The organism is Streptomyces sp. NPDC050842 (assembly GCF_044456565.1).
GTDB lineage: Bacteria > Actinomycetota > Actinomycetes > Streptomycetales > Streptomycetaceae > Streptomyces.
The window spans coordinates 57,295-172,404 of sequence record NZ_JBITGA010000008.1 but is presented as its reverse complement, the minus strand read 5'-3'; the positions used below and the strand labels follow the sequence as shown (position 1 = coordinate 172,404).

General features: G+C 72.4%; 95 protein-coding genes and 1 riboswitch (2 of these 96 cut by a window edge). Of the genes, 28 read left to right on the top strand and 67 right to left on the bottom strand.

Annotated features, from left to right (window positions below; all coding sequences use genetic code 11):
* Together ACIBG6_RS26925 and ACIBG6_RS26920 are read right to left on the bottom strand one after the other, a co-directional pair.
* Positions 1-225 carry the start of a sensor histidine kinase gene (locus tag ACIBG6_RS26925; RefSeq protein WP_399225176.1) on the bottom strand. Its footprint begins 1,014 nt before the window's first position, so the window shows 225 of its 1,239 coding nt (coding positions 1-225); the start codon lies at positions 223-225; its stop codon lies off the left edge, out of view.
* A 4-nt stretch (positions 226-229) separates the two neighbouring features.
* On the bottom strand, positions 230-883 hold the full coding sequence (locus tag ACIBG6_RS26920; RefSeq protein WP_024758527.1) for a response regulator transcription factor: 654 nt from the start codon (positions 881-883) through the stop codon (positions 230-232).
* Between the two features lie 385 nt (positions 884-1,268).
* Between ACIBG6_RS26920 and ACIBG6_RS26915 the strand changes: the two genes are divergently transcribed.
* The gene (locus ACIBG6_RS26915) at positions 1,269-1,442 is read left to right on the top strand and encodes a hypothetical protein (RefSeq protein ID WP_317599935.1); all 174 of its coding nucleotides are present in this window, start codon (positions 1,269-1,271) and stop codon (positions 1,440-1,442) included.
* Positions 1,443-1,515: 73 nt separating this feature from the next.
* On the opposite strand, the gene ACIBG6_RS26910 is transcribed toward ACIBG6_RS26915, so the two are convergent.
* Both ACIBG6_RS26910 and ACIBG6_RS26905 read right to left on the bottom strand, forming a co-directional pair.
* Positions 1,516-2,316 (bottom strand): inositol monophosphatase family protein, encoded by an 801-nt coding sequence (locus tag ACIBG6_RS26910; protein WP_399225391.1) that lies wholly within the window; start codon positions 2,314-2,316, stop codon positions 1,516-1,518.
* A 36-nt stretch (positions 2,317-2,352) separates the two neighbouring features.
* Positions 2,353-3,480, bottom strand: coding sequence for a ferrochelatase (locus ACIBG6_RS26905; RefSeq protein WP_399225175.1), 1,128 nt, complete (start codon positions 3,478-3,480; stop codon positions 2,353-2,355).
* Positions 3,481-3,687: 207 nt separating this feature from the next.
* Between ACIBG6_RS26905 and ACIBG6_RS26900 the strand changes: the two genes are divergently transcribed.
* Positions 3,688-4,953, top strand: coding sequence for an MFS transporter (locus ACIBG6_RS26900; RefSeq protein ID WP_399225174.1), 1,266 nt, complete (start codon positions 3,688-3,690; stop codon positions 4,951-4,953).
* The gene (locus ACIBG6_RS26895; protein WP_399225173.1) at positions 4,892-6,232 is read left to right on the top strand and encodes a D-arabinono-1,4-lactone oxidase; all 1,341 of its coding nucleotides are present in this window, start codon (positions 4,892-4,894) and stop codon (positions 6,230-6,232) included. The genes ACIBG6_RS26900 and ACIBG6_RS26895 overlap by 62 nt, the downstream gene beginning before the upstream one ends.
* A gap of 3 nt (positions 6,233-6,235) precedes the next feature.
* On the opposite strand, the gene ACIBG6_RS26890 is transcribed toward ACIBG6_RS26895, so the two are convergent.
* Positions 6,236-7,249, bottom strand: coding sequence for a hypothetical protein (locus ACIBG6_RS26890; RefSeq protein ID WP_399225172.1), 1,014 nt, complete (start codon positions 7,247-7,249; stop codon positions 6,236-6,238).
* 450 nt (positions 7,250-7,699) lie between these two features.
* Here ACIBG6_RS26890 and sepH point away from each other — a divergent pair, with 450 nt between their 5' ends.
* Positions 7,700-8,764 carry a septation protein SepH gene (sepH, locus tag ACIBG6_RS26885; protein WP_399225171.1) on the top strand — a complete coding sequence of 355 codons (1,065 nt, stop codon included), beginning with the start codon at positions 7,700-7,702 and terminating at the stop codon, positions 8,762-8,764.
* A gap of 101 nt (positions 8,765-8,865) precedes the next feature.
* Here the strand turns inward: sepH and ACIBG6_RS26880 are convergent, their stop codons facing one another.
* Positions 8,866-9,693, bottom strand: coding sequence for a sulfurtransferase (locus tag ACIBG6_RS26880; protein ID WP_399225170.1), 828 nt, complete (start codon positions 9,691-9,693; stop codon positions 8,866-8,868).
* Between the two features lie 167 nt (positions 9,694-9,860).
* On the opposite strand from ACIBG6_RS26880, the gene ACIBG6_RS26875 reads away from it, so the two are divergent.
* The gene (locus ACIBG6_RS26875; protein ID WP_399225169.1) at positions 9,861-10,640 is read left to right on the top strand and encodes a VOC family protein; all 780 of its coding nucleotides are present in this window, start codon (positions 9,861-9,863) and stop codon (positions 10,638-10,640) included.
* 9 nt (positions 10,641-10,649) lie between these two features.
* Here the strand turns inward: ACIBG6_RS26875 and ACIBG6_RS26870 are convergent, their stop codons facing one another.
* The 5 genes from ACIBG6_RS26870 to ACIBG6_RS26850 form a co-directional block, all read right to left on the bottom strand.
* Entirely contained in the window at positions 10,650-12,074 is a 1,425-nt protein-coding gene (locus ACIBG6_RS26870) for a polysialyltransferase family glycosyltransferase (RefSeq protein ID WP_399225168.1), read from the bottom strand.
* 3 nt (positions 12,075-12,077) lie between these two features.
* Positions 12,078-13,043: a glycosyltransferase family 2 protein gene (locus tag ACIBG6_RS26865; RefSeq protein ID WP_399225167.1), complete on the bottom strand. Its 966-nt coding sequence runs from the start codon at positions 13,041-13,043 to the stop codon at positions 12,078-12,080.
* 128 nt (positions 13,044-13,171) lie between these two features.
* Positions 13,172-15,784 carry a YfhO family protein gene (locus tag ACIBG6_RS26860; RefSeq protein ID WP_399225166.1) on the bottom strand — a complete coding sequence of 871 codons (2,613 nt, stop codon included), beginning with the start codon at positions 15,782-15,784 and terminating at the stop codon, positions 13,172-13,174.
* Positions 15,785-15,939: 155 nt separating this feature from the next.
* Positions 15,940-16,563: an isochorismatase family protein gene (locus ACIBG6_RS26855; protein ID WP_399225165.1), complete on the bottom strand. Its 624-nt coding sequence runs from the start codon at positions 16,561-16,563 to the stop codon at positions 15,940-15,942.
* A gap of 77 nt (positions 16,564-16,640) precedes the next feature.
* The gene (locus ACIBG6_RS26850; protein WP_399225164.1) at positions 16,641-17,555 is read right to left on the bottom strand and encodes an MBL fold metallo-hydrolase; all 915 of its coding nucleotides are present in this window, start codon (positions 17,553-17,555) and stop codon (positions 16,641-16,643) included.
* 169 nt (positions 17,556-17,724) lie between these two features.
* On the opposite strand from ACIBG6_RS26850, the gene ACIBG6_RS26845 reads away from it, so the two are divergent.
* Positions 17,725-18,414 carry a TetR/AcrR family transcriptional regulator gene (locus ACIBG6_RS26845; RefSeq protein WP_399225163.1) on the top strand — a complete coding sequence of 230 codons (690 nt, stop codon included), beginning with the start codon at positions 17,725-17,727 and terminating at the stop codon, positions 18,412-18,414.
* Positions 18,415-18,435: 21 nt separating this feature from the next.
* Here the strand turns inward: ACIBG6_RS26845 and ACIBG6_RS26840 are convergent, their stop codons facing one another.
* Positions 18,436-19,383 carry a helix-turn-helix domain-containing protein gene (locus ACIBG6_RS26840; RefSeq protein ID WP_399225162.1) on the bottom strand — a complete coding sequence of 316 codons (948 nt, stop codon included), beginning with the start codon at positions 19,381-19,383 and terminating at the stop codon, positions 18,436-18,438.
* A 121-nt stretch (positions 19,384-19,504) separates the two neighbouring features.
* On the opposite strand from ACIBG6_RS26840, the gene ACIBG6_RS26835 reads away from it, so the two are divergent.
* A complete protein-coding gene (locus tag ACIBG6_RS26835) occupies positions 19,505-20,542 on the top strand; it encodes a saccharopine dehydrogenase family protein (protein WP_399225160.1) in 1,038 nt (345 codons plus the stop codon).
* Positions 20,543-20,574: 32 nt separating this feature from the next.
* Here the strand turns inward: ACIBG6_RS26835 and ACIBG6_RS26830 are convergent, their stop codons facing one another.
* The 8 genes from ACIBG6_RS26830 to ACIBG6_RS26795 form a co-directional block, all read right to left on the bottom strand.
* The gene (locus ACIBG6_RS26830; protein WP_399225158.1) at positions 20,575-20,763 is read right to left on the bottom strand and encodes a Trm112 family protein; all 189 of its coding nucleotides are present in this window, start codon (positions 20,761-20,763) and stop codon (positions 20,575-20,577) included.
* A complete protein-coding gene (locus ACIBG6_RS26825; RefSeq protein WP_399225157.1) occupies positions 20,760-21,665 on the bottom strand; it encodes a DMT family transporter in 906 nt (301 codons plus the stop codon). The genes ACIBG6_RS26830 and ACIBG6_RS26825 overlap by 4 nt, the downstream gene beginning before the upstream one ends.
* Positions 21,666-21,668: 3 nt before the next feature.
* Entirely contained in the window at positions 21,669-22,478 is an 810-nt protein-coding gene (locus ACIBG6_RS26820) for a class I SAM-dependent methyltransferase (RefSeq protein WP_399225156.1), read from the bottom strand.
* The gene (locus tag ACIBG6_RS26815) at positions 22,475-23,935 is read right to left on the bottom strand and encodes a condensation protein (RefSeq protein ID WP_399225155.1); all 1,461 of its coding nucleotides are present in this window, start codon (positions 23,933-23,935) and stop codon (positions 22,475-22,477) included. The genes ACIBG6_RS26820 and ACIBG6_RS26815 overlap by 4 nt, the downstream gene beginning before the upstream one ends.
* Entirely contained in the window at positions 23,932-28,284 is a 4,353-nt protein-coding gene (locus ACIBG6_RS26810; RefSeq protein ID WP_399225154.1) for an alpha-(1->3)-arabinofuranosyltransferase family protein, read from the bottom strand. The genes ACIBG6_RS26815 and ACIBG6_RS26810 overlap by 4 nt, the downstream gene beginning before the upstream one ends.
* 22 nt (positions 28,285-28,306) lie before the next feature.
* The gene (locus ACIBG6_RS26805; RefSeq protein ID WP_399225390.1) at positions 28,307-28,984 is read right to left on the bottom strand and encodes a class I SAM-dependent methyltransferase; all 678 of its coding nucleotides are present in this window, start codon (positions 28,982-28,984) and stop codon (positions 28,307-28,309) included.
* Between the two features lie 64 nt (positions 28,985-29,048).
* Positions 29,049-30,275 (bottom strand): glycosyltransferase family 4 protein, encoded by a 1,227-nt coding sequence (locus ACIBG6_RS26800; RefSeq protein WP_399225153.1) that lies wholly within the window; start codon positions 30,273-30,275, stop codon positions 29,049-29,051.
* Positions 30,276-30,535: 260 nt separating this feature from the next.
* Positions 30,536-31,492 (bottom strand): DUF3068 domain-containing protein, encoded by a 957-nt coding sequence (locus ACIBG6_RS26795; protein WP_399225152.1) that lies wholly within the window; start codon positions 31,490-31,492, stop codon positions 30,536-30,538.
* Positions 31,493-31,707: 215 nt separating this feature from the next.
* Between ACIBG6_RS26795 and ACIBG6_RS26790 the strand changes: the two genes are divergently transcribed.
* Positions 31,708-31,914: a hypothetical protein gene (locus ACIBG6_RS26790; RefSeq protein ID WP_399225151.1), complete on the top strand. Its 207-nt coding sequence runs from the start codon at positions 31,708-31,710 to the stop codon at positions 31,912-31,914.
* A gap of 86 nt (positions 31,915-32,000) precedes the next feature.
* On the top strand, positions 32,001-33,188 hold the full coding sequence (locus tag ACIBG6_RS26785; protein ID WP_399225149.1) for a PucR family transcriptional regulator: 1,188 nt from the start codon (positions 32,001-32,003) through the stop codon (positions 33,186-33,188).
* A 7-nt stretch (positions 33,189-33,195) separates the two neighbouring features.
* Here ACIBG6_RS26785 and ACIBG6_RS26780 read toward each other — a convergent pair whose 3' ends face one another.
* From ACIBG6_RS26780 to ACIBG6_RS26765, 4 genes are read right to left on the bottom strand one after another with little or no spacing between them, the layout of a single operon-like run.
* Complete coding sequence (locus ACIBG6_RS26780; RefSeq protein WP_399225148.1) at positions 33,196-33,846, bottom strand: thymidine kinase; 651 nt, start codon at positions 33,844-33,846, stop codon at positions 33,196-33,198.
* 49 nt (positions 33,847-33,895) lie between these two features.
* Positions 33,896-35,101: an alkaline phosphatase family protein gene (locus tag ACIBG6_RS26775; protein ID WP_399225147.1), complete on the bottom strand. Its 1,206-nt coding sequence runs from the start codon at positions 35,099-35,101 to the stop codon at positions 33,896-33,898.
* Positions 35,101-35,697 (bottom strand): DUF5998 family protein, encoded by a 597-nt coding sequence (locus tag ACIBG6_RS26770; protein WP_399225145.1) that lies wholly within the window; start codon positions 35,695-35,697, stop codon positions 35,101-35,103. The genes ACIBG6_RS26775 and ACIBG6_RS26770 overlap by 1 nt, the downstream gene beginning before the upstream one ends.
* A 38-nt stretch (positions 35,698-35,735) precedes the next feature.
* On the bottom strand, positions 35,736-38,756 hold the full coding sequence (locus ACIBG6_RS26765) for a GNAT family N-acetyltransferase (protein WP_399225144.1): 3,021 nt from the start codon (positions 38,754-38,756) through the stop codon (positions 35,736-35,738).
* 175 nt (positions 38,757-38,931) lie between these two features.
* Here ACIBG6_RS26765 and ACIBG6_RS26760 point away from each other — a divergent pair, with 175 nt between their 5' ends.
* The gene (locus tag ACIBG6_RS26760; protein WP_399225143.1) at positions 38,932-39,213 is read left to right on the top strand and encodes an HPr family phosphocarrier protein; all 282 of its coding nucleotides are present in this window, start codon (positions 38,932-38,934) and stop codon (positions 39,211-39,213) included.
* Between the two features lie 170 nt (positions 39,214-39,383).
* On the opposite strand, the gene ACIBG6_RS26755 is transcribed toward ACIBG6_RS26760, so the two are convergent.
* From ACIBG6_RS26755 to ACIBG6_RS26740, 4 genes are all read right to left on the bottom strand, one after another.
* A complete protein-coding gene (locus ACIBG6_RS26755; RefSeq protein WP_317599879.1) occupies positions 39,384-40,067 on the bottom strand; it encodes a GntR family transcriptional regulator in 684 nt (227 codons plus the stop codon).
* 195 nt (positions 40,068-40,262) lie between these two features.
* Positions 40,263-41,045: a M23 family metallopeptidase gene (locus ACIBG6_RS26750; protein WP_399225142.1), complete on the bottom strand. Its 783-nt coding sequence runs from the start codon at positions 41,043-41,045 to the stop codon at positions 40,263-40,265.
* A 12-nt stretch (positions 41,046-41,057) separates the two neighbouring features.
* Positions 41,058-41,221: riboswitch (cyclic di-AMP (ydaO/yuaA leader) on the bottom strand.
* Positions 41,222-41,422: 201 nt separating this feature from the next.
* Positions 41,423-42,790, bottom strand: coding sequence for a M16 family metallopeptidase (locus ACIBG6_RS26745; RefSeq protein WP_399225389.1), 1,368 nt, complete (start codon positions 42,788-42,790; stop codon positions 41,423-41,425).
* 26 nt (positions 42,791-42,816) lie between these two features.
* Positions 42,817-44,169, bottom strand: coding sequence for a M16 family metallopeptidase (locus ACIBG6_RS26740; RefSeq protein ID WP_399225140.1), 1,353 nt, complete (start codon positions 44,167-44,169; stop codon positions 42,817-42,819).
* Between the two features lie 181 nt (positions 44,170-44,350).
* On the opposite strand from ACIBG6_RS26740, the gene ACIBG6_RS26735 reads away from it, so the two are divergent.
* Positions 44,351-46,807 carry a DNA topoisomerase (ATP-hydrolyzing) subunit A gene (locus tag ACIBG6_RS26735; protein ID WP_399225139.1) on the top strand — a complete coding sequence of 819 codons (2,457 nt, stop codon included), beginning with the start codon at positions 44,351-44,353 and terminating at the stop codon, positions 46,805-46,807.
* 163 nt (positions 46,808-46,970) lie between these two features.
* On the opposite strand, the gene ACIBG6_RS26730 is transcribed toward ACIBG6_RS26735, so the two are convergent.
* On the bottom strand, positions 46,971-48,041 hold the full coding sequence (locus tag ACIBG6_RS26730) for a CobW family GTP-binding protein (RefSeq protein ID WP_399225138.1): 1,071 nt from the start codon (positions 48,039-48,041) through the stop codon (positions 46,971-46,973).
* A gap of 260 nt (positions 48,042-48,301) precedes the next feature.
* Here ACIBG6_RS26730 and ACIBG6_RS26725 point away from each other — a divergent pair, with 260 nt between their 5' ends.
* Complete coding sequence (locus ACIBG6_RS26725; protein WP_399225137.1) at positions 48,302-49,981, top strand: ATP-binding protein; 1,680 nt, start codon at positions 48,302-48,304, stop codon at positions 49,979-49,981.
* Positions 49,978-50,667, top strand: a complete 690-nt coding sequence (locus tag ACIBG6_RS26720) for a response regulator (RefSeq protein ID WP_399225136.1) — start codon at positions 49,978-49,980, stop codon at positions 50,665-50,667. Before ACIBG6_RS26725 ends, ACIBG6_RS26720 begins: the two co-directional genes overlap by 4 nt.
* 116 nt (positions 50,668-50,783) lie before the next feature.
* Here ACIBG6_RS26720 and ACIBG6_RS26715 read toward each other — a convergent pair whose 3' ends face one another.
* From ACIBG6_RS26715 to ACIBG6_RS26705, 3 genes are all read right to left on the bottom strand, one after another.
* Entirely contained in the window at positions 50,784-52,379 is a 1,596-nt protein-coding gene (locus ACIBG6_RS26715) for a cation acetate symporter (RefSeq protein WP_399225135.1), read from the bottom strand.
* Positions 52,376-52,747, bottom strand: coding sequence for a DUF485 domain-containing protein (locus ACIBG6_RS26710; RefSeq protein ID WP_399225134.1), 372 nt, complete (start codon positions 52,745-52,747; stop codon positions 52,376-52,378). Before ACIBG6_RS26710 ends, ACIBG6_RS26715 begins: the two co-directional genes overlap by 4 nt.
* 178 nt (positions 52,748-52,925) lie before the next feature.
* Entirely contained in the window at positions 52,926-55,043 is a 2,118-nt protein-coding gene (locus ACIBG6_RS26705; protein ID WP_329620797.1) for a DNA topoisomerase IV subunit B, read from the bottom strand.
* A 433-nt stretch (positions 55,044-55,476) separates the two neighbouring features.
* Here ACIBG6_RS26705 and ACIBG6_RS26700 point away from each other — a divergent pair, with 433 nt between their 5' ends.
* Positions 55,477-55,707 (top strand): hypothetical protein, encoded by a 231-nt coding sequence (locus tag ACIBG6_RS26700; RefSeq protein ID WP_024754955.1) that lies wholly within the window; start codon positions 55,477-55,479, stop codon positions 55,705-55,707.
* 215 nt (positions 55,708-55,922) lie between these two features.
* Here the strand turns inward: ACIBG6_RS26700 and ACIBG6_RS26695 are convergent, their stop codons facing one another.
* The 8 genes from ACIBG6_RS26695 to ACIBG6_RS26660 form a co-directional block, all read right to left on the bottom strand.
* Positions 55,923-56,741, bottom strand: coding sequence for a S1 family serine peptidase (locus ACIBG6_RS26695; RefSeq protein WP_399225133.1), 819 nt, complete (start codon positions 56,739-56,741; stop codon positions 55,923-55,925).
* A 144-nt stretch (positions 56,742-56,885) separates the two neighbouring features.
* Positions 56,886-58,430, bottom strand: a complete 1,545-nt coding sequence (locus ACIBG6_RS26690; protein WP_399225132.1) for an RNA polymerase sigma factor — start codon at positions 58,428-58,430, stop codon at positions 56,886-56,888.
* A 377-nt stretch (positions 58,431-58,807) separates the two neighbouring features.
* Positions 58,808-59,695, bottom strand: coding sequence for a FadR/GntR family transcriptional regulator (locus ACIBG6_RS26685; protein ID WP_317599857.1), 888 nt, complete (start codon positions 59,693-59,695; stop codon positions 58,808-58,810).
* A gap of 160 nt (positions 59,696-59,855) precedes the next feature.
* A complete protein-coding gene (locus ACIBG6_RS26680; RefSeq protein WP_399225131.1) occupies positions 59,856-61,661 on the bottom strand; it encodes an ATP-binding cassette domain-containing protein in 1,806 nt (601 codons plus the stop codon).
* Between the two features lie 122 nt (positions 61,662-61,783).
* A complete protein-coding gene (locus tag ACIBG6_RS26675) occupies positions 61,784-62,578 on the bottom strand; it encodes an NUDIX domain-containing protein (protein ID WP_399225130.1) in 795 nt (264 codons plus the stop codon).
* A gap of 109 nt (positions 62,579-62,687) precedes the next feature.
* Positions 62,688-64,763 (bottom strand): glycogen debranching N-terminal domain-containing protein, encoded by a 2,076-nt coding sequence (locus ACIBG6_RS26670; protein WP_399225129.1) that lies wholly within the window; start codon positions 64,761-64,763, stop codon positions 62,688-62,690.
* Between the two features lie 115 nt (positions 64,764-64,878).
* Positions 64,879-66,252, bottom strand: a complete 1,374-nt coding sequence (locus ACIBG6_RS26665) for a DUF4192 domain-containing protein (RefSeq protein WP_399225128.1) — start codon at positions 66,250-66,252, stop codon at positions 64,879-64,881.
* 162 nt (positions 66,253-66,414) lie between these two features.
* Positions 66,415-68,574: a RecQ family ATP-dependent DNA helicase gene (locus ACIBG6_RS26660; RefSeq protein ID WP_399225126.1), complete on the bottom strand. Its 2,160-nt coding sequence runs from the start codon at positions 68,572-68,574 to the stop codon at positions 66,415-66,417.
* A gap of 389 nt (positions 68,575-68,963) precedes the next feature.
* Between ACIBG6_RS26660 and ACIBG6_RS26655 the strand changes: the two genes are divergently transcribed.
* A complete protein-coding gene (locus ACIBG6_RS26655) occupies positions 68,964-69,593 on the top strand; it encodes a hypothetical protein (RefSeq protein ID WP_399225125.1) in 630 nt (209 codons plus the stop codon).
* A 111-nt stretch (positions 69,594-69,704) separates the two neighbouring features.
* On the opposite strand, the gene ACIBG6_RS26650 is transcribed toward ACIBG6_RS26655, so the two are convergent.
* From ACIBG6_RS26650 to ACIBG6_RS26640, 3 genes are all read right to left on the bottom strand, one after another.
* A complete protein-coding gene (locus ACIBG6_RS26650; protein WP_399225124.1) occupies positions 69,705-70,337 on the bottom strand; it encodes a hypothetical protein in 633 nt (210 codons plus the stop codon).
* A gap of 106 nt (positions 70,338-70,443) precedes the next feature.
* Entirely contained in the window at positions 70,444-71,154 is a 711-nt protein-coding gene (locus ACIBG6_RS26645; protein ID WP_399225123.1) for a ribonuclease HII, read from the bottom strand.
* A 129-nt stretch (positions 71,155-71,283) separates the two neighbouring features.
* Positions 71,284-71,910 (bottom strand): TetR/AcrR family transcriptional regulator, encoded by a 627-nt coding sequence (locus tag ACIBG6_RS26640; protein ID WP_399225122.1) that lies wholly within the window; start codon positions 71,908-71,910, stop codon positions 71,284-71,286.
* Between the two features lie 144 nt (positions 71,911-72,054).
* On the opposite strand from ACIBG6_RS26640, the gene ACIBG6_RS26635 reads away from it, so the two are divergent.
* Positions 72,055-73,608 carry an MFS transporter gene (locus ACIBG6_RS26635; protein WP_399225121.1) on the top strand — a complete coding sequence of 518 codons (1,554 nt, stop codon included), beginning with the start codon at positions 72,055-72,057 and terminating at the stop codon, positions 73,606-73,608.
* Between the two features lie 134 nt (positions 73,609-73,742).
* Here the strand turns inward: ACIBG6_RS26635 and ACIBG6_RS26630 are convergent, their stop codons facing one another.
* From ACIBG6_RS26630 to ACIBG6_RS26615, 4 genes are all read right to left on the bottom strand, one after another.
* A complete protein-coding gene (locus ACIBG6_RS26630) occupies positions 73,743-74,654 on the bottom strand; it encodes an ADP-ribosylglycohydrolase family protein (protein ID WP_399225120.1) in 912 nt (303 codons plus the stop codon).
* Positions 74,655-74,666: 12 nt separating this feature from the next.
* Positions 74,667-75,326 carry a histidine phosphatase family protein gene (locus ACIBG6_RS26625; protein WP_329620810.1) on the bottom strand — a complete coding sequence of 220 codons (660 nt, stop codon included), beginning with the start codon at positions 75,324-75,326 and terminating at the stop codon, positions 74,667-74,669.
* Positions 75,327-75,431: 105 nt separating this feature from the next.
* A complete protein-coding gene (locus ACIBG6_RS26620; protein ID WP_399225118.1) occupies positions 75,432-76,037 on the bottom strand; it encodes a YdbC family protein in 606 nt (201 codons plus the stop codon).
* Positions 76,038-76,079: 42 nt separating this feature from the next.
* The gene (locus tag ACIBG6_RS26615) at positions 76,080-76,946 is read right to left on the bottom strand and encodes an arylamine N-acetyltransferase (protein ID WP_399225117.1); all 867 of its coding nucleotides are present in this window, start codon (positions 76,944-76,946) and stop codon (positions 76,080-76,082) included.
* Positions 76,947-77,056: 110 nt separating this feature from the next.
* On the opposite strand from ACIBG6_RS26615, the gene ACIBG6_RS26610 reads away from it, so the two are divergent.
* Complete coding sequence (locus ACIBG6_RS26610; protein ID WP_399225116.1) at positions 77,057-77,587, top strand: TerD family protein; 531 nt, start codon at positions 77,057-77,059, stop codon at positions 77,585-77,587.
* Positions 77,588-78,552: 965 nt separating this feature from the next.
* Here ACIBG6_RS26610 and ACIBG6_RS26605 read toward each other — a convergent pair.
* Both ACIBG6_RS26605 and nrdR read right to left on the bottom strand, forming a co-directional pair.
* Entirely contained in the window at positions 78,553-81,453 is a 2,901-nt protein-coding gene (locus tag ACIBG6_RS26605; protein ID WP_399225115.1) for a vitamin B12-dependent ribonucleotide reductase, read from the bottom strand.
* 173 nt (positions 81,454-81,626) lie between these two features.
* Positions 81,627-82,136 carry a transcriptional regulator NrdR gene (nrdR, locus tag ACIBG6_RS26600; RefSeq protein ID WP_399225113.1) on the bottom strand — a complete coding sequence of 170 codons (510 nt, stop codon included), beginning with the start codon at positions 82,134-82,136 and terminating at the stop codon, positions 81,627-81,629.
* Between the two features lie 449 nt (positions 82,137-82,585).
* On the opposite strand from nrdR, the gene lexA reads away from it, so the two are divergent.
* Positions 82,586-83,374 (top strand): transcriptional repressor LexA, encoded by a 789-nt coding sequence (gene lexA / locus ACIBG6_RS26595; RefSeq protein WP_399225112.1) that lies wholly within the window; start codon positions 82,586-82,588, stop codon positions 83,372-83,374.
* Positions 83,375-83,459: 85 nt separating this feature from the next.
* Here lexA and ACIBG6_RS26590 read toward each other — a convergent pair whose 3' ends face one another.
* The 5 genes from ACIBG6_RS26590 to ACIBG6_RS26570 all read right to left on the bottom strand — a co-directional run bounded on the left by ACIBG6_RS26590 (position 83,460) and on the right by ACIBG6_RS26570 (position 91,463).
* Complete coding sequence (locus ACIBG6_RS26590) at positions 83,460-85,436, bottom strand: ATP-dependent DNA helicase (protein WP_399225111.1); 1,977 nt, start codon at positions 85,434-85,436, stop codon at positions 83,460-83,462.
* Positions 85,437-85,486: 50 nt separating this feature from the next.
* A complete protein-coding gene (locus ACIBG6_RS26585; RefSeq protein ID WP_399225110.1) occupies positions 85,487-87,316 on the bottom strand; it encodes an IucA/IucC family protein in 1,830 nt (609 codons plus the stop codon).
* A 61-nt stretch (positions 87,317-87,377) separates the two neighbouring features.
* Positions 87,378-88,076 (bottom strand): GNAT family N-acetyltransferase, encoded by a 699-nt coding sequence (locus ACIBG6_RS26580; RefSeq protein WP_399225108.1) that lies wholly within the window; start codon positions 88,074-88,076, stop codon positions 87,378-87,380.
* A gap of 55 nt (positions 88,077-88,131) precedes the next feature.
* Complete coding sequence (locus tag ACIBG6_RS26575; protein ID WP_399225107.1) at positions 88,132-89,985, bottom strand: IucA/IucC family protein; 1,854 nt, start codon at positions 89,983-89,985, stop codon at positions 88,132-88,134.
* Positions 89,986-90,023: 38 nt separating this feature from the next.
* A complete protein-coding gene (locus ACIBG6_RS26570; RefSeq protein WP_399225106.1) occupies positions 90,024-91,463 on the bottom strand; it encodes a diaminobutyrate--2-oxoglutarate transaminase family protein in 1,440 nt (479 codons plus the stop codon).
* A 322-nt stretch (positions 91,464-91,785) separates the two neighbouring features.
* On the opposite strand from ACIBG6_RS26570, the gene ACIBG6_RS26565 reads away from it, so the two are divergent.
* Both ACIBG6_RS26565 and ACIBG6_RS26560 read left to right on the top strand, forming a co-directional pair.
* Positions 91,786-92,961, top strand: a complete 1,176-nt coding sequence (locus ACIBG6_RS26565; RefSeq protein WP_399225105.1) for a trypsin-like serine peptidase — start codon at positions 91,786-91,788, stop codon at positions 92,959-92,961.
* Positions 92,962-93,061: 100 nt separating this feature from the next.
* Positions 93,062-94,234: a trypsin-like serine peptidase gene (locus ACIBG6_RS26560; RefSeq protein ID WP_399225104.1), complete on the top strand. Its 1,173-nt coding sequence runs from the start codon at positions 93,062-93,064 to the stop codon at positions 94,232-94,234.
* A 111-nt stretch (positions 94,235-94,345) separates the two neighbouring features.
* Here ACIBG6_RS26560 and hflX read toward each other — a convergent pair whose 3' ends face one another.
* From hflX to miaA, 6 genes are all read right to left on the bottom strand, one after another.
* The gene (gene hflX / locus ACIBG6_RS26555; protein ID WP_399225102.1) at positions 94,346-95,839 is read right to left on the bottom strand and encodes a GTPase HflX; all 1,494 of its coding nucleotides are present in this window, start codon (positions 95,837-95,839) and stop codon (positions 94,346-94,348) included.
* Positions 95,840-95,979: 140 nt separating this feature from the next.
* Entirely contained in the window at positions 95,980-97,470 is a 1,491-nt protein-coding gene (locus tag ACIBG6_RS26550) for a M1 family metallopeptidase (RefSeq protein WP_399225101.1), read from the bottom strand.
* Between the two features lie 115 nt (positions 97,471-97,585).
* Positions 97,586-99,787, bottom strand: a complete 2,202-nt coding sequence (locus ACIBG6_RS26545) for a RelA/SpoT family protein (protein ID WP_399225100.1) — start codon at positions 99,785-99,787, stop codon at positions 97,586-97,588.
* A gap of 140 nt (positions 99,788-99,927) precedes the next feature.
* A complete protein-coding gene (gene dapF, locus ACIBG6_RS26540; RefSeq protein ID WP_399225099.1) occupies positions 99,928-100,881 on the bottom strand; it encodes a diaminopimelate epimerase in 954 nt (317 codons plus the stop codon).
* Between the two features lie 66 nt (positions 100,882-100,947).
* Positions 100,948-101,424 carry a hypothetical protein gene (locus ACIBG6_RS26535; RefSeq protein ID WP_399225386.1) on the bottom strand — a complete coding sequence of 159 codons (477 nt, stop codon included), beginning with the start codon at positions 101,422-101,424 and terminating at the stop codon, positions 100,948-100,950.
* A gap of 108 nt (positions 101,425-101,532) precedes the next feature.
* Positions 101,533-102,471 carry a tRNA (adenosine(37)-N6)-dimethylallyltransferase MiaA gene (miaA, locus tag ACIBG6_RS26530; RefSeq protein WP_399225098.1) on the bottom strand — a complete coding sequence of 313 codons (939 nt, stop codon included), beginning with the start codon at positions 102,469-102,471 and terminating at the stop codon, positions 101,533-101,535.
* A gap of 139 nt (positions 102,472-102,610) precedes the next feature.
* On the opposite strand from miaA, the gene ACIBG6_RS26525 reads away from it, so the two are divergent.
* A complete protein-coding gene (locus ACIBG6_RS26525) occupies positions 102,611-102,997 on the top strand; it encodes a hypothetical protein (protein ID WP_399225097.1) in 387 nt (128 codons plus the stop codon).
* A 69-nt stretch (positions 102,998-103,066) separates the two neighbouring features.
* A complete protein-coding gene (locus ACIBG6_RS26520) occupies positions 103,067-103,324 on the top strand; it encodes an antitoxin (protein ID WP_399225096.1) in 258 nt (85 codons plus the stop codon).
* 133 nt (positions 103,325-103,457) lie between these two features.
* Here the strand turns inward: ACIBG6_RS26520 and ACIBG6_RS26515 are convergent, their stop codons facing one another.
* Both ACIBG6_RS26515 and miaB read right to left on the bottom strand, forming a co-directional pair.
* Complete coding sequence (locus tag ACIBG6_RS26515) at positions 103,458-104,165, bottom strand: class III extradiol dioxygenase subunit B-like domain-containing protein (protein WP_399225095.1); 708 nt, start codon at positions 104,163-104,165, stop codon at positions 103,458-103,460.
* Between the two features lie 151 nt (positions 104,166-104,316).
* Positions 104,317-105,846, bottom strand: a complete 1,530-nt coding sequence (gene miaB, locus ACIBG6_RS26510) for a tRNA (N6-isopentenyl adenosine(37)-C2)-methylthiotransferase MiaB (RefSeq protein WP_399225094.1) — start codon at positions 105,844-105,846, stop codon at positions 104,317-104,319.
* A gap of 103 nt (positions 105,847-105,949) precedes the next feature.
* Here miaB and ACIBG6_RS26505 point away from each other — a divergent pair, with 103 nt between their 5' ends.
* The 6 genes from ACIBG6_RS26505 to ACIBG6_RS26480 all read left to right on the top strand — a co-directional run bounded on the left by ACIBG6_RS26505 (position 105,950) and on the right by ACIBG6_RS26480 (position 110,670).
* On the top strand, positions 105,950-106,735 hold the full coding sequence (locus tag ACIBG6_RS26505; protein ID WP_399225093.1) for a DeoR/GlpR family DNA-binding transcription regulator: 786 nt from the start codon (positions 105,950-105,952) through the stop codon (positions 106,733-106,735).
* Between the two features lie 171 nt (positions 106,736-106,906).
* Entirely contained in the window at positions 106,907-107,335 is a 429-nt protein-coding gene (locus ACIBG6_RS26500; RefSeq protein ID WP_399225384.1) for a DUF4406 domain-containing protein, read from the top strand.
* Positions 107,332-107,991 carry an NUDIX domain-containing protein gene (locus ACIBG6_RS26495; protein ID WP_399225091.1) on the top strand — a complete coding sequence of 220 codons (660 nt, stop codon included), beginning with the start codon at positions 107,332-107,334 and terminating at the stop codon, positions 107,989-107,991. Before ACIBG6_RS26500 ends, ACIBG6_RS26495 begins: the two co-directional genes overlap by 4 nt.
* An 83-nt stretch (positions 107,992-108,074) precedes the next feature.
* Positions 108,075-108,764: a DedA family protein gene (locus ACIBG6_RS26490; protein WP_399225090.1), complete on the top strand. Its 690-nt coding sequence runs from the start codon at positions 108,075-108,077 to the stop codon at positions 108,762-108,764.
* Positions 108,765-108,835: 71 nt separating this feature from the next.
* A complete protein-coding gene (locus ACIBG6_RS26485; protein WP_399225089.1) occupies positions 108,836-110,035 on the top strand; it encodes a sensor histidine kinase in 1,200 nt (399 codons plus the stop codon).
* Positions 110,026-110,670: a response regulator gene (locus tag ACIBG6_RS26480; protein WP_399225088.1), complete on the top strand. Its 645-nt coding sequence runs from the start codon at positions 110,026-110,028 to the stop codon at positions 110,668-110,670. The genes ACIBG6_RS26485 and ACIBG6_RS26480 overlap by 10 nt, the downstream gene beginning before the upstream one ends.
* A gap of 47 nt (positions 110,671-110,717) precedes the next feature.
* Here the strand turns inward: ACIBG6_RS26480 and ACIBG6_RS26475 are convergent, their stop codons facing one another.
* From ACIBG6_RS26475 to ACIBG6_RS26455, 5 genes are all read right to left on the bottom strand, one after another.
* Complete coding sequence (locus ACIBG6_RS26475) at positions 110,718-111,245, bottom strand: LuxR C-terminal-related transcriptional regulator (protein WP_399225087.1); 528 nt, start codon at positions 111,243-111,245, stop codon at positions 110,718-110,720.
* Positions 111,193-112,179 (bottom strand): DMT family transporter, encoded by a 987-nt coding sequence (locus ACIBG6_RS26470; protein ID WP_399225086.1) that lies wholly within the window; start codon positions 112,177-112,179, stop codon positions 111,193-111,195. Before ACIBG6_RS26470 ends, ACIBG6_RS26475 begins: the two co-directional genes overlap by 53 nt.
* A gap of 201 nt (positions 112,180-112,380) precedes the next feature.
* Complete coding sequence (locus ACIBG6_RS26465; protein ID WP_399225085.1) at positions 112,381-113,313, bottom strand: LysR family transcriptional regulator; 933 nt, start codon at positions 113,311-113,313, stop codon at positions 112,381-112,383.
* 101 nt (positions 113,314-113,414) lie between these two features.
* Entirely contained in the window at positions 113,415-114,803 is a 1,389-nt protein-coding gene (locus ACIBG6_RS26460) for a hypothetical protein (RefSeq protein WP_399225084.1), read from the bottom strand.
* An 18-nt stretch (positions 114,804-114,821) separates the two neighbouring features.
* Positions 114,822-115,110, bottom strand: the 3' portion of a protein-coding gene (locus tag ACIBG6_RS26455) for a hypothetical protein (RefSeq protein WP_399225083.1). It continues 701 nt past the right edge of the window; only the last 289 of its 990 coding nucleotides appear in the window; its start codon lies off the right edge, out of view — the gene reads right to left on this strand; it ends in the stop codon at positions 114,822-114,824.

Here is a 115,110-nt window from a genome sequence, read left to right as displayed (position 1 = left end):
CTGGACGATCTCGAACGGCAGTTTGGCCGCGCTCTCCCCCAGCGTCTGCGCCGTGAAGAGGTAGATGATCGAGAGCAGCAGGATGCCGGCGATCAGGAACATCCCGCCGTACAGCAGCGTGAGCCGTATCCGGATGGTCGGGCGCAGGAGCGGCCGGACCGGGTCCCTGGGGTCCCAGGTCGGCTTCGGCGGCGCCTGGGGGTGCGGCACTGAGGTGGTGGGCATCGGGTCAGATCCGGTACCCGGAGCCGGGCACGGTGACGATGACCGGGGGCTCGCCGAGCTTGCGGCGCAGGGTCATGACGGTGACGCGCACGACATTGGTGAAGGGGTCGGTGTTCTCGTCCCAGGCCTTCTCCAGGAGCTGCTCGGCCGAGACGACGGCGCCCTCGCTGCGCATGAGGACCTCCAGGACGGCGAACTCCTTCGGCGCGAGCTGGACCTCCTTGCCCTCGCGGAAGACCTCGCGGCGGTTCGGGTCGAGCTTGATGCCGGCGCGCTCCAGGACGGGCGGCAGCGGCACGGTGGTGCGCCGGCCGAGCGCACGCACGCGGGCGGTGAGCTCGGTGAAGGCGAAGGGCTTGGGAAGGTAGTCGTCCGCGCCGAGCTCCAGGCCCTCGACGCGGTCGCTGACGTCGCCGGACGCGGTGAGCATCAGCACGCGCGTGGGCATGCCGAGCTCGACGATCTTGCGGCAGACGTCGTCGCCGTGGACGAGCGGGAGGTCGCGGTCGAGGACGACGACGTCGTAGTCGTTCACCCCGATGCGCTCCAGCGCCGCGGCGCCGTCGTACACGACGTCGACGGCCATGGCCTCCCGGCGCAGTCCGGTGGCCACCGCATCGGCGAGCAGCTGCTCGTCCTCGACGACGAGTACACGCACGTCGTAGTCCTTCCCTCGAGCCGCGGTCCGAAGGCGGACCGGCTGAAACCTGAGCACTGACTGTGCGTGTCCATCCTGCCCCGAACGCGCGTAAACCGGCTGTAAGACGGATGTGCGAGACCCGGGGCGCGGGGGGTGGTGCGGAGGGGGCGCGAGGTGGGGCGCGTGACTCCTTCCGCGATGGCCCGCGAAGAATTCACCTGATTCACGGGCCAGTTGAGGTTTCTGTGAGGAAGGGGGTGGGGAGGACGTCTGCACACCCCGTGATCACGCCCTGTATGTGGCGCGCCACCTACCGCCTTCTGTCCCCCAGAGGCGACAGTGTGTGATCCATCCACCCTCGGCACACCCCCGTGCCACCGGACCCACGACGAGGGGGCGCACGATGGACGCTTTCACCGCAGGCCTGCTGCACCGGATCAGGGCCGCGCAAACCGACCTCACGCGTGCTCGTGAGACGGGCGACGACTTCCTCGCGGACGTCGAGCAGGCCGAGCTGGACGACCTGCACCGCCTGGCCGCCGAGCACGGCGTGGAGGTCTCCGCACCGGTCGTCTGACCGGCGCGGCCCGTACACGCGTCGAGGGCCCCGGAGCCGTACCGGCTCCGGGGCCCTCGCATGTCCGGTCTCGCTAGTCGTGCCAGGCGCCGAGCTCCTCCAGGAGCTCCTGGAGGGGCGCGAAGACGCCCGGGGAGGCCGCCAGGGTCAGCTCACCGGACTCCGGCTCGCCGGGTCGGCCACCGGTCAGCGCACCCGCCTCGCGGGCGATGAGCGCCCCCGCGGCGAGGTCCCAGGGGTTGAGTCCGCGCTCGTAGTACGCGTCGAGGCGGCCCGCCGCGACGTCGCAGAGGTCGATCGCGGCCGAACCGCCCCGGCGGATGTCGCGGACGCGCGGGATCACGCGCTGGGCGACGTCGGCCTGATGGGCGCGACGGGACTGCACGTATCCGAAGCCCGTGCCCACGAGGGCCTGGTCGAGCTCGGGCGACGGGCGGACGGCGAGGCGCCGCTCCCCCGCGTACGCGCCGCCGCCGAGGGCCGCCAGGTACGTCTCGCCGCGCATCGGCGCCTCGACCACGCCGACCACGGTCTCGCCGTCCCGCTCCGCGGCGATCGAGACCGCCCAGGTGGGCAGGCCGTAGAGGTAGTTCACGGTGCCGTCGAGCGGGTCGATCACCCAGCGGATCCCGCTCGTGCCGGGGCTCGACGCGCCCTCCTCGCCGAGGAAGCCGTCCTGCGGGCGGTGCTCGGCGAGGAAGCCGGTGATCAGCTTCTCGGCGGCGATGTCCATCTCGGTGACCACGTCGATGGGGCTCGACTTGGTCATCGCCACGGCCAGGTCGTCCGGCCTGCCGTCGCGCAGCAGCGCCCCGGCCCGCCGTGCGGCCTCCAGGCCGAGGTCCAGCAGTTCGGCGAGCAGCGGGTCGCTCACGTCGTTCACGCCGTTCAGGTCGGTCACTGGGGCTCCTTACGCGTACGGGCTGTCGGCACCGGCCGCCGCCGGCCGCTCCGCCCTGGCCGGGCAGCAACCGATCGGGCACAGGTCGTGGGAGGCGCCGAGAGCGCCCAGGGCACACCGCTCCACCCGGGTGCCCCGCTCGCCCGCGGCGCGCTCCAGGACGAGGTCGCGGACGGCCGCGGCGAAGCGCGGGTCGGCCCCGACGGTCGCCGAGCGCCGGACGGGCAGGCCGAGCTCGGCCGCCTTGGCCGTGGCCTCCGTGTCGAGGTCGTAGAGGACCTCCATGTGGTCGGAGACGAAGCCGATGGGGACCATCACGGCCGCGGGCGCCCCGGCGCCGTGCAGCTCCTCCAGGTGGTCGCAGATGTCGGGCTCCAGCCACGGGATGTGCGGTGCGCCGCTGCGGGACTGGTAGACGAGCTTCCAGGGGTGGGCGACGCCGGTCGCCTCACGGACCGCCTCGACGATCACCCGTGCCACGTCGAGGTGCTGCCGCACGTAGGCACCGCCCTCGCCGTGCTCGGAGACCGGCCCGGAGCTGTCGGCGGCGGAGTCGGGGATGGAGTGCGTGGTGAAGGCGAGGTGGGCACCGTCGCGCACGGACGGGTCGAGGTCCGCGAGGGAGGCGAGGACGCCCTCGACCATGGGCTCGACGAAGCCGGGGTGGTTGAAGTAGTGCCGGAGCTTGTCGACGCGGGGCAGCGGGAGCCCCTCCGCCTCCAGGGTGGCGAGCGCGTCGGCGAGGTTCTCGCGGTACTGGCGGCAGCCGGAGTAGGAGGCGTACGCGCTGGTGGTGAGGACGGCGATGTGGCGCCGGCCGTCGGTGATCATCTCGCGGAGGGTGTCGGTGAGGTACGGCGCCCAGTTCCGGTTTCCCCAGTGGACCGGGAGGCCGAGGCCGGCCTCCGCGAAGTCCGTCCGCAGCGCGTCGAGCAGCGCGCGGTTCTGGTCGTTGATCGGGCTGACGCCGCCGAAGAGGAAGTAGTGCTGCCCCACTTCCTTGAGCCGTTCCTTCGGAATGCCGCGGCCGCGCGTCACGTTCTCCAGGAACGGGACCACGTCGTCCGGGCCCTCGGGGCCGCCGAACGAGAGCAGCAGCAGGGCGTCGTACGGGGCGGGATCGTGCTGATCGGACATGGCACCGATCCTCCCACCCGCCTCCGACGGTGGAGGGCGCGGCCCGACCGACGGCGTCCGGCCGCCGGTACTCGTCCTGAATCAGGGTGCTCGTCCGAAAAAGGGGGATGACCGATCGACTTCAACACCGTAGGCTTTAGCTATTAATTACACGTGTTGAGTCGTCGCGCGGAGCCCGCTCCGGAGCACGGAGATCCGGAGAGCCTCTTGCCCAGCCCCTACCGCGCGATCTTCGCGGCGCCCGGAACGACCTCGTTCTCCGTCGCCGGTCTCCTCGGCCGCATGCCCCTGTCCATGATGGGCATCGGCGTCGTCACCATGATTTCGCAGGTCACCGGAAGGTACGGCCTCGCCGGCGCGCTTTCGGCGATGCTCGCGATGTCCGCCGCGGTCCTCGGTCCCCTGGTGTCGCGCCTGGTCGACCGCCACGGGCAGCGCAAGGTGCTCCGCCCGGTGACGCTGATCTCGCTCGCCGGTGCCGCCGGACTCCTCGTCTGCGTGCAGCAGAAGAGCCCGGACTGGACGCTCTTCGTCTTCACGGCCGTCATCGGCGTCGTGCCGAGCATCGGGGCGATGACCCGGTCCCGGTGGGCGGAGATCTACCGGGGCGACGAGCGGCGCCTGCACACCGCGTACTCGTGGGAGTCGATCGTCGACGAGGTGTGCTTCATCTTCGGCCCGATCATCTCCATCGGTCTCTCGACGACCTGGTTCCCCGAGGCCGGCCCGCTGTTCGCCGGGGTGTTCCTGGCCATCGGCGTCTTCTGGCTGACCTCGCAGCGCGCGACGGAGCCCGTGCCGCACCCGCGGGAGATCGGCGAGAAGAGCGTGTCCGCGCTCCGCTCCCCCGGCCTCCAGGTCCTGGCTCTCGCCTTCGTCGCGACCGGAGCCATCTTCGGCTCGGTGGACGTGGTGACCGTGGCCTTCGCCGAGGAGCAGGGGCACAAGGCGGCCGCGAGCCTCGTCCTGGCCGTCTACGCGCTGGGCTCCTGCCTCGCCGGCGCCGTCTTCGGGCTCCTGCACCTCAAGGGCGAGCCGTCCCGGCGCTGGCTCCTGGGCGTCTGCGCGATGGCCGTGAGTATGATCCCCCTCCTACTGGCCGGGAACTTGCCGTTGCTGGCCGTGGCGCTCTTTGTCGCGGGCCTGTCCATCGCACCGACGATGGTGACCACGATGGCCCTCGTCGAAGCGCACGTACCGCGCACCAAGCTGACCGAGGGCATGACCTGGACGGGTACCGGGCTCGCGGTCGGCGTGGCGCTCGGCTCCTCGGCCGCCGGCTGGGTGGTCGACGCGTCCGGGGCCGAGGCGGGGTACGTGGTGCCCGTCGTCTCGGGTGCGCTCGCGGTCGCGGTGGGTCTCCTCGGACACCGCCGGCTGCGCAAGCCGGCACCGGACCGGGAGGGGAAGCGTGAGCGGGACGACAACAGCGGGCTCGGGGAGCACCAGGACGGCGAGCAGCCCGTGGCGTAACTGGGCGGGGAACGTCACCTCCCGTCCGGTACGGGAGGTGAGCCCGGCCTCGGCCGAGGAGCTCGCCGAGGTGGTGCGCAAGGCCGCCGCGGACGGGCTGCGGGTGAAGACGGTCGGTACGGGCCACTCCTTCACCTCGATCGCGGCCACCGACGGCGTGCTGATCCGGCCGGGGCTGCTGACCGGGATCCGGCGGCTCGACCGCGAGGCGATGACCGTCACGGTCGAGTCGGGCACTCCGCTCAAGCGGCTCAACGTGGCGCTGGCCCGGGAGGGCCTGTCGCTCACGAACATGGGCGACATCATGGAGCAGACCGTCGCCGGGGCCACCTCCACGGGCACGCACGGCACGGGCCGCGACTCCGCCTCGATAGCGGCGCAGATCCGTGAGCTGGAGCTGGTCACGGCGGACGGGCAGCTGCTGACGTGCTCGGAGAAGGAGAATCCGGAGGTCTTCGCGGCCGCCCGGATCGGGCTCGGCGCCCTCGGTGTGGTCACGGCGATCACCTTCGCGGTGGAGCCGGTCTTCCTGCTCACCGCGCGCGAGGAGCCGATGACCTTCGACCGGGTCGCCTCGGAGTTCGACGCGCTGCACGCGGAGAACGAGCACTTCGAGTTCTACTGGTTCCCCCACACGGACAACTGCAACACCAAGCGCAACAACCGCAGCGCGGGCCCCGCCGCCCCTCCCGGGAAGGTGAGCGGCTGGATCGAGGACGAGCTCCTCTCCAACGGGCTGTTCCAGGTGGCCTGCTCGCTGGGCCGCGCGGTCCCGCCGGTCATCCCCTCGATCGCCAAGGTCTCCAGCCGGGCCCTGTCGGCCCGTACGTACACCGACATCCCGTACAAGGTCTTCACCTCGCCGCGCCGCGTGCGCTTCCTGGAGATGGAGTACGCGCTGCCGCGTGAGACCGCGGTCGCCGCACTGCGCGAGGTCAAGGAGATGGTCGAGCGCTCGCCGCTCAAGGTGAGCTTCCCGGTGGAGGTGCGCACCGCCCCCGCAGACGACATCGTCCTGTCCACGGCCTCCGGGCGGGAGACCGCCTACATCGCCGTGCACCTCTACAAGGGAACGCCCCACCGCGCGTACTTCACCGCGGTGGAGCGCATCATGACGGCGCACGGGGGGCGCCCCCACTGGGGCAAGGTCCACACCCGTGACGCCGCCTACTTCTCCGAGGTCTACCCGCGCTTCGCCGAGTTCACGGCGCTGCGCGACCGGCTGGACCCGGACCGGCTCTTCGCCAACGACTACCTGCGCCGGGTCCTGGGCGACTGACGGTCACCCGGCGGCGCCCGTGGCCGGGGCCGACGGGGTCCCCGGATCGGCGGCGCCGGTGGTCGGGGCCTCGGTCGGCGCGGTCGGCGGCGCCGGATCCGTAGGCTCCGTCGGCGTCGTGGGCTCGGCCGGCTCCGTCGGTTCCGCCGGGTCGGTCGGGTCGGTCGTGGGGCCGGTCGGCGTCGGAGCGGGCGTCGATCCGCCGTCGGTGGAGCCCTCGGACGTCGACTCCGGGTCGGGCGTCGCGGTGCCGGTCCCGCCGGTGCCCGGGTCGCCCGGGTCCGTTGTGGCGCCCGTCGCGGGGGTGCCGTCGCCGTCCTCCCGCTGTCCGGTGTCGCCGGCGGATCCTGACGGCGTCGGCGCGGGGGTCTCGCCCCGGTCCGGCGCGTCCTGCCCGGAGCTCCCGCGGACGACGGAGCCGAAGGTGGTGGTCCCCTGGGTGCCGCTGAAGTCCTGCCCGGAGACCAGCTCGTAGGCCGTGATGCCGCCCATGGTGACGCCGAAGACCAGGGCCGCGGCGATCGCCGGGCGCTTCCAGCCGCGGACGCGGGTGCCGTGCGTGGTCGCCGCGCCGAACTCCTCGTCGGTCTGCTCGCCGCCCGGGACGGCGTACGCCCCGGGGCGCGCGATCGTGCCGAGCATCATCGTCCGCCGGTCCTCGTCCCCCGCCGGACGCGCGGCCGGGAAGGGCACCTGGCGGCCCTTGGGCTTGGCGGCGGCCGTCGCGTCGCGCACCTGCTCGCCGGTGCGCTTGAAGAGGTGCTGGAAGAGCGGACCGCCGCAGGTGGCGATGATGCTGATCATGCCGGCGCCGACGATCGTGCCGTACACGCCGAGGGTGGAGGCGAGCTTGGCGGCGATGACCGCGGCCAGGGCACTGCCCGAGACCTGGGCCACGCTCAGGTCGATCCTTCTTCTGCCGCGTTCGCTCTCCCCCGAGGTGCTCGCCCCCTGTCCCACCTCCGTCTTCTCCGGATTCTCCGGCTCGTCCGTGTCGGTCTCCGGCCTGTGGCGCATCTCCAACCCCTGATGACTCATCCGTTCGCCTTGCACTCAGAAGGGACAAATGGGCGGAGGTAATAGTTCCGCTTCCGCTGGTTCTGTGAAGAGGGACACGTAAGAGGGAAGATCGCGGAGACTCAACTCCCGTACCGCCCGAGAAGTTGACCGGCGCGCCGGTCCACCCAAGTGGCCCGAATGGAGTACATTGGCGAACCCTGGGTCCGGACGCCTTCACGGGTGCCCGGGATCGGGGAGGGGGCCGAACGTGGCACTCGAACCGGCGGCGTCGCGCACCGCACGGAGACCCGCTGCACAGCGTGACCGTCAGTCACTCTGAGTGGCGAACAGGTAACCGTGCCATAACGACGCCCCAGGGTCCATGCCCGACACGCCGGGCAACTCGGCAAGGTAGTGGCAGGCTGCACCCGGGCAGGCCACACTCGACTAGCGGAAGCAGCGACGCACGTGACGTCGGCAGGCACCACCCGGGAGGTCCCCATGCCCGAACTGCGTGTCGTGGCCGTCTCCAACGACGGCACACGACTGGTGCTGAAGGCTGCTGACAGCACGGAGTACACACTTCCGATCGACGAGCGCCTTCGCGCCGCCGTGCGCAACGACCGCGCGCGTCTCGGTCAGATCGAGATCGAGGTGGAGAGCCACCTCCGCCCCCGTGACATCCAGGCGCGGATACGTGCCGGTGCCTCCGCCGAGGAGGTCGCCCAGATGGCCGGCATCCCCGTCGACCGCGTACGCCGCTTCGAGGGCCCCGTCCTCGCGGAGCGCGCCTTCATGGCGGAGCGGGCCCGCAAGACCCCGGTCCGCAGGCCCGGCGAGAACAGCGGCCCGCAGCTCGGCGAAGCGGTGCAGGAGCGGCTGCTCCTGCGCGGCGCCGACAAGGACACCGTGCAGTGGGACTCGTGGCGGCGTGACGACGGCACCTGGGAGGTGCTGCTCGTCTACCGCGTCGCGGGCGAGGTCCACACGGCCAGCTGGACGTACGACCCGCCCAGGCGGCTCGTCCAGGCCGTGGACGACGAGGCGCGGGCGCTGATCGGCGAGACGGACGACACGATCGCCGCCGCGCCGGAGCCGAGCTTCCCCTTCGTGCCGCGCATCGCCCGGCTGCCCCGGGACAGGCCCCTGGACCGGGCGCTCGACCGCCAGATGGACCGGCTGGACAGGACGCCCGCCCCGGCGCCCGAGCCGGAGGAGGAGCGGGACACGCTGACGAGCCTCCTGGAGGCCGTCCCGAGCTTCCGCGGCGACATGGTCGTGCCCGAGCCTCCGGACACGGAGCCCTCGGAGGAGTCGGAGGCGGAGGAGCCGCCGGCCCCGGCCGCCTCGGCGGGCGCGGGTTCCGCGTACGCCGACGTCCTGATGCCGCGCGCCGTCTCGGGTCACCGCGACCGCCTCACCGGCACCACCGACCGCCAGGCCGAGGCCGACGGCGTCCGCCCCGGCCGCCGCGCCGCGGTGCCCAGCTGGGACGAGATCGTCTTCGGCACCCGGCGCAAGAAGCAGGAGTGACCGGCCTACGCGCCGGTACGTGAAGGGCCCGCGCCGGGCAGATCGCCGGCGCGGGCCTTTCGCGTGCGCCTTTCGCCTGGGGCGCGGCTCGGTGTCACTGCTTACTGCGGGTCCGGTCCGGTGGCCACCGGGCGGGCGGGGTCCCCCGACCACTCCGACCAGGAGCCGGCGTACAGCGCCGCGGGGATGCCCGCGATCTCCAGGGCCAGGACCTCATGGGCGCCGGAGACGCCGGAGCCGCAGTAGACCGCGACCGGATTGCCCCCGGTCGCACCCAGGGTGGTGAAACGGTCCCGCAGGGCGTCGGCACCCAGGAACCGGCCGGCCGCGTCGACGTTCTCCGTCGTCGGGGCCGAGACCGCGCCCGGGATGTGCCCGCCGACCCGGTCGATCGGCTCCACGTCACCCCGGTAGCGCTCCGCCGCCCGGGCGTCCAGGAGCAGCCCGGCGCGGGCCAGCTCCGCCGCCCCGTCGGCGTCGAGCAGTCCGAGCGCGCCCGGCGCCGGCCGGAAGTCGCCCGGCTCCGGCTCGGGGATCTCCTCGGAGAGCTCCTCCGTCCAGGCCGCGAGGCCGCCGTCCAGGACCCGCACGTCCGGGTGACCCGCCCAGCGGAGCAGCCACCAGGCGCGGGCCGCACCCCAGCCGAGACCGCCGTCGTAGACGACGACGGGCCCTCCCGCCGAGACACCCGCTCGGCGCATCGCGGCCCCGAAGGCCGCCACGTCGGGCAGCGGGTGCCGCCCGCCGCTCCCGGGCGGTCCGGCGAGTTCCGTGTCCAGGTCGACGTAGACCGCGCCGGGGAGGTGACCGGCCTCGTACGCGGGCCGGCCGGGCGGGCCGGCGAGCGTCCAGCGGACGTCCAGGAGGACCGGCGGCCGCGCCCCGGCCGACTCGCTCAGAAGTTCGCTTGCGGAGATGATGGGCTTCATGGGTGCCATCCTCGCGCAGCCGGCATGGCCGCGGAGGGACATCCCGACGTCGTCGCGCGCCAACGCGCCCCCCGATTGGCGGTGCGGCCGGGACGCGCCGCCCGCCCGTCGGTGCGACCATCGGCCCTAGGGCACGGCCACGACGATGGTCCGAGGAGAGAGTGACGATGACCGAGGCGACTCGGCGCACCCCCGGCACACCCTGCTGGGTGAGCCTGATGGTGCACGGGCTTGACGGGACACAGGAGTTCTACAACGCGCTCTTCGGCTGGGAGTTCGTGCCCGGCCCGCAGCACCTCGGCCCTTACGTCCGGGCACTGCTCGACGGCAAGGAGGTGGCGGGCATCGGCCAGCTGCCGCCCGACCGGCATCTGCCCATCGCCTGGACCACGTATCTGGCTACCGACGACGCCGACGAGACCGCCGAGACGATCCGCTGCTGCGGTGGCACCGTCGCGGTCGGCCCGCTGGACGCGGGCGAGGCCGGCCGCCTGGCGATCTGCTCCGACCCGGTCGGCGCGGTCTTCGGCGTCTGGCAGGCGGAGGCGCACCACGGCACGGCGACCGCGGGGCCGCCGGGGACCCCTGTGTGGAACGAGCTCCTCACGTACGAGACGTCCTCGGTCGCCAAGTTCTACCGGTCGATCTTCGGCTACGAGGTGGAGCCGGTCGTCTCCGCCGACTTCGACTTCGCCACGCTGCACCTGGACGGACGCCCGGTGGCGTCCCTGCACGGCGTGGGGAACGCGCTGCCCAGGGACCGGGGCGCGCACTGGATGACGTACTTCGAGGTCGAGGACACGGACGGCGCCGCCCGGCTCGTCGCCGAGCTCGGCGGGCATGTGCTGAGGCCGCCGAGGAACGGCACGGCGGGGCGGCAGGCCCTGGTGACGGACCCGGAGGGCGCGGTGTTCACGCTCGTCAGGTCCGTCGACCACGGGGCTTGATCGGACAGGTCAGGCCTTGCGGGACCGGGCGAGGCCGCGGCGGAACCGGGACGTGCCGGTGGCGGCGACGGCCGGCTCGGGGACGGCGGCCTCCGCCGCGCCCGGCAGGCCGAGCTGCGTCAGCCGCAGCGCCGTGAAGTGGTGCGCGACGCCCGGCTCCGCGTGGTGCTCGGCCAGGAAGCGGGTGGCCTCCTCGCGGAGCCCCGGGTGGCTCTTGTGCCGCATGCAGTAGCCGACGGCCCGTACCAGGGGTGCGAGTGAGTCCGGGGCCACTCCGGGGACCGCGGGCTCCTCGCCCTCTTCCAGGTCCGCGACCAGGTGGTCGACGACGGTGAGCGGGATCCGGTTGCTGTTCTCGAAGGGGGTGAGCCGTTCGAGGACCTCGACCGTGCCCACGCGGGCGATCGGGATGCCGTAGTAGACGGCGGCGGTGAGCATCGCCGTGGAGAAGCAGCCGACGACGAGCCGCGGCCGGCACCGCTCGTAGAAGGTCTCGGCGAGCAGCGGCCCGTCGAGGACCGTCAGCCGTACGCCGAGCTCCGCCGCCTCCTCGTCGAGGGCCTGGGAGTAGCGGACGGGTGCCGTCGGGTGCGGCTTGAAGACCACCGAGGTGTGTCCGGCCGCGGCCGCTCCGCGCAGCATCCGGACGTGCAGCTCCTCTTCCTCCTCGGCGGTGAGGAGGTTGAGGGCGGCGAGGTACTGGCCGAGCAGGAGGGCCGTCGGCTCGGCGGCGACGGCCCGTGCGATCGGAGAGCCTCCGTCCGCGTCCGCCCGCTCGTCGGCCGCCTCGTCGGCGCGGGAGGCTTCGGCGATCTCGGCGAGCACCGCGCGGAAGGCGCTGTCGGGGACGAGCTCGGGCTCGACCCCGTACTCGCTCAGGAGCAGGGGCCGCAGCCCCGGCACCAGGTCGAGGTGGAGGACGCGGCGGATGCGGATGGCGATCGACTGGGCGAGGTCGGAGCGCGTCGGGCCGTAGCTCATGAGGCCGTCCGCGTAGACGTCGACCGAGCTCTCGGGGAAGGCGGCGGCGAGGGCCTTGGCGGGGTTGACCTGGATGGATTCGACGATCAGCTCGACCCGTGCGGTGCCGAGGTCCCAGGCGCTCCGCAGTACGCGCTGCCAGAGCGGGGACTCCTCGGGCCGGGGTGCCCAGGCGGCGGGGTGGTACGGGTGGATCGTCTCGTTCCAGTCGAGCGTGCCGTCGAAGCGGGCGGCGATCCGCTCGTAGCCGGTCATCGTCTCCAGGCGCAGCGCGGTCTCCGGGATCTCGGCGTTGTGCGAGATCAGCAGGAGCCGGCGGGCGTCCTCGCGGGGGCCGAACTGTCCGGCGTCCAGCGCGGCCGCGAGGGTGGCCGCGCCGTAGAGGGTGGACACCTGGAAGATCTGCACCAGGCGGGGGTCGGCGGCCATGGCGGAGTGCGTGTCGGGAGCCATGGGTCAGGCGGTCCTTCCGGTTTCGCGCAGGCTCCGGAGGAGGGTGCTGCGAGGGGTGTCCATGGTGGTGAGGGTCTCGTCGAGGACCTGCTGCGGCATGCGGCGCAGGGCGTCGCCGACGTCGGTGCGCAGCTGCGCTGCGACCTCGGGTTCGTACTTCCCGACCTTGCCCATGTGGAAGGCGATCATCGCGCAGTAGGTGCGGACGGCCTTCGGCAGGAAGCGGTCCGCCTCGGCGTCCCGGGAGACGTCGTCGAGCAGGAGATCGTACGAGGTGATGAAGTCCAGCTGCCGGTTGTCGGTGATCTGGGTGAGCGAGGTGGTGACGCCCCGGCGGTAGAAGACACCGTGCAGGGAAAGCGCCGCGAACGTCCGGGCCTTGAGGTGGAGGCGCCAGACCCAGAGACGGTCCTCGGCTGTTTTCAGCGAGGTCTCGAAACGCGAGGCGCCGTTCTCGAAGAGCTTTCCGCTGTAAATGCCGAAGGGGACGAAGGGATAGTCGACCATTGTCACCATGCTGGCGGGCGAGATGCCGTCCCTGGGGTCCATCACCGCGTCGCGGATCTTGGCGGGAGCGTACTTGATCTGTCGCTTGCGGCCTTCCGCGAGGACGTGGTCGGTACGGGCGAAATCGCAGTCCAGGCGGGAGATTCCGGCCACGGCGGCGCTCAGGTGGCCGGGCGCGTACCAGTCGTCGCCGTCCAGGAAGGTGAGGTAGTCGCCCTTCGCCGCGTCGATTCCGGTGTTACGCGCCTGGGCGACGCCGAGATTCGTCTCGTGCCGGATGACGGTGGCGTTCGGCAGGCGGTCGCGCCAGCGGTCGAGGATTTCCGGGGTGTCGTCCGTCGAGCAGTCGTCGATCAGCAGGAACTCGAATTCCGGGTTCGCGTTGTTCGCGAGACTGCGCAGGGTGTCGGGCGCATAGGGCCCGACATTGTGGAACGGGACGACGACGGACAGCTTTGGCACTCGGAATCCCCACACTGAATCGAACAATTAAACGCCGGTACGGCGGGCACAGTAGCCGTCCACATTTCCGCCCGAACGATCCACGGGTGCACTCCGGGTGAACTCTTGTCTTCCCTGAGGGAAACCCGTCAGGTGCGGGTGCGGTGGGCCCTGCGCCGCGACCGGCGGTGCAGGAGCGCCGTCGCGGCCAGGGCGAGGAGCGCGGCCGCTCCGACGGCGCCGCCGAGACGGAGACCCGGTGGCCGGAAGGAGCAGCCGACCGTGGTCGCCCGACCGTCGAGAGGGACGGCGACGAGGCCCTGGTACGCGCGGGCGGGTGCGGCCTTCGCGTCGCCCGCCGCGCAGCGCCAGCCGGAGACGCGCGGTACGGCGAGCACGGCGACGCCCGTGCTGCCCGGGGGCAGTTCGGCCGTGAGGCTGTGGCCGCCGGCGCTCACGTGGGTGGCGCCGGTGGCGGTGAGCTGTCGTACGGCGGAGTCGAGCCGTGTCCGGACGAGGCAGCCGACGGGTTGTGCGGGCAGCCGGATCCCGGCCTCGGGCAGCAGGTCGATCCGCACCTCACCGGAGGCGGGCACGGTCCCGAGGGCCCGCATGGGGGCGCGTACGGCGGGCGGCTTGCCCTCGAACTCGACGGCGCCCTCCCCCGCCAGGGTCGCCGAGCCCTTGTACTCGGGGGCCCAGAACCAGACGTCGGAGCCCGCCGGGCAGCGGGCGGTGACGGTGCGTCCGGTGCGGCGCGCGTCCCGCGGCAGCGCGTACACCGAGGAGCCGAGGAGGAGTTCCTGCCGGACGAAGGCGGAGTCTTCCGGGCGCGGGGCACGTGCCGCGCGCGGACGGACGGTCACCAGGGGCGGTACGGGGGTCGTGCTGACGGTGACCGTGGCCCGGGGCAGGGCGTCCTGGCGTACCGGCTCCGTGGGCTCCGAACGGATCCGGGCACCGATGGAGAACAGGGCGTCGGTCACGGGGTTGTCGAGGGTGACCGGGTGCCGGCCCTTGGCGTAGGAGCCGAAGCCCAGCGCGGAGAGCGTGGAGGACGTCACCTCGGCGGTGAGGCTGCTGTAGACCTCGGCGCCCTGGCCGCCGACGATCAGGACGTCGTTGCCGCCGGGCACCTCGCCGGGGTCCGTACGGTAGCGGGGCCAGGCGTCGGCGCTGGCCGCCTCGCGGGCGGCGGCGGTGTGCCAGGGGCCGATCCGGGGCGACCAGGCGACCTCGCTCCGCTGCTGCTCCTCGATCCGCTTGCCGGTGACGACCGTCTCGCCCGCCTGGGCGCCGACGAAGAGGACCAGGGCGAGGGCCGGCAGGAGACGGGCGGGCAGGGCGCGGACGGTGTTCCTTCGGTCGCCCTGCCGGGCCAGGAGGGCCGCCGCGAGTGCCACGGCCGCGGCGGCGAGGAAGGCGGGGAAGGTCCATGCGTCGATGTCGACGCTCCCCCGGGCCGCCAAGGCCAGGGCGGCGAGCAGCGCGCCGCCCGCGAGGAGCGCGCTCGGCCGGGGCACGCCCTGGGCGACCGAGAACCAGGCGGCGATGAGCAACAGCCCGCACAGGACGAAGGTCTGACGGTACGGAGCGCCGTTGGGCGAGGCCCCCGCGTGCCAGAGCAGATGGGTGGGCTCCCACTGGAGGGAGAGCGTCACCAGGACGACCGCCGCCGTCCAGCCGGCCCGGACGCGCGGGGCCACGGCCCCGTTGAACGGCAGCGTCAGGGCGAGCGCGAGGGCGGGCGTACCGATGAAGAGGGCGGGGCTCGCGACGCCTGCCGTGCCGGGCAGGAACCGGGCGAGGACGTCCGTCCAGGGGACGGGCGCGAAGGTGGTCACGGGGGTCGGGTCGGCGACCTTGGTGGCGAGGAAGACGATCACGACGAGCGGCGCGGCGAGCCCGATGCCGATGAGAACGCCGCGGGCGGCGCGGAGCGCTCCGGCGATCCGATGCCGGGCGATCCGCTGCCGGGTGGTCGCGCTCTCCTCGGCGGTGAGGAGCCGGACCGCGAGGAAGACGGCCGCGCCGAGGGTGGCCATGTAGGCGGTGTAGAAGTTGGCGATCCAGGCCAGGGCGACGACGACGGGACCGAGGACGGGCCGGCGGCCGGTGCGGGCCCACTCGCCGACCAGGCAGAGCAGCGGGAAGGCGACGAGCCCGTCGAGCCACATCGGGACGGTGGCGCCGAGGTTGAGGGTCCAGCCGGAGAGCGCGTACGCGGCGCCCAGCGCGGCGGCGACCGGCCAGGGACCGGGGCGCAGCCGCAGGAGCAGCAGCGCCGCCGCGGCTCCCGCGGCGCTGATCTTGACGGCCGTGACGACGTAGAGGGCGAGCTCGATCCGGTCCGCCGGGAAGAGGACGACGAGCAGGTCGAAGGGGCTGCTCAGGTAGGTGCCGATGTCGCCGAGGAAGGGGGAGCCGAAGCCGGAGTTCCAGTTGAGGAAGGCATCGCCGTGCGTGTCGCCGAGGAGGAAGGCGCGCCAGTAGGCGTGATACGGCAGGTACTGCTGGCCGAGATCGACGACGTTCCTGGTCACGGGCCCGAAGGGGTACGTGCGGGACAGCGCGGTCGCGAGGCAGAACAGCGCGGCGGAGAACAGGGAGGCGACGAGCGGGGCGGCGGCGGCCGGGGGGAGCGGGCCCCGCGGACGGAGAACCGACCCGAGAGCGGACCGGAGACCCGATCGGCGCCGGGCCCCACCGCCCCCCTCCTCGCCGTCGACCTCGTCGAGCACGGTCTCGGCGGCGGGGGGCACACGTCCTCCAGGGGGCGCACGGAGCGGGAACGCCCGGAGGTGGAGTCGTCACGGGCCGACCGCCATTACCGCCGAGGCGGGCGACCCGTAACCGATCATCAGGCGGTGTTCCGGTACACCCCGGGTGAACACCCGGTGCCGTGCGGGTGGGTGGCTCAGCCGTTCGAGGCCACGAGCTCGTCGACCGTGCGGGCGACGGTGCCGAACAGGTCGGAGACCGTCGTCAGGCTCGCGACCTGGAGCGCGTCCGACGCGACGACCGCGCCCGTGCCGTCCGGCGCCGCCAGGGGGCGGGTCGCGGTGGCCTCGGCGACCACGCTCGGGCGGTAGCCGAGGTTGAAGGCGCCCTGCGCGGTGAAGAGGACGCACATGTGCGTCATGAACCCGGCGATGACGAGGTCGCCGCCGGCGCCGCCGCCGAGGCCCTTGAGGATCTCCTCCAGATCCGTGCCGTGGAAGGCGTTCGGGACCTGCTTGACGACGACCTTCTCGCCCGCGATCGGGGCGACTTCGGCACTGATCGAGCCGATCTCGGCCCGGATGTCGTACGGAGTGCCCTCGCCGCCGTCGTTCACGACGTGCACGACGGGCGCGCCGGCGGCACGGGCCGCCGCGAGCAGGCGCGCGCCGGCTGCCACGGCCTCCTCGGCCCCGTCGAGGCGCATGACGCCGGTGCGGTAGGTGTTCTGGAAGTCGATCATGATCAGGGTGGACTCGCCCAGGCGCGGGAGCTCCTGGGGCAGGCCGATCACATCGCGCAGGGTGGTGGACGCGGTCATGGTGTTCCTTTCGACGCGTGATTCGATGCGTTACGGGACGAGGGGCGGCTCGGTACGGGACGAGGGGCGCCGAGCGCCTAGGAGAGGTCCTTCTTGGCGCCGTCGGGCGCGAGGTCGACGAGCTTCCCGTCGATGCCCTGCTCCTGGAAGGCCTTGACCAGGGACGTCAGGTCCTCGGAGTAGATGTTCCAGCTGTCGGTGTGGACCGGGACGACCTTGCGGGGGTCGAGGTCCTTCGCCACCAAGGCCGCGTTCTTCGAGGTGAGGGTCAGCGGCGCGTTGTCGAGGATCGCGGGGGTGCGGGCGGCGCCGGCGAAGAGGACGGCCGTGTCGATGGGGCCGATCTCCTTCTTGACGCGGTCCCCGACCTGCTTCGCGACCTTGACCGAGGCGTTGTCGCCGGAGACGTAGGTGGTGGGGACGCCCTTGCCGCTGAGGACGAAGCCGGTGACCTCGCCGTCCGCCCCGCGGTCCACTCCGTCCGGCCCGTGCAGGGCGGGCACCGCGGTGACCGTGACGGTGCCGCCGGAGGTCTTCAGCTCGTGGGTGGCCCAGGCCTTCATGACCGTGACGTGGTCGCCGAGGCGCTGCCGCGCGCCGGGCGTGGAGAGGACGACGGGCACGGTCTTGAGCAGCTCGCGGCCCTTGTCGTCGAGGTTGTCGTCGTGCTGGTCGTGCGAGAGCAGGACGGCGTCGATCTCGCCGATCGCGTCGGCGCCGACCGCCGGGGCCTGGACCTTCTCCAGGCCGCTTTTGTACGTCTTCGGCGCGTCGAAGGTCGGGTCGAGCAGGATCCGCAGGCCGGCGATCTCCAGGATCGTGGTCGGCCCGCCGACGTGCGTGGCGGTGAACGCGGCCTTGTCGCCCTCGGTCGTGGCCGACGCCTTCGCGCCGTCGGCGGTGTCCTTGCCACCGCAGGCGGCGAGGAGGGCCACGCCCGCGGTGGCTGCGACGGCGCCGGTGGCGACACGGAGGACGGTCGAACGGTTCATCGGGGATTACCAGCTCTCTCGTTGCGAACGGGAGTCGTCTCGGAGGACGTCTCGGAGGACGCCTCGGAGGACGTCTCGGAGGCGGCCACCCTCCGGGGGCGTTCATCACGCTAACACATCACGTAATCATCGATTACACCGTCCTGTTAGCGCTGTTATTATGGGAGCCATGTCGACGGCACGAGAGCGCATCCTGGAAGCCACCGAGGAACTGCTCGCCACCAAGGACGCCCTGGCGATCTCGACCCGGGCCATCTGCGACCGGGCGAAGGTCGGCATGCCCGAGATCTATCGCCAGTTCGGCGACAAGCAGGGGCTGCTCACCGCGGTCGCCGACATCGGCTTCGAGCGTTTCCTCGCTGCCAAGAGGCGCAATCCGCTCACCGACGATCCCGTGGCGGACCTGCGGACGACCTGGGACAGTCACGTCGCGTTCGCGCTCCGCAACCCGCACCTGTACCGCTTGATGTTCACGCCGACGGGCGACGCCAAGCCGCAGGCGATCAAGGAGGCGCAGGCCATCCTCCTGGCGGCCGTGGAGCGCTGCCGGGGCGCCGGGCGGCTGCGCATGACCCCGGAACTGGCCGGGCAGTCGATCCTCTCCGCCAACGTGGGCGTGTGCATGATGGCGCTGTCGTTCCCCGAGCTGTTCGCGGGCGACGAGATCTCCGGGGCGGTGCGCGACGCCGTGATCGGCAAGGCCACCGGGGACGAGCGCGAGGACTCCCGGATCGGTACGGCGACGGTCCTCGCCCAGGCGTTGGTCGGCACCCTCACGGGCACGTCACCCGTCGGCGGCGCCGCCCTCGATCACCTGACCCGCTCGCTCCGCCCGCCTGCCGCGCCCCCGGAGGCGTAACGCTTCGAGGCGGCCGGGCCCTCAGGGGCGCGACCGCGAGTGGAACGTGCGGCGGTACGCGTCCGGGGGCACGCCGACCGTGCGGTGGAAGTGCCGGCGCAGCGTCGTGGCGGTGCCCATGCCGGTCGCCGTCGCGATGGCGTCGACACTGTCGTCGGTGGCTTCCAGCAACTCCTGGGCGCGGCGGATGCGTTGCGTCAGCAGCCACTGGAGCGGGGTGGTGCCGGTCGCCGCCCTGAAGTGACGGCCCAGGTGGCGCGAGCTCATCCGCGCCTGACGGGCCAGGTCCTCCACGGTCAGCGGCCGGTCGAGGCGTTCGACGATCCAGGGGAGCAGGCCGGTGAGCGGGTGGTCGTCCTGGGCGGGCACCGGGGCGGTGACGAACTGGGCCTGGCCACCGGCCCGGTGCGGGGGCACGACCAGGCGGCGGGCGACCGTGTTGGCGATCGCCGGACCGTGGTCGAGGCGGACCAGATGCAGGCACAGGTCCATCGCGGCGGCCTTGCCGGCGGAGGTGAGCACGCTGCCGTTGTCCACGTAGAGCACGTCCGGATCGACCTCGACCCCGGGGTAGCGGTCGGCCAGGACCGTGGTGTGCGCCCAATGGGTGGTCGCGCGCCGCCCGTCGAGGAGCCCCGCGGCGGCCAGGACGAACGCGCCCGTACACAGGGAGACCACCCGTGCGCCCGCCTCGTGGGCCGCGCGCACGGCGTCGACCAGCTCGGCGGGCGGGTCCACGTCGACGTCGGCCCAGCCGGGGACGATCACCGTGTCGGCGTACGGGAGCCGGTCGAGCCCGTGGTCGGGCTCCAGGTGGAACCTGCCGACCCGCACGGCGCCGGGCCCGTGGACGGTGAACTCGTACCAGGGGTCGACCAGATGGGTCAGGTCGGCACCGAAGACCTCGGACGCCACGGAGAGTTCGAAGTGCAGCATTCCGTCGGTGACGGCCAACGCGACTGTCTTCATGTCCGAAATTGTACGCACCATGTCGTTCCAGACACTCACACCGGTCGATCACCACCCCGCAAGATGTTCACAGTTGAACAAGTTGAGCCAGTCGAACAACTCAGAGCGGCAGGAGAAGTCGATGACTGCAGGTCAGGCGGTAGCGGTGTTCGGTGCTTACGGGCACACCGGGCGGTTCGTGGTGGCGGAGCTGCTGAACCGGGGGCTGGTGCCGGTCCTCACCGGGCGCGACGCGGACAAGCTGGAGGAACTCGGCGCGTCCCACCCGGGGCTCGCCGTCCGGCCGGCCACGGTCGACGACGCGGCCTCGCTGGACCGCGCCCTGGCCGGCGTGGCCGCCGTGATCAACGTCGCCGGGCCCTTCGCCTCGACGGCGGCCCCGGTGATCGAGGCGGCGCTGCGCGCCGGGATCCCGTACGTGGACGTGGCCGCCGAGCTCGAGGCCAACGCCGACACCTTCGAGCGGTTCGCGGACCGTGCCGCCGACGCCGGCACGGTCGTGATCCCGGCGATGGCGTTCTTCGGCGGCCTCGGCGACCTGCTGGTCACCGCGGCGATGGGCGACTGGACCTCGGCCGACGAGGCGCATGTCGCGTACGCGCTGAGCAGCTGGCACCCCACCGCCGGAACCCGCAGCGCGGGCGCCGTCTCCCGGGAGCGCAGGGAGGGCCGGCGCGTGGTGTTCAGCGAGGGCCGGATGCAGTACCGCGACGACGCTCCGCCGACGACGAAGTGGGCCTTCCCCGACCCGACCGGCGTCCGCTCCGTCATCGCGGAGTTCACGATGGCCGACGTCGTCACCGTCCCGAGCCACCTGGCCATCCCCGAGGTCCGCACCTACATGACGGTGGAGGCGGCCAAGGACGTGGTGGCTCCGGAGACGCCGGCGCCGGCCGCGGTCGACGCGAGCGGCCGCTCGGACCAGACCTTCGTCGTCGACGTCGTCGTGCGCTCCGGCGACGAGGAACGGCGCGCCACGGCGAGCGGCCGGGACATCTACGCCTTCAGCGCGCCGCTCGCGGTGGAAGCGGTCCACCGTGTCCTCACGGGGCAGGTCAGGACGGTCGGTGTCGCCTCCGCCGGCGCGATCTTCGACGCACCGGACTTCCTCCGCGCGCTGTCCGAGCGGACGTCGCTGTCCGTGGAACCGCGTGGGTGACGCGCTCTGCGAGGTACCGGACGCGCTCCTCCTCAGACGGCGGGGTCCTCGACAACGGCGGGCTCGCCCGAGGAGGGAAGCAGTTGCGGGATGCCGTCGACGATCGGATAGCGCCGGCGCAGGCGCGGGTTGTAGAGAGCGCCCCGGAGCTCGTCCAGGATCAGCGGCCCCTTGTCGAGCGGGCAGGCGAGAATCTTCAGCAGCGGGCTGTCGGGCTTCATGGCCGGGTTCCTTCGGGTGTGGGGGTGTTCGTCTCGTGTCGCGGCAGGGTGAGCAGGACCGTCAGTGCGAGCACGGTGCCGCCGAGACGCAGTAACAGCCGCAACGGGTCGTCGGGCAGCGGCTCGTCGAACGCGATCGTGCCGCTCACGATGGAGAACACGCAGCTCACCGTCGAGCACACCGGGACGATCAGTGACGCACGGCAGCGCTGCAGGGCGGTCTGCGACAGGACCAGTCCGCTGACCCCTGTCAGCAGCAGGAGGTACGGGTACGGGGAGGCGAGCAGGGCGGGCGCGGAGCCCAGGAGGTCCGAGGTGTCCAGATGCCCGGAGACGCCCTTGATCGCGAGCGAGCTGACGCCGTAGATCAGACCGACCGCGACCGCGTAGGCCACTCCGGTGGTCGGCTGCCGATGGCGCCGGCGGGCGCGCCGCTCCGCGGCCGCGTAGAGCACGAGACCGGCCGCGAGGGTCGGCAGGCACATGGCCAGCAGGGTGCCGGTGGGAGCGGTACGGCTGATCTCCTCACTGGTCTCGTACAGCGAGGCCACCACCATCACAAGGGCCAGACCGATGACGGCCACCGCACGCCGCTCGCGGCCGGAGGGCCGCTCGCCGAGCACCACCGACGAGAGCACGAGCAGGAGGACGAGACCGGACAGGAACAGGCCCTGGGCGGCGGCGATCGGCAGTGTGCGGTAGACGGCCAGCTGCGCGGCGAACCCCAGGGCCAGCGCCATGGCCCCGCAGATCCACAAGGGCCGGCCGGCCAGCAGGAGGAGGGCCCGGCCCGGCTGTGCGGCACTCAGCGGCGGCATGCCGGCCAGCGCCCGCTTCTCCAGGACGAAGCCGGTGCTGTACAGGATGTTCGCCACCAACGCGGCGGCCACGCCCCACACCACGGGTTACTCCCTTCTCGCGTGCACGAGGAGGATGGACGCGAGCGACGGCGCCCCGCAGGCCAGCCGGTCCAGCGGGCGGAGCGGGCGCGGGACTCCGTGGAACGGCGCACCGGCGACCTTCACCACCTCGAACCCGGACGCCGCCACGAACTCGCGCAACGCGCGGGCCGTGTACAGCCGCAGATGGCCCACGACCTCGCTGCCCGGTCTGCCGTGGATGCGGCGCAGACTCACCTCGGAGAACACCGGCTGGACTCCGGCGAGCAGCAGCGCGCGGTTGTACCAGGCGCCGAGGTTCGGAGTGGAGAGCATGAGATGCCCGCCGGGTCGCAGGACCCTGCGCAGTTCGTCGAGGGCACTGTCGGGGTCGACGAGGTGCTCGACGACCTCGCTGAACAGCACGGCGTCGGCGCTGCCGGAGGCGAACGGCAGCCCGCTGCCGGTCAGCTCGCCGCGGACGACCTGGCTGAGGCGCGGGGCCGCCCGGCGCAGGGCGTCCTGCGACCAGTCGATTCCCACGATGCGGTGTCCGTCGAGTACGCGGGCCGCGATCGCGCCCGCCGAGCCGTCCCCGCAGCCGACGTCGAGCACGGTCGCGGCCGGGCGGCCGGGCCCCACGGGGCCGAGCGCGGCGGCCAGCATCCGGGCCTGCCGCAGCGTCCGGGCTTCCCCGGATGCGACGGGAACGGTGGGGTTCTCGTAGAAGTCCCGCAGCCCGGGGGTGCGCGGGCCCGACGAAGTCGCCGCCGTCTCAGGCGGCTTACCGGTTGCTGCCGAGCCGGTTGCTGCCGAGCCGGTGGCTGAGCTGGTCATGACGGCCTCTTGTGGTTGTCCTGAGGGAAGCGAGTTCCAGCCGGCGTCGTGTCCGGATGCGGTGTGTCGGGGTGGTACGGCCCGCCCGGGACGAGAGACGTCGTCGACAGCGACTCCGCGAACAGGCCCGCCAGTTCCGCACCCGCCGCGTCACCGAGCAGCGCCCGCGACCAGCGCAACGTCACATGCAGTCGCCCGGCGGTGGAAGCCGCCGCCACGCTCAGCCCGCGCGGCATCCGCGCCGGTGCGGAGAACCACACGGCCGTCGCCCGGCCCGCGTCGCCGAAGTCCAGCGCGTACGGCACACGTCCGATGTTGGTGACCAGCGCCGTCGACGTCCAGGACGCGGCCGCCCGCCGTGCGCCACGGGTGAGCACACCCCGGACACCGACCGGCAGCAGCGGTGCGGTCAGCAGACTCGCCCCGGCGCCCATGGGGGCGCCTTGGGTCGACTTCAGCGCGCGGGTGCGCCGGGCGGTGGTGCGCAGCAGCCGGGCCACGGCCTCCGGGTCCGGCCGCTCACCGAGCAGCAGCTCCGTGTCGAGCGGGTCCTCTGAGGTCATGGCCACCTCGACGAGCCGGGTTCCGTTGCCCATCGGCATCTCCGTGCCGCGCGGACGGTCGTCCACGGGCATCGTGAGCCGTACCGGACCGGCCGACCGGCCTTGCGATACGTTCCAGCGACCCACCATCAGCGACGCGGCGACCAGCAGTTGGTCGTTGACGGTCCAGGGCGGAAGGCTTCCGTTCCGCCCTGCCCGCCGCGGAACGGGCAGGTCCACCTGCACCATGCCGTTGCCGACGGCACGGGCGCGTACCGGCCCGGGGCGGGAGTCCGGCGCGACCCGTACGGGCCGCGTCCGTACGGTGCGGCCGGTGGCGCCGGTCCCGCTAGGAGCCGAACCCGAGCGCCCGGGCCGGACCCGCCCGGGAACCTGGAGGGCTGCCGTGCCGCCGTACTGTTCGGCGGTCGTGGCGAGCACCCGCAGCCCCGACCCGGCGTCGAGGGCCGTGTGATGCATCGTCAGAAGCAGCACTGCCCCGGTCTCTTCCACCTGGACGACTTCCAGGCGCATCGGCGGTGCCAGGGTGAGCGGCGGGCATTCCGTCAGGGCGCGGGCCCGGGCCCGCGCCAAGGCGTCGGGTCCCCGCCCCGCGAAACTCACCGGATCGCCGTCCGGTCGACCGGTCAGTTCCCACGCGAAGGACCGCCGGTGTCCGCGGTCGGGCACTTCCCGTGCCAGCACCCTGGGGTGCGTCAGCAGCGCCCGCTGGAACGCGTCCCGCAGCCGTACCGGGTCCGGCCTTCCGGGCAGATGGACCTCGATGTGCACGCTCTCCGGTTCGTCGTCGCTGAGGCAGTGCCGCGACACCTCGTCGACGGTCGGGAAGGGAATCCGGACCCGGCCGGGAGGGGCGGTGGTCCCCCTCCCGGCGGCGGTCCACGGCGCGGTCACGAGGGGCCACCGCCATCCGGCCGCCAGAGGGGCGGCTCGGGCCGGCGCCCGTCGCCGGTGCTGCGCGGCCTGGCCGTGACCACCGGTCCGGCTTCCGGCGCGTCGGAACCGTCGCCGTCATGCCCGTCGCCGTCATCCCACCCGCCGTCATCCCACCCGGCGTCGCCTCCGTGCCCGGCGTCGCCTCCGTCCCCTGCGTCATCCCCGCGCCCGGCGGCCGCGGACGTCGGCCTCACCGCCGTCACCAGCGCGGCGGACAGGGCCACCAGCGTGAGGACCTGCGCCAGACCGCTGAACGCGCCCGCCCCGTCGGCGACCGGATCCCCGGCGCCCAGGGCCGTGACAAGCCCGGCGCCGGCCATCGCCGCCGCCGCTGTCGGCACCAGCACGCCCGGGCGGAACCGCGCCGCCACGGCGAGTACGGGCACGACCAGGGCCAGCGGCCCCGCCGCCACCGCGACGACCGCGGTCAGCGCGAGCGTTCCGAGCAGCATCCCCGGGGCCGCCGGTTCGGGCAGCTGCTCGTCGGTGCCGCCGCCGTCGCGCCGGCGGCCCACGAAGGCCAGGGCGGCCAGTGCGACGAGCGCGAGAGCACCGCCGATCAGGGCTGTCCGGTACGACCCGGAGGGCTCGAACTCCATGGTGACCGTGCCGGACGCCCCGGCCGGGATCACCCAGGCCTGCTGCCAGCCGTCGAGGCGCACCGGCTCAAGCTCCGTGCCGTCCAGGGTCGCCTTCCAGCCGTGGTTGGCGTTCTCGTAGGTCCGCAGGTAGGCGGCCTCGCCGTCGCCCGCCGACACCGAGACGGTCCGGCTGTCGTCGGTCCACGCGGTGACGGTGGCCTCACGACCCGCCGCACCCTCCAGGGCCCGCGGGGTGCCGCGGGTCAGCGTGACGTCGGTGACCGCCAGCGGGCCCGTGTCGGCCGCCTCCACCTCGTGATCACCGGACGGAAGCTCCAGGGTGCCGTCCTTCTCGTCGCCCGCGCAGAGGGCGACGGTGACGGGACGCCGCTCGGTGAGGTCGCGGACGAGTCCGGAGGCCTTCGTCTTGTGCAGGACACCGCCCACGGCGAGGTCCGGGCCCTCACCGCACGGCAGCGAGAAGCGCGCGGACGGCTTCGGCCTCGGCACCCGCAGATCGGCCAGCGCGGGAACGTGCACCTCGCTCAGCCCGACCGGCAGCTGCAACTGCGCGTCCGCCACCGGGTTGTGGACGGTGAGCGGCGCGACCCGGGTGATGGTGATGTCGAGCCGGTTCGTCTCGATCTCCGGGAAGCGGACCCGCCCGTTCTCGTCCACGTCGGCCACCGCGGCGCCGTGCGGAGAGCTGATCATCACCTGCTCGGGCCGGGTGGACACCCCGCCCGCCGGCGCCAGGATGATCTCGTCGATCTTCCTCGTGCCGGGCCAGCTCAGGTGGACGACCGGCCGGTCGCCCGCGATCCAGGCGGTCGTCAGATCGCCGTCGACCAGGTTGCGGGCGCCGAGCGACGTGCCGTTGCGGCTGGTGGAGTCCACGGCGGCCGTCAGCCGGTTCTTCGATCCGGAGGCCGAACGGTCGAGGAGTTCGTCCAGCGCGCCCCCGGGTACGGCGACGGCTCGCGCCGACACCTGGTACTCGCCCGGTTCCCCGGTGCCGAACTGCCGGTGCAGTCCCACCTCGGCCGACGCGGGCGACAGGCCGCCCGCGTCGGTACCGCGGTGCAGGGAGTACACGGTCGCCGCCGCGTCGGTGCGCTCCGCGTCGGCGGGCAGCACCAGCATGCGCGTCACCTGCACGTCCGGAACCGACACCTCGGAGAATCCGGCACCGGAGAGCCCCGGGCGCGCCTGCTGCGCGGCGAGGACGGTGATCTTCATCCAGGAGGCCTCGCCGACGGGAGCCTTGACGGTCTGCGGCAGGCCGTTCGTCTTCAGGGGGCTGTCGGCCGAACCGCGGTCGGTCTCGATCCGTACCCGTGTGGGCGCCGCGCGCATGGCGTCGCCCGGCAAGGGCGTCAGCTGGAGGGAGGCCGGGATGTCGGTCGGCCGGGAGAAGTCCACACGGAGCCACTGTCCGGCCGGCTCGCCCGGGCTGCCCTCGGCCCACGCGGTGTCCGGGTTGCCGTCGAAGGCGTTCACCGGGTCGTACTGCGGCAGGTGGAACAGCCAGTTGCCACTGCTGGAAGCCGTCACGGACTCGGCTCCGCGCAGCACCGCCGTCGTCTGGTGCTCGGTGCCCTCCGACGGCAGGATCTGCTGGGGCTTCTCCCCCGGGTTCTGCAGGCTGCCGGAGTGATTGCGCTCGTCCGCGGTGTAGGTGTACGAGGTGTTGTTGTTGACCAGGCCGAACCGGGTGTCGGCTCGGCGCAGCCCGTCCGCGACCGCCTTCACCGGTGCGACGACGCCCTTGGGCAGCGTGTCCCCGGCCAGTACGGCCGGCCGCCCGGCCATCGAGGGATCGGCGGACAGCTGGAGCAGCGCCTCCGGTCCGCCACTGACCACGGCCGTGTCGGCCACGGCCGAGACACCGACCCGGCCGGGCCGCCCGTCGCTGTCCCGCGGCTGGTAGATCTCCACGGCCTGGAGCCGCGGATAGAGGCCCTGCACCTGGAGCGGGGTGTCGGCGGCGATGCGTCCACCGGTCACCAGCGGGCCGAACCCGGTGACCTTGCGGTAGCCGGACGCTTCCAGGGTCCGTTTCACCGTCTGCGGCGGCACGTAGCCGATCTGGTCGGGGTCGAGGTCGTTGCGGACGACGACCTCGTGCATGCCGGCCCGTGCGAGGTACGCCCGGAGGCCCGGAACCTCGGCGCCGGACAGCAGCGCCTGCTCGACGGCGTCCGTCATACGGCGTGCTCCGGGAGTGCCGAAGGGGACGAAGTCCCGCTGCGCCCAGGGGGTCTCGGCCAGCACGTCGAACGGCTGGTCGATAGGGGAACCCCAGGTGTAGATGCCGTGCGCCGTCGCCGGGACGACCAGGGCCCGGCTGTGCCGCGCGTTGTCCTTGAGCCAGCCGGCGGCCTTCTCCCAGTGGGTGGGCAGCTTGGTGAACGCCCCGGGCTGGAGGATCGAGCCGTTGACGTACGGGAGCAGGAGTCCGGGCAGTACCAGCACCGCCGCGGTCGCGGGCACCCAGCGTCGACCGCGGAGTGCGCGAGAACCTCTGCTCTCGGACAGCACGGCTGTCAGATGGGTCAGTCCGAGGACGAGCGCGAGGGCCAGTCCCGGCTGGAACTTGTAGATGTTGCGGAACGGCTTCAACGGACCGTTCAGCCAGTCCTGGACGGCGCCGTGGAACGGACCGCCGAAGGCTCCGCCGTATCCGGCGAGCGCGATCAGGACGACGGCCAGCACGGTCAGGAGCAGCCAGCGGCGCTCGGGCAGGTCCCGCCGGGCAAGGCCCGCAAGGCCGAGCGCCGCGGCGAACGCCGAACCGAGAACGGTGACGACGGAGGTCGCGACGGTCCAGCCGGCCGGCAGCCATGCCTCACCGAAGTGCAGATAGGCCACCCAGTTGCCGGCGCCGCGCAGCAGCTCGGCCGCGGACATGGTGGCGGTGGTGGTGTCGGCCTGCTCGACGTACGGCATGAAGTTCTCGCCGTACGTGCCGAGCAGGAGCAGCGGCACCACCCACCACACGGTGGCGAGGACGACGCCCGGTATCCACCAGCCGAGGAGCGCGCGTCGGCGCCGGCCGGGCGGGCGGCTGAGGAGGTACAGGCCCACGGGCAGCAGCGCGGCCAGTGTCGAGGCGGCGTTCACGCCGCCCATGAAAGGGATCAGCAGGGCCGAACGGGCGGCGGCCTTCCGGGGGCTCGACGCCGCGGAGGTCAGCGGCAGCAGCACCCAGGGCAGCAGGGCGCCGGGCAGCGCGGCGGCGGAGGTCGATCCGATGACGATCGTGAAGGTGGGCCACAGCGCGTAGGCCGCGGCGCCGAGGACCCGGGACGCGGGCGTCCCCACGCGCAGCCGCTCGGCGAGCCTGAGCGCGCCCCAGAAGGCGGCGGTCACGATGACCGAGAGCCAGAGCCGTTCGGCCAGCCAGACCGGCACCTGCAGCAGGTCCATGAGCGCGTAGTAGGGAAGGGCCGGGAAGGCGTAGCCCACGTACTGGTTGGCTATGCCGCCGAGGCCGACGTTCCCGTTCCACAGCGAACCGAGGTCGCCGAGGAAGCGCCAGGGGTCGAGGGCGACGCCGAGTTTGGTCTCGAACGTCATCTTCCCGGGTGACACCGCGAGGAACGCCACCAGGACGAAGGCCCAGAAGCCGAACAGCAGGCGCCGTCCGCGCGGTTCGCCGGACGCCTCCGACGGCGTCGGGCCGGGCTGCGGCGCCCGGGTGGGCGCCTGGACCGTAGTGGTCATGACCGTTCCTCGCTTCGCATGCTCATGGGCTTCGCCTGAGAATCAGCAGCAGATTCCAGGTGGCGATCTCGCGGAGTCCCGGCACCCGGGTGATCGTGCTCGCGAGGAACGGCCAGTAGCGTGATCGCGCTGTCACGACCTGCACGTCGTCGCGACCGCGGACGTGCCGCAGGGTGGAACCGATGTGGACGGGGAAGAGGTTCTCCCCGAGCGTGTGCTTGGCCGCGCGGCCGGTGCGCCGTTCGTAGCGCGCGCGGGCCCGGTCGGCCCCGAGGTAGTGCCACGGCGCGGTCTCGTGACCTCCCCAGGGCGAGAGCCAGTTGGTGAAGGACAGGTAGATCAGCCCGCCGGGGCGGGTGACCCGGGTCATTTCGCTGATGAACGTCTGCGGGTCCGACACGTGCTCCAGCACGTTGGACGAGAAGCACACGTCCGCGGCGCCGTCGGCGAGCGGCAGCAGGTACCCGTCGGCGAGGACCGCGTCCTCGGCGGTACGGCCGCGGGCGTTCAGCTCCCGCGGGTCGGGCTCGAACAGGTAGCTCTGCGCGCCACGGCGGCGGAACTCCTCGGTGAAGTGGCCGCTGCCGCCGCCGACATCGACGACGATCTTGCCGGTCAGGTCGACATGGCGTGCGACCTGTGCGACCGAGTCACGGGCCAGCAAGGTGTAGCACCGCTCGGGATCGCTGGGTTCGCGCATGAACGCCCGGAAGAGGGCGGCCGATCGCCTCAGCGACGGATCCTTGAATCCGTGCTCGGTGGTCTCAGGCACGGACGCTCCTCTCGCGTCCCGGGTGCGCGGTGCGGGCCACGGCCTCGGCGGCGACCGCCTGGAACTGACGGACCGTCGCGCTCCAGCGGAAGCGCTCGGCGCGCTGCGCGGCGGCCCGCCCCATGGCCGCGCGCCGTTCGGCACTGAGGGACAGGGCGCACCACGCGGCGGCGAACGAACTCTCGCCCCGGGCGAGCACCCCGGTCTCACCGTCCTCGATGGAGTCGCGCAGTCCGGGTATGTCGAATCCGATCGCGGGGGTGGCCCGCGCGGCCGCCTCGGTGACGACCAGCCCCCAGCCTTCGACGAGGGAGGGGTGCAGCAGCAGCCACGCCTCGCACATCAGCCGGTGCTTCTCGGCCTCCGACACCCGGCCTGCGAACGTCACGGAGGGGCCGGCCATGGCTTCGAGCCGCTCCCGTTCGGGGCCGTCACCCACGATGACGAGGCGGCCGCCGGTGACGGGGCGCACCCGCTCCCACAGCCGTAGGAGCAGGTCGACGCGCTTGTACTCCACCAGTCGTCCGACGGCCAGGAACAGCGGTTCCTTCGCCTCCGGCAGCAGGGGGCCGGGTTCTTCGACACCGTTGTTCACGATCCGGATGCGGTCCGCGGCCACGCCGATGGCGCGCAGCTCGGAGGCGGTCGACTCGGAGACGGCCACCATCAGGTTGTCACGGTGGATCCCGGTCAGTGCCCAGTGCTCCAGCCTGCGTCCGAGGCGTGCCGCCGGGCCCGGATAGCGCATCCGCCAGAGATCGGTGTGCACGTGGTTGACCAGGCACACCGTTGCTCCGCGGTGCCACAGCGGCGCCAGGTACGGCATGCCGTTGCACACTTCGACCAACAGGTCGCAGGTGCCGACCTCGCGGGCGAAGGTCGCCTTGGCGCGCGGGAAGTGACTCGCGTCGCCTCCCGCGGAGACCACCCGGTAGTCGCGTGCGGCGGCCGGGCCGCCGCACACGAGCGTGACCTCATGGCCGTCGGCGGTCAGACCGTCGGCTATCCGGTCGATGAGCAGTTCCGAGCCACCGGCGGCCTGGTTGGCCAGATCGCGTCGGGCGAGGAAGGTGATCCGACGTGGCACGGGCGCCCCGGAGGGGGCGACGGGCGCGTCGAGAGTGAGCGAGTCGGCCAGGTGGCTGCCGGTGCGGGCCTGAGCGGGGACGGAACGGGAGTCCTTCTGGCCCGAGGCCAGAGCGGACGAGCGCTGGGGCATAGAGGTGCTCCAACTCGGCGGCTGCGGGTGGGATGCGCAGGGGAATGCGCATGTCGGTCTGCCGGGCTTCCGGGGATGAAGCGCTGGGCTGGCTCGTACGGGGTACTGCGGGTGCCGCGGCGGGCTGGCTGCCGAGGGTGGCAGCCTGCTCCAGCGGAAACGTTGGCCTTACCGCGGGGTAACATCAGTGTTCGTTCAGGCATACGTTCCGGCTACTCACCCCGATGACAATTTCGGGACTTCGGTCGGCCCCGTTTTCCTCACTCTGATGAGTGCTCGCCCCGCCGGGGGCCGCGGATCAGCAGCACGGCACCGGCGACGGCCAGCAGACCGCCCGCGACGCCGCCCGCGAGGGGCGCGGTCTCGCCGAGCAGCTCCAGCCGGCCGCCGTCCTCGGAGGCCAGCGCGACCTGCTCGCGCCGGGTCGCCTCCGTGAACTCCAGCCGTTCACTGGCCAGCAGGGTGACCGCGTCCTTCTGCGAACCCGGGGCCCGCAGCGTCTTCTTCGGAGCGATCAGCGCGTTCATGATCCGCCCCGTGCGCTGGTCCACGGTCAGCTCGATCCGCGCATTGGCGTACCACTCCTCCGCCGGCACCTGGCCCGGCTTCGAGCTGCCCACCAGCACCCCGGGCACCAGACGGGTGCCGGTCGGGGTGGCCTTGACGCTGCCGACGAAGCGGTAGCCCTCGCGCCCGCCGACCCTGGTGACCTCCTGGAACTCCAGCGGCACGGTGGCACCCAGGGTGCTGTCCCACCAGGAGTAGGAGCGCTTCTCGACGTCGAACGGGAACTTCAGATACGCCTCGCCCTCGAACGCGGGCTTCTCGTCGCAGCAGCGCACCGGCAGGTTCGTCCGGCGGTCGGTCACCCAGCGCTCGGTGGTCCACTGCAGGGACTTCCGCGGGTCGCCCAGCGCGAGGGTCTTCGGCGAGTCGATCTGCGTCGAGACGTCCCAGATCGCGTTTCCGCTGCGCTCGCCGCCCGCGACGTCCCCCAGCACCCGGCGGGTGATCGTGAGCGCCTGGCCGTCCACCGTGGAGACGGACCCGGTGTCGAAGTAGCTGCCCTGACCACTGAAGACCGTCGTGGAGTCCACATCGGTCGGCGTGCGTTTGGCGCGAGGCTCCACGTACCAGGCCAGCAGCTGGGTGAACACCAGCAGGAAGACTCCGACACCGAGCAGAATCAGGGACAAAGGTGACATGGAACGACGCATGCGGGTACTCCAATACGGGCGCGACGTGCGGGGAGGGCTCGTGGGCCGTGCGGGAAGGAGGCGCACACACGGGGTGCAGCCTGACCGGGGCGAGAATGCGTACCCGGGAGTAACAGTCCTGTGGCGGCGAAATTAGGCGCCTCTTGACCACCTGTCAATGCGCCTCCCATACTGGCCGCGCCGGACCGGGCCGGTGCGCTGGGTGACAGACCTCGATGACCGAGAGGCCGATCATCCTCATGTCCAGACTGCTCGCCGCCTTCCTGACCTGCGCCGCCTCCGCCCTCCTGGCCGCCGGCGCCGCCTTCGGAATCGTCACCGCTCTCGACGCCACACCCGAGCAGCCGAATGTGCCGCTCGTCACGTTCCCCGAATCGCCCGCGGACGGCCCGTCCGGCACGGCGGGCTCCGGAGCGGGCTAGGTTGGGACATGAAGCCCGCAGACCGAGCGCGTACGGACCGGACACCCAGGAGCGGTGCGGTGGAAGCCTCGTCAGCGTGGCACGACGTGCCACGACAACGGATTCAGCAGTTCGCCGACCGCGCCTTGGAGCAGGTCCCCGAACTGGCACAGGACATCCTCGCCGCGATCCGGCGGGAGTATCCGAGCCTGGTGCTCCTGCCCGACGAGTCCGGGGAGCCGAAGGCACTGGTGGCCATCCGGCACGCCCTTGAGCTCTTCGTGGAACAGATGACCACGGGGTCGAACCGGCCGCGCGCCCTCCCGGAGCTGTTCCGGGACTTCGGCCGCGGCGAGGTCTCGCAAGGGCGCAGCCTGGACTCCCTACAGGGGATCTACCGGCTGGGCGTCCGCCTTTCCTGGCGGCGTATGGCGAAGATCGGCCAGCAGGTCGACATCCCGCCTTCGGCCATGTACGAACTCGCCGAGTCCGCGTTCGAGTACCTCGACGTCATGGTGGCCCAGTCGGTACGCGGCTATGCCGAGGCCGTCGCCCGCCAGGCCGGTGAGCGCCTGCGCCTGCAACGGCTGCTCGTCGATCTCCTGCTCACCGAACACCGCACGGATCCGACCGCCTTGCTCGCCGACCGCGCGGCCGACCTGGGCTGGCAGCTGCCCGGGAGGGTGGCGGTGGCGGTGCTGCTCCGTCCCGCCCAGGAGGCCGTCGCCCCCGCGGTGGGCGACGAGATGCTGCTCGACATGGAGGGCGTGCAGCCGCGCCTGGTCGTACCGGACCCGGACGCCCCCGGACGCGCGGAGTTGCTGGACCGGGCGCTGGCCGGCTGGTCCGGGGCGCTCGGCCCGTCGGTTCCCCTGGTGGAGGCTGCCACGTCGCTGCGCTGGGCGGAGGCCGCTGTCGGGATGATCGAGCAGGGTCTGCTGCCGCGGGGGCGGCTCCTGCACTGCGGCGAGCACGTCGAAGCCTTGGTGCTGCTGCCCGCGGGTGAGCTGATCGACGATCTGGCGCGGCGGCGGCTGGCGCGGCTTGACGAGGTCGGCGGCCCGGCGCACGCCAACCGACTCGCCGAGACACTGCTGGCCTGGCTGGAGACGCGGGGTGGTGCTCCGGAGGTGGCCGCCCTGCTCGGAGTCCACCCCCAGACCGTGCGCTACCGGCTGAGACAGCTCCGTGAGTTGTGGGGCGACGACCTGGACGACCCGGACCGCCGCTTCGAACTGGAGCTGGCGCTTCGCACGCGGCGGCTGCGCGGAGATCTCTTACCGCCGCCCGACTGACCGCGGGTCAGGCGTTGTTGACCGGGAGGACGTCCGGCGAGAGCGCGCCCGCGTGGGCCGTGGCCGAGGTCATGAGGCGGCGGTGGTGACGGCGGCAGAGGACCTCGTAACCGACCTCCCCCGCCGGCCGGTTCACGTCGCCGACCACCACCTGGGCGCCCTCGACGACCATCTGCCCGCCGACCGTACGGGCGTTGTGCGTGGCCCTGGCCCCGCACCAGCACAGCGCCTCGACCTGGAGCTGCTCGATCCGGTCCGCCAGTTCGATCAGCCGCTGCGAGCCGGGGAAGAGCTTGGTCCGGAAGTCGGTGGTGATGCCGAAGGCGAAGACGTCCAGGCCGAGGTCGTCGACGATTCGGGCGAGCTGGTCGATCTGCTCCGGCGCGAGGAACTGCGCCTCGTCGACGATCACGTAGTCGGCCTTGCCGCCCTGCGAGAGCTGGGTGACGAGGTACGCGTACAGGTCCATGCCCTGCGGAGCCTCGACCGCCTCCGTCACCAGGCCGAGCCGGGAGGACAGCTTGCCCTCGCCCGCCCGGTCGTCACGGGTGAAGATCACGCCCTGGAGCCCGCGCGCGTCGCGGTTGTGGGCGATCTGGAGGGCCAGGGTGCTCTTCCCGCAATCCATGGTTCCGGAGAAGAAGACCAGCTCGGGCATGACGGGTCAGGGACCTTTCAGGTCGTGAGGGGGTGTGCGGCGCGGGGGTTCAGGAACGGACTTCGAGCAGCGGGACGAGCTGCTCGGCGGGGGTCATGGACCCGTGCATGCCGGCCATCGCCGACTCGTGGGGCTCGTTGACCGACGCGGTGATCGCGACGTCGTCGTGTGCCGCGGCGACCACGTCGCCGATCCTGCCGTACACCCGCTCGTCGATCTCGTCGCCGAACCAGCCGAGGGCGATGGCCTCGTCCCGGCCCGCCACCCAGAACTGCTCGCCGACAACCTCGCGCCAGCAGGTGAGGACGTCCGCCTCGGCGCCCGGCACGGCGTACACATGGCGGGCCCGGCCCTCGCCGCCGAGGAAGGCCACGCCGGCGCGCAGCTCCCAGTCCTCGTCGAAGTCGATGCGGTGCTGCTCGTCGAAGGGGATGTCGACCATGCCGTGGTCGGCCGTGACGTACAGCGCGGAGCGGGGCGGGAGCTGCTCGGCGAGGCGCTGCACGAGCCGGTCGACGAACATCAGCTGTCCGCGCCAGGCGTCGGAGTCGATGCCGAACCGGTGTCCCGCGCCGTCGAGTTCGCTGTAGTACGTGTAGACGAGCGAGCGGTCGCCGGCGGCGAGCTGCTCGGCGGCGAAGTCCATGCGCTCCTCGCCGGTCAGCCGCCCGTGAAACGTTCCGCCGCTGAGCGCGACCTGGGTGAGGGGGGTCTGCTCGAAGATCGGGGAGGACACCTGGGCGGTGTGGATCCCGGCCGCGTGCGCGAGCTGGAAGACCGTGGGGTACGGCTGCCAGACGCGCGGCTCGCTCCACGGCCTCCAGCGCAGCTGGTTCATCAGCTCGCCGGTGTCGGGGTTGCGCACGGTGTAGCCGGGCAGCCCGTGCGTACCGGGGTAGCGGCCGGTGCCGACGGAGGCGAGCGAGGTCGCGGTGGTGGCGGGGAAGCCGGCGGTGACCGGGCGGCCCGTACCGCCGCGCGAGGAGCCGAGGAGCGAGGTCAGATACGGGGCCTCGTCCGGATGGGCCTTGATCTGCTCCCAGCCGAGTCCATCGATCAGGAACACACAGTTCCGGTCGGCCGGCGTCAGCTCGGCGATCCGCGCGTCGAAGCCGGGCACGCCCTGCCCCGCGACGAGCGTCGGCAGCAGGTCGCCGAGGGAGCCGAAGGTGTACTCGGGCACCGGCGCGGTGTCCGGGGACAGCGGGACCGGGTCGTCTGGCCAGCCGTGGGACACGGCGGTGGGCTGGACCATCAGCGCGCGGTGGCGGCGGTGGCCGCGATGGATTCGGAGAGCGCCTGGGCGAAGGCGAGGGTCTGCCGGACGGTGTCCGGGCCGTCGCCGGCCTCGCTCACCCGCAGGCTGAGGTCGTCGGCGGTGGCGTTCCCCGTGTAGCCGTGGTCGGCGTCGCAGTTGGCGTCGCCGCAGGCGGCGGGCTCCAGGTCGATGCGGGAGACGGCGCCCCAGCCGATGGTGAGCACCACCTCGCGGGGCAGCGTGCCCGGCGTGTACGACTCGGGGTTGGCGACGACACGGCTGACGACGACCGAGGAGATCCGGTCGAGCTTCACGGACTCGGTGGACGTCGTGGCGTACGGCGTCGGGGAGCTGGTGTCGGCGGCCTGCTCGTCGGTGTGGCTCACGATGAAGCGGTGCGCCGTCAGGACGAGGACGGTGACGTGGCGCCGGACCTCGTTCGCGTCGAACGTGGTCTCCTGGTGCACCACGTACGACGCCACGGCCTCGCCGCCGACGGCGGCCTCCACCGCCTCGGCCACGAGGGCCGGGTAGTAGCCGCTGCGCTCGATCGCCGCGCGCAGCCCCTGGGTCGTCGTACCGCTCTTCGCCATGGACTCCATCCTACGGGGCCCTGGGCCCCCTCAGAGCCTCAGTAACTCGGCAGGCGGCGTGGGCCGAGGTCGGTCCGGGGCGGGGGCGGGGCCAGCCGGACGGTGGCTCCGAGGACGGAGAGTCCGCCCGGGGCCACGACCACCGGCTCCAGGGAGACCGCCACCACCTCCGGGTGGTCGTCGACGAGCCGGGAGACCCTGAGCAGGAGTTCCTCCAGGGCGGGGGTGTCGACCGGGGCGGATCCGCGCCAGCCGAAGAGCAGCGGGGCGGTGCGGATGGAACGGACGAGCTCGGCGGCGTCCCGGTCGGTGGCCGGGACCAACCGGTGGGCCGTGTCGCCGAGGAGCTCGGAGGCCGCGCCGGAGAGCCCGAAGGAGAGGACGGCTCCGACGGCGGGATCGATGGCGGAGCGGACGAGGGTGTCGACGCCCCGGGGCACCATCGCCTGGACGACGGGCTGGAGCTCCTCGGGCTTGCCGAGGACCTCGGTCACCTCGGCGTAGGCGGTACGGAGCTGCTCCTCGGTGGCCAGGTCCAGCCGGACACCGCCGAGGTCGGGGCGGTGGCGCAGGTGGGGCGCGGTCGTCTTGAGCGCGACGGGGTAGCCGAGCCGGCGGGCGGCCGCGACGGCGTGGTCGGGGGTGGGCGCGGGGAGGGTGGGCAGGACGGTGATCCCGTACCGCGAGAGCAGCTCCCCCGCCTCCGCGGTGTCGAGGGTCACACCCCGCGCGTCCGTTTCGCCGCCGTCGCCGCCGTCACCGAGCACCCGCTCGATGAGCGCCGCGGCTCCTGGCTCGTCGATGTCCTCGTACTCGGGCACCCGTCCGGGCTCGGCGGCCTGCCGCCGCCACTGCCCGTACCGCACGGCCTCGGCCAGGGCCCGCACGGCGCGCTCGGCGGCGGGATAGGCGGGGATGGTGGCCTGCCGGCCGGGGGTCGGGTCGGCGGTCGACGCGACGGCAGGATCGGGGGCGGCAGGACCGGCGCTCGGGGCGGAGCCCGGGTCGGCGGTCTCCCCGGTGGCCGGGGCGGCGGCCGGGGCGGCGGTGCCGGTGACAGCTGCCGTCGCGGGGCGGGCCGGAGCCGATGCCGTACGGGTCCCAGCCGGCGCCGGCCTCGTGCCCGTCGGCGCCGGCCTCGTGCTCGTCGCGACCGCGAGGGCCTCCGCGAGGCCGCCCATCTCGACGTGGACGACGACGACGGGCTTCGCCGGGGCGGGTACGGACGCGACGGCCTCGCGCAGAGAGGCCGCGAGGACCTCCCCGTCGCCGGACTCGGTGGCGCCGTTCTCCCCGACCCAGGGGATCGCGGTCACCACGACCGCGTCGGACGTCTCGTCCGCGAGCGCCGCGGCCAGCGCGTCCCGGAAGTCCGCCGGGCCCGCCGCGGTCGTCAGGTCGAGCGGCCGCAGCGGGCGCAGTCCCTCGGTCAGGCAGGCGTCGTACGTGAGGAGGCCGAGCGACTCGGAGTTGCCGAGGATCGCGACCCTGGGCCCGGCGGGCAGCGGCTGGGCGGCGAGGAGCAGTCCGGCGTCCACGAGTTCGGTGACGGTGTCGACGCGGATCACCCCGGCCTGGCGCAGCAGCGCGGAGACCGTGGCGTGCGGGATGCGGGTGACGGGCACCCGGTGGCCGGGCGGCGCGCTGCCGCTGTGCCGGGCTCCCTTGACGACCACGACCGGCTTGACCGCCGCGGTGCGGCGGGCCAGCCGGGTGAACTTCCGGGGGTTGCCGATCGACTCCAGATAGAGGAGGACGACGTCCGTACCCGGGTCGTCGTACCAGTGCTGGAGGAAGTCGTTCCCGGACACGTCGGCGCGGTTGCCGGCCGAGATGAAGGAGGAGAGCCCCGCGCCGTGCCGGTGGAGGCCGGCGAGGAGCGCGATCCCGATCGCGCCGGACTGGGTGAAGAGCCCGATCCGCCCGGCGGCCGGCATGTGGGGGGCGAGCGAGGCGTTGAGCCGGACGTCCTCGGAGGTGTTGATGATCCCGAACGCGTTCGGCCCGATGATCCGCATCCCGTACGAGCGGGCCTGCCGTACGAGCTGGCGCTGCCGCTCCCGGCCGGCCGGGCCGCTCTCCGCGTACCCGGCGGAGAGGACGACGAGGCCCAGCACCCCGTGCTCGCCGCAGTCGGCGACGACCTCCGGCACGCGCTCGGCGGGGACGGCGACGATCGCCAGGTCCACGGGCTCGCCGATGGCCGCGACGGAGCGGTGGGCGGGGACTCCGTCGAGCTCCGCCGGACCGTCGGTGAGCGCGGCGTTCACCGCGTGGACGCGGCCGGTGAAGCCGGCGCCGAGGAGATTGCGGAGGACGGTCCGGCCGACCCCGCCGGGCGCGCGCCCGGCGCCGACGACGGCGACGGAGCGGGGTGTGAGGAGCCGCTGGACGGATCGCGCCTCCGCCCGCTGCTCCCGCGCGCGCTGGACGGCGAGAGAGCGGACGGTCGGTTCGAGGTCGAGGTGGAGCCGGACGGAGCCGTCCTCGAAGCTCCGCTTCTGGGTGTAGCCCGCGTCCGTGAAGACCTTGATCATCTTGTTGTTGGCAGGGAGCACCTCCGCGGCGAAGCGCCGGATGTCCCGCTCGCGCGCGACGGCCGCGATGTGTTCGAGCAGGGCGGAGGCGACGCCGCGCCCCTGGTGCGCGTCCTGGACGAGGAAGGCGACCTCGGCCTCGTCGGCCGGTCCCGAGGCGGGCATGCCGCGGTCGTCGATGCGGTCGTAGCGGACGGTGGCGATGAACTCGCCGCCCACCGTCGCGGCGAGGCCCACCCGGTCGACGAAGTCGTGGTGGGTGAACCGGTGGACGTCCTTCGCGGAGAGCCGCGGGTAGGGCGCGAAGAAGCGGTAGTACTTGGACTCGTCCGACACCTGCTCGTAGAAGCTGACCAGCCGGTCGGCGTCGTCGGCGGTGATGGGCCTGATGCGCGCGGTGCCGCCGTCCCGGAGGACCACGTCCGCCTCCCAGTGATCGGGATAGGCGTGCTCCGGCGATGGGGCAGGTGCCGGTGATGCCGGTCGATCCGCCGCTTCCGACTGCTCCGACGCGCTCTGCATGGGGCCAGCCTACGGCCGGTGTGCGACACCGGCACCGGTCGCGCGGCAGGTGCGTGCCGTGCAAGGTGAGGAGGACCGAAAGTCGGTGCGGTCCGGGTCGAAGGTCGGCACGAGCACCGCGCATCACATGAGAGACTGGTCTAGACAACCCGCTTGAGACTTGAAGGGCAACACCATGGCTGAGCGCCGCGTCAACGTCGGCTGGGCCGAGGGCCTCCACGCCCGCCCCGCGTCCATCTTCGTCCGTGCCGCCACGGCTTCCGGCGTTCCGGTGACGATCGCCAAGTCCGACAGCACCCCCGTGAACGCCGCTTCGATGCTCGCGGTGCTCGGCCTGGGCGCGCAGGGCGGCGAGGAGATCGTCCTCGCTTCGGAGGCCGACGGCGCCGAGGTCGCGCTCGACCGTCTCGCGAAGCTGGTCGCCGAGGGTCTCGACGAGCTCCCCGAGACCGTCTGACCCCGCTTTCCCCCGTACGACGCGTTCCCCCGTACGACGCGTTCCCCGTACGACGAAACCGCGACACCCGGAATTCCGGAGGTCGCGGTTTTCACATTTCCGGAGCCGGTGTTTCCGGGCAGCCCAAACAGGCTCCGTCGAATTCCTATTCTTTGTATACGGTGCGCGCGTTAATTCCGGCCGCTCGCCGTGTTGACGACATGTTGCGAAACCCTCACACGACCGCGCTCCGGCCTTTTGAGCCGGTGCAGTCCCAACGAGCGCTCCGCGTGCAGCGCCGTCAGCGCCCTGGCCCGCTCGGCGTCGCCGCGCGCGACGGCGTCCACGATGGCTCCGTGCTCGGACCAGGCCTCCACGGGGTGGGCGGGCTGGTCGACCGCGTACATCCAGGCGATCTTGTGCCGCAGCTGGGTGAGCAGCGCGGTCAGCGCCGGACTGCCGGAGGCCTGCGCCAGCGTCTCGTGGAACCAGCCCCCGAGCGAGCGCAGATCCTCGCCCTGGCCGCGCCTGGCCCGCTCCTGCCCCAGCCTGACCAGGCCGCGGAGGACCTTCAGGTGCGCCTCGGTGCGCCGCTGCGCGGCGCGGGCGGCGCCCAGCGGTTCGAGGAGGGCCCGCATGTCGAGCAGATCGGCCGCCTCCTGCTCGGTGGGCTCGGCGACATGGGCGCCGGCATGGCGGCGGGTGACGACGAAGCCCTCGGACTCCAGGGTGCGCAGGGCCTCACGGACCGGGACACGGGAGACCCCGTAGCGGCGCGCGAGCTGCTCCTCGGTCAGCCGCCCGCCCCGCTCGAAGACACCGGAGACGATGTCGTCCCGGATCGCCGTGCATACCGATTGCGCGGGTACGCGCATGTCCGACCTCCGCCTTGGTCCGCGAGAGACAATTCGAGCGACGCATGTTCCGCGTCCGTTCTGCGTCTGTTCCGCGACTCTATTGCAGCAGGCCGGAATTTCCGATGCCCCCGTGGAATCCAGCGATATGTTTCGGTCAGCGAAAAGCCCCGGCTCAGTACGAGCCGGGGCTTTTGCGACGCGATGCGCGAGGTGTCAGAGGCTGACGCCGCGGGCGCGGAGGTAGGAGATGGGGTTCAGGTCCGAGCCGTAGTCGGAGCCCGTCCGCGCCTCGAAGTGGAGGTGCGGGCCGGTCGAGTTGCCGGACGAGCCCGAGATGCCTATCTGCTGGCCCGGCTCGACGGTCTGGCCGACGTAGACCCCGATGGACGAGAGGTGACCGTACTGGGTGTACGTGCCGTCGTTCATCTGGATGACGATGTTGTTGCCGTACGCGCCGCCCCAGCCGGCCTCGACGACGGTGCCGGAGCCGACGGAGACGACCGAGCTGCCGTAGGAGGCGTGGAAGTCGATGCCGGAGTGGCTGCCGGAGGACCAGAGCGAGCCGCCGGTCTTGTAGCCGGTGGTCACGTACGAGCCGGCCACGGGGAGCTGGAAGGAGGCGAGTCGCCGGCGCTCGGCCTCGCGGGCGGCGCGCTCGCGCTCCTCGCGGACCTCCTTGGCACGGGCCTCGGCCTTGCGCTTCGCCTCGGCGCGGGCCTCGGCCTGGGCCTTCGCCTTGACGATGGCCTCGAAGGCCTCTTGCTCCTGGGCGGCGGCCTGGGCGTCGATCCGGTCCGCGAGCGAGTCCTCGGTGATCACCTGCGTGAGGCCGGTGTCCTCGGCGGAGCGGTTGTCCGTGTCGGCGGCGAGCGCCGGGGAAGCGAAGGTTCCGATGACGCCGGTGGTGGCGAGCGTCGCGACGCCGGCGATGCCCACGCTGCGGCGCGCCATCCGGCTCGGACCACGATGCTTCCCGGTGGCACGGGTGAACGCCATGTAGGGGCTGATCCTTTCCTTCCTTCTCGCCTACCGGGTTAGCTGACGGGTTCGGAGCAGGAAGGTCTCCTACGAGCCCCTCCGTACGTGACGAAGGCGCCCGATTCACCCCAGGGACTGTGTGGGTCCCCGGCTCCCCAGGCTCGCGCCTGACGGGGACTCGGCGATGACTGTCCGTTGCCGCGAATGCGGCACGTGCAACTGACGAACAGCCGCACCGACGCTATGGGATCGTCTGTCAATCACCAAACAGACACGCCTGTTTGTAAGACATGCCACAGGGCAGACAGCCACCCTTGCCCTCAATACGGACAAAGCGGAAGGCCTCGACGAAATCATGACGTCGAGGCCTTCCGTCGCCGGGTCGGCGCGTGCGATCAGCCGGTCACCACGGTGACTTCACCGATGCCGAGCGCGCGCACCGGCTCCGCGATCTGTGCCGCGTCGCCCACGAGCACGGTCACGAGCCGGTCCACGGGGAAGGCGTTGACGACGGCCGCGGTCGCCTCGACCGTGCCCGTCTCGGCGAGCCGCGCGTACAACTGGGCCTGGTAGTCGTCCGGGAGGTGCTGCTCGACCTGGTCGGCGAGCGTCCCGGCGACCGAGGCGGCCGTCTCGTACTTGAGCGGTGCCACGCCCACCAGGTTCTGCACGGCCGTCTCGCGCTCGGCGTCGGTGAGGCCCTCCGCGGCGAGGGTCCGCAGCACCTTCCACAGGTCGTCAAGTGCCGGGCCGGTGTTGGGGGTGTCGATCGAGCCGCTGATGGCGAGCATCGAGGCACCGTTCCCCTCGGCGTCGGAGCGGAGCACCTGCCCGAAGGCCCGCACGCCGTACGTGTAGCCCTTCTCCTCACGCAGGACGCGGTCGAGCCGCGAGGTGAGGGTGCCACCGAGGCAGTACGTGCCCAGGACCTGGGCAGCCCAGACGCTGTCGTGCCGGTCGGCGCCGATCCGGCCGATCAGCAACTGGGTCTGGACCGCGCCGGGACGGTCCACGATGACGACCCGTCCGGTGTCGTCGGCCGTGATCGGCGGCATCGGCAGCGGCTCGGCCGGCTCGCCCGTCCAGGCGCCCAGGGTCTCGGCGAGGACCTTGTCCAGGTCGACGCCGGTCAGGTCGCCGACGACCACCGCGGTGGCCGTGGCGGGCCGGACGTACGCCTCGTAGAAGGCGCGGACCGCGGCGGCGTCGATCGCCTCGACGGTCTCCTCGGTGCCCTGACGCGGCCGGGACATCCGGGCCTCGGCCGGGAACAGCTCCTTGGAGAGCTGCTTGGCGGCGCGGCGGGCCGGGTTGGCCGTCTCGTGCGGGATCTCGTCGAGGCGGTTGCGCACGAGGCGCTCGATCTCGGTGTCCAAGAACGCCGGGGCGATCAGCGCCTCGGAGAGCAGCCCGAGCGCCTTGGGCAGCCGGGAGACGGGCACCTCGAGGGAGACCCGCACGCCCGGGTGGTCCGCGTGCGCGTCGAGCGTGGCGCCGCAGCGCTCCAGCTCGGCCGCGAACTCCTCGGCGTCACGCTGGTCCGTGCCCTCGGAGAGCGCGCGGGCCATGATCGTGGCGACGCCGTCGAGACCGGCCGGCTCGGCGTCCAGCGGAGCCGGCAGGAAGAGCTCCACGGCCACGACCTGCTGGCCGGGGCGGTGGCTGGTCAGCAGGGTCAGGCCGTTGGCCAGGGAGCCGCGGTCCGGGGCCGGGAACGCCCAGGGCCTGGCGACGCCCGGCGCGGGCTGCGGGTGGAAGTCCATGCTCGTCAAAGACACGGCAGCGTCGGTCACTGGTCCGCTCCCTCTTCCTCGTCGCTGTCGCTCTCGCTCTGTTCGGTGGCCACCGGCTCGTAGACGAGCACCGCGCGGTTGTCGGGGCGCAGCTTGGCCTTGGCGGCCGCCTGCACCTCCTCGGCGGTGATGTCGAGGACCCGGTCGACGGCCGTGAGGGCGAGCTGCGGGTCGCCGAACAGCACGGCGAACCGGCACAGTTCGTCGGCGCGGCCCGCGACGGTGCCGAGCCGGTCGAGCCACTCGCGCTCCAACTGGGCCTGCGCGCGCTCCATCTCCTCGGGCGTCGGGCCCTCGGCGGCGAAGCGGGCGAGCTCCTCGTCGACGGCGGCCTCGATCTGCGGGACCTCGACGCCGCCGGAGGTCTTGACGTCCAGCCAGCCCAGCGAGGGCGCCCCGGCGAGGCGCAGCAGGCCGAAGCCGGCGGCGACGGCCGTCCGGTCCCGGCGGACCAGGCGGTTGTGCAGGCGGGAGGACTCGCCACCGCCGAGGACCGTCAGGGCCAGGTCGGCGGCGTCGCACTCGCGCGTGCCGTCGTGCGGCAGCCGGTAGGCGGCCATCAGCGCGCGCGCCGGGACCTCCTCGACCAGGACCACACGCTGCTCGGAGCCCATGACGTCGGGCAGCGAGCCGTCACGCGGGGGCAGCTTGCCGTCGTGGGAGGGGATCGAGCCGAAGTACTTCTCGACCCAGGCGAGGGTCTCCGCCGGGTCGATGTCGCCGACGACCGACAGCACCGCGTTGTTCGGCGCGTAGTACGTGCGGAAGAAGTTCCGCGCGTCCTCCAGCGTGGCGGCGTCCAGGTCCGCCATGGAACCGATGGGCGTGTGGTGGTACGGGTGGCCCTCCGGGTAGGCCAGCGCGGTCAGCTTCTCGAAGGCCGTGCCGTACGGCACGTTGTCGTACCGCTGGCGGCGCTCGTTCTTGACGACGTCCCGCTGGTTCTCCATGGACTCGTCGTCCAGGGCCGCGAGCAGCGAGCCCATGCGGTCGGCCTCCAGCCAGAGCGCGAGCTCCAGCTGGTGGGTGGGCATGGTCTCGAAGTAGTTGGTGCGCTCGAAGCTCGTCGTGCCGTTGAGCGAGCCGCCCGCGCCCTGCACCAGCTCGAAGTGCCCGTTCCCGTGGACCTGCTTCGAGCCCTGGAACATCAGGTGCTCGAAGAGGTGGGCGAGGCCCGTGCGGCCCTCGACCTCGTGACGCGAACCGACGTCGTACCAGAGGCAGACCGCGGCGACCGGGGTCAGGTGGTCCTCCGAGAGCACCACGCGCAGGCCGTTCGCCAACCGGTGCTCGGTCGCTGTCAGGCCGCCGGAGCCGGCCTCGGCCGTGGCCGTGTGACCCATGGGCATGTACGTCCCTTCGATCGCGATGTGAAAAAGTCCTGCCACTGTATGCAAGCGCGCCGACACCTCGCGAAGTTCCCGCCCCTTCCGGATGTCCCTCTTCCGGGTCGCGGTCGGCGTTGTCGGTGGCACAGTCCACAATGGTCCGCGTCAGATCAACCTTGTTGGTGAAGGAGCCGCAGCCGCGATGGCCCGCCGCAGCACGAAGACACCGCCGCCGGACGACGCGTACGAGGAGAGGATCCTCGACATCGACGTCGTCGACGAGATGCAGGGCTCCTTCCTCGAGTACGCGTACTCGGTGATCTACTCGCGCGCTCTCCCCGACGCCCGCGACGGCATGAAGCCCGTCCAGCGCCGCATCGTCTACCAGATGGGCGAGATGGGGCTCAGGCCCGATCGCGGGTTCGTGAAGTGCGCCCGTGTCGTCGGCGAGGTGATGGGCAAGCTCCACCCGCACGGCGACGCGTCGATCTACGACGCCATGGTCCGCATGGCACAGCCCTTCTCCATGCGGCTGCCCCTCGTCGACGGCCACGGCAACTTCGGCTCCCTCGGCAACGACGACCCGCCCGCCGCCATGCGGTACACGGAGTCGCGGATGGCCCCGGCCGCGCTGCTGATGACCGATTCCATCGACGAGGACACGGTCGACTTCACGCCGAACTACGACGGCCAGGAGCAGGAGCCGGTGGCGCTGCCCGCCGCCTATCCGAACCTGCTGGTCAACGGCGCGTCGGGGATCGCGGTCGGCATGGCGACCAACATGCCGCCGCACAACCTCGGCGAGGTGATCGCGGCGGCCCGCCACCTGATCCGCCACCCGGGAGCCGACCTCGAGACGCTGATGCGCTTCGTGCCCGGACCCGACCTGCCGACCGGCGGCCGGATCGTCGGCCTGTCCGGCATCAAGGACGCGTACGAGAACGGCCGCGGCACGTTCAAGATCCGCGCCACGGCGACCGTGGACAACGTGACGGCGCGCCGCAAGGGCATCGTCGTGACCGAGCTGCCCTTCACGGTCGGCCCCGAGAAGGTCATCTCCAAGATCAAGGACCTCGTCGGCTCCAAGAAGCTCCAGGGCATCGCGGACGTCAAGGACCTCACCGACCGCAGCCACGGCCTGCGTCTCGTCATCGAGATCAAGAACGGCTTCGTGCCGGAGGCGGTCCTGGAGCAGCTCTACAAGCTGACGCCGATGGAGGAGTCCTTCGGTATCAACAACGTGGCGCTGGTGGACGGTCAGCCGCTCACGCTCGGCCTGAAGGAGCTCCTGGAGGTCTACCTCGACCACCGCTTCGAGGTCGTCCGCCGCCGCTCCGAGTTCCGCCGGACCAAGAAGCGCGACCGGCTCCACCTGGTGGACGGCCTGCTCGTCGCACTCCTCGACATCGACGAGGTCATCCGGATCATCCGGGAGAGCGACAACTCCGCTCAGGCCAAGGAGCGCCTGATGGAGCGCTTCTCGCTGAGCGAGATCCAGACGCAGTACATCCTGGACACCCCGCTGCGCCGCCTCACCAGGTTCGACCGCATCGAGCTGGAGACCGAGCGCGACCGGCTCAACGGCGAGATCGACGAGCTGACCGGGATCCTCGACTCCGACGCGGAGCTGCGGAAGCTGGTCTCGGCGGAACTGGCCGCGGTCGCCAAGAAGTTCGCCACCGACCGGCGGACGGTCCTGCTCGAATCGGCGGGCGCGCCCATCGCGGCCGTCCCCCTCGAGGTCGCGGACGACCCGTGCCGCGTGCTGCTCTCCTCCACGGGCCTGCTGGCCCGTACGGCGACGGCGGAGCTGCCGCCCACCGACCCGGACGCGCCGCGCACCAAGCACGACCTGATCGTGTCCGCGGTGGCCGCCACCCAGCGCGGTGACGTCGGCGCGGTGACCTCGGACGGCAGGCTGCTGCGCATCGCGGTCATCGACCTGCCGCAGCTCCCGGACACCGCGGCCACCCCCAACCTCGCGGGTGGCGCGCAGCTCTCGGAGTTCCTGTCCCTGGAGGCGGACGAGTCGGTGGTCTGCCTGACCACGCTCGACGAGTCCTCGCCGGGTCTCGCGATCGGCACGCTGCAGGGCGTGGTGAAGCGTGTGGTGCCGGACTACCCGGCGAACAAGGACGAGCTGGAGGTCATCACCCTCAAGGACGGTGACCGGATCGTCGGCGCGACCGAGCTGCGGACGGGCGAGGAGGACCTGGTCTTCATCACCTCCGACGCCCAGCTCCTCCGCTACCCGGCCGCGCAGGTACGGCCCCAGGGCCGTCCGGCCGGCGGCATGGCGGGCGTCAAGCTGACCGCGGGCGCCGAGGTCCTCTCGTTCACGGCCGTGGACCCGGCGGCGGACGCCGTCGTCTTCACGGTCGCGGGCTCCACCGGCACCCTGGACGCCTCGGCGGGTACGTCGGCGAAGCTGACCCCCTTCGACCAGTACCCGCGCAAGGGCCGCGCGACGGGCGGTGTCCGCTGCCAGCGGTTCCTGAAGGGCGAGGACGTCCTGATCCTGGCCTGGGCGGGCGCCACCCCGGCCCGGGCCGCGCAGAAGAACGGCACCCCGGTGCCGCTGCCGGACGTGGACCCGCGCCGCGACGGCTCGGGCGTCCCGCTGCCCCAGCCGGTCGACGTACTGGCCGGCCCCGCCTGACCGTCCGCACGCCACGAAGGGACCCCCTTGGAACCGGCCACGACCCCAAGGGGGTCTTCCCCTACCCCCGGTCCCGGTCCCGGTCCCGGTCCACGACCTCGCCGGACACGCCCGGAGCTGGCCAGCCGGCCGGGCCTGCCGGGCCTGCCGGGCAGGCGGGAGGTCAGGAGAGCGGGGCGTCCTGGACCTGGTCCGGCTCCTCGTCGGTCTGCCGTACGTAGCGCAGGACTCCCCACATGCCGTGCTCGTCGGGGGTGTCCTCCGGGCCGCTCGCCTCGCACGCGGCGAGCTCCTTCCGCAGGGCGGCGGCGTCGATGCCGGAGCCGATCAGGACGAGCTGGGTGAGCCGCTCCTCGCCGGCGGGCCAGGGCTCGAGGTAGAAGCGCAGGAAGCGGCCGACCGCGTGGACGGCGTAACGGTTGTCCGGGTCGGCGGCGCCGAAGTCGACGAAACCCTTGATCCGGTAGAGCCCCTCGGGCCTGGAGTCCAGGAAGGTCATCAGCCTGCGCGGGTGCAGCGGGACCGCGGCCGTCAGCGAGAGGGTCTCGTAGGCCGCGTGCGGGTGGGCGTGGGTGTCGTCGCCGGGGCCGTACAGGATGTCCTCGATCGACATCTGGCCCTCGATCTCGTCCTCGGGGACGACCCGGTCGAAGAGCAGCTCCGGCTCGATCCGGCCGTGGGAGGCCTCGACCACGGCGGCGCGCCCCGCGAGGCCGGCCACCGTGTCCCGGACGGTCCGCAGGCGGTCCTCCGAGACCCGGTCGACCTTGTTGACCACCACGAGGTCGGCGAGGGCGAGGTGCCGGTCGGTCTCGGGGTGGAGCCGCCGGGTGGCGTCGAACTCGGCCGCGTCGACGAGCTGGACGAGCCCTCCGTAGACGATCCGCTCGTTCTCGCTGGCCAGCACCATGCGGACCAGTTCCTGCGGCTCGGCGAGGCCGCTCGCCTCGATGACGATCACGTCGAGCCGGGACTCGGGCCGGGTCAGCACCTCCAGGTACTCGTCGAGCTCGCTCGCGTCGACCGCGCAGCACAGGCAGCCGTTGCCGAGGGAGACGGTGGAGCCCACCTGTCCGGCGACGGTCATCGCGTCGATGCCGATGTCCCCGAAGTCGTTGACCATGACCCCGATGCGGGTACCCCGGGCGCTGCGCAGCAGGTGGTTGAGGAGCGTGGTCTTCCCGGCCCCGAGAAACCCGGCGAGGACGACGACGGGGATCTGCTGCGTGCTCAAGGGTCGTGCCTCCGGTCGCGGGTTCCTTCCCACGGCGGTGGGAAGGCCCCAGGATAGGCGTGATCGTCCGAGGACGACCGAAACCACGGGCCGATCCGAAGCCACCCGAGCTTCCGGCGCGGCCGGGATCCGGCGCGGCCGGGATCCGGTACGGCCGGGGCTCCGGCGCAGGGACACGGGACAGCCCGGCGATACGGGCCCAGCGGGGAACCGGGGCCGGTATTTCCGGTCGTGGGGCCCGGGCGCTTACCTTTTCCGACATGAGCCCCGCACAGACCAGCCCCGCGCGGCCCCTCGTGCGCCGTCGGCGGTTCGGGTGGCCCCGGCGGGTGTTCGCGCAGGTCCTGCTGATGCAGCTGGCCATCGCGACCGGTGTGACCGTCCTCGCCACCGGTCTCTTCCTCGCCCCGCTCAGCGCCCAGCTCGACGACCAGGCCATGCGGCGGGCCCTGGCCATCGCCGAGACCACCGCCTCCCCGGTGCTCGCCGCCGGCCTCGTCGGCACGCCGCCCTCGGCACGGGGCCCGGTACAGACGGAGGCCGAACGGATCCGGGTGTCCACCGGCGCCGAGTACGTCGTCGTCATGGACACCCGCGGAGTGCGCTGGTCGCACACCGACCCCGCCGAGATCGGCCGGCGCGTCTCCACCGACCCGAGCGCCGTCCTCGCGGGCCGGGAGGTGATGGAGATCGACAGCGGCACGCTCGGCCGCTCGGCGCGCGGCAAGGCCCCGCTGCGCGACGCGGACGGCCGGATCATCGGCGCCGTCTCCGTCGGCATCGAGTACGACAGCGTCCGCGACCGGCTCCTCGCCGCGATCCCCGGCCTCCTCGCGTACGCGGGCGGGGCGCTCGCGGTCGGGGCCCTCGCCGCGTACCTGATCTCCCGGCGGCTCCAGCGGCAGACGCACGACCTGGCCTTCTCCGACATCTCCGCGCTGCTCGCCGAGCGCGAGGCGATGCTGCACGGCATCCGGGAAGGTGTCGTGGCCATCGACCGCACCGGCTCCGTACGGCTGGTGAACGACGAGGCGCAGCGCCTCCTCGGCGTCGGCCCCGAGGCCGCGGGCCGGCCCGTGGACGAGGTCCTCGGCGAGGGCCGTACGGCCGACGTCCTCGCGGGCCGGGTCACGGGCGAGGACCTCGTCACCGTCCAGGGCCACCGGGTCCTGATCGCCAACCGGATGCCCACGGACGACGGCGGCGCCGTCGCGACCCTGCGCGACCGCACCGAGCTGGAGCGCCTCGGGCGGGAGCTCGACTCGACGCGGGGCCTGATCGACGCCCTCCGCGCCCAGGACCACGAGCACGCCAACCGGCTGCACACGCTCCTCGGCCTCCTGGAGTTGGACATGCACGAGGAGGCGGTCGAGTTCGTCACCGAGGTGGTCGGGGTGCACCGGGCGACCGCCGAGCAGGTCACGGAGAAGGTCCACGACCCGCTGCTCGCCGCGCTCCTGGTCGGCAAGGCGACCGTCGCCGCCGAGCGCGGCGTGTCGCTGCGGATCTCCCCGGAGTCCCTGCTGCCGGACCGGCTCGTCGACCCCCGTGAGCTGGTGACGGTCGTCGGCAATCTGGTCGACAACGCCCTGGACGCCGTCGCGGGCACGCCGGGCGCCCTGATCGAGGTCGCGTTCCGCACCGACGGCCGTACGGTCGTGCTGCGGGTCACGGACAGCGGCCCCGGCGTCCCCGAGGAGCGCCGCGAGCTGATCTTCACCGAGGGCTGGTCGACGAAGGAGCCGCCGCCCCACGGCAGGCGCGGGCTCGGTCTCGCCTTCGTGCGCCGGCTGGCCGAGCGCCGGGGCGGCACGGCCCGCGTGGCCGGGGCCCCGGACGGGGGCGCGGAGTTCACCGTCGTCCTCCCGGACGCCCTGACCGAACCGGAGCCCGCCGGAACCGCCCTGTCGCCGGAGCCCGCCGGGGAGGCCGCGCGATGATCGACGTGCTCGTGGTCGACGACGACGTGCTCGTGGCGCGGATCAACGCCGCGTACGTCGCGAAGGTCCCCGGCTTCCGGGTGTCCGCCCTCGCCCATTCGACCGCCGAGGCGCTGGCCGCCCTGGCCGAGCACCCGGTGGACCTGATCCTTCTCGACCACTACCTGCCGGACGAGAACGGCCTCGCCGCCGTACGGGAACTCCGCGCGCGCGGCCACCAGTGCGACGTGATCATGGTGACCGCAGCCCGGGACGTGGCCACCGTGCAGGCGGCGATGCGCCACGGCGCGCTCCAGTACCTGGTCAAGCCGTTCAACTTCGCCGGTCTGCGCTCCAAGCTGGAGGCGTACGCGGCGCTCCGGCGCGCCCTGGGCGCCGGCGGCGAGGCGGAGCAGGCCGAGGTGGACCGGATCTTCGGGGTCCTGGCGGCGGGCACCGTCGCCCCCGACCTGCCGAAGGGGCACTCCCCCACCACGGCCGAGCTGGTCCGGCAGGTCCTGCTCGCCGCCGGCGGCCCGCTCTCCGCTCAGGAGATCGCCGAGCGGGCCGGCGTGAGCCGCCAGACCGCCCAGCGCTACCTCAAGCTCCTCGAACGCACCGGCCGGGTGAGCCTCTCCCTCCGGTACGGCGAGACGGGCCGCCCCGAGCACCGGTACGCCTGGGCGGCCTCACCACCCGCCGCCTGAGGCCGCCCACCACCCGAGTCCACCCACCGCCTGAGACCACCCGCCATCTGAGGCCGCCCACGGTCTGAGACCGCACACCGTCCCGAGACCGCCAGCCGTCCGAGGAGCTTTCCCTCTCAGACGGCCCCGGCCCCGGTCAGCGCCCGGACCTCGGCCTCGGCGTGCCGCGCCTCGTCGGGCGGCTCGGTCGAGGTGACCGTACCGAGCCAGCCCGCGAGGAACCCGAGCGGGATGGAGACCACGCCCGGGTTCTGCAGCGGGAAGACGTGGAAGTCGAGCCCGGGGAACAGCGCCTCCGGGCTGCCCGAGACGACCGGCGACAGCAGGACGAGGACAACCGCGGGGATCAGCCCGCCGTACACCGACCAGACCGCGCCCCGGGTGGTGAACTTCCGCCAGAACAGCGAGTAGAGCAGGACGGGCAGGTTGGCGGAGGCGGCGACCGCGAAGGCGAGGCCGACGAGGAAGGCCACGTTGAGATCGCGGGCGAGCAGGCCGAGCCCGATGGCGGCGGCGCCGATTCCGGCCGCCGCGAACCGCGCCACGGTCACCTCGCTGTACTGCTTCTTCGCGTGCCGGCGGCGCAGCGAGCTGTACAGGTCGTGGGCGACGGAGGCCGAGGAGGCGAGGGTGATCCCGGCGACGACGGCGAGGATGGTCGCGAAGGCGACGGCGGCGACGACGGCGAAGAGCACGGTGCCGCCGGTGGATCCCGCGCCGCCGCCGAGGTCGAGGGCGAGCAGCGGAATGGCGGTGTTCCCCGACGCGCTGGAGGCGCGGACCTCGGCGGGTCCGATCAGGGCGGCGGCGCCGAAGCCGAGCACGATGGTCATCAGGTAGAAGCTGCCGATGAGGCCGATGGACCAGACGACGGACCGGCGGGCGGCACGGGCGGTGGGCACGGTGTAGAAGCGCGACAGGATGTGCGGCAGTCCCGCGGTGCCCAGGACCAGGGCGATCCCGAGGCTGATGAAGTCGAGGCGCGCGGTCCAGTCACCGCCGTAGCGCAGCCCGGGGGCGAGGAAGTCCCGTCCGTGGCCGCTGCGGTCGGCCGCGCTGGCCAGCAGGCTGTTCACGTCGCCGTGGAAGCGGAGGAGGACGAGGACGGTGAGCGCGATCGTGCCCGCCATGAGCAGGACCGCCTTGACGATCTGGATCCAGGTCGTGGCCCGCATGCCGCCGAGCGACACGTAGATCACCATCAGTGCCCCCACGCCGATCACGGTCCAGGAGCGGGCCGCCTCGCTCGTGCCGCCGAGCAGGAGCGCGACCAGGCTTCCGGCGCCGACCATCTGGGCCACGAGGTAGAGCACGGAGACGGCCACGGAGGAGGTTCCGGCGGCGATCCGCACCGGCCGCTCGGACATCCGCGCGGCGACGACGTCCGCGAGCGTGAACCGCCCGCAGTTGCGGACGAGTTCCGCGACGAGCAGGAGGACGACCAGCCAGGCGACGAGGAAGCCGACGGAGTACAGCATGCCGTCGTAGCCGTAGAGCGCGATCAGCCCGGAGATGCCGAGGAAGGAGGCCGCGGACATGTAGTCGCCGGCGATGGCGAAACCGTTCTCCATAGGCGAGAACAGCCTGCCCCCGGCGTAGAACTCCTCCGCCGATCCGTGCCGGTTCCGGCTCACCCAGGTGGTGATCCCCAGGGTGACGGCGATGAAGACGCTGAAGAGCACGAGCGCCAGGGTCTGATGGTCTCCGGTCACCGCTGCGCCACCCCTCGGGTCATCTCCTGCGTGTCCCAGCGGAGTTCGAGGGCCGCCCGGTCCCGGCGCAGCCGCGCGTGGCGCGCGTAGGCCCAGGTCAGCAGGAAGGTGGTGAGGAACTGCCCGAGCCCGGCGAGCATGGCCACGTTCACCGCGCCGGCGACGGGCCGCGCCATGAGCCCGGGTGCCGCGGTCGCCGCGACGACGTAGGCGAGGTACCAGAGCAGGAACGCGAGGGCGGCCGGGAAGACGAACCGGCGGTAGCGGCGGCGCACTTCCTGGAACGCGGGGCTCCGCTGGACTTCCAGGTAGATCTCCGCCGCGCTGGGATCGCGCTGTCGCGGCACTGCCGTGTCGTACTGCTCCACCGGCCAACTCCTTGTCAGCGAACCGTTTCGGTCGCGTGCCCAAGGATGGACAGAGCGGGAAGATCCCGGACTCTTCTCCTCCCCCTCTTCACCCCATCAGGTGACAGTTGCCCCCTGTGGCCTGACCGGGCCGTGCTGATATGCGTACCGCACGGCCCGGTCCTGTCCGTGACGCCTGTCAGGCGTCGATGCGCGAGCGGTCGAGCGTCGCCGCCGAGCTGGTGATGAACTCCTTGCGGGGCGCCACGTCGTTGCCCATGAGGAGGTCGAAGACCTGCTCCGCCGAGTCCAGGTCGCCGATGTTGATCCGGCGCAGGGTGCGGTGGCGCGGGTCCATCGTGGTCTCCGCGAGCTGGTCGGCGTCCATCTCGCCCAGACCCTTGTAGCGCTGGATGGAGTCCTTGTAGCGGACCCCCTTGCGCTGGAACTCCAGCAGGGTCTGCCGCAGCTCGCCGTCCGAGTACGTGTAGACGTACTTGTCCTGGCCCTTCTTGGGCTGGACGAGCTCGATCCGGTGCAGCGGAGGCACGGCGGCGAAGACGCGTCCGGCCTCGACCATGGGCCGCATGTAGCGCTGGAAGAGCGTCAGCAGCAGGCAGCGGATGTGCGCGCCGTCGACATCGGCGTCGACCAGCAGGACGATCTTCCCGTAGCGGGCCGCGTCGATGTCGAAGGTGCGACCCGAGCCCGCTCCTATGACCTGGATGATCGCTCCGCACTCGGCGTTCTTGAGCATGTCCGAGACCGAGGACTTCTGGACGTTGAGGATCTTGCCGCGGATCGGCAGCAGGGCCTGGAACTCGCTGTTGCGCGCGAGCTTGGCCGTACCGAGGGCGGAGTCTCCCTCGACGATGAAGAGCTCGCTGCGCTCCACGTCGTCGCTGCGGCAGTCGGCGAGCTTGGCCGGCAGGGAGGAGGACTCGAGCGCGGTCTTCCTGCGCTGCGCGTCCTTGTGCTGACGGGCCGCGATCCGGGTCCTGGCGGCGGCGACGGCCTTGTCCAGGACGGCGCGGGCCTGCGCCTTGGCGTCGCGCTTGGTGGAGGTCAGGAAGGCCTTGAGCTCCTTGGCGACCACGTTCGCCACGATCCTGCGGGCGGCGGAGGTGCCCAGGACCTCCTTCGTCTGGCCCTCGAACTGCGGCTCGGCGAGGCGGACCGTCACGACGGCCGTGAGCCCCTCCAGGGCGTCGTCCTTGACGATGTCGTCCTCGGCGACGCGCAGCATCTTGGCCGAGCGGAGCACTTCGTTCACCGTCTTGGTGATGGCCTGCTCGAAGCCGGAGACGTGGGTGCCGCCCTTGGGGGTGGCGATGATGTTGACGAAGGACTTGACCGTGCTGTCGTAGCCGGTGCCCCAGCGCAGCGCGACGTCGACGGCGAGCTCGCGGGTGACCTCGGTCGGGGTCATGTGGCCGCGCTCGTCGAGGACCGGGACGGTCTCCTTGAAGGTCCCCGTGCCGGTGAGGCGCTGGATGTCGCAGACGGCCTTGTCCTGCGCGAGGTACTCGCAGAACTCGCTGATGCCTCCGTCGAAGCGGAAGGTCTCCTCGCTCTTGCCGATCCCGGCCAGGTCCCGCTCGTCGCGGACGACGATCGTGAGGCCGGGCACGAGGAAGGCGGTCTGCCGGGCGCGCTGGTGGAGCGTCTCCAGCGAGAGCTTGGCGTCCTTGAGGAAGATCTGCCGGTCAGCCCAGTAGCGGACCCGCGTGCCCGTGCGGGTCTTGGGGACGCGCTTGCCCTTCCGCAGGCCGTTGCCCGGGTCGAAGGGGCTGTCGGGGCCCTGCTCCGTGAAGATGCCGGGCACGCCGCGGCGGAAGCTGATGGAGTGCGTGGAGCTGTTCCGGTCGACCTCGACGTCGAGGCGGGCCGACAGGGCGTTGACCACGGAGGCGCCGACGCCGTGCAGACCGCCGGAGGCGGCGTACGAGCCGCCGCCGAACTTTCCGCCGGCGTGCAGCTTGGTCATGACGACCTCGACGCCGGAGAGCCCGGTCTTCGGCTCGACGTCGACCGGGATGCCCCGGCCGTTGTCCCGGACCTCGACGGAGCCGTCGTCGTGGAGGATGACGTCGATGTGGTCGCAGTAACCGCCGAGGGCCTCGTCGACCGAGTTGTCGATGATCTCCCAGATGCAGTGCATCAGGCCGCGGCTGTCGGTGGACCCGATGTACATACCGGGGCGCTTGCGGACCGCTTCGAGCCCTTCGAGTACGAGCAGGTGCCGCGCGGTGTAGTTGGAAGCGTCACGGTCTGCGGTCAGCAGCGCACTGGACGGCACGGACGTTTCGGCGGTCACGCGGTTCGCTCCTCGCTGAATTTGAAAACTGGCCCGGTGGGGTAAGGCCCGGCGTCGTTCACCGGTCAGAGGGTACCGATGCCTGGTAGAGCCGTTGTCACGCCACCCTCCCCGTTTCCTCATGCTAGTCCAGAGTCGTATGGATGTTCGATCCCTCGAAGGGGTGACGCGAACGTCACGTTCCCTTCCAGGCATGAACCATTTAGGCTCCGGGCACGTCCTCATCAACAACCGGCAACCACGCCGGGAGGACGCACCGAGACAAGCAACGCGAAATCCGTAGAGCGACGCAATACGGCTCATTCGCCGCCAACCGGCAGCAGACAGCCACCTTGGGAAAAAGTTTCGAGGAAAAGCCACGAGCGGGAACGTTTCCGGCCTGGTTGGATGTTGACCCTGGTACGACAGCTCGTCGAGCTAGAGAAGAGGCGACGTGACTACTGTTCTGACCCCCGCGAGCCCCCTGACGGCCGCTGACCGCTGCGACCGCTGCGGCGCCCAGGCGTACCTGCGCGTCGTCCTGACCAGCGGAGGTGACTTGCTCTTCTGCGCCCACCACGGCCGCAAGTTCGAGCCGGAACTCAAGAAGATCGCCGCTGAGATACAGGATGAGACGGACCGGCTCACCGACGTGCCGGCCCGCACGACGGGCGACGAGCACTGACGCCTCGCATACCCGACGAGCCCAGAGCCGGTCGCTGACCGGACGCCGGGCGGCCACCCCCGCAAGCAAGGGGGTGGCCGCCCGTTCTCGTACGCACTCCCAGCCGCCCGTAGCCGGCCCGGGCCCGGCTCGGGGCCGGCCAGGCCCGGCTCCGTGGCCCTCCAGGGCGCCCGTAGCCGCTCAGGACCACTCGTGGCCACGGGCGGGGGCGCTCGTCAGATCCGCTCCGGCAGCACCGCCGAGACCCTCGTGTAGACACCCGGGTTCTCCGCCTGCCCGCAGCCGCTCCCCCACGACACCAGGCCGACGAGAAGCCCCTTGGCCACCAGGGGTCCGCCACTGTCCCCCTGGCACGCGTCCCTGCCGCCCTCCGGGTCGCCCGCGCACAGCATCGTGTCGCTGCGGTACGGGACGCCGAAACCGCCCGGGTACGCCCGCTCGCACGCCGTGTCCGGCAGCACCTGGACGCGGGCCGTCCGCAGCGTGGAGGCGTAGGTCCCGTTGCCGGTGGTGTCACCCCAGCCGTAGACGTCCGCCTCCGTACCGGGCGTGTACGCCGGATCGCCCGCGCGGGCGACGCCGATCACGTACGACTGCGGCAGAGCGCTCGCCAGCGTCAGCACCGCGAGATCGCCCGAGTTCGTCGTCGGGTCGTAGTCGGGATTGATCCAGGTGTCCGAGATCCCGACCTCCTGCCCGCCCTGCCCTCGCAGCGCGGCACGGCCGGCGATGACCACGAAGTCGCGCACCTCCCATGGCTCGCCCCCGAGGACCTCTCGGCCCAGGCAGTGGGCCGCCGTGAGGACCTTGGTCGGCGCGACGACGACGCCGCCGCAGAACTGCCCCGCCCGGGTACCCCCGAACCGGTCACGGCTGGACAGCGCCACGACCCACGGCGCGTCCGCGATCAGGGCCTGCCGGCCGCCCACGACGACACTGTCGGCGGCCGCGGGGGCGGCGGTGGCGACCTGCCCCGCCGCCGCCGTGATCAGGCCCAGGGCACCCGTCAAGGCACGGGTGAGGGAACCACGCATGGAGCCTCCTGACTCTCCGGTGATGTCGGTTCACCCAGCGTCCTGCACGCGTCCGCCCCCTGCACCCGCGCACACGCGAAGGGCCCGGTTCCTCCCTTTCGGGGAACCGGGCCCTTCGTGTGTCGCTCTGTGCCTCGGAACGGATCAGTCGAGGTAGTCGCGCAGGACCTGCGAACGCGACGGGTGACGCAGCTTCGACATCGTCTTCGACTCGATCTGACGGATCCGCTCGCGCGTCACGCCGTAGACCTTGCCGATCTCGTCCAGCGTCTTCGGCTGGCCGTCGGTGAGGCCGAAGCGCATCGAGACGACACCCGCCTCACGCTCGGAGAGCGTGTCGAGCACGGAGTGCAGCTGCTCCTGGAGGAGCGTGAAGCTCACCGCGTCGGCCGGCACGACCGCCTCGGAGTCCTCGATGAGGTCACCGAACTCGCTGTCTCCGTCCTCACCCAGCGGGGTGTGGAGGGAGATCGGCTCACGGCCGTACTTCTGGACCTCGATGACCTTCTCAGGGGTCATGTCGAGCTCCTTGGCCAGCTCCTCCGGGGTGGGCTCACGGCCCAGGTCCTGGAGCATCTGACGCTGCACGCGCGCGAGCTTGTTGATGACCTCGACCATGTGCACCGGGATACGGATGGTGCGGGCCTGGTCGGCCATGGCGCGGGTGATCGCCTGACGGATCCACCAGGTGGCGTACGTGGAGAACTTGTAGCCCTTGGTGTAGTCGAACTTCTCGACCGCACGGATCAGACCCAGGTTGCCCTCCTGGATCAGGTCCAGGAAGAGCATGCCGCGGCCGGTGTAGCGCTTGGCCAGCGAGACCACCAGACGGAGGTTGGCCTCCAGGAGGTGGTTCTTGGCCCGGCGGCCGTCCTCGGCGATGATCTCCAGCTCGCGCTTGAGCTTCGGAGCGAGCTTGTCCGAGTTCGCCAGCTTGTCCTCGGCGAACAGACCGGCCTCGATGCGCTTGGCGAGCTCGACCTCCTGCTCGGCGTTGAGCAGCGGGACCTTGCCGATCTGCTTGAGGTAGTCCTTGACCGGGTCGGCGGTGGCACCGGCGACGGCGACCTGCTGCGCCGGAGCGTCGTCCTCGTCCTCATCGGACAGGACGAAGCCCTTGCTCTCGCCCTCGGTCTCTTCCTCCTCGCCCTTGCCGGGCGCGGCGTCGTCGAGGAGCTCCTCGCCCTCGGCGTCGTCGCCGTCCTTCTTGGACGCGGTCTTCTTGGCCGTCGTCTTCTTGGCGACGGTCTTCTTGGCCGTCGCCTTCTTGGCGACGGTCTTCTTCGCGGCCGCCTTCTTGGCGGGCGATCCGGCCTCGTCGGCCAGGTCGTCGCTGTCCGCCGCAGGAGCCGTTGCGGCCGAGACGGTGGTCTTCGTCACGGTCGTCCTGGCAGTGACGGTCTTGGTGGCGGTGCGCTTGGCCGGGCTCTTCGCAGCGACGCTCTTGCGGGCGCGCTTCGGCGACTCCGCTGCACTGACCATCAGCGTCACACCCTCTTCCTCGAGGATCTGATTGAGGCTGCGCAGAACATTCTTCCACTGGGTTGGCGGAATCTGGTCGGCTTCGAAGGCCCGACGCACGTCATCGCCGGCGATCTGCCCATCAGCCTTTCCCCGCTCGATGAGCGCCATCACAGACTCGGACTCGGCGATCTCCGGCGGGAGCGTACGGGATGTGCTGGCCGACACGAACAACCTCTCGGAACGATGGAAACGGCTTCCGGCCCCGCCCTGGATAGGGCCGGAGCCGACGACCGTCGGCGGGAAATGTGCCGACGGCGCGGGTTGGGCCGGGGAACTGCACAGCGCCTCGAACGGCTGCTGTATTCCTTCCTCGGCTGTCACCTCTTAGGTCATCGCACGGCTCGGAGGAGTGTTACGCCCAATCTTCGTGGCCCGAGTCACACCTCATATGCGGCGAAACAGTCGAAGCGGTAGATGATGGCACATTCGCGCCGCCGGAACCCTGGCGCCATCCGGGGAGACCCGACCGGGCTCCCCGGAACGCGCTCGGACCCGGCGGCGCGCGATGCGTACGCCTCCGCGCTCCCGGCCACGACCCGCGGTCAGTGTTCGCGGGGGGCGGGAACGACGCGCTCCACCTCGGGGTGGACGGTCAGCAGCTGCCGCATGGCGGCCTCGGCCCCCTGCGCGTCCCCCTCGGCCAGGGCGTCGACGATCCGGGCGTGGTGACCGAGGCACGCCTCGCTCGGGCGGTCACAGCCGGTGACGGGACCACCGGAGACCTGGAGCGCGGAGCCGACGATGCCGGAGAGGTGCTCCAGCATGCGGTTCCCGGCGAGCTGGATGAGCAGGGAGTGGAACTCGGTGTCCGCGCGGGAGAAGGTGATCGCGTCGCCCTGGGCGTACGCGTGCCCCATGATCTCGACCATGTCGGAGAGGCGCTGCTGGACGTCCTCGCGGCCGTGTCCGGCGGCGAGGCGGGCGGCCAGGGGCTCGATGGTCCAGCGCAGCTCGTTCAGCTCGCGGCGCTGGTCGTCGCGCTGCGGGCCGAACGCGCGCCACTCGATGATGTCGGGGTCGAGGAGGTTCCAGTCGCTGACGGGCCTGACGCGCGTGCCGACGTTGGGGCGGGCGCTGACGAGGCCCTTGGCCTCCAGCACGCGCAGCGACTCGCGCACGACGGTGCGTGAGACCTCGAAGCGCTGGCCGATCTCCTCGGGGACGAGGGGGCGGTCGGCCCCGAGGTCGCCGGAGACGATCATCTGGCCGAGCTGCTGGACGAGCTGGCCGTGGAGCCCCCGGCCCCGGCTGCCGGTGCTGCGGCGGCCGACGCGGCCCAGGTCGGTGTCCACGCCCTCCCAGGAGGGCGGACCCACACGGCCGGCGCCGGGCGCCTCCGCGTAGGGGTAGCGGTCGAGATCGCCCGGGGCGCCGAGGCCGGACTCGACGGGACGGGCGGCGGTCATCATGGTGTGCGCAAGGGTACTCACGCATCCTTTGTCGGCGTTGCTTCCGTGACCCTTGAGGTCTTTGGTGAAAAGCACACGAAAGGGTGATCGGCACCCCCTACACAATTGACGATTATTCGGACATAGAGGGCAATCTTTAAGGGAGTTGCCCGAAAACCGGAATCTTTCGATCCGAAAGTGATCACCAACGGGCCCTCCGGCGAAGCCCGGTGAACAGATAGGCGCACAACAGGCCGGTCAACATCAGCGAGAGCGCCACCCCCGCGGGCTGTCCGACCACCCGCAGCGCTCCCGCCAACCACCGGTCCACGCCCGGGGACCACTGCGGACCGGCGATCTCGCGCAACCTCGCCGGCAGCCCGGCGACCGAACGCACCGACGGGCCGGTGAGCACCAGCTGCAGGAGCGGAACGAAAGCGACCGGTACGGCGAGGACCGCGGCCACACCGGCGGCGGCCGCCCGGAACACCCCGGCGCCCAGCACCCCCGCCCAGGCGCACCCGACGAGCAGCCCCAGCCAACTCGCGCAGAGGGAAGGCCAGTTCTGCGGTACGGGGATCAACTCGCCCCCGTAGACGAGCCTCAGGGCCCCCAGGTCGGCCGCCACGACGAGCGCCCCCAGACCGAGGGCCACGACCGCCGCCACGACGAGCTTGGCGAGCAGCAGGCAGAGCCGCCGGGGCACGGCACCGCGGCCCGCGGTGAGCGCGGGGTAGCGGTACTCCTCGCCGAAGGAGAAGGCGCCGATCAGCCCGGCCCCGAGGGCGGCGGGCGGCAGCGGGGAGATCGCGGGCCACCCGGCGAGGACGACGGGCAGCGCGACCGAACCTCCGCGTGCGAGGAGCAGGGCGAGGGCCACGGAGACGAGCAGGACCACCGCTACGACGAGCGGGGTGCTCGGCACGCCGACGAGCCGGCGGAGCTCGTACCGCAGCGGACGCGAGGGCGAGCGGGCCGGCCTCCGGGCCGGGGGCTTCACCTCGGCCGCGTCGCCCCGCGCGGTGGTGCCGGACGTCGGCTCGGCGTCGCGCGAGGGCGGGACGCGGTGCCACGGCGAGCCCTGCCCGGATGCCTCACGCCCGGGCGCACCGCCTTCCGAGGCTCGGGGCGCGGGCGTCGTGTCGCCGATCTCGTCGGCGAGCCGGTGGACGACCACGCCGTGCCGGAACGCCGTGTCTCCGACGGCGGCGCAGTCGCTGCCGTAGACCGACAGCAGGTTCCCGTCCTCCGCGACCACCTCGACCGGCCGGCGGGCGGCCCGGGCCTCCTGGGTCACGGCGGCGGCCAGTCGCGCGACGTGGGGGGTGCGGACGGCGACGCGGGGCCGCAGCCGGGTGCGCGCGAACTCGGTCGCGTCCTGGTCGGCGACGACGCGGCCGCCGTCGAGGGTGACGACCCGGTCGGCGTTGCGGGCCGCGTCCTTGGGGTCCTGGGTCGTGTAGAGCACCGTGCCCCCGCCGGCCGCGTGTGCGCGCAGGAGCTCGTACACCCACGCGCTCTCGGTGCCGGAGAGACCGGCACCCGGCTCGTCGAGCAGCAGGGCGTGCGGGGTTCCCAACAGGGCGCACGCCAGGCCGAGTCGGCGCTCCGCACCGAGCGGAAGGGTGCCGATCCGTCGCCCTTCGAGGCCCGCCAGGCCGACGGACCGCAGCACTTCACCGGCCCGCGCGACGGGAGTTCCGGAAGCGGCGCAGAGCATCCGCAGCTGCCCGCGGAGCGTGCGGGAGGGGTGCCCGGGGACGTCGCCGAGGAACACGCCGACCTCGCGCGACGGATGGGCCACGCCGTGCAGCGTCCGGCCCCGGAAGTAGGTGATCCCGCGGCCCGGATCGAGGTCGAGCATGAGCCGGAGCGTGGTGGTCTTGCCGGAGCCCGGGGGGCCGAGGAGCGCGGTCACGGCACCGGGCCGCGCCTCGAAGGTCAGATCGTCCACGGCGGGCGGGCGATCGCGGCGGGGGGTACTGGTCAGTCCGATTGCCTGGAGCATCGCTTCTCTCGCGGTAGGTGACACCGCTCCGCGGCAGGGCGGCGCTACCGCAGCAAGATAACGCTACATTTCGGACTTTCGGCGCAGGGTTGGTGCCCTGGGGTGCCGGACTGCCGGGTCGATCAGACCTCGGGGCGCAGCATCGGTGGGTTGAGGAGAGTGGCTCCACCTGCTCTGAAGAGCTGGGCGGGGCGGCCTCCCTGACGGGTCGTGGTGCCGCCGGCGGGGACCAGGAAGCCGGGCGTGCCGGTCACCTTGCGGTGGAAGTTCCGCGGGTCGAGGGCGACACCCCAGACGGCCTCGTACACGCGCCGCAGTTCTCCGACGGTGAACTCCGGCGGGCAGAACGCCGTGGCCAGGGAGGAGTACTCGATCTTTGAGCGGGCCCGCTCCACCCCGTCGGCGAGGATCTGGGCATGGTCGAAGGCGAGCGGCTCGGCTCCGCCACCCGGGACTCCCCCGCCCGCGGCTCCCGCCTCCCCGGCCGGTCCGTCCTCGCCGAGCAGCTCCCCGACCGGTTCCCAGCGGGCGCTGTTCGCGTCGCCGCCCGCCCGCGGCGCGGGAAGGTCCGGCGCCAGCGCCAGGTGCGCAACGCTGACCACCCGCATCCGCGGGTCGCGGTCGGGAGCCCCGTACGTGGCCAGCTGCTCCAGGTGCGCGCCGTTGCCCGGTACGGGCGGCGGGTCGCCCGGGTCGTGGGCGCGGAGTCCGGTCTCCTCGACCAGCTCACGCGCGGCGGCGGCGCCGAGGTCCTCGCCCTCACGGACGAAGCCGCCGGGGAGCGCCCACCGGCCCTGGAACGGCGGTTCCCCTCTCCTCACGATCAAGGTGCAGAGCGCGTGGCGCCGCACGGTGAGCACGACCAGATCGACGGTGACAGCGAAAGGCGGAAAGGCCGACGGGTCGTAGGGAGACATGCCGCGATCATAGTCGTCTCCCTGACGATAAACACGCGTCGCGGAAGGATCGGCGACGACTTCTTCGCCGCGTCGCGAAGCTTCCGTCGTGTCTGCGCCCGACATCCCGTCACACCCCCAGTTGAAGGCCCTCTGCGGCCTCCTCGACCATACCGAGACCGAGCCTGCCGACCCGTACGGCGAAGGGCTCTCCCGCCACCACGAGCCCCGAGAGGCGGATCGCCCCCAGCGGGGCCGAGGGCATCGGGAGCACCGCCACGGAGCGCCCCGGCGCGTCGGGGCGGATCCCGGCGAGGGCGACGATCGCCTGGACCGCTCCGGCCGCCGCGACAGCCGCCGGCCTGCACGCGGCCGGGTGCGGCACCGGGCGCCCTCGCGCCGTCCGCTGCTCCCCCGCGTACATCTCGGGGAGTCGGTAGTCGAAGGCGGCCGCGGCGTCGAGCAGCCCGCGGAGCAGGGACGCGGCCTCCTTCTCGTGGCCGGTGGCGGCGAGGCCGGCCACGGCGACGGCCGTCTCGTGCACCCGGACCGCGCCGGCCCGATGGCCGAAGGGGTTGTGGCCGGCTTCCTTGGTCCCCAGGCCGCGCAGCCCCCAGCCGGAGTCGAGGGCCGGGGTGGCGAGCAGTCTGGCCACCTGCTCGGTCTCCGCCCGGTCGAGCAGGCCTTGCGCGTACCGGCCGCCGCCCAGCAGTCCGGTGTCGAGCAGGTGTGCGGCCCAGCCGCCCAGCTGGGACCAGGTCCGGCCGTCCGGCGCACGGGCGACGGCGGGCCGGCCCCCCGCCCGGTCGTCGAGCCAGAACTCGCGCCGGAACCGCTCGCGCAGTGTCCGTGCCCCCTCCCTCAGGTCGTCGCCCCCGGGCCGCCCGCAGGCGTCGAGCAGGTCGGCGCCGAGCAGGGCCGCACGGTGCGCGTGGGCCTGGTTCTCCGCCCGCCAGGGCCCGGCGGGCCCCGGGTCGGGCACGAAGCCGCTGTGGCCGACCGTGCGGCGCAGCCAGCCCAGGCATCGCTCCGCGACCGGAAGAAGCTCCTCCAGGTCCGCGGCGGGCAGCCCCCAGCGGCGGGCCTCCGCGAGCACGACGGGAAAGGCGAGCGTGGCCTCGATGCCCGTACAGCGGGGCGGAAGGTGCGGGCCCGCATCCCTGAGGGGGCCGGGGAGACGTCCGGACTCGGGTCCGGTTCCCTGGAGTTGGGCGCGGCCCAGCGCACGGAGCGTGGTCGCGGCCAGCCGGGTCCCGAGAGGCAGGACCATGCGGGCCGCCCAGAGCGCCTCGGCGGTGACCGGTCCGCAGCGCCAGGGGACGCCGGCCGCGAGATGGACGTCGGCGGGGTGGGCGGGCTCCCGCTGGAGCAGGGCCCGCAGATCCTCGACGGAGGAGCGCAGCAGCTCCCCCGGGCGCGGGTCGTCGCCCTCGGCCCAGGCCTCGGCGATGAGGTGACCGCCGGGTCTCCCTCCGCCGGATCCCGAGGAGGCGGCGGGCCCGGCCGCCCGGTCGCCGCGCACCTGGAGCCGGATCGTGAACGGCGCTCCGGGCGCCAGTTCGGCCTCCCACCGCAGGACGCCCGCCGCCGCCAGGGAGTCCATGGGAGGCGGGTCCGCGGTGACGGCGACGGACCGTCCGTCGCCCGCGGTCCAGCGCAGTCCGGTGCCGTGGACGCTCGCGGCGAGTTCGGGTCCCGTCCTGCCGGACGCCACCGCGCCCAGGTCCGCGAGATCCGTGCCCAGAGCGATCTCCACGGGGAGGCGGAGGAGGCGGGCGGTCGCGTTGCGCAGGGTGATGCGCTCGGCTCCGTCGGCGCCTCGCGAGCGCTCGACGGCGAGCCCGGGATCGGGTCCCGCGTCCCCGGGGACGCGAAGGACTCCGAGGAAGACGGCCCGGTCGGCGGCCGCCATCCGCCCCTGGAGCGGGAGGGGTTCGCGTCCCGCCACCCGCAGGACGCAGCGGGACAGGAGCCGTCGGCCCGCCATGTACACGCCCTCGGGTCCGTCTCCCGTGAGCTGGCCATGCTCCGCGCAGACGGAGAGGGCGGGCAAGGCGACGCAGAGGAGCGAGTTGTGCACCGAGGGCAGTTCGCCCGGCCGCACCGCGCGTGGGGGCGCGGCGCCCACGCCGGACGCGGGTCCGTGCGCGGGTCCTTTCGGGTGTCCTGCGGGGCGTCCGGGGGCCGGGACGGGGCTGAGGGCCATGGCGGGTGTGGGGTGCTCTCTGTGCGGTCCGGGCGGCCGGCGGGGCGTCGGCGGCACGGTGCGTCCGACTCCGCCAGAGAGCTGAACGCGCGCGCGGGCGGCCGGGTCACGGTCGTCATCGGCCGCTCCTGCTGCCGCGCTGCCCGCCGTGGCGCGGGGCGCTGGTCCTCGGCCTGCCCGTGGCCGGGCCGCTCGGCCGGACTCCGGCCGGTGCCCCGCGGTCCCCGCCGGTCTGCCGTCCGGGCTTCCTGAGGCTCTGCCGGGCGCTCTGCGGGCGGGCGGCGGTCCGGGTCCTGACCCGCCGGGTGGGCGCGGGAGCGGGCTGCTCCGCGGTGGTGCGGGTGTCCCGCTCGCTCCTCAGGCAGGAGCGCAGCGACTCGGGGTCCAGTCCTTCGTTGCAGGCCTGGTGCAGCAGCCGGGCGAAGACGTACTCGGGGTCGGCTTCGAGGGCGAGTCCCAGGGCGACGCGGGCGGTCGGTTCGTCGCCGGTGGACCAGGCCGTCCAGCCGGCGAGGGTGAGCGGGGCGGCGGCGTGCTCCTGGTACGGGGTGACGCAGCGGCGGGCCAGGACGCGCCAGAGCCGTAGGGCGGCGGTGCCCTCCCAGCCCTCCATCCATTCGGCGGCGCGGTCCCGGGTGGCGCGGTCCTGGAGGCCCAGGATGAGCGTGGCCGCCTCCTCCGTCCCGATCAGGGCGTCGTCGGCCGCGTCGGCCGCGGCCACCCCGTCGGACGGCTGTGTGCGGGCCGCCGGGTCGGCGAACCGCCGGAGGATCTCGCGGGCGGTGCGCAGCGTCGTCTCGCGCACCTCTTCGCGTCCCTGGCCGGGCGGGCCTTCGAGGATCCGGGGCACGATGGCGGCGGCGGCCGCGTCGAGGGCGGCGCGCTGCGGTTCGTCCCCTGGCGTGCCGTGCGGCTTGAGCCGGGCCTCCATGTCCCGGAGGGAGCCGCGTACCTGGATTCCGGCGTAGGCGGCGGTCGCCGCCGTCACCGAGGTGCCGGTGAGCCCCATGGGCGTGCCGCCGGGCGGGCAGCACCGGTCGTTGGGGCAGCAGTAGGAGAAGTAGAGCCCGTCGGAGATGCAGAGGGCTTCGAAGACGGGGATGTCGAGGGCGCCGCACGCGGTGCGCAGCCGCTGTGCGAAGGGGCGCAGCCGCTCCATGACCCTGCTGCCCGTCTCGCCGGGCTCCGGGTCCTGGCACAGGAAGACGACGATCCCGTCCGGTCGGCCGCCGTTGCGGTCGCCGCTCTCGACGAGACATTCGGCGAGGTGGTCCGCGGTGGACGCCCATTCGCGGGGTGAGCGCGGGATACCGAGCCTGACCCGGCCGCCGAAGCGGCCGCGCTCGCCATGGAGACCGACCAGGACGACGGAGTCGGTGGGGTGGAAGCCCAGCATGAAGGGCAGGGCGTCGGCCAGTTCCGCCGGGCCGCGCAGGGTGATCCGCTGGGGACGGGAGGGGACGCTGGATTCGTGGTGATTCGCGTTCATGGTCACGACGGTCTCGCGATCTCCCGAATCCCGAAACCCCTGTGGATAACTCCGGAGCGTGACACCCGCGGCCCCGTGGAGTTGTCCACAGGGCCGACGTCACAACGGCTCCGAAACCCCTATGCTCGTGACCGTTTGACGGTGTGTGAGGGGTTCTCGGGGTCAGCCCGAGGCGGCGAGCACCAGCGGGAGCACCTGTTCGGCGCCGGCCTGGCGGAGCAGACGGGCGGCGACCGCGAGGGTCCAGCCGGAGTCGGTGCAGTCGTCCACGAGCAGGACGGGGCCGGGAGTCGCCGCCAGCGCGCCCGCCAGGTCCTCCGGGACGGTCAAGGCGCCGGAGAGTGCCCTGAGGCGCTGGGCCGAGTTGCTGCGGCGTGCCGCGTGCGCGCCGTCCGGCCCGGTGTACGTCAGGGTGCCCAGGAGGGGGAGACGCCCGATGGTCGCGATGCCCTGCGCGAGGGAGCCGACCAGCTGCGGGCGGGTCAGGGACGGCAGGGCGACGACGCCGACCGGCCGGGCGGAGGCGTCCGGGACGTTCGGCGCCCAGCCGCCCGGGGAGCGCGCCCAGTCGGCGAGGACGGCCACCGCGGCCTTGAGGACGTCGTCGGGGACCGGACCGTCGGGTGTGGCGTCGGCGAGCAGCGGGCGCAGCCGGTTGCCCCAGCCGATGTCCGAGAGCCGCCCCAGGGCGCGGCCGGTGGAGCACTGCTCTCCGGCGGGGATGCGCCCCTTGAGGTTGACGCCCAGCGCGGGCATGCCCGTCGGCCACATCCGGCGCGGCTCGACCTCCACGCCCGGGCGGTCCAGCTCCTTCGCCGCTCCGGTCAGCGTCTCGGAGGAGACGGAGGAATCCGCCCAGGGCCCCGCGCAGTTGTCGCAGCGGCCGCACGGGACGGCCCCTTCGTCGTCCAGCTGACGGCGCAGGAACTCCATCCGGCACCCGGAGGTGCTCACGTAATCGCGCATGGCCTGCTGCTCGGCGGCCCGCTGCCGGGCCACCCACGCGTACCGCTCGGCGTCGTACGTCCACTGCCGGCCGGTGGACGTCCAGCCGCCCTTCACCCGCTTGACGGCCCCGTCCACGTCCAGGACCTTCAGCATGGTCTCCAGCCGGGTGCGGCGAAGATCCACCGCCGCCTCCAGAGCCGGTACGGACAGGGGCCGTCCCGCGTCGGCGAGGGCCGAGAGGGTCTGCCGGACCTGGGCCTCGGGCGGGAACGCGGTATCGGCGAAGTAGCGCCAGATGGCCTCGTCCTCCTTGCCCGGCAGCAGGAGGACGTCGGCGTGCTCGACCCCACGTCCCGCGCGGCCGACCTGCTGGTAGTAGGCGATGGGGGACGACGGCGACCCCAGGTGCACCACGAATCCGAGGTCGGGCTTGTCGAAGCCCATGCCCAGCGCCGAGGTCGCGACCAGCGCCTTGACCCGGTTCTCCTGGAGGTCGACCTCGGCCTGCAGCCGGTCGGCGTTCTCCGTCCGCCCCGTGTAGGAGGCCACCGTGAAGCCGCGCTGGCGCAGGAAGGCGGTCGCCTCCTCGGCGGCGGCCACGGTGAGGGCGTAGATGATCCCCGAGCCCTGGAGCTCGTCCAGGTGCTCGGCGAGCCAGGCCAGGCGGTGCGCGGCGTCCGGGAGCCGGACCACGCCCAGGCGCAGACTCTCCCGCTCCAGCGGGCCGCGCAGCACGAGGGCCTCGCCGGCCCCGGTGCCCAGCTGCTCGGCCACGTCCGCGGTCACGCGCGCGTTGGCCGTCGCGGTGGTGGCCAGTACCGGCACTCCGGGGGCGAGCTCGGCGAGCATCGCCCGGAGTCGGCGGTAGTCGGGCCGGAAGTCGTGCCCCCAGTCCGAGATGCAGTGCGCCTCGTCGACCACGAGGAGACCGGTCGTGGCCGCGAGCTTGGGCAGCACCTGCTCCCTGAAGTCCACGGAGTTGAGGCGCTCCGGGCTGACGAGGAGAACGTCGGTCTCGCCGCGTTCGACCTCGTCGTAGATGGTGTCCCACTCCTCCGGGTTGGCCGAGTTGATCGTGCGCGCCTGGATGCCGGCGCGCGCCGCCGACTCGACCTGGTTGCGCATCAGGGCCAGCAGCGGCGAGATGATCACCGTGGGGCCCGAACCGCGCCGCCGCAGCAGAGCGGTGGCGACGAAGTACACCGCCGACTTGCCCCAGCCGGTCCGCTGCACCACCAGCGCCCGCCGGCGCTCCTCCACCAAGGCCGACACCGCCTGCCACTGGTCTTCCCGCAGCCGCGCCGAACCCCCCGGCGCACCGACGAGCTCAGCGAGGATGGCATCGGCTTCGGCACGGAGCTCCTGGTTGTCCATGCCCCCATGCAACCCGATGGCACGGGCAATCGCCCAACTCACTCAGCGTGATACTCCGCTCGCACGCTGCTCGACCGCCGTGCGAGCGGTCGAGCAGTCTTCGTCGGCGGCTCCTGAGGCGGAAGCAACGTTTCCGCCGAGGCTCGTGCCCGCGCGGTGAAACAGGAGGGGAAACGGGGAGTGAACAATGGGCAACTGGGCAGGGATATGAAAGGCATACCGTCGCATTCCCGTCAGTGACCTCAATTGCTCATTGCCGCTCGCGCACGGGCCAAGCAAGAATTGGGAAACCGCCCCGCACGGCCCGTCAGCGGCCTGGAAGGACCGTGCCGTGGTGCGCCCTCACCCGACCTTGCCCGCCGCGCGGGCGCGTATCCGAAGGGAGGACCGTGACCCTCGGATTCGCTCCGTCCACAGCCGCCTCGACCACATCGTCGCCCGGGTCCGCCAGCCGCCTCTCACGGACGCTCGAACCGGCCGAGTGGGCCGCGGCGGGAATCCCCCTGCTCGGCAATCCGCGTGAGGTCGTCAGCGGCCTGCACTCACGCCACACGCCCACACCCTCGACGGCTGTCGTGGCGGTCCTGGACCACGAGGAGCGGCTCACCGCCAGCGCCTCGTTCGTCCGGCGCGCCATGCCCGCCGACGGCTGGGAGCTCCGCAACGCCCTCCTGGCGCACCTGCGGCGCGTCCTTCCGCACGACCTCCGTCGCCGTGCCCCGGTGCGGACAGCGGTCCTGCTGTACTGCCGCGAGGGCGACGAGCGCTGGACGGAGGAGGACGGAGCCTGGATGTGGGGGCTCCGGGACGCCTGCACGTTGCACGGACTCCGCTGCGGCGCGTACATCACGCTGACCCGCGGGGGCTGGCAGGTGCTCGGCGAGGGCCGGGGAGGCCGTCGGCCGAGCTCCGACTCGCACCCGGTCCCGCTCGGGAGCGAGTCGGCCGAACTGGGCCGTCTCACACCGAGAACGGCGAGCGGCGCGTCCGAACCGCTGCGCCGAGCCGCCGCACGCTGACGCCCCGTACGCCCCCGCACGACGTCTGACGACGCCGTGGTGGACGCCTGCCCGCCGGGCCGATGTTCGGTCCGGCGGCAGGGGGGTCGGTCAGCGCGCGGGACGGAACGGTCAGACGCCGGCGCCGACGAGCGCCGCGACGCGCTCCGGATCGCCGCAGACGATCAGCAGGGCACCGGCGCGGGCTGAGGCCAGCGGCAGCGCCCGGGCAGCGGTCTCGTCGCTGCCGCCGTTGACGGCGACGATCACCACGGGCCGGACGGCAGCCCGCTCGACGGCGGCCGCGTCCGCGAAGAACACGTCGTCGCCGGTGTCCTGCTGGGCCCAGTAGGCGGTCTCGCCGAAGGACAGCTCGTGCGCCGCCCACGGGTGCTGGTCGCCGGTGGTCAGCACCAGGACGTCGCCGGGCGCCCGGCCGCTCTCCAGGAGCATGTCCAGGGCCTCCTCGGCAGCGTCCAGCGCACCGTCGGCCGGGGCCGGGATCACCTGAAGCTGCGGAGTGGACCGCTGGTCGGAACGATTCTCCGGACCGGTGGCCGGGGACTGCCCGGCACCGGGGTGCGGGCGCGGGGCCGGCGGCGCGGGCCTGGCCGGGCCGGGGCCCGGGTGTCCGGGACGGGGAGAGGCCGCGGAACGCGGGCCGGGTACGGGACGGGGGGTCGACGCGGGACGGCCGGCGGCCGTGGTGGCGCGGGGACCCTGGGCGCTCTCGTGAATCTGAGGCTCCTCGGGGGTGAGAGGCATGGGTGGATGTCTATCAAACGCCGCTGCGCGGGGCATCGGCGGGTGGGCGCACAGGTGCGCCCCGGCTGCTCGGACGGTCCTCGAAAAGGGTTCGGCAGCCGGAAGTTCAGAAGTCGAAGCCGAGTTGGCCCCCGCTTTCCAGCGCGGCCGCCTCCGCGGAGAGACGGACCTTTTTGAGGTGGCGCCACTGCGGCAACGCGTCCAGGTACGACCAGGAGAGACGGTGGAACGGGGTGGGCCCCAGCTCCTCCAGCGCGGCCTTGTGGACCGGCGAAGGGTAGCCCGCGTTCGCCGCGAAGCCGAACGCGGCACAGCCTTCGGCCCCGGTCTCGAGCTCCGCCATGACGGTGTCCCGCCGGACCTTGGCGATGACGGAGGCGGCGGCCACGGCGACGCAGGACTGGTCGCCCTTGATCACCGTGCGGACCTGCCAGGGGCTGCCGAGGTAGTCGTGCTTGCCGTCGAGGATCACGGCATCCGGACGGCCGGGAAGCCCTTCGAGGGCCCGGACCGCCGCGAGCCGGAGCGCCGCGGTCATCCCGAGTTCGTCGATCTCCTCCGGGGAGGCGTCGCCGAGCGCGTACGCCGTGACCCACTGCTCCAGCTCCGCGGCCAGCACGGTACGGCGCTTGGGGGTGATCAGCTTGGAGTCGGTGAGTCCGGTGGGCGGCCGGCGCAGTCCTGTGACGGCGGCGCACACCGTGACGGGACCGGCCCACGCCCCGCGCCCGACCTCGTCGACTCCGGCGACGATCCTGGCGCCGGTGGTCGCTCGGAGCGATCGCTCGACAGTGTGGGTGGGAGGTTCGTACGGCATGGCGCCAGCCAGGTTACGCCGCCCGGTGCCGCCCGCGATACCCGGATTCCCCTCAGACCGGCCTCGGGCTGGCCTCAGACCGGCCTCGGACCGACCTCAGGCCGGCCTCGGGCTGATCCCGGGCTGATCTCAAGCCGCCCCGACGCGGAGCAACGGCACCATGACCCGGTCGATCATGTCGGCGATCTCACGGTCCGGCCATTCGCTCCCGCACACCTTGGAGCGGTACATCATCAGGGCGGGGACCACGTCGAGCACCAGGTCGTCAATCGCGTCGGCCCTCACGTCACCGCGCTCGATTCCGCGCCGCAGCACGTCCCTGAAGAGCCGGGTCGAGGGTTCGGTCACCCCCGCGACGATCAACCCGTGGAACCTCTCCGCGGATTCCGCGTCGCATTCGTGAAGGACCGCGCGCAGGGCGAGGCCGGGCTTGGAGAACATCACGTCCCGGACCCGGAGACACAGCGCGTACAGGTCCTCGCGGACGCTCCCGCGGTCCGGCGCCTCGTCGAGGGTCGGCAGCCCGGCCTGGAGGGCGTCCGCGACGAGGTCTTCCTTCGACGGCCAGCGCCGGTACACCGCGGCTTTGCCCGTCTGCGCGCCGACCGCGACACCCTCCATGGTCAGACCGTTCCAGCCGACGCTGCCCAGTTGTTCGAGCGTGGCCTCCAGGATGGCCCGTTCCAGCACGGGGCCACGGCGTCGCAGAGACGCCCCCTCCGGCCGGGCGGCGGCCGTGGAGCGCGAAGTAACCATCAGGATCTCTCCGTTGAGCAAGTCGATCGGGACGAGTCGGGACGCGGCAGCGCTCAGTGAACGGTTGCGTTCACTGAGGGGGACTCACTACCGTGGAGAACAGTGAACGGGTGCGTTCACTAATTCTTCCGTGGGGGATCCATAGTGACAACTTCTCCGGTGGACACACAGTCCAAGAACGGCCCTGCTCGCGCCGGAGGCCGACCGGGCATCGCCCTGGCCGTCATCGCCGCCTGCCAGCTCATGGTCGTTCTCGACGCCACCATCGTGAACATCGCGCTGCCGCACATCCAGGACGCGCTCTCCTTCTCGACCACCGACCTCTCCTGGGTGCTCAGCGCCTACACGCTCACCTTCGGCGGGCTGCTGCTCCTCGGCGGGCGCGCGGGAGACGTCCTGGGGCGCCGCCGGGTGTTCATGGCCGGCATCCTGGTCTTCACCTTCGCCTCGCTGCTCGGCGGCTTCGCCCAGGAGCCCTGGCAGCTGCTCGCCGCACGCGCCTTGCAGGGCGTCGGCGGCGCCATCGCCTCGCCGACCTCGCTCGCGCTGATCACCACGACGTTCCCCGAAGGGCCGGAGCGCAACCGCGCGTTCGGCGTGTTCGCCGCCGTCTCCGCCGGTGGTGGCGCGATCGGGCTGCTCGCGGGCGGCATGCTCACCGAGTGGCTCGACTGGCGCTGGGTCCTCTTCGTCAATGTCCCGATCGGCCTGCTCATCGCCTACCTCGCCCCGCGCTACATCGCAGAGTCCGAGCGTCACCCCGGCCGATTCGACATCGCGGGCGCGATGACCTCGACGCTCGGCATGGCGGCGCTGGTCTACGGGTTCATCAGCGCGTCCGAGAAGGGCTGGAAGGACTCGCTGACCGTCGGCTCCTTCGTCGCGGCCGTGGTCCTGCTCGTGGCCTTCGCTGTCGTGGAGTCGAGGGCCAAGGAGCCGATCACCCCGCTCAGGATGTTCGCCGAGCGCAACCGCTCAGGCACGTACGTCATCATGCTCAGCCTGTCGGCGGCCATGTTCGGCATGTTCTTCTTCATCGTCCTGTGGGTCCAGGACGTCCTCGGGTACAGCCCGATCCAGTCCGGTCTCGCCTTCCTGCCGGTGACGGTCGCGATCGTCACGGGCGCGGGGCTCGCGCAGCGGCTGCTGCCGGCCCTCGGGCCGAAGCCGTTCATGGTGGGCGGCTCGGCGATCACCGGGATCGGCCTGTTCTGGCTGACGTTCATCACCTCGGACAGCAGTTACGTCGGCGCCGTCCTCGGCCCGATGGTCCTGTTCGGCTTCGGCATGGGGCTCAACTTCGTGACGCTCACGCTCACGGCCGTCTCCGGGGTGGCCCCGCACGAGGCGGGCGCCGCGTCGGGCCTGCTCAACGCCACCCAGCAGGTCGGAGGTTCGCTCGGCCTGTCCATCCTGGTCACGGTCTTCGGCACGGCGAGCCGCGAGGAGGGCGAGAAGCAGGCGCCTGGCTTCATGGAGACCGCGACGCCCGAGCAGCAGGCGGAGTTCGCGAAGACGCACGAGCTGCCCGCGCCCTGGGGCCATGAGGTGCTGACCTCGGGCATCGCCTCGGCCTTCACCGCAGCCGTCGGGATGGTGCTGATCGCGCTGGTCACGGCGGTCCTGGTGATCAGGGTCCGCAAGAGCGACCTGGAGGCGCTGAGCGGCCGGGCGGAGGCGGCCGGACCGGTGGCTTGAGGCGGAGCCGTACGCCCGCCCGCCCCGGCCCGTACGCCCGCCTGGGTACGTCCGTCCCGAGCGGGGTCCGTACGCCCCCGAGTACGCCGATGTCCCCCGGCCCCGACACGGGCCCGGGGGACATCGGTGTGACGTCAGACGGCCGTCCCGTCCGGGACCCACCCCGGAAGGTCCTCGGTCTGCCGCAGCCACTCGGCCGGCGGAGCCCCGTGCGCCGCGGAGGCCACGACGCCGCCGGCGATGGCACAGGTCGTGTCGACGTCGCCGCCGACCTGCGCGGTCGTCCAGAACATCCGCTCGTAGTCGCCCAGGGCCCGCGCCGCCGACCAGAGCGCGAAGGGCACGGTGTCGTGCGCGCTGGTCCGCCGGCCGCTGCCGAGCACCGCGGCGACCGTGCCCGCGTCCCCGTAGTCGAGCATGTCGCGCGCCCGGCGCAGGCCCGCCCCCACCGCGCTGCGCGGCACCAGCGCGACGACCCCGTCGAGCAGCGCCTCGGGTGTGGGAGGTCCTGCCGGGTCGGCGGCGAGGGCGGCGGCGGCCGCCACGGCCATCGCGCCCACGACGGCCTCGCGGTGCTGGTGTGTCGTGTACGCGGAAATCTCGGCCTGGTGCGTCGCCTGTTCGGGGTCGTCCGCGTACCAGGCGCCGAGCGGGGCGATCCGCATCGCGGCGCCGTTGCCCCAGGACCCCTGCCCGTTGAAGAGGGCGGCGGACAGCTCCCGCCAGTCTCCGCCCTCCCGGATGAGCCGGAGCATCCGGTTGACCGCCGGACCGTAGCCTCGGTCGAAGTCGTGGTGGTTCGCGAAGGACAGGGCGAGGGCGTCCTGGTCGATGCGGTCATGGCCGACGAGGACGGCGAGGACGGAGCAGGCCATCTCGGTGTCGTCGGTCCACTGCCAGGGGCCGGGCGGCAGCTCGCGCCGCTTCAGCAGGGGGTAGTGGGCGGGTACGAAGAACTGGGAGCCCAGGGCGTCTCCCACGGACAGCCCGCGCAGGCTGGCCAGGGCGCGGTCGAAGCGCCGGTCGAATGAGGAGTCAGCGGTCATCGCTCAGCCACTCTATCCGGTGTGCCCGTACGGTTCCGGGGTACGCCAGCGTGCGAACGGCCTGTCCAGCCGGTATCTCCCGTCCTCGCCCAGCAGGAGCGTGCGGGTCTCGGCGTTGCCGGGGTTCGACAGGGACTCGAAGTCCGCGACCGTCCAGTGGAACCAGCGCATGCAGAACAGCCGCATGGTCAGTCCATGGGTGACGAGGAGGACGTTCGGCGGGTGGTCGGGCGCCTCGAAGCTGCGGTAGAGGCTCTCCAGGAAGGCCCCGACCCGGTCGTAGACGTCCGCCCCGGACTCGCCCTGGGCGAAGCGGTAGAAGAAGTGCCCGTACGCGTCCCGGTACGCCTTCTGCAGGCGTACGTCCTCCCGCTCCTGCCAGTTGCCCCAGTCCTGCTCCCGCAGGCGCGGCTCCTCCCGCACCCTCATCTGCTCCCGGGGCAGCCTGAAGGCCCGGAGGGTCTCGTGGGTGCGGCGGTACGGCGACACGTAGACGCTGACCTGTTCGTCCCCGAACAGCTCCCGCAGCCCCTCCCCCGTCTCCTCCGCCTGTCGCCACCCGGTCTCCGTGAGCCGGAGGGCGTGATCGGGCTCGCGTTCGTACACCGTGTCATCGGCATTGCCCTCGGACTCTCCGTGCCGTACGAGAACGATGCGCCGCGGTCGTGCCATACCCCGACCCTAGATCGCGGGCCCGTGGCGGGCTCGGCCGAGTCCCCCTGTCGGAGCCCATCCGGCGTAGGCCCCGGCGTGCGGATCCGGCGGATCCGTGCGTCCTCAGACCGTCCAGGCCGCGTCGAGCTGCACCACGTCGCCGGTCAGCGCCGCCACGTCGGCATCGGTCTTGGCGCGCAGACCGAGCCGCTCGACGCGCTCCACCCGGTACTTGCCGTGCTCCGCGGCGGACCGCCACATCGAAAGCACCAGGAACTCACTGCCCGGCGCCTCGCCGAACAGGCCCCGCAGCATGCCGGGGGACCCGGCCATCGCCGGATTCCACACCTTCTCCTGCATGAGCGCGAAATGCTCGGCACGGTCCTCGTGGACGCGGCAGTGCGCCACCCGTGCCACGTCGGCGTCGCCGAACTTCGGCTCGAACCCCGTCTTCACGTCGAAGCGGTGGTCGAACAGCTTGACCTGGATGTCCTTGTACGTGCCCACCTGCGAGGCCGCCAGACGATCGTGCGACCGCGCCATGAACGAGTCGTAGAAGGCCCGGCTCTCCCAGAACGCGAAGATGTGGGCGACGTCCGGCCGAGCCCGGCTCCACCCGCCGCCCTGGCCCCGGAATCCCGGCTCACCCAGCAGCCCCGCCCATTTCCGCTGTCCCCGCTCGAACCCTCGACGGTCCATGACGGTGCAGCGAATCCACTTGACCAGCACCGCGCCATCGTACGGGCCTTGGGAGCGCCCCGGCAGTGCGCGTCAGACACCCGCCGGGTGCAGTCGCTCCAGTCCGGCGCGCTCCTCGTCGTCGATCTCGATGCCGAAGTCGTCCTCCAGGGTCGCCACCAACTCTCCGACGGTCACCACCCGTTCCTCGGTGGCCCCGTCCGTACGGACGGTCGTCAGCGTCTCGCGCACGAGCGCCCTCCGCACCCCGGCCCCGGGCCGCTGTGCCACGACCTGGCCGAGAAATCGCGACTCGGGATGGCTGGAGCTGAAGTGGTTCATGACCGTGAAGTCGCCCGGGTACAGGGTCTGCGGCGAGAACGCGTACAGATCGGTCCAGCCGTGCGGACGCAGGGAACGCAGGACGCGGATGCCCTCGTCCTCGGTCCCGATGCCGAACGTCCAGCCGTCCTGCACCACGCGCGCGCCGTCCCGCAAGGGCACCGGCTCCAGCGGACCCTGCCAGCCGAACCCCACGTCGGCGAGCCACTGTTCGCCCTCCGCCTCGACGACGAGCAACGCGTGGGTGACGGGCAACAGCGCCCCGCCCCGTGTACGGTTGCGGGCCCCGCGCCCGGCCACCCGGAAGCCGATCCGCTCCAGCGCGGCCGCGAGGAGCGAGTTCTGCTCGTAGCAGTAGCCACCCCTGCGGCGACGGACGAGCTTGGCCTGAAGGCTCTTCAGGTCCAGGGGGACCTGCCGCCCGAGGGCCACGTCGAGGTTCTCGAACGGAATGGACCGGACGTGCGCTCGGTGTACCGCGGTCAACGTCCGCCGATCGGTGGCGAGTTCCCCGTCCCGTGCGACGTCGTAGCCGATTCGAGCCAGATATGCGTCGAGATCCAGCTCGTCACCACTCCACAAACCGCTCTCCCCCTCCACCGCCGGGTCCACTGTCACAGGCCCATGACACCATGAGCAATCTCCCCGCGACCACGGGCTTTTGAGCGTGGCGGGGCGACGGTCGAGGCGAGGCGTACGCGGGGGCGTGCGTGGAGAGGGGAAGCACCGTGAGCGGACTCAACAAGGGCGTGGCGAGGGTCGAGGTGACGCTCAAGTGGGACCCTGCCCCGAGCGGCGCGCCGGCCCACGACCTGGATCTCGTCGCCGGCGTCTTCACGGCCGACGACCCGCACGGGTCCCCGGTCTACCTGGTGCACTTCGGCAGCCGCTCCCCCGACGGCACGATCACACTCCACCGTGACAGCCGTACGGGGCAGGGCTTCGGCTACGACGAGGCGATGACGCTGGAGCTGGACCGGCTGGCACCCCGCTACGCGCGCGTGGTGGTGGGCGTGACCGTGCAGCAGTCCGGCGGCAGGCTGACCTTCGGCGCCATAGCGAACACCGGCATACGGGTCCGCGAGGGGTACACCGACCTCCTGACCCACGACTTCACGGACGTCCCCGGCGCCCTGTCGGCGACGGTCGTGGAGTTCACCCGGGACGGCGCGGACAGCTGGTCGTACCGCGCGATCAGCCGCGGCTTCGACGCCGACCCCCGAGCCTTCGCGACGGTCCTCGGCTCCACACCGGCCTGACGAGCGCGTGAGAGAGGATGCCGACCGACGGCCGACCAGTCCGCTCGGTCGACCAGAGCGAGATACGCCGTCCGGGCCTCGTCCCCACGCGCCTTGAGTGTGGCGTCGTCGGACCAGGCGGGTGTCTCCTTGGTCGGATAGTGGACGACGGACGCCGCCGCGAAGCAGCGCTCGGCCGTCGGCCCCAGGTGTCCGATGTGGCGGACGTGGGCCTCCAGCACCGCGAGCCCATGAGGGTAGTAGCGCAGGGAAGTGCCCATGCCGTCGCAGTGCGTCACGGTGTGGAGGATCCGGCCCGTGTGGTCCACGACCTCGGCGTCGTCCCCGGATTCCACGATGACCTCGTGGAGCACGGTCACTCGCGCGACCGTTGCGGCGAAATAGCCGTTGAGGGGATCCTCGCCGAGGGCTCTGCGCAGCAGCAACGGCCGGACGGCCGGGTGATCCTCCACATGCCGGCACAGCTCGTCCACCGCATGCACCCGACCCCAGACGCTCACCCGCTCCGCGAGCCAGATCACTGCATCCGCCAACAAAGCCATCCCGACAGCGACAGGAGCCAGGTCGGTCCCGTGCCGGACCAGCCATCGGCCGGTTTCCCGGGCCGAGGTCGCTCAGCTTGATGGCCAACTGACGTGGCGACACCCAGGTGTCGCGGAAGTACGCCGCGAGCACGCTCGCCGCGTCGACGTCGACGCGGTCCTGATCCAACGGCTGCTCCCGCCGTCGTCGGCATCGACGCCGCCCCGCATCGGGAAACGGTTCTCCGCAACGGAAGAGGGGCTCGTCCGGCGTCAGACGATGCAGCCGGAGGGCATGCTGGAACAGCGTGGTCGGGGTGCCGGGCAGTCCAGTCCCGGGCAACTCGCTCACAGGCCGGACGTCACAAACGCCGAGGGCGGTGACTCCGGGAAACCGGAGCCACCGCCCTGACCAGGGAGATCATCCCTGGGCTATGCCGTGAATCAGCTGCAGCCGCTGGTGGAGCCGCAGCCCTCGCAGATGTAGCAGGAGCCGGCGCGCTGCATCTTCGTGCCGCAGGAGAAGCAGAGCGGGGCGTCGGCGCTGATGCCGAGCTGCATCTCGACGAGCTCCGCCGAGGTGTGCGCCGTCTTCGGGGCCGGGATCTCGGCCTGCGGGGCCGGGACCGGGGCCGGGACGGCCTTCAGTTCCTGGGCGCGGGGCGCGGACTGGGCCAGGGCCTCGACGTCGACCTCGTCGTCCTCGGCCTGCTCGTACGAGCCGGTGTCGAGGTGGCGCTGACGCTCCTCGGCCGAGTGGATGCCGAGGGCGGAACGCGTCTCGAACGGCAGGAAGTCGAGCGCCAGGCGGCGGAAGATGTAGTCGACGATCGACTGCGCCATCCGCACGTCCGGGTCGTCCGTCATGCCGGCCGGCTCGAAGCGCATGTTCGTGAACTTCGAGACGTAGGTCTCCAGCGGAACGCCGTACTGCAGACCGACGGAGACCGCGATGGAGAAGGCGTCCATCATGCCGGCGAGGGTCGAACCCTGCTTGGACATCTTCAGGAAGACCTCACCGAGACCGTCGTCCGGGTAGGAGTTGGCGGTCATGTAGCCCTCGGCGCCACCCACGGTGAAGGAGGTGGTGATCCCCGGGCGGCCCTTGGGCAGACGCTTGCGGACCGGACGGTACTCGACGACCTTCTCGACGGCCTCGCGGATCGTCGCCTCGGACTTCGCGGTGACCTCGACCTTCTCCTCCTCCTTCTTCTTGGCGGAGAGGGGCTGGCCTACCTTGCAGTTGTCGCGGTAGATCGCGAGCGCCTTGACGCCCATCTTCCAGGCCTCGTAGTAGACCTCCTCGACGTCCTCGACCGTGGCCGTCTCCGGCAGGTTCACGGTCTTGGAGAGGGCGCCCGAGATCCACGGCTGGATGGCGGCCATCATGCGGACGTGGCCCATCGCGGAGATGGAGCGCTCGCCCATGGCGCAGTCGAAGACTTCATAGTGCTCGGCCTTCAGACCCGGGGCGTCGATCACATTGCCGTGCTCGGCGATGTGGGCGACGATCGCCTCGATCTGCTCCTCCTGGTAGCCCAGGCGGCGCAGGGCCTGCGGGACGGTGCCGTTGACGATCTGCATCGAGCCGCCGCCGACCAGCTTCTTGAACTTGACCAGAGCGAGGTCGGGCTCGAGGCCGGTGGTGTCGCAGGACATCGCGAGACCGATGGTGCCGGTCGGGGCGATGACCGACGCCTGGGCGTTGCGGAAGCCGTTCTTGGCGCCGAGGCGGACGACGTCCTGCCAGGCCTCCGTCGCGGCGGCCCAGATCGGCGAGTCCAGGTCGTCGAAGCGGACGGCCTTGGTGTTCTCGTCGGCGTGCTGCTGCATGACACGCTGGTGCGGCTCGGCGTTGCGGGCGTAGCCGTCGTACGCGCCGACGACCGCGGCGAGCTCGGCGGAGCGCTTGTACGAGGTGCCGGTCATCAGGGAGGTGATGGCACCGGCGAGGGCGCGGCCGCCGTCGGAGTCGTACGCGTGGCCGGTCGCCATCAGCAGGGCGCCGAGGTTGGCGTAGCCGATGCCGAGCTGGCGGTAGGCGCGGGTGTTCTCGCCGATCTTCTCGGTGGGGAAGTCGGCGAAGCAGATGGAGATGTCCATCGCGGTGATGACGAGCTCGACGACCTTGGCGAAGCGGTCGATCTCGAAGGACTGGCTGCCCTTGCCGTCGTCCTTGAGGAACTTCATGAGGTTCAGCGAGGCGAGGTTGCAGGACGTGTTGTCCAGGTGCATGTACTCGCTGCACGGGTTCGAGCCGTTGATACGGCCGGACTCGGGGCAGGTGTGCCAGTGGTTGATCGTGTCGTCGTACTGGATGCCCGGGTCGGCGCAGGCCCAGGCGGCCTCGGCCATCTTGCGGAAGAGCGACTTGGCGTCGACCTCCTCGATGACCTCGCCGGTCATCCGGGACGTGAGACCGAACGTGCCACCGGACTCGACGGCCTTCATGAACGTGTCGTTCACGCGGACGGAGTTGTTGGCGTTCTGGTACTGGACGGACGTGATGTCGTCGCCGCCCAGGTCCATGTCGAAGCCCGCGTCACGGAGGGCGCGGATCTTCTCCTCCTCCTTGACCTTGGTCTCGATGAAGTCCTCGATGTCGGGGTGGTCGACGTCGAGGATGACCATCTTGGCCGCGCGACGGGTCGCGCCGCCCGACTTGATCGTTCCCGCGGAGGCGTCGGCGCCGCGCATGAAGGAGACCGGGCCGGAGGCGTTGCCGCCGGAGGAGAGCAGCTCCTTGGAGGAGCGGATCCGGGAGAGGTTCAGGCCGGCGCCGGAGCCGCCCTTGAAGATCATGCCCTCTTCCTTGTACCAGTCGAGGATGGACTCCATGGAGTCGTCGACGGCCAGGATGAAGCAGGCGGAGACCTGCTGGGGCTGCGGGGTGCCGACGTTGAACCAGACCGGCGAGTTGAAGCTGAAGATCTGGTGCAGGAGGGCGTAGGCCAGCTCGTGCTCGAAGATCTCGGCGTCGGCGGGGGACGCGAAGTAGCCGTACTCCTCGCCGGCCTTCGTGTAGGTCTTCACGATCCGGTCGATGAGCTGCTTGAGACCGGTCTCGCGCTGCGGGGTGCCTACGGCCCCGCGGAAGTACTTGCTGGTGACGATGTTGACCGCGTTCACCGACCAGAAGTCGGGGAACTCGACGCCACGCTGCTCGAAGTTGATCGAGCCGTCGCGCCAGTTGGTCATGACGACGTCACGACGCTCCCAGGCCACCTCGTCGTACGGATGCACGCCAGGGGTGGTGTGGATGCGCTCGATACGCAGGCCCTTGCTCGCCGACTTGGCTCCCTTGTTGCGGGAACCACGTGCCGGGCCGCTCGCCGTCTCTGTCATGCCGCCTCCCATATACGGGCAAAACACACTTTGGCACCCAGAAAGTCCCAGGGCACCGTCTTCTGTACGTCTTTCGGTACTGCTGCCACGAGGACCAGAACAGGTCACTCGGGGCACGTCTGTCGGGCCGCTCGGCGGCCGATCGCCGGGCCGTGGTCGGCCCGGACCGCCGATCAGTCGGCGGCGGTGGCGGGAACGGGGACCTCAGGGGTCACACCGGTCCCGCGGTTCTCAGCGGGAGACCGCTCGCGGAGTTCCGCGATGGCGGTCTCGAAGTCTTCGAGGGTGTCGAAGGCCTTGTACACGGACGCGAAGCGCAGGTACGCGACGAGGTCGAGCTCCTGCAAGGGGCCGAGGATGGCCAGACCCACGTCATGGGTGGTCAGCTCGGCGCTCCCGGTGGCGCGCACCGCCTCCTCGACCCGCTGGCCGAGCTTGGCGAGGGCGTCCTCGGTGACCGGCCGCCCCTGGCACGCCTTGCGCACGCCGGAGATGACCTTGGTACGGCTGAAGGGCTCGGTGACACCGGACCGCTTCACCACCATGAGCGAACACGTCTCCACCGTGGTGAAACGGCGGGAGCAGTCGGGGCACTGGCGACGGCGTCGGATCGACGTCCCGTCGTCGGTGGTGCGACTGTCGACGACACGGCTGTCGGGGTGCCTGCAGAAGGGGCAGTGCATGGCTTCCGACCCTCCCTCACGGCACGACTGATGAGCCTCGCCCGGCCGTCAAGACCCTGCGAAGCGACCTCCAGCATAGGCGATGTGGACGCCCCCGGCAGACCGGGGACCACTACCCCTGGGCGGTCGATGCCATCCAACCACTAGATCTTGGGTTAGGGGCGATTCCACCCCGTGCGCGTGTCGCGGATCGCCCGCTCCCGCGCTTCCGCCCTCCCGGGTGCGACACTGGGAGGGCACACCCGATGTCCGCGGCCCAGCGGCGAAGGCTACCGTAATGACCGAATTGGGTTCGCGGGGTGCTGCGGAGTGACGGTACTCATACACCCCCACGCTTACCCACGTAAGGCAATCTGCGGATTTTCACTCGAACGTGTGTTTGGCGCAACCTTTCGAAACCCACTACCGTTGTGCCAGCCAGGGAGACAAATTCGAGAGGGGCCGACGACGTGACCACCACCGCAGACAGTGCCACCATCACCGCCCAGGACCGCTCCCAGGGCCGACTCGAGCCGGTGCATGCCATTAATGACGCAGCCATGAACGGCGAGGAGCCCGGGCGCCCCGCCCGAGCGCTTCCCGGGCGACCTCCAGGCATCAGGGCCGACAGCTCCGGCCTCACCGACCGGCAGCGCCGGGTGATCGAGGTCATCCGCGACTCGGTCCAGCGGCGCGGCTACCCGCCGTCGATGCGCGAGATCGGCCAGGCCGTGGGGCTGTCCAGCACGTCGTCGGTGGCTCACCAGCTCATGGCCCTGGAGCGCAAGGGCTTCCTCCGCCGCGACCCGCACCGCCCCCGGGCGTACGAGGTGCGCGGCTCGGACCAGCCGAGCACGCAGCCGACGGACACCACGGGCAAGCCCGCCGCGTCGTACGTGCCCCTGGTCGGCCGGATCGCGGCCGGCGGCCCGATCCTGGCCGAGGAGTCCGTCGAGGACGTCTTCCCGCTGCCCCGGCAGCTGGTCGGCGACGGCGAGCTGTTCGTCCTGAAGGTCGTCGGCGACTCGATGATCGAGGCCGCCATCTGTGACGGCGACTGGGTCACCGTCCGCCGCCAGCCCGTCGCGGAGAACGGCGACATCGTCGCCGCCATGCTCGACGGCGAGGCCACGGTCAAGCGCTTCAAGCGCGAGGACGGGCACGTCTGGCTCCTCCCGCACAACGCGGCGTACCAGCCCATCCCCGGCGACGAGGCCACCATCCTCGGCAAGGTCGTGGCGGTGCTCCGGCGGGTGTGACACTTACCGCCGGCTCTGACCGGGCCCCGGGACCCACTGCGCCGGTCCCGGGGCCCTGCCGTGCGTGGAGACGCACGGCAGGGGGTCAGTCGCTCACCGCCGCCTTCGACGCCGCGTCGATCGCCGCGAGCGACTTCCGCACCTGGTTGCGGTCCGTGGTGTACCAGAAGTCCGGCAGCGAGGCCTTGAGGTAGCTGCCGTACCGCGCCGTGGCCAGTCGGGGGTCGAGCACCGCGACGACACCCCGGTCGCCCGTCGCCCGCACGAGCCGACCGGCGCCCTGGGCCATCAGCAGAGCCGCGTGCGTGGCCGCGACCGCCATGAAGCCGTTGCCTCCGGCCTCCTCGACCGCCTTCTGGCGTGCGCTCATCAGCGGGTCGTCCGGCCGTGGGAACGGGATCTTGTCCATGACCACCAGCTGGCAGCTGGCACCCGGAACGTCCACGCCCTGCCAGAGCGACAGCGTGCCGAAGAGGCAGGTCTTCGGGTCGGCGGCGAAGTTCTTGATCAGCTCACCGAGGGTGTCCTCGCCCTGGAGCAGGATCGGCAGCTCCGGATTCCTGCTCCGCAGCTCCTCCGCCGCCTGCTGCGCCGCCCGCATCGAGGAGAAGAGGCCGAGCGTACGACCGCCGGCCGCCTCCATCAGCTCGGCGAGCTCGTCGAGCATGTCGCCCCGCTCACCGTCCCGCGCGGGGCGGGACAGGTGCTTGGCGACGTACAGGATGCCCTGCTTCGGGTAGTCGAACGGGGAGCCGACGTCGAGGCCCTTCCAGACGGGCATGTCGTCCCCCGTGGTGCCCTCCGGCGCGAGGCCGAGCGAGGCCCCGACCCCGTTGAAGTCGCCGCCGAGCTTGAGGGTGGCCGAGGCCAGGACCACGGACCGCTCGGTGAAGAGCTTCTCCCGGAGGAGGCCGGAGACGCTCAGCGGCGCGACCCGCAGCGAGGCACCGAAGCGGTCGTGCCGCTCGTACCAGACGACGTCCCACTCCGAGCCCTGGGTGATCCGCTCCGCCACGCCGTGCACGGTCTCCACGGAGGCCATGGCCTGCTTGCGGACGGCGTCCTCGTCCTGCACGGCCCGGTCCCGGGTCGAGCCCAGGGCCGTGATCACGGCGCGGGCCGCGTCGCGCAGCGCCATCAGCGCGTAGGCGAGGTCCTCCGGGATCGTCTCCAGGCGGCCCGGCAGCGCGAGCTCCATGACCCGCTCGAAACCCTCGGCGGCGGTCTGCAGCTGGTCCGCGACCTTCTCGTCGACGAGCTTCGCGGACCGGCGCACGGCGCGATTGACCTGGCCGGGGGTGAGCTCGCCGGTGGCGACACCGGTGACCCGGGAGACCAGCTCATGGGCCTCGTCGACGATCAGCACCTCGTGCTGCGGGAGCACCGGGGCGCCCTCGATGGCGTCGATGGCGAGCAGGGCGTGGTTGGTGACGACGACATCGGCGAGCTTGGCGCGCTCGCGGGCCGCCTCGGCGAAGCACTCCGCCCCGTACGCGCACTTGCTCGCGCCCAGGCACTCCCGGGAGGAGACCGAGACCTGGGCCCAGGCCTTGTCGGAGACGCCCGGGGTCAGGTCGTCCCGGTCGCCGGTCTCGGTCTCGTCGGACCAGTCGCGGAGGCGCAGCAGGTCCTGGCCCAGCTTGCTGGTGGGCGCGGCCGCCTCGAAGGGGTCGAAGAGGCCGTCCTCCTCGTCCTGCGGGACGCCTTCGTGGAGCCGGTGCAGGCAGAGGTAGTTCGACCGGCCCTTGAGCATGGCGAACTGCGGGCGGCGGCGCAGCTGCGGATGCAGCGCGTCGACCGTCCGGGGAAGGTCGCGCTCGACGAGCTGGCGCTGGAGCGCCAGGGTGGCGGTGGCGACCACGACCCGCTCCCCCTGGGCCAGCGCCGGCACGAGATAGCCGAGCGACTTGCCCGTGCCGGTTCCGGCCTGGACGAGGAGGTGGGAATTGTCGTCGATGGCCTCGGCCACGGCCTCGGCCATGGCGACCTGGCCGGGGCGCTCCGTGCCGCCGACGGCGGAGACGGCGGCGTGGAGGAGGTCGGGGAGGGATGGCTTCGTCATAGCGCTTCCAGCCTACGGGGCGACACTGACAGCCCGGTCACACGCACGCCTCACGCGAGCGGGTTGGGGACGGTCCCGTGGACGGCCGCGTGGGGGCGCTCGGGCCGGTCGCGGTAGCCGTCCAGGTGCAGACGGTTGCGGTTGAGGCAGAGCCGCTCGATCCGGGGGGTGAGGAGGTCGAAGAGCTCGAACCGTTCCTTCAGCTCGGGGAAGCGCGCCTGGTGACGCAGGATCTCCGCGCGGACGAGGGACCAGAATTCCGTCTCGGGGACGCCGAGTTGTTCCTCGCAGAGCGGTGCCAGGTACCGGAAGACGCCGACGAAGAGCCCCGAATGGATGAACTGGGTGAGGAAGTCGGGTTCCTCGGTGAGCAGCACCGCGCGGACGTCGGCCGGCATCGTGTCGTGCTCGGGAAGCGGCTGGGCGCTGATGTTCACGTCGTCGACGAAGTCCTTGATCGCCAGACGTACGGGCACGTCCTGGTCGTCGTAGACGACGATCGCGTTCTCGCCGTGCGGCGAGAAGACCGTGCCGTACCGGTAGAGGAAGTGCAGCAGCGGGGGCAGCAGGGCTCCGAAGAGCTGCTGGAGCCAGACCGCGGGGGCGAGTCCGGACCGCTCGACGAGTTCCGCGACGAAGGCCCGCCCGTTCGGGTCGGTGTGGAGCAGCGAGGCGAGCGTGCGGGCGTGCTCGCCGGGGGGCAGCCGGAGCGGCTCGCGCCAGATCGCGCCGAGGAGTTCCTTGTACTGGTACGGGACTTCGGGCAGCTGGTCGTAGAGGGGGTGCTCGACGGTGACGGAGGCGACCTCGCCGAGGAGGATCACTCCGCACTCGTCCCGCAGGAAGGCGTCGCCGTCGCGGAGCCCGTGGACCCAGGCGGTCACGGCGGGGGCGGCGATGGTCCGTTCGGTGGGCAGTCCGCGCCAGACGAGGGTGTTGAGGACCGACAGCGGGAGTTTGACGGTGCGCCGGTCGGGGCGGCTGGTGTTGAGGAACGTACGGACGGACTGCTGGGGCAGCCGGAGGTCGCCGTCGGCGGAGAGCGGGACGACGGTGCCGGCGGCCACGGCCGGGGCGTAGAGCGGGAGCAGGACCTCGTCCCACTGCCAGGGGTGGACGGGCAGCAGGAGGTAGCCGTCGGGTTCGTGGCCGCGGGCGGCGAGTTCGGCGCGGAAGGCGGCGCGGACCTCGGGGTCCAGTTCCTGGTCGTAGAGGCGGTCGGGGGTTTCGAGGCCGGCGACGCCCCGGTAGGCGGCGATGCGGTTGCTGACGGCGATCCACGGCAGTCGGGTGGCGCGGCGCGCCTCGGGGGCCCAGTGGGCGGCGTCGGTGGCGGAGAAGCCGATGCGGCCCTTGTTGAGGACGAGCCAGGGGTGGCCGGTCTGGTGGCCTTCGAGTTCGGCGTAGGAGAGCTCGGCGAGCCGGTCGGCGGTGAGGGCCGTGCGGTCGAGGCGGGCGTCGGCGGCGAGGGTGGCGGAGAGTTCGCGGATGAGGTGGCCGAGGGTGGCGCCGTCCAGCCGGAGGAGGCTCCGGGCGCGGACCAGGAAGTCGAGGGGGTCGGTCATGGGCCGGCCCTCGTGGGCGATCGAGTCGGCGGCGACCCGCCAGCCGCCGTAGGCGCCGCGGCGGGCACGGAAGGTGAGTGTGGTGCCGTCGTCGAGCCGGAGCGCGTGGTGGTCGGGCTCGCCGTCGTCGGCCGGGACGGGTTCGACGATCTCCTCGTAGGCGAACTCGGCCAGTGCCTTGGCGAGGAGTCGGGAGGAGACCCTGGTCCAGGTGGCGGCGGTCAGCTCGGGGGGCGCGAGCAGCTCGGGTTCCGGCGTGGTGGCGAGGGGCGTGGCGGGCTGTGCGGAGTCGTGGGGTGCAGGGGACGTCGACACGAGGACTCCTCGGGGTGGGAACCGCTGTGGGTCGAGCGGTGTATGTAAGGCAGAGGGGTGTTCACAGAGCGTGACGCAGGAAGCGGTCGCGGATCATGAGCGCGGCTCGTTTGTCGGGGAGGTCGACTTCCGCCGCGTAGCGGAAGCCGGCGCCGAGGAAGGCCGAGACGGAGGGGGTGTTGCGGATGTCGGGTTCGGCGATGACCCGGGTGCATCGGGGGCGGTGGTCGAGGACCAGCTCGGCGACGGCGTGCAGGAGGGCGGTGCCGACGCCCCGGCCGCGGTCGGTGACGCCTCCGACGAGGAGATGGATACCGGTGTCGTGGGGGCGGGCCGGGTAGTGCCGGGCGAGCGGGTCGAGGTCGGCGCGGTAGATCTCGAAGTAGCTCATGGGCACGTCGTCGAGGACGCCGAGGCAGGGGACGCTCCGGCCGTCGCCCTGGAGCTGGGCGCGGACGTGCTCGGCGGTCACGGTCTCGGGGCCGGCGAGCTCCCAGAAGGCGGCGACCGCTGGGTCGTTCATCCACCGGGTGAGGAGCGGCAGGTCGCGGTCGAGGCGTACGGGGAGGAGCTGGAAGGCGCCGAAGCGGGTGGTCGTCGGGTGCCAGTCGGCGACGGAGTCGAGGAGGTATCCACCGGAGGGGCCGCCGCCCGCGGCGGCTGACGGGGCTCCGGCGGCGAGGAGGGCGACGAGGTCGTCGACCCTGAGGTCGAGGGTGTCGTCCCCGGGTGGTTCTACCGGGGGTCTGGTGGGTGGCACGGTGTCGCTCTCCTCTCGGCGGTGCGCTCGGGGCGTGGGTGCTCCGGCGGCGGGTTCAGGTGCGGAGGGGGTTGGTGACGGTGACGTAGACGGACTGGGTGTCGACCGGCCCGACGAGCTCGTCGAGGCCGTGCAGGCGGGTGAGGAGGTTGGCCTTGCTGCGCAGGGTCGCGGCCTCCAGGAGCCGGTGCGGAAGGGGTGAGCCCAGGCTCGTGGCGGAGGTGAGGAAGCTGCGGAGGGCGGCGAGCAGGACGCGCTCGTCGGCGAGGTGCTGGGCGCCGAAGGCGCCGATCAGACCGAGGATGTTGTTGATGCCGAGGTAGTAGGCGAAGCGCTCGTCGGTGACCTGGTCGGAGACGAAGGTGTCGCTGTGGGCGCCGATGCCGGGCAGCCGGCTCTCCAGCTCGCCGCGGTGGGACTCGCGGAAGTAGTAGCCCTGGTTGTCGCGGTAGCGGCCGCCGACGGGCCAGCCGTCGGGGTCCAGGAGCACCAGGGTGTTCTGCTGGTGGGCCTCCAGGGCGATGCCGGCGTGTCCGTCGAGCCAGAGGATGGGCCGGACGACCTGGTCGAGGTAGCGCAGGAACCACTCGGCGGCGACGGCCGTGGTGGGGCGGCCGGTGCGGGTGGAGAGCCGGCCGATGACGTCGGCGAGCCGGGAGCGCATGGTGGTGGCCCCGGGCCAGGGGCGGGGGGTGGTGAGGGAGGCGATGCAGACGGCGTCGTCGCCGGGCCCGAAGGGGTTGTGGCGGATCATGACGTCGAGTCCGGGGACGGGGGTGCCGTCCGCCGTGTCCACGGCGAGCCAGGCGGGGTCGCGGACGATGTCGAAGCCGGGGTGGGCCGCCTGCCACTCGTCGACGAGGCCGGTGCGCAGGAGCCGGTGGACCTCGACGCCGCGGTGGAGTTCCTTGCGGAGGTTCTCGCGGCGGGAGTTGGTGATGCGCAGGCCGAGGGAGAGCTTGAGCATCGCCCGTGCGCCGGGGCGGTGGACGGTGCGGACGGAGGAGGTGGGGTGCCAGGGGCTGCCGTGGAGACCGAGGTCGTGGAGCAGGCCTGTGTCGAGGAGTTCGCGGACCTCGGGGCGGTGCAGGAGCTCGCGGGCCTGCCAGGGGTGCAGGGGCAGGGGTGCGGTGCCGGCGGGGAGGGTGAGCCCCTCGGCGAGGCCGGCGGTGAGCTGTTCCGCGGTGACGTGGCGGCCCTGCTCGGTCCAGGCGGAGTCGGCGGCCAGGACGGTGGGGTCGACGGCGACCCAGTGGAGGGGGAAGGAGCCGTGGAGTTCGGGTGAGTAGAGCCGTGCCTCGGCCTCGGAGAGTCCTTCGCGGCTCTTGGGGGTGGGGTGCAGGGGGTGGCCGAGCAGCAGGGCCTGTTCGGCGGCGAGGAAGAGGTCGGCGTCCGGATGGGGGTGGGGGCTGCGGCGGCGTTCGATGAGGAAGTCGGCGGTGCGCCGGGCGGAGTCGGCGACCCGGCCGACGAGTTCGGTGCCCTCGGGACGGCCGGTCTCGCGGCTGAGCAGGGCGGCGACGGTGACGGCGTCGACGGTCGGGGCGGAGGCCGGGAGGCCTTCGAGGGAGGGGGCGCCGAAGCGGTGCCAGCCGGTGGCCGACCAGTAGCGGACGGGGACGAGGAGGGCGGTGCCGCTGGCGTCGAGGGGGACGCGCAGGGTGGTGGAGTCGGGCGCTGGGAGGTTCTTCTCCCGGATCCAGCAGCGGAGCAGGTTCTCGATGGTCGCCACGTCGGCGGCGCGCTGCGGGTCGGGGTCGTCGAGGGGGTCGGGCGCGGTGGCTCCGGCGGCGGCCGGGCGGGGCGGCCGCGGGTCGTACGGTCCGGCGTGCTGGCGCGGGACGGTGGGCTCCTCGACGGCGACGGGCGCTGCGGTCTCGGTCGCCGGGGAGGTGGGGATGGCGTTCACGGGGCTTCCTTGGGGTGGGGCCGGGGGCGGGTCCGGGGTCAGTGGGACGGTCCGGGGATGGTCCGGGGTGCGCCCGTCGTGGGGGTGTGGGCCCGTTCGGCCGCGGCCAGGGCGTCGGCGAAGCGGTCGAGGACCGCGGCGGCCTGCTCGTCGGTGAGGGTGAGCGGGGGCAGGAGCCGGACCACCGCGGAGTGGCGGCCGCCGAGTTCGACGATGAGTCCGCGGGCGAGGCACTCCTGCTGGACGGCGAGGGCCAGGGCGGGGGCGGCGGGCGGGACGAGGTCGTCCGGGCCGGCCGCGTCGGGGTCGACGAGTTCGACGCCGATCATCAGGCCCCGGCCGCGGACGTCGCCGACGCAGGGGTGGGCGGCGGCGAGGCCCTGGAGTCGGCCGAGGATACGGGCGCCGAGGATTCCGGCCCGTTCGGCGAGCTTGTTCTCGCGGACGTACGCGAGGGTGGCCGTGCCGGCGGCCATGGCGAGCTGGTTGCCGCGGAACGTGCCGGCGTGGGCGCCGGGTTCCCAGGCGTCGAGCTCGGACCTGTAGACGATGACGGCGAGTGGGAGGGAGCCGCCGATGGCCTTGGAGAGGACCATCACGTCGGGCACGACACCGCTGTGTTCGACGGCCCAGAAGGCGCCGGTGCGGCCGACGCCGGTCTGGACCTCGTCGACGACGAGCGGGACGGCGCGGTCGGCGGTGATCCGGCGCATCCGGCGCATCCAGTCGTCCGGGGCGGGGATGACCCCGCCTTCGCCCTGGACGGCCTCGACGATCATTCCGGCGGGGGTGGTGACCCCGCTCTTGGGGTCGTCGAGGACGTTCTCGGTCCAGCGGGCGGAGAGTTCCGCGCCGCGGTCGCCGCCGACGCCGAAGGGGCAGCGGTAGTGCTGCGGGTAGGGCAGCCGGGTCACGCGGACGTCGGTCGCTCCGCCGGAGGCGGAGAGGGCTCCGGCCGTCATGCCGTGGTAGGCGCCGGTGAAGGCGAGGAGTCCGTCGCGGCCGGTGGCGGTGCGGACGAGTTTGAGGGCCGCTTCGACGGCGTCCGTGCCGGCCGGTCCGCAGAACTGGATGCGGGCGTTGTCGGCGAGTTCGCCCGGCAGGGTGGCGAACAGCTCCGAGGTGAAGGCGTCCTTGAGGGGGGTGGCGAGGTCGAGGACGTGGAGCGGTGCGCCCGAGTCGAGGACCTTCCTGATCGCTTCCAGGACCACGGGGTGGTTGTGTCCCAGGGCGAGCGTCCCGGCGCCGGAGAGGCAGTCCAGGTAACGGCGGCCGTCCGCACCCTCGATGGTCAGGCCGCGGGCCCGCACGGGGACGATGGGCAGGGACCGGGCGTAGGTGCGCGCGGCGGACTCGCGCTGCGACTGGCGGCGCAGGATCGCCTCGTACCCGCCGCCCCCTTGGTCCGTCGCGTCGCCCGTCGGGTTCCGCACCTGCGCCGCCGGTGCGACGGCAGGAGCTGATTCGGTCACGGCCACGGCTCGGTGTCCTCCCGCTGTAACGGTTGCGTTGCACATCGGGACGTCGCGGAGCCGCCGCAAGGGCCGTCCTGAACGCCGCCGTTGTGTCCCCCGTCCGTACCAACGACGGGAACTCCCGGGGATCACGGGCCGGGTGGCAACAACTTGGCGTGTCCCGGATCACGGCACGGCAACGGCTGAACCCCATTCGGAACCGGCGGCGGGGCAGGTACCGTCCCCTCCGGCACCGGCATAGTTGGGGGCCGTCGGTCGCCGTCCGCGCGGACGCGACCGCCGTTCACCCATGCACACATTGATGTAGTCCCAGGGGGATCACGAGATGCGATCGATTCGTCCGCTGCTGATGGCGGCTTCCGCCGTCGCGGCGCTGACGCTCACCGCGACGGCCTGCGGCCCGACCGAGGAGAACGCGGGAGACAAGCCCAGCGCGCCCGCGAGCCAGAACCCGGCCGACAAGATCCAGATTCCGGAGGACCTGAAGGACCGCCTGAAGGAACACGGGATCGACCTCGACAAGTGGCGCGACGGCGAGTGGAAGAACTGGGACCGCGACAAGTGGCTCCGTGAGGCCAAGGACTTCGTCAATCCGATCATCGAGGACCTCTGGGACCCGGACCGGATGCGGGAGGCCGAGCGCCCCGACAAGCCGGTCGAGGAGGAGGACATCTCGGGTGACGAGGGTGTCACCGACCCGACTCCCGCCGCGGTGAAGGCGAAGGCCGTCGCCCCGAAGTACCACGCCAACGCGCCGGAGGCCGGGAAGGTCTTCTTCGACGGCCCCGAGGGCTCGCTGGTCTGCTCGGCCACCGTGGTGCAGGACCCGGCCCACCCGGGCAAGTCCAACCTGGTCTGGACGGCTGGGCACTGTGTGCACAAGGGCAAGCAGGGCGGCTGGTACCGCAACATCGCCTTCGTGCCCTCGTACAACGACTCCGCGCTGCCGACCTCCGACCTGGAGAAGGCGACGCGGGAGCAGATCGCGCCGTACGGCGTGTGGTGGGCGGACTGGGTCAAGACCTCCGACCAGTGGATCGCCCAGGGTGCGTCCACGGGCGGCGCCGGCGCCCCGTACGACTTCGCGGTCATCCAGGTGACCCCGGAGAAGGGCGGCTCGGGCAAGTCGCTGGAGGAGACGGTCGGTTCGGCCCTCCCGGTCGATTTCAACGCGCCTGCCGTGCCGAAGATCGCGAGCCTGACGGCGACCGGTTACCCGGCGGCGCCGCCGTTCGACGGCCAGAAGATGTTCCAGTGCCAGGACAAGCCGGGCCGGCTGTCGCTGAAGGCGGAGCAGCCGACGATGTACCGGGTCGGCTGCACGATGACCGGTGGTTCGTCCGGCGGTGGCTGGGTGGCCGAGGGCAGTGACGGCAAGCCGGCGCTGGTGTCGAACACCTCGATCGGCCCGTCGACGGCCGGCTGGCTCGCGGGTCCGCGTCTCGGACCCGAGGCCAAGGCCATCTTCGACGAGGTCAGCAAGAAGTACGCCGGGCAGTAGGCACGGCACGGAGGCGGGGCCCCCGGGTCCCGCCTCCCCCCATGTCCGGCCGACGGCCCACGTCCCGGACGCGGAACACATCACAGGGGGAATGCACATCATGCGTTCTGTACGACTCACACCCGCCGTCCTCGGCCTGGCGGCGGCGCTCGCGCTGACCGCCACGGCCTGCGGCCCCACCGAGACCCCGGCCGCCGACAAGCCGGCCGCGGGGGCGAGCAGCTCCGCGCCCGCCACCGACGGTGCCGGCGGCGGCGATGATCTCGCCAAGGACCTCGCCGACAAGCTCAAGAAGCACGGCGTCGACCTGGACAAGTGGAAGGACGGCGAGTGGAAGAACTGGGACGAGGCGACCTGGCTCCGTGAGGCCGAGGACTTCGTCAATCCGGTGATCGACGGCCTCTGGGACCCGACGCGTATGCAGTCGGCGAAGAGCCCGGACCAGACGCTCACCGCGCAGGCCGGCACGGGCGGCACCGACCCGACGCCCCGGCCCGTCAAGGCGCAGCGCGAGAAGACGCCGTACCACCGCAACGCGGCCCCGGTCGGGAAGATCTTCTTCGACTCGCCCGAGGGTCACATGGTCTGCTCCGGCACCATCGTGAAGGACCCGCGCCGGCCCGGTAAGTCCAACATGGTCTGGACGGCCGGGCACTGCGTCCACGCGGGCAAGCGCGGCGGCTGGTACCGCAACATCACCTTCGTGCCGGCCTACAACGACCTCGGCAAGTCGCCCTCCGCCCTGCGCAACGCGCAGCCGCACGAGGTCGCGCCCTACGGCCAGTACTGGGCCGACTGGGCGGTGACCTCGGGCGACTGGATCCAGCGCGGCGGTACGAACCAGGCCTGGCCGTACGACTACGCCGTGCTGCACGTGCAGCCCGAGCGGGGCCGCAAGTCGCTGGAGGAGACCGTCGGCGCCGCGCTGCCGGTCGACTTCTCCGCGCCGACGGCCGCGCAGGCCGGGACGATGGGTGCCTGGGGCTACCCGCAGGCTTCGCCGTACAACGGGCTGATCATGCACAAGTGCCTCGACCGCGCGACGCGGCTCACCACGGCCCCGGCCACGCCTACGATGTACCGGATCGGCTGCACGATGACGGCCGGTTCCTCGGGCGGCGGCTGGTTCCGTGTGCTGCCGAACGGGAAGACGGCGCTCGTGTCGAACACCTCGATCGGCCCGGCCGGCAGCAACGGCTGGCTCGCCGGACCGCAGCTGGGCAAGGGGGCCAAGGCGGCCCACGAGATGGTCAGCAAGAAGTTCGCGCGCTGATCCGAGCGATCGGCACGGCACCGCACCGCACCGCACCGCATCACGACGGAGGGCGCTGTCCGCCTCCCCCTGAGGGGAGGAGGACAGCGCCCTCCGTCGTGGTGCCGTGGCTCAGTGCGCGGCCGGAACGTACGGCGCGAGCATCGCCGCCAGCTCCTCGTGCACCCGGGCCTTGAGCAGGGTGCCCTCCGGGGTGTGCTCCTCGGACTGCACCTCGCCCTCGGCGTGCACCCGCGAGACGAGGCCGCCCTGCGTGTACGGCACGAGGGCTTCGAGCTCGACCTCGGGGCGCGGCAGTTCGGCGTCGATGAGCGCGAGCAGCTGCTCGATGCCCTGGCCCGAACGGGCCGAGACCGCGATGGAGTGCTTCTCCATCCGCAGCAGACGCTGGAGGACCAGCGGGTCCGCCGCGTCCGCCTTGTTGACGACGACGATCTCCTTGACGTTCACCGCGCCGACGTCCCGGAAGACCTCGCGCACGGCGGCCAGCTGCTCCTCCGGAGCCGGGTGGGAGCCGTCCACCACGTGCAGGATGAGGTCGGAGTCCCCGACCTCCTCCATGGTGGAGCGGAAGGCCTCGACCAGGTGGTGCGGCAGGTGCCGGACGAATCCGACGGTGTCGGCCAGGGTGTAGACCCGGCCGGTGGGCGTCTCGGCCCGGCGCACGGTCGGGTCGAGGGTGGCGAACAGGGCGTTCTCCACGAGGACGCCCGCGCCGGTGAGGCGGTTGAGCAGGGAGGACTTGCCCGCGTTGGTGTATCCGGCGATGGCGACCGACGGCACCTTGTTCCGTCGGCGCTCCTGCCGCTTGATGTCGCGGCCGGTCTTCATGTCCGCGATCTCCCGGCGCATCTTCGCCATCTTCTCGCGGATGCGGCGCCGGTCGGTCTCGATCTTGGTCTCACCGGGACCGCGGGTGGCCATGCCGCCACCGCCGCCGCCGCCCATCTGACGGGACAGCGACTGACCCCAGCCTCGCAGTCGCGGCAGCATGTACTGCATCTGCGCGAGCGCGACCTGCGCCTTGCCCTCTCGGGACTTGGCGTGCTGGGCGAAGATGTCGAGGATGAGGGCGGTCCGGTCGACCACCTTCACCTTGACGACGTCTTCGAGGGCGATGAGCTGGCCGGGGCTGAGCTCGCCGTCGCAGACGACGGTGTCGGCGCCGGTCTCGACGACGATGTCGCGCAGTTCGCGTGCCTTGCCGGAGCCGATGAAGGTCGCCGGGTCCGGCTTGTCACGGCGCTGGATCACGCCGTCGAGCACGAGGGCGCCCGCCGTCTCGGCGAGGGCCGCGAGCTCCGCCAGGGAGTTCTCCGCGTCCTGCACGGTCCCCGAGGTCCAGACGCCGACCAGCACGACGCGCTCCAGGCGCAGCTGGCGGTACTCGACCTCGGTGACGTCCTCGAGCTCGGTGGAGAGGCCGGCGACGCGCCGCAGGGCCGCGCGCTCGGAGCGGTCGAACTGCTCGCCGTCCCGCTCTCCGTCGATCTCGTGGCTCCAGGCGACGTCCTCTTCCATCAGGGCATCGGCCCGAAGGCTCTCGGTACGGTTCGTCTCCGCGAAGCGCTGCTCGTCCTGGGAAGGGGAAGAAGAGGAGGTCATTGGGTCCTTACGTCGAATGACGTCGCCTGACAGCGACGAAGCTGGTTCTGTATCCGTCGCAACGCGTGACGGCACCGGAAGATTCCCGGTTCCGGCCGCGTCGCCGACCTGACGATGGTGGCACGGCCCGGCCGGGCCCGTCACCCGGGTTTCGGCGCGGTCCTGGCGGCCTCGGCCGGGCGGGTGCGCCAGTCGGGGTGCCCGGGCATGGGCGGGGTCTTCGCCGCGTACAGCCAGTCACGGAAGAAGGCGGTGAGGTCCCGTCCCGCGATCTCGCCGGCCAGGGCCGTGAAGTCGGCGGTGGTGGCGGTGGAGTCCCGGTGGTCGGCGACCCAGCGGCGCTCCAGGCGCCGGAAGGCCTCGGTGCCGATCTCCTGCCGGAGGGCGTAGAGGACGAGGGCGCTGCCGTCGTAGACGACGGGCCGGAAGAGGCTGATCTTGTGGCCGGGCGAGGGCGGCTCGGGCGCGGCGGGCGGGCCGCCGTCGGCCCGCCACTCGTCGGAGGCCGCGTAGGCCGCCTTCATGCGCCGCTCCAGGGACTTGCCTGCCTTCTCCTGCGCGTACAGCGCCTCGTACCAGCTCGCGTGTCCCTCGTTGAGCCAGAGGTCGGACCACCGGCGGGGCGTGACGCTGTCGCCGAACCACTGGTGGGCCAGCTCGTGCACCATGATCGAGTCGACGTACCACTCCGGGTAGCGGGGCTCCGTGAAGAGGCCCCGCTCGAAGAGGGAGAGGGTCTGCGTCTCCAGCTCGAAGCCCGTGTCGGCGTCGGCGACGAGCACGCCGTACGTCTCGAAGGGGTACGGGCCGACCTGCTGCTCCATCCACTCCAGCTGGCCGGGGGTCTTGCGGAGCCAGGGCTCCATCAGCTCCCGGTCGGCGGTCCGCACCACGTCCCGTACGGGCAGGCCTCCGGGACCGCTCCGGTGCACGACGGTGGAGCTTCCGATGGAGACCTGGGCGAGCTCCGTGGCCATGGGGTGGCGCGTGCGGTACGTCCAGGTGGTGGTGGCGCCGTGGTCGACGCGTCCGGCGGGCAGGCCGTTGGCGACGGCGGTGAGCGCACTGGGGGCGGTGATCCGGAAGGTGAAGTACGCCTTGTCGGCGGGGTGGTCGTTGGAGGGGAAGACGCGGTGGGCGGCGTCCGCCTGGTTGGCCATGGCGAGGCCGTCGCCGGTCCGGACCCAGCCGCCGGTGTCGGCGGGGCCTGTGGGGTCGCTGGTGTGCGTGACGGTGATCTCGACGGGCTCGCCGGCGTCGATCGGCACGGCGGGGGTGACGATCAGGTCCTCACCGCTGCTCGTGTACGAGGCCGGCAGGTCGTCGACGGTGACGGCGGAGACGGTCCCGTGGGTGAAGTCGAGGTTGAGCCGCTCCAGGTCCTCGGTGACGAGGGCGTCGATCCGGGTCACGGCGGCGAGCGGCTTGGTGTTGACCCCCGGGTAGGTGAGGTCGAGGTCGTACGCGAGGACGTCGTAGCCGGGGTTGCCGAGGTGTGGGAAGAGCGGGTCGCCGATGCCGAGCGGCGCCGGTGCGGGCAGCGCGGCGGCGACGAGCCCGGTCGAGGCGGCGACGAGGACGGCTGCGCGCAGCCACCGCGCGCGGGGCAGGGGGTTTCGGACGAGCGGCATGGGCCAGGCCTTTCCGGAGGACTGGCCCTACGGCTACCAGGGGTTTCCCCGCTCCTCCGGGCGGCGCGCTCGCCCGCCACCCGAAGGGGGTCAAGTCGGGTCGCGTCGGTTCACGTCACACCGTGCCGTGCCCCGTCCTGCTGCCGCGGGCGCGGTTCACGTCGTACACGCCCGGTACGTCGCGCATGGCCCGCATCAGGGCGGGGAGCCCGGCCGCGTCGGGGAGGTGGAGGGTGTACGTGTGGCGGACGCGCTGTTCGCTGGGCGGCTCGACGGTCGCGGAGACGACGGCTGCCCCGGCGGTGGCGATGGCCTCGGTGAGGTCGGCGAGGAGGCGCGGCCTGCCGAAGGACTCGGCGACGAGGGTGACCCGGCACTGGGCGGTGTCGCCCCAGCGGACGGTGACGGGCTCGCGGCCCACCCCGCGCATGGTCTCGACGGCCGCGCAGCCGGCCCGGTGGACGGTGACCGAGCCGCCGCGGACGCGGAATCCGGTGATCTCGTCGGGTGGTACGGGGGTGCAGCAGCCGGCGGGGCGGACGACGGCGGGCGGCTCGCCGTCCAGGTCGGCGTGGAGCACGGCGCCGGACCGCCGGTCGGCGGGGACGTTGACCTGGGGCCGGGGGCCGACGTCGGCGGGGGCCGCGGCCGCTTCGGGGTGGGCCTGGAGCCAGCCGGTGATCGCGATCCGCGCGGCGGCGGTACGGGCGTGGTCGAGCCACTCGGGAGAGGGCCCGGACACGGTGTCCTGGGCGAGCAGCAGTTGGACGGTGTCCCCGTCGCCGAGGACGGTGCTCAGGGGGGCGAGGCGGCCGTTGACCCGGGCGCCGAGACAGCCGTGGGCGGCCTCGCCGTGCCGGGCGTAGGCGGCGTCGACGCAGCTGGCTCCGGCGGGCAGGCTGATCGTGCCGGGGGCGCTGCCGTCGGCGCTGAAGACGGTGATCTCGTCGTCCTCGGCGAGGTGGGCGCGGAGCGAGCTCCAGAAGGTGTCGGGGTCGGGGGCGGACTGCTGCCAGTCGAGGAGCCGGGAGAGCCAGCCGGGGCGGGTGGGGTCGACGCGCTCGCCGTCCTCGGGCTGCGGGTCGGGGGTGAGGACGGGGGCGGGCTGCCCTGTGGGCGGCGTCGGGCCGGGGCTCGGTTCCTGGCCCGTGTACGGATTGCCGAGGGCGACGACTCCGGCCTCGGCGACCGTGTGCATCCGGTGGGTCCTGATGAGGATCTCGGCCACGGCCCCGTCGGGGGCGGCGATCGCGGTGTGCAGGGACTGGTACAGGTTGAACTTGGGGGCCGCGATGAAGTCCTTGAACTCGGAGATCACCGGGGTGAAGCAGGTGTGGAGCTCGCCGAGGACCCCGTAGCAGTCGGCGTCCTCGGCGACGAGGACGAGGAGCCGCCCGAAGTCGCAGCCGCGCAGCTCGCCGCGCTTGAGGCGGACGCGGTGCACGGACACGAAGTGCCGGGGCCGGACGAGGACCTCGGCGCCGATGCCGGCCTCGCGGAGGACGGCGCCGACCTGTTCGGCCATGGCGTCGAGGGCGTCCCCCGCGTGGGAGTTCTCGGCGATGAGGGCGCGGGTGTTCTCGTACTCCTCGGAGTGGAGGATCGCGAAGACGAGGTCCTCCAGCTCGGTCTTGAGGGCCTGGACCCCGAGCCGTTCGGCGAGGGGGATGAGGAAGTCCCGGGTGACCTTGGCGATCCTGGCCTGTTTCTCCGGCCGCATCACGCCGAGCGTGCGCATGTTGTGGAGGCGGTCGGCGAGTTTGATCGACATGACGCGGACGTCGTTGCCCGTGGCGACGAGCATCTTGCGGAAGGTCTCGGGCTCGGCGGCGGCGCCGTAGTCGATCTTCTCCACCTTGGTGACGCCGTCGACGAGGTAGGCGACCTCGGCGCCGAACTCCCGGCGCACCTGGTCGAGCGTCACCTCGGTGTCCTCGACGGTGTCGTGGAGGAGCGAGGCGGTCAGGGTGGTGGTCTCCGCGCCGAGTTCGGCGAGGATGAGCGTGACCGCGAGCGGGTGCGTGATGTACGGCTCGCCGCTCTTGCGGAACTGGCCGCGGTGCGAGGACTCGGCGAGGACGTATGCCCGGCGCAGCACCGTGAGGTCGGCCTCGGGGTGGTGGGCCCGGTGCGCCTCGGCGACATGGCTGATGGCGTCGGGCAGCCGGTCACGGGGTGCCGGTCCCGCGGTGGCGCCGAGGAGGGCGGCGCGGCCGAGGCGGCGCAAGTCGATCCGGGCGCGTCCGCGTCTGCGGACGGTCGTGTCGGTGACGGCGGCGTCGGCCGCGCTCACAGGGTTGGTGGCCTCTGCGCTCATGGGGCACCTCCGGCAACGTCGACCGGCGGTGGGCGGGCCAGGCGTGCCCTGGGGGCCGGTGCTTGATGCTACCGACCCCACCACGTGGCGCAGTCACGCTCTCGCTCAGCGTGAATCGGATCACCCATTCGAGCGACAATTCAGTCGTTGACTGTTTCGATTCCCTGGATTCCCGTGGGAATGGACCCGGTGGGAACGGAGCCGGTCGGAACGGACCCGGTGGGGACGGACAGCCACGCCGGGTCGATGGTGCCCTCGGCGACGATGACGGCGGGTCCGGTCATCTCGATCTCGCCGTCGGGGTGCTCGGTGATGACGAGGGTCCCGCCGAGGACGTCGACGGTGTACGTGACGGGGGTGCCGCTCGCGGTCGGGTCGGCGCCGTCGCGGCGGGCCGTGGCGACGGCGACGGCGCACGCGCCCGTGCCGCAGGAGCGGGTCTCGGCGGCGCCGCGCTCGTGGACCCGCATGGCGACGTGCCGGGGGCCGCGGTCGGCGACGAACTCGATGTTCACCCCGTCCGGGTAGACCGCGGCGGGCTCGTAGGGCGGCTCCGTGAAGAGGTTGCCCGCGTGGCCGAGGTCCTCGACGAAGGCGACCGCGTGCGGATTGCCCATGTTCACGTTCCGCGCGGGCCAGCTGCGGCCGTCGACGGTGACGGTGACCCCGGCCTCGGGCAGGACCGCGCGGCCCATGGAGACGGTGACGGAACCGTCCTTGTCGAGGTGGACGCGCTTGACCCCGCCGCGGGTGGCGACGGCGACCTCGCCCGCGGTGACGTGCCCGGCGTGCTGGAGGTAGCGGGCGAACACCCGGACGCCGTTGCCGCACATCTCGGCGACCGATCCGTCGGCGTTCCGGTAGTCCATGAACCACTCGGCCTCGTCGGCCAGGTGCCGCGCCTCGGGGTGGGCGGCGCTGCGCACGACGTGCAGCAGCCCGTCCCCGCCGATGCCGGCCCGTCGGTCGCAGAGCCGGGCGACGGAGGCCGGGCTCAGCTCGACGGTGTTGTCCGCGTCGGGGACGATCACGAAGTCGTTCTCGGTGCCGTGGCCCTTGAGGAAGGGGAGCGGCGAGGTCTGCGTGCTGGTCACGAGATCAACTGTACGGGGCGGGTCCGACAGGCGGCGCGGCCGTCCGTCACGGGACGTACGGAGAGCTCAGCGGAGGCGGGCGACGCGCCAGACGGCCAGGGCGACCAGGACGGCGATCGTCGCCACGTACAGGGCGAGGACGCGCCAGTCGGGGCGCTCGCCCGAGCCGCGCTGCGGAAGGCCGGGCCAGGTGTAGCCGACCTTGCGGGCGGCCATCATGCCCCAGCCGGCCGCGCAGGAACTGATGAGCAGTCCGAGCATGGCGAGGACGGCGCCGCCGTCACCCGAACCGAAGGCGAGCGGGAACGCGAACATCAGGGAGCCGACGGCGGCGAGGCCGACGATCGGGGCGAGCTGCCAGATCCGCAGGCGTCGCTGCGGTCTGAGCTCGACCTCCACCTCGTCGGCGTCCACCTCGACGGCGGTACCTTCCGCGTCGTCAGGACCGTCCGGTGTCAGGCCCGGGGCCCCGACCGGGGCATCGCCCGTCGGGTCGCCCAGGACCGCTTCCTGCGGTTCTCTGTCGCGAGGGCCGGCCTCCATCGCCACGCGCCCTCCCCACTCGGACTCCACTTGGTCGATCGATGCTCGATGATGGCACGCTCCTGACCGCCGAACTGACGGGCAGGGCGTCCCGATGCCATCACGTGATCAGGCTGTAACCGCTCGTTCGACCAACGACAGCGCCTCTCGCGGGAGTTCCCCGCGGTGATCGGCGGCTCCGCTGAGCCAGTGGACGCGCGGGTCGCGGCGGAACCAGGAGTCCTGGCGACGGGCGAAGCGCTTGGTGGCGCGTACGGTCTCCGCGCGCGCCTCGTCCTCGGTGCACTCCCCCGCCAGCGCGGCGAGGACCTGCTGGTAGCCGAGGGCGCGGGCGGCGGTGCGGCCCTCACGCAGACCCCGCGCCTCCAGGGTGCGCACCTCGTCGACGAGGCCTGCCTCCCACATCCGGTCCACGCGCGTCGCGATCCGCTCGTCCAGCTCGGGGCGGCCCACGTCGACGCCGATCTGGACGGTGTCGTAGACGGAGTCGGGTCCGGGCAGGTTGGCGGTGAAGGGCTTGCCTGTGATCTCGATGACTTCGAGCGCGCGGACGATGCGGCGTCCGTTGCTGGGCAGGATCGCGCGGGCCGCCTCGGGGTCGGCCTCGGCGAGCCGGGCGTGCAGGACACCCGAGCCGCGCTCCTCCACCTCGGCTTCCAGCCGGGCCCGGACGGCGGGGTCGGTGCCGGGGAACTCCAGGGCGTCGACGGCCCCCCGTACGTACAGGCCGGAACCGCCGACGAGGACGGGTGTGCGACCGGCCGCGAGCAGCCGGTCGATCTCGGCACGGGCCAACCGCTGGTACTCGGCCACGCTGGCGGCCTCGGTCACGTCCCAGATGTCGAGGAGGTGGTGCGGGACGCCGTCCCGTTCCTCCAGCGTCAGTTTGGCGGTCCCGATGTCCATCCCCCGGTAGAGCTGCATCGAGTCGGCGTTGACGACCTCGCCGCCGAGCTGCTGGGCCAGAAATACACCCAGATCGGACTTTCCGGCCGCAGTGGGACCGACGACGGCGATGACCCGCGGGGCGGGAGCTGCGCTTCTCACCGCACCAGTCTCGCAAACCTCCGGGCCCGTCCCCGAACGAGCTACGTGACGACCCCCATCCGGCTTCGTTGCCTGTTGCGAGGTTCCGGCCGTCGATCACCGCCGAGCCCCTCCCATCCGAGTACGCTATGGAGTGAATATGGGCGTTTTTGCAGTCTTTCGCCGTAAGAAGAAGGATGTGGTCGAGGCCTCGCCGGAGGAGACCGGGGCCGTCGTGGCGTCGGAAGGCGACGAGGTGACGGAGGCGAAGTCGAAGGCTGAGACGGAGACGGAGACGGAGGCCGCGGAGATCCGCGCCGGAATCGACGCTGATGCCGACGCCGCCACCGATGTCGAGGAAGACGTCGATGGCGGAGCCGACGTCGGTGTCGATGCCGATGCCCGCGTGGACGTGGATGTCGACGCCGATGCCGATCTCGATGTCGCCGACAAGGCCGAGGGCACCTCCGAGGTCGTGGAGATCCCGAAGCAGCAGTCGGCCGAGGCCGCCGCGGACAACGAGGCAGGCGAAGGCGCCCGCAAGTAGGCCCCCGGGGTCCTGGGGGCAGGACACGGAACACGGATCCCCCGAGGGTCCGCGGAGGGAAGGTGCCCCATGGGTCTCCTGGATTCGCTGAAGGCCAAGCTCGCCCCTGCCAAGGACAAGGTGGCCGACCTCGCGCAGCAGCACGGGGGCAAGATCGACCACGGTCTCGACAAGGCGGCGAAGATGGTCGACGAGAAGACCAAGGGCAAGTACAGCGACAAGATCCAGTCCGGTACGGGCAAGGCCAAGGACGTAGTGGAACGGATCGGTCACAAGGACGACGGCACGCCCGGGAGCGGCGGCGCGACCCCGCCGCCGGCCGCCTGACGACCGGCGTCAACCCACAGACGACAGTTCCCCTCCGCACGGCGGACGGCCGCGGAGCATCATGCTCCGCGGCCGTCCGCCGTTCTCGTGTCGTGCGTCGTGCGTCGTGCCACGTGCGGCGTGCGGCGTCCCGTCAGGACCAGGCGGCGACGATGTACTCCACGCCGTAGGGGGCGTCCTCATGCAGCAGCCGGCCTTCCAGCCCCGCTCCCTCGGCGGCGCCCGCCAGGACCTGCCAGGGCGCGCGGCCGGCCGCCTTCAGCTCGTACGCGAGCTCCTCGTCGAGCGCGAGCAGCGCGGCCACGTCGGCCGTGCCCAGCGCGCGGGCGGCCCCGGCGTCGAAACCGGCCGCCCGCTCGTCCAGGTAGCCGGGAGCCTTCACGGTCCGGCAGGCGCTGCCGTCCCCCATCACGAGGAGCGCGACCCGCCCGGCGGAGGCGGCGAGCTCACGGCCGGTCGCGGCGCAGGCCTCCGCCGCCTCCCGCTCGTCCACGCCCCGGCCCTCGACCGGCGCGTCGGCCCAGTCGGCGCGGCCGAGCAGCCAGGCGCCCACGGCGAGGCTCGCGGGCAGGGGGCGGTCGGCGGCGGGACCGTCACCGAGCCGTACGGCGAGGTCGACCCCGAAGCCGGCGAAGGAACCCGTCGAACCGGCCGAGAAGACGCCGGCGGTGTCCCCGGCGGCGGGGCCGACGACGTACAGCCGGTCGGGGCGCGAGGCGGCGAGCAGTCCGACGGCGTCGGCGCAGGCGGTGCGCGCGGCGTCCAGCTCGGGGGCGGCGCCGGTCGCGACCTCGGGCAGGAGGAGCGGCGGACAGGGGCAGACGGCTGCGGCGACAAGCATGATCCGCACCCTACTGCGCGGCCGCGCCCGCTCCCCCGCCGACGCAGGGCGCCGCGCCCTGACGGCTACCGGGCGCCGTGCCCTGACCGCCACCGGGAGCCGCGCCCCCCTCGTCCCTCGACACGCGCCCCCCCGGTGCGCGCCTTCGTGGTCAGTGGCTTCCGCAGGCCGGGGCGTCGGCGGCCGGGAGCGGCTCCGGGACGCCGATCTTCGGGAGGCCGAGGAGCACGCCCGCCGGCTTCGCGGCGGCCGCCGTGGTGCGCTTCTCCCAGGCGTCGCCGGAGCGGGTACGGCGTACCGACTCCGTCGGGCCCTCGGCGAGCAGGTGGTGCGGAGCGGCGTAGGTGATCTCGACGGTCACGACATCGCCGGGCCGGACGTCCTGCTCCGGCTTGGTGAAGTGGACGAGCCGGTTGTCGGGGGCGCGGCCGGAGAGGCGGTGCGTGGCGCCGTCCTTGCGGCCCTCGCCCTCGGCGACCATGACCTCCAGGGTGCGGCCGACCTGCTTCTTGTTCTCCTCCCAGGAGATCTCCTCCTGGAGCGCGACGAGGCGCATGTAGCGCTCCTGCACGACGTCCTTGGGGATCTGGCCGTCCATCTCGGCGGCCGGGGTGCCGGGGCGCTTGGAGTACTGGAAGGTGAACGCGTTCGCGAAGCGGGCCTCGCGGACGGCGTGCATCGTCTGCTCGAAGTCCTCCTCGGTCTCGCCGGGGAAGCCCACGATGATGTCGGTGGAGATGGCGGCGTGCGGAATGGCCGCGCGGACCTTCTCGATGATCCCGAGGAAACGCTCCTGCCGGTACGAGCGGCGCATCGCCTTGAGGATCGAGTCCGAGCCGGACTGCATCGGCATGTGCAGCTGCGGCATCACGTTCGGCGTCTCGGCCATCGCCGCGATCACGTCGTCGGTGAAGTCGCGGGGGTGCGGGGAGGTGAACCGGACGCGCTCCAGGCCCTCGATCTGGCCGCAGGCCCGCAGCAGCTTGGAGAAGGCCTCGCGGTCGCCCAGGTCCGAGCCGTACGCGTTGACGTTCTGGCCGAGCAGGGTGATCTCGGAGACGCCCTCGGCGACCAGGGCCTCGATCTCGGCGAGGATGTCGCCGGGCCGGCGGTCCTCCTCCTTGCCGCGCAGCGCCGGGACGATGCAGAAGGTGCAGGTGTTGTTGCAGCCGACGGAGATCGAGACCCAGGCGGCGTAGGCGGACTCGCGCCGGGTCGGCAGCGTGGAGGGGAAGGCCTCGAGCGACTCGGCGATCTCGATCTGCGCCTCCTCCTGGATGCGGGCGCGCTCCAGGAGCACCGGCAGCTTGCCGATGTTGTGCGTACCGAAGACCACGTCGACCCAGGGGGCCTTCTTGACGATGGTGTCGCGGTCCTTCTGGGCGAGGCAGCCGCCGACGGCGATCTGCATGCCCGGGCGCGTGGTCTTCATCGGGGCGAGCCGGCCGAGGTTGCCGTACAGCTTGTTGTCGGCGTTCTCCCGCACCGCGCAGGTGTTGAAGACCACGACGTCGGCGTCGCCGTCGGATCCGCGGGGAGCCTTGACGTAGCCCGCCTCTTCCAGCAGACCGGAGAGCCGCTCGGAGTCGTGCACGTTCATCTGGCACCCGTAGGTACGAATCTCGTAGGTCTTGGATCCTTCAACGCTCACTGCGGGACTCCGGTCGCTGCTGCTGGTCATGAGTCACCAGGGTAGGCGGTCCGGGGAGTGCCCCCGCTGGTTCTCGTCGACCAATTCACACACAGGCATGTTCGTTCGAACATCATCGTGATAGAAATGGGTCATGGGTGTCGCCAATCGTCTGGACCTGACCCTGCGATTGGTGCAGGGCTCCGACCGGGTTTCCGTGTCGGAGCTCTCCCATCGACTGGGCGTATCGGAGATGACCGTCCGCAGGGACCTCGACGCGCTGGAGCGTCAGGGCCTCGTGCGCCGGGTGCACGGCGGCGCCGTCGCCACCCGCGTACGCGACGAACAAGCCGGCTTCTCGGCGCGGGAGCCGTGGCAGGCCGCCACCAAGGACCGCCTGGGCGCGGCGGCGGCCGCGCTGGTCGAGCCGGGCTCACGCGTCCTCCTGGACGCGGGGACCACGACCGTGCACGTGGCCGAGCACCTGGCGGCCCGGGGCCCGCTGACGGTCGCCGTGCTCAGCATCCAGGCGGCGGTGGTCCTGGCCGACAGACCGGGGATCGACCTCCTGCTCGTCGGCGGCCGGTCGCGTCCCGGCGAGCGGTCCCTCGTCGGCCCGCTCGCGCTGCGCACGCTGGAATCGCTGGCCTTCGATTGCTTCCTGATGTCCATCGGCGGGGTGCACGCCGAGCACGGCTGGTCGGAGTTCTCCCTGGACGACGCGGCCGTCAAGCAGGCCGGACTCGCCCGGGCCGACCGCACGGTCGCGGTGGCGGACGCCACCAAGCTCGGCGTGCGGGCGTTCAGCCGGGTCGCCGAGCTGGGCGTGGCGCACCACTTCGTCACCGACCGGGCCGCCGAGGACGCCGCCACGCACCCCGGTGGGCCGCAGACGCTGGACGCGCTGCGGGACGCGGGCGTCGACGTACACCTGGCCTGAAACCGCCCGCCGCACCCGTACGTGCGCCCGGGCTCGTAGCGCGTACTCGTCACCCGTGCTCGTAGCGCGTACGCGTCACCCGTGCTCGTGGCTCGTACGCGTCACCCGTGCTCGCAAACCGTGCTCGTACCGAGGAGTGATCCGCTCGTGACCACCGTTCCCCGCCCGCTGATGATCCTCGTCGCCGGCCCCTACCGCTCGGGCACCGGCGACGACCCCCTCAAGCTCGAAGCCAACGTACGGGCGATGAACGAGGTCGCTCTCGTCCTCTTCCGCGCCGGGCACCTGCCCGTCACCGGCGAGGCCCTCGCGCTCCCGCTCCTGGAGACGGCCGGCGGCGCCCGCCCCGGCGACCCGCTCTTCGACGAGGTCTTCCACCCGGTCGCCGAGCGGCTGCTCTCCCGCTGCGACGCGGTCCTGCGGATCGGCGGCCCCTCCGAGGGGGCGGACATGATGGTCGACAAGGCCCGCGCACAGGGCAAGGACGTCTACGGTTCCCTCGCAGCCGTCCCGACCGTCGTCCCGACCGTCGACCCGACCGTCGACCCGACCGTCGACCCGTCCGTCGACCCGTCCATCGTCCCTTCCGTCGCCCGATGACCGCCGGCGTCGACACCCCCGACCGCCGCGGCCGCACCGGCCTCGACCGGCAGGGCCGCGACCTGACCGGCAACCCGCGCGTGCGGATCCGGGACGTGGAGGTGCTCTCCTGCGACTGGTACGTGCTGCGCAAGACCACCTTCGACTACCGGCACAGCGACGGGCACTGGAGCCGCGAGCAGCGCGAGACCCACGACCGCGGCGACGGCGCGACCGTCCTCCTCCACAACAGCGCCCGCCGTACGGTGCTGCTGACCCGTCAGTTCCGCCTCCCCGCCTACGTCAACGGGCACCCCGACGGCATGCTCCTCGAAACCGCCGCCGGACTGCTTGACGACGAGAGCCCGGAGGAGGCGATCCGGCGGGAGGCCGCCGAGGAGACCGGGCACACCATCGGGGCCGCCGAGCACGTCTTCGACGTCTACATGAGTCCCGGCTCGGTCACCGAGCGGCTGCACTTCTTCGCCGCCCCCTACGACGCGGCGGAGTTCGCCGACGGTGGCGGCGGAATCGCCGCCGAGGGCGAGGACATCACGACCGTGGAGCTCCCCTTCGCCGAGGCGCTCGCCATGGTCCGCGACGGCCGGATCGCCGACGCCAAGACCATCATGCTGCTCCAGTGGGCAGCGCTCGACGGACCGTTCCGGCCGGAGTGACGACCCTGCGGTTTTCCGCAGGAAGCCGGGCGGGAAGCCCCATACCGGTGCTGAGCTGGGATTTCTAGGTTGGAGACCTCGTCATGCCGCTCCCCGACCAGCTGCTTGTGGCCGCCCAGGCCGCCGCTGCCGCCGCCCAGGAACCCGCCGACGGTGTCGCCGGATGGGCCGCCGGGCTCGTCGAGACGATGGGCGGGCCCGGCGCGGGGCTCGCCATCGCCCTGGAGAACCTGTTCCCGCCGTTGCCCAGCGAGGTGATCCTGCCCCTGACCGGCTTCGCCGCCGGGCAGGGCGTGATCAGCCTCGCCTCGGCGCTGTTCTGGACGACCCTGGGCTCGGTGGTCGGGGCCGTGGCCCTCTACTGGATCGGCGCGCTGTTCGGGCGGCGGCGCATGCACGCGCTCTGGGCGCGGCTGCCCCTGGTGAAGGTCTCCGATCTGGAGCGCACCGAGCAGTGGTTCGCCCGGCACGGCACCAAGGCGGTGCTCCTGGGGCGGATGGTGCCGATCTTCCGCAGTCTGATCTCCGTGCCGGCCGGCGTCGAGCGGATGCCGGTCCCTCTCTTCCTCCTCCTCACGACGGTCGGCAGCCTCGTCTGGAACAGCGTGCTCGTGATGGCCGGTTACTGGCTCGGGGACCGCTGGGACCTGGTCGAGGGGTACGTCGGCGTGCTGTCCAAGGCCGTCCTCGTACTGGCGCTCGTGGCCCTGGCCGCGTATCTGGCCGTACGGCTCCGGGGGCGCGGGCGCGCCCAGCACCGCCGCACCTCGTGACCGGCGAGCGGGGACACGTACCCTCCGGACGATCTTGTACGGCCCCGGGGCCGGCACTAGCCTCGGGAACCGTGCGAGGGGACGAGCCGCGGGACGAGCCACGGGACGGCCAGGGGGGCGCGGGTCCCCGATCGGCGCGCCGTCTGGCCGGGTCTCTCCTCGGCTGCCCGACCTCCCTGCTCGGCGTCCTGTTCTTCCTGGTCTCCGCGGTCGTCCTCGGGCCCTTCCTGCTGTGGCCCCGCACCCGGCCGCGCGCCCGTGAGGTCCTGACGGCGGGCGCGCGGCGCGTCGCGGCACTGGAGCGGAGCCGCCGCTCCGCCTTCTTCGGGGACCGCTTCCCCGGCCCGTACACCGTCTCCGACCGGCGGCTCCTGCGCTATCTCGCGGCCCGTACCTGGACGGGCGTGGTGTACGGGATCGTCCTCGCGCTCCTCGGCTTCGGCGCCGTCCTGGCCGGGCTGCTCGTCAGGGGCGTCGTGCGCGGCACGCTCGGCTGGACCGAACTGTCCGCGCAACTGCTCCTCGGCGGGGTCCTGCTCTTCCTCGACGTCCAGGGCCTGTACGCGCTCGCCGCCCTGGACGCCCGGCTCGCCCGTGCGTGCTTCGGGCCCTCCGAGAGCGAGCTGCTGCGGCGTCGGATCGACGAACTCGCCGTCAGCCGGGCCGCCGTCGTGCAGGCCGTGGACGCCGAGCGCCGGCGCATCGAACGCGACCTCCACGACGGCGTGCAGCAGCGGCTCGTGGCGCTCGCGATGCTGCTCGGGCGGGCGCGCCGGAGCCGGGACCGCGACCCGGAGCAGGCGGCGGCCCTGCTCCTCCAGGCGCACGAGGAGGCCGGCGACGTGCTGGCCGAGCTGCGGGACGTGGCCTGGCGGGTGTACCCCTCCGCGCTGGACAGCCTGGGGCTCGAAGAGGCGCTGGGCGGGGTGGCGCAGCGGTGCTCCGTCCCGCTGCGCATCCGCTTCGAGGTCGCCGGGCCGCTGCCCCGGCCCGTGGAGACGGCCGCCTACTTCGTGGTCTCCGAGGCCGTCACGAACGCCGCCAAACACGCCTCGGCCTCCGCCGTCTCCGTCCACGTCTCGCTCGGCGGCCCGCCCGAAGGCCCGCTGCTCACGCTGCGGATCGAGGACGACGGGCGGGGCGGCGCCGACCCGGCCGGCAGCGGCCTGACCGGCATGCGCAGCCGGGTCGCCGCACTCGACGGCGTCCTGCGTGTCGACAGCCCCCTCGGGGGACCCACCACTCTTGTCGCGGAGCTGCCGTGCGCGTGATCCTTGCCGAGGACTCGACCCTGCTGAGGGAGGGGCTCGTCCGTCTCCTCACCGAGGAGGGGCACGAGGTCGTGGCCGCCCTCGGCGACGCCGTGACCCTGGTCGCGGAGGTCGGGGCCCTGCGCCCGGACGTCGCGGTCGTCGACATCCGGATGCCTCCGACGCACACCGACGAGGGGTTGCGGGCCGCCGTGGAGATCCGCGAGCGGTGGCCGGAGACGGGTGTCCTCGTCCTCTCGCAGCACGTCGAGCGGAGCTACGCGGCCCGGCTGCTCGCCGCCGGGGCGGAGCGGGTCGGCTATCTGCTCAAGGACCGGGTGGCGCAGGTCGAGGAGTTCCTCGACGCGCTGGAGCGGGTCCACGAGGGCGGGGCGGCGATCGACCCGGAGGTCGTACGGCAGTGGGTCGTCCGCAGCACGCACGGCGATCCGCTGGCCAAACTGACCCCGCGCGAGCGCGAGGTCCTGGAGGTGCTGGCGCAGGGATACACGAACGCCGCCATCGCGCGGCAACTGCACCTGTCCCTCAGCGCGGTGGAGAAGTACCTCAACGCCGTCTTCGACAAATTGGAGCTGCGCAGGGCCGACGGCTACAGCCCCCGGATCCTCGCCGTGCTGCGCTATCTGGAGTCCTGATGCTCATCATCTGGATTCCTGATACTCATCGTCTGGAGTGCTGATGCTCATTTCACCGATCCGCGCGGGGCGCCGCGGCCGATGACGGCGGCGAGTTGGGCCCGTCGGCGAATGTCGAGCTTGCGGTAGATGCGGGTGATGTGCAATTCCACGGCGCGGGTCGACACCGTGAAGGAGTCGGCTATCTGCTTGTTGGTGAGGCCGTCCAGCATCATCGTGGCGATGCGCCGCTCGTGGGCGGTCAGGACGGCGACGGACGCCGGAAGGGACCGCTCGGGACGGGCGGGCGCCATGTGCCCCGGCAGCGCGTTCCATTCCCGGATCCGCGGCTCCTCGACGACCTGGGCCTGCGCGTACGGGTCGGCCTGGAGCACCCGTAGGAGCGTCCGGCGGTCGCGGGTCTCGCAGAGGAGGAGCTCTCCTGTGCCGTCCCGCCATGGGCCGCCTCCGAGGAGGATTCCGCGCGCCGCCATTCTTTTCCAGTACGTGCGGTGTGCCTCTCCGAAACGCGACCGGTCCGACTCATTTCCACGGAAGACGAGTTCGACCACGAAAGCCACGCGCGCCTCCCCCATGAGTCCCGGGCGTTTCCGCTTTCGACGCTACCACCGGCCCACCGCCCGTTGAATGAACGGCGTGTTGCGGCCGGCGCCGGAGGAGGCCGGTGGCGGCGAGCACCGCGACCGCTCCGAGCCACACCGGCGGGCCGAGGGGTTCGCGAAGCGCCACGGCGCCCAGGACGACGGCCACCGCGGTCATCAGGTACGTCACGGTCGAGGCCACTGTGGGACCGTCCTTGGCGATCAGCTCGAAGTTGAGCAGCGCGGCGAAGCCGGTGCAGACCACGCCGAGGACGAGCACCGCGATCAGCGAGTCGGTGCGCCAGGTGACGGCCTGGAGACCCAGGAAGGGGAAGGCGGCGAGGAGAAGGACGGTGGCCGCGGTCAGCTGTCCGCCCGCCAGGACGAGTGGCGGAATGCCCCTGCCGACAAGGAACTTGCCCGTGTACGCGAAGCTCGCGCCGAAGCTGATCGAGCCGAGGACGAAGCAGAGGACGCTCCAACCCGTCCCGGCCGAGGCCGAGTTCCACGGGGACGCGATGAGCGCCGTGCCTCCGAGACCGAGGAGCACACCGCCCGCCGCATGGTGGGAGACCCGCTTCTCCTGCCCGAGCAGCAGGGCCGTGGCCAGGGTCCATATCGGCGCGCTGCCGTTGACCACGGCGGCGACGCCGCTGGAGCCGGCGGCCTCCCCCTCGGCGTACAGGGTCCACGGCACGGCGTTCCCGAGCAGTGCGGCGACGGTCAAGTGGCCCCAGAGCGCACGCACCTTGGGCAGCCGGAGCCCTTTCGCGTACGCGATGGCGAGGATCACGACGGCGCCGAGCGCGAGCCGGATCAGGACCATCTGCACGGGGGAGAATCCGTATCCCGCGATCTTGATCCACAGGAAGACGGAGCCCCAGACGAGACTCAGCGCGGCCAGCCGTGTGGAGGTGGCTCTGGACATGGGTGTTCCCGCTCTGCAGAAGGGGCGTGCGGAGCTCTCCGGCAGGGGCGGTGCGATACGCCGACAGGGTGTGCGGAGCTCTCCGCGGTACGGGAACGAGCCTCGCGGCGACGCCCGGGCGGGTCCAGCAACGTCTGCTGGACGGTACCGTCCACGAGCCGTGGCGCTTCGGGAAGCGGGGGGTACGGGGTACGGGGTCGCTCAGCCGGCGACGGCCGCCCCGGCCACCGTGCGCAGCGCGTCGAGGACGGCGGCGATCTCCGGCGAGGCCTGACTGCCCTCCCGTACGGCGGCGAAGACCGTGCGCGAGGGCGCCCCTTCGCTGAACGCGCGCACCGTCACCTCGGGCCGCGGCGCCGGTCCGGCGGTCCGCGGGACCAGCGCGACCCCCAGGCCGAGCCGGACCGCCGCGAGGGTGGCGTCCCAGTCGCCGATGGCGTGGGAGGCCCGCGGGGTGAACCCGGCCGCCGTGCAGGCGGCGACGCCGATGTCGTGGCACATCCCCGTCGTGGCGAAGATCCATGTCTCCCGCGCCAGGTCGGCGAGGACGAGGCGGGGGCTGTCGAGGAGCCGGTGCCCGTCGGGCAGGGCGACGTCGAAGGGGTCCTCGCAGAGCGGGACCCGGTGGAAGCGCGCGTCGAACCGGCCGTCCTCGTCCGCCGGTCCGGGGTGCAGCGGGGTGTCCGCGGAGATGACGACGTCGGTCTCGCCGCGGTGCAGGAGGGAGAAGCTCTCCGGCGGGTCGACCTCGGCCACCGAGGTCCGCAGCAGCGGCCGGGTCTCCCTCAGCCGCGCCACGGCGGGCAGGATCAGCGCCGAGAGGGTGGTGGAGAAGCCGGCCACGGCCACCTCGCCCCGCTCGCCGCTCCCGTGCGCGGCGAGTTCCGCGCGCATCCGCTCGACCTGGGTGAAGACGGCGTCGGCGTGCCGGAGCACGATCCGCGCCGCCCCGGTGAGCCGCAGCCTGCGTCCGGACGGTTCGGTGAGCGGGACGCCCAACTCCCGTCCCAGCGCGCTGATCTGTTGCGATACGGCCTGCGGGGTGAGGTGGAGCGCCCGGGCGGCCGCGCTGACGGTGCCGCGCTCACTGAGCTCCCTCAGTACCCGCAGCTTCCGCAGATCCGGATCGGCCATGCCCCGTACCCCCTCCCGCCTCGGCCATCGTACGCAGCGCGCGGCCACGTCAGGTCGATGACTTCCTCGGTCGGGGGCACGGGGACCGCGTGGGCACGGCGTCACCCCAGCGGCATGCTCCGGTTCACGGACCGCGCGCCGGCGGCCGTCGGCGCGGGGGTCCTGAGGAGGCCCTTGTCGCTGGAGCTGGCGGGTGCGTCCGCGCCCACCGGCGTGGTGGTCATGGGCCGGGCGGCGGCACAACGCTGCTTCTCCGCCTCGGACATGGGCCCGGTGCGCTGGAGCAGCCGGTCGGGGACGGCGCGCGAGGGGCCGTCGATCACGGCGTGCAGCCGGTAGTCGTCCTTCTTGCTGACGAACCAGCCTTCGACCCGCTCGCGGCTCGGCTGGAGCTCGACCCAACTGACCTCGCCGGGCTGGATCTTCTCCACGACGGTCCGCTCGTCGTTGCTGAACCACTGCCAGGGTCGCTGCCAGGTGTTCTCGTAGGCGAGGGCGAGCTGGGCGGCCATGGGCCGCTCCTTGAGCCGCTTCTCGTCCTCCGCCCGCACCCCCGAAGTGGGCAGCCTGGCGACTTCGTTGAGCGGGAGGCCCGCGGCGGAGTAGGTCTGGGAGATGCTGTCGTGCCCGCGCTCGGAGTAGGAAAGCACCCGGGAGTGCTCCAGCGTGTTGCGGGTGCAGTTGATGTACGCCTCGCCGACGACCCGGGCCCGGTCGTAGTAGCGGAAGGAGGTGCGGGTGTCGGGGCGGAAGGTGCAGGCGTTCTCCCCGTTGCAGGCGGCGGCCGCGTTGTGGAGGGTGCTCTCCCGGTCGTTGCCCTTGTACGCCTCGGAGGTGCCGAGGCGTGTCTTGTCGACGGTCTTGTCGACCGCGGGCGGCGTCTCTTCGGCGCGGATGCGGGCGATCATCGGCGAACAGGTCACGTGGGTGCGGGAGTCGGTGACGCGGGAGGTGAAGGTGAGCATCGGATCGTTCTCGCCGGCGGTGAACACATAGGCGCGGCCGGTCCAACGGCCCTTGCCGGGCGTGCCCTTCACACGGTCCGGATCGCCGGCGGTGGTGACCTCCTGGACGGGGCCGCCGGAGCCGGTGACCGCGTACGGCTGGCCGTTGACGACCTGTTCGCCGGTGCACTCCTTGGAGACGGCGGGGCTGTCCTCGTAGCTGACGGTGACCTTGGCGCCCGCGCGGACCCCGCGCAGCCGCTGCTGGAGGGTGTTGCCGTCCTTCTGGAGGGCGACGGCGTGGGAGGCGTCGGTGCGGCCCGAAGCGGTGGGCGAGTAACGCTGGTTGAGGCCGGTCCAGAAGTCGATGCCGACGGTGGTCGGGCCGTCGCCCCTCATGACGGGGTCGGCGAAGTCGCCGTTGAGGACGGGGACGGGCTGGGTGGCGGCGGGGGCCGCTGGTGCGGCCGAGACGGGGGCCGCCCAGGGGAGCAGGAGTCCGGCGGAGCCGAGGACGACGAGGGCCGGGAGCGTGGCGCGGTTCATGGTGGTTCTCCTCCCGGGTCAGGAAGCGTCGGCGGGCAGGACGACGACGCGCTTCGGCTCGGCGCCCGGGGGCACCGCCCGCACGGCGGGGACCTCGGCCGGGACCTCGGCGGCGGACGCCCGGGCGGGACCGGGTCCGGGAGCGGGGGCCGGGCCGGGACCGGGAGCCGGGGCGGGGGCGGTGGTTCCGGTGGGCCGTGTGCCGCCGCAGACGCCGGCGGGGGCGGCGTACGTCTGGGCGATGAACGTGCTGCTGGTGACCATCGAGGGGCTGTCCACGACGATGCCGACGATCCGCTGCCCGGTG

Coding starts and splice junctions, on each gene's coding strand:
- ACIBG6_RS26915 (WP_317599935.1), top strand. CDS start 1,269: ATGGACGCTTTCACCGCAGGCCTGCTGCACCGGATCAGGGCCGCGCAA.
- ACIBG6_RS26905 (WP_399225175.1), bottom strand. CDS start 3,480: ATGTCCGATCAGCACGATCCCGCCCCGTACGACGCCCTGCTGCTGCTC.
- ACIBG6_RS26890 (WP_399225172.1), bottom strand. CDS start 7,249: ATGCGCCACAGGCCGGAGACCGACACGGACGAGCCGGAGAATCCGGAG.
- ACIBG6_RS26880 (WP_399225170.1), bottom strand. CDS start 9,693: ATGAAGCCCATCATCTCCGCAAGCGAACTTCTGAGCGAGTCGGCCGGG.
- ACIBG6_RS26875 (WP_399225169.1), top strand. CDS start 9,861: ATGACCGAGGCGACTCGGCGCACCCCCGGCACACCCTGCTGGGTGAGC.
- ACIBG6_RS26870 (WP_399225168.1), bottom strand. CDS start 12,074: ATGGCTCCCGACACGCACTCCGCCATGGCCGCCGACCCCCGCCTGGTG.
- ACIBG6_RS26855 (WP_399225165.1), bottom strand. CDS start 16,563: ATGACCGCGTCCACCACCCTGCGCGATGTGATCGGCCTGCCCCAGGAG.
- ACIBG6_RS26850 (WP_399225164.1), bottom strand. CDS start 17,555: ATGAACCGTTCGACCGTCCTCCGTGTCGCCACCGGCGCCGTCGCAGCC.
- ACIBG6_RS26845 (WP_399225163.1), top strand. CDS start 17,725: ATGTCGACGGCACGAGAGCGCATCCTGGAAGCCACCGAGGAACTGCTC.
- ACIBG6_RS26840 (WP_399225162.1), bottom strand. CDS start 19,383: ATGAAGACAGTCGCGTTGGCCGTCACCGACGGAATGCTGCACTTCGAA.
- ACIBG6_RS26835 (WP_399225160.1), top strand. CDS start 19,505: ATGACTGCAGGTCAGGCGGTAGCGGTGTTCGGTGCTTACGGGCACACC.
- ACIBG6_RS26830 (WP_399225158.1), bottom strand. CDS start 20,763: ATGAAGCCCGACAGCCCGCTGCTGAAGATTCTCGCCTGCCCGCTCGAC.
- ACIBG6_RS26820 (WP_399225156.1), bottom strand. CDS start 22,478: ATGACCAGCTCAGCCACCGGCTCGGCAGCAACCGGCTCGGCAGCAACC.
- ACIBG6_RS26810 (WP_399225154.1), bottom strand. CDS start 28,284: ATGACCACTACGGTCCAGGCGCCCACCCGGGCGCCGCAGCCCGGCCCG.
- ACIBG6_RS26805 (WP_399225390.1), bottom strand. CDS start 28,984: ATGCGCGAACCCAGCGATCCCGAGCGGTGCTACACCTTGCTGGCCCGT.
- ACIBG6_RS26800 (WP_399225153.1), bottom strand. CDS start 30,275: ATGCCCCAGCGCTCGTCCGCTCTGGCCTCGGGCCAGAAGGACTCCCGT.
- ACIBG6_RS26795 (WP_399225152.1), bottom strand. CDS start 31,492: ATGCGTCGTTCCATGTCACCTTTGTCCCTGATTCTGCTCGGTGTCGGA.
- ACIBG6_RS26790 (WP_399225151.1), top strand. CDS start 31,708: ATGACCGAGAGGCCGATCATCCTCATGTCCAGACTGCTCGCCGCCTTC.
- ACIBG6_RS26780 (WP_399225148.1), bottom strand. CDS start 33,846: ATGCCCGAGCTGGTCTTCTTCTCCGGAACCATGGATTGCGGGAAGAGC.
- ACIBG6_RS26775 (WP_399225147.1), bottom strand. CDS start 35,101: ATGGTCCAGCCCACCGCCGTGTCCCACGGCTGGCCAGACGACCCGGTC.
- ACIBG6_RS26770 (WP_399225145.1), bottom strand. CDS start 35,697: ATGGCGAAGAGCGGTACGACGACCCAGGGGCTGCGCGCGGCGATCGAG.
- ACIBG6_RS26765 (WP_399225144.1), bottom strand. CDS start 38,756: ATGCAGAGCGCGTCGGAGCAGTCGGAAGCGGCGGATCGACCGGCATCA.
- ACIBG6_RS26760 (WP_399225143.1), top strand. CDS start 38,932: ATGGCTGAGCGCCGCGTCAACGTCGGCTGGGCCGAGGGCCTCCACGCC.
- ACIBG6_RS26755 (WP_317599879.1), bottom strand. CDS start 40,067: ATGCGCGTACCCGCGCAATCGGTATGCACGGCGATCCGGGACGACATC.
- ACIBG6_RS26750 (WP_399225142.1), bottom strand. CDS start 41,045: ATGGCGTTCACCCGTGCCACCGGGAAGCATCGTGGTCCGAGCCGGATG.
- ACIBG6_RS26745 (WP_399225389.1), bottom strand. CDS start 42,790: ATGGACTTCCACCCGCAGCCCGCGCCGGGCGTCGCCAGGCCCTGGGCG.
- ACIBG6_RS26740 (WP_399225140.1), bottom strand. CDS start 44,169: ATGCCCATGGGTCACACGGCCACGGCCGAGGCCGGCTCCGGCGGCCTG.
- ACIBG6_RS26735 (WP_399225139.1), top strand. CDS start 44,351: ATGGCCCGCCGCAGCACGAAGACACCGCCGCCGGACGACGCGTACGAG.
- ACIBG6_RS26725 (WP_399225137.1), top strand. CDS start 48,302: ATGAGCCCCGCACAGACCAGCCCCGCGCGGCCCCTCGTGCGCCGTCGG.
- ACIBG6_RS26720 (WP_399225136.1), top strand. CDS start 49,978: ATGATCGACGTGCTCGTGGTCGACGACGACGTGCTCGTGGCGCGGATC.
- ACIBG6_RS26695 (WP_399225133.1), bottom strand. CDS start 56,741: ATGCGTGGTTCCCTCACCCGTGCCTTGACGGGTGCCCTGGGCCTGATC.
- ACIBG6_RS26680 (WP_399225131.1), bottom strand. CDS start 61,661: ATGCTCCAGGCAATCGGACTGACCAGTACCCCCCGCCGCGATCGCCCG.
- ACIBG6_RS26675 (WP_399225130.1), bottom strand. CDS start 62,578: ATGTCTCCCTACGACCCGTCGGCCTTTCCGCCTTTCGCTGTCACCGTC.
- ACIBG6_RS26670 (WP_399225129.1), bottom strand. CDS start 64,763: ATGGCCCTCAGCCCCGTCCCGGCCCCCGGACGCCCCGCAGGACACCCG.
- ACIBG6_RS26665 (WP_399225128.1), bottom strand. CDS start 66,252: ATGAACGCGAATCACCACGAATCCAGCGTCCCCTCCCGTCCCCAGCGG.
- ACIBG6_RS26660 (WP_399225126.1), bottom strand. CDS start 68,574: ATGGACAACCAGGAGCTCCGTGCCGAAGCCGATGCCATCCTCGCTGAG.
- ACIBG6_RS26650 (WP_399225124.1), bottom strand. CDS start 70,337: ATGCCTCTCACCCCCGAGGAGCCTCAGATTCACGAGAGCGCCCAGGGT.
- ACIBG6_RS26645 (WP_399225123.1), bottom strand. CDS start 71,154: ATGCCGTACGAACCTCCCACCCACACTGTCGAGCGATCGCTCCGAGCG.
- ACIBG6_RS26640 (WP_399225122.1), bottom strand. CDS start 71,910: ATGGTTACTTCGCGCTCCACGGCCGCCGCCCGGCCGGAGGGGGCGTCT.
- ACIBG6_RS26630 (WP_399225120.1), bottom strand. CDS start 74,654: ATGACCGCTGACTCCTCATTCGACCGGCGCTTCGACCGCGCCCTGGCC.
- ACIBG6_RS26625 (WP_329620810.1), bottom strand. CDS start 75,326: ATGGCACGACCGCGGCGCATCGTTCTCGTACGGCACGGAGAGTCCGAG.
- ACIBG6_RS26605 (WP_399225115.1), bottom strand. CDS start 81,453: ATGACAGAGACGGCGAGCGGCCCGGCACGTGGTTCCCGCAACAAGGGA.
- nrdR (WP_399225113.1), bottom strand. CDS start 82,136: ATGCACTGCCCCTTCTGCAGGCACCCCGACAGCCGTGTCGTCGACAGT.
- ACIBG6_RS26590 (WP_399225111.1), bottom strand. CDS start 85,436: ATGACGAAGCCATCCCTCCCCGACCTCCTCCACGCCGCCGTCTCCGCC.
- ACIBG6_RS26565 (WP_399225105.1), top strand. CDS start 91,786: ATGCGATCGATTCGTCCGCTGCTGATGGCGGCTTCCGCCGTCGCGGCG.
- ACIBG6_RS26560 (WP_399225104.1), top strand. CDS start 93,062: ATGCGTTCTGTACGACTCACACCCGCCGTCCTCGGCCTGGCGGCGGCG.
- hflX (WP_399225102.1), bottom strand. CDS start 95,839: ATGACCTCCTCTTCTTCCCCTTCCCAGGACGAGCAGCGCTTCGCGGAG.
- ACIBG6_RS26550 (WP_399225101.1), bottom strand. CDS start 97,470: ATGCCGCTCGTCCGAAACCCCCTGCCCCGCGCGCGGTGGCTGCGCGCA.
- ACIBG6_RS26545 (WP_399225100.1), bottom strand. CDS start 99,787: ATGAGCGCAGAGGCCACCAACCCTGTGAGCGCGGCCGACGCCGCCGTC.
- ACIBG6_RS26535 (WP_399225386.1), bottom strand. CDS start 101,424: ATGGAGGCCGGCCCTCGCGACAGAGAACCGCAGGAAGCGGTCCTGGGC.
- ACIBG6_RS26525 (WP_399225097.1), top strand. CDS start 102,611: ATGGGCGTTTTTGCAGTCTTTCGCCGTAAGAAGAAGGATGTGGTCGAG.
- ACIBG6_RS26520 (WP_399225096.1), top strand. CDS start 103,067: ATGGGTCTCCTGGATTCGCTGAAGGCCAAGCTCGCCCCTGCCAAGGAC.
- ACIBG6_RS26515 (WP_399225095.1), bottom strand. CDS start 104,165: ATGCTTGTCGCCGCAGCCGTCTGCCCCTGTCCGCCGCTCCTCCTGCCC.
- miaB (WP_399225094.1), bottom strand. CDS start 105,846: ATGACCAGCAGCAGCGACCGGAGTCCCGCAGTGAGCGTTGAAGGATCC.
- ACIBG6_RS26505 (WP_399225093.1), top strand. CDS start 105,950: ATGGGTGTCGCCAATCGTCTGGACCTGACCCTGCGATTGGTGCAGGGC.
- ACIBG6_RS26500 (WP_399225384.1), top strand. CDS start 106,907: ATGATCCTCGTCGCCGGCCCCTACCGCTCGGGCACCGGCGACGACCCC.
- ACIBG6_RS26495 (WP_399225091.1), top strand. CDS start 107,332: ATGACCGCCGGCGTCGACACCCCCGACCGCCGCGGCCGCACCGGCCTC.
- ACIBG6_RS26490 (WP_399225090.1), top strand. CDS start 108,075: ATGCCGCTCCCCGACCAGCTGCTTGTGGCCGCCCAGGCCGCCGCTGCC.
- ACIBG6_RS26475 (WP_399225087.1), bottom strand. CDS start 111,245: ATGGGGGAGGCGCGCGTGGCTTTCGTGGTCGAACTCGTCTTCCGTGGA.
- ACIBG6_RS26470 (WP_399225086.1), bottom strand. CDS start 112,179: ATGTCCAGAGCCACCTCCACACGGCTGGCCGCGCTGAGTCTCGTCTGG.
- ACIBG6_RS26465 (WP_399225085.1), bottom strand. CDS start 113,313: ATGGCCGATCCGGATCTGCGGAAGCTGCGGGTACTGAGGGAGCTCAGT.
- ACIBG6_RS26460 (WP_399225084.1), bottom strand. CDS start 114,803: ATGAACCGCGCCACGCTCCCGGCCCTCGTCGTCCTCGGCTCCGCCGGA.